This is a genomic window from Vicinamibacterales bacterium (genome assembly GCA_036012125.1).
GTDB lineage: Bacteria > Acidobacteriota > Vicinamibacteria > Vicinamibacterales > UBA823 > UBA11600.
Window position 1 is genome coordinate 1 of the sequence record DASCOS010000020.1, and the last position, 115,343, is coordinate 115,343.

The window sequence follows — 115,343 nt, forward strand, 5'->3', positions numbered from 1 at the left end:
ATTACGGATACGAGTATCCGGAAAGCTACCTCCGGACGTTTGGTGAGGATTACGTGCCGGAGCCTTACCTGCAGCGCACCTATCAGAAGGTAAGAAACCACAAGTGGTATGAGCATTCGCGGCTCGTAACCGTGAATGACCTCTACGCATTTGACCGCAGTAAGATCGTGTCGATCGAGCCGTTCATCGACATCATCGGACGCCACTTCAAGCAGCCGAAGGAAGGCTTGGGATGGGACGACTCGTCGTCATCCCACATGTGGCGGACGATCAACAATCCAGACCGTCGTCTGTAACACCTTGCTCCTCCAGTCGGCGCGTGCTTACAAAGGCACGCGCCGGTTTTTTGCGCGAAGACCTCCTCTCTCCCCTAATCTGACCACTTCCAAATCTGCTCCGCCTTGTGGAAACGGTCACGCTATAATGGCTCACCATCATGGGTTCCTAGTGACCGAAGTGCCAGCATCTCGAAGGCATTGAGGGAACCAACCCGGGAGGTCGAGCAATGAAGAAGGTGACGAAGGCAACGGCCAAGCACTCGGTGAATCGTCGCCGGTTTATCAAAGGCGCGGCGGCTGGCGCTGCCGGAGCAGCGATGCTCGTAGGCGACCAGGCGGTCACCGCACAAACTCAATCCGGCAACCCGGACCAATCAGCCAACATCCCTTCACCCGAAGACAGTGGAGCAAACGGGAACGAAGGTCTGGCGCGTAGCCCCAAAGTCGACAGTTTTATCGTTGAGAATCCAGGGTCTGACTACATGGTCGACGTCTTTCGAGCCCTTGACCTCGAATACTGCGCATCAAATTGCGGCTCGAGCTTTGACGGTTTGCAGGAGTCAATCATCAATCACGGTAACAATCAGATGCCGGAATTCTTGACCTGTCTTCACGAAGAGTCATCCGTCGCGATGGCACATGGCTATGCCAAGATCGCAGGAAAGCCAATGATGGCCCTATTCCACGGCACCGTGGGACTCCAGCATGCCACGATGGCAATTTATAACGCCTACGTTGACCGGGTGCCGGTCTATATGGCGGTCGGGCTTGACTACGACGGCCCAGTATCAGCACATAACGCCACTGACCTCGCCGCAATCGTCAGAAACTTTGTGAAATGGGACCATCAGCCCAATTCGTTAACGGACTTTGGCCGGTCTGCTATGCGAGCGTACACTTTGGCGACCACCCCGCCGATGGCACCGGTCCTTTTGGTTCTAGACGCTGCGCAACAAAAGGCTCCAGTCGAGATGGCACCTAGTATTCCCCGGTTGTCCCTACCCAAATTTCCGAGTGCTGACAGCAACTCAGTGAAAGAGATTGCCCGGTTATTGGTTGATGCGGACAATCCCCGCATCAACACCGGCCAAGCTGCGCGGACGCAAGAGGGAATCGATCTACTCGTTGAGCTGGCTGAACTTTTACAACTTCCCGTTAACGGCGTCAGCAATCGGCTGAACTTCCCTTCCCGTCATCCTCTCCAGGGCACGGGCACCGGAGTGCCTGACTTGATTTTGAATCTTGAGCCTGGTGCGAGAATTGGGGCCACACCAAGCACCCCTCGGTCAAGTAGGCCAAGTGCCGCGTCAACTGACAGTTCCGAACTCACCACTGTCACGATAAGTTCAGCGGAATTCCTCGTCACCAGTAATTTCAACGTGTTTGGTAACGGCGCAGGGAACGCGGACCTCCTCATTGCGGCTGATGCGCAGGCGACACTGCCAGCGTTAATCGAAGAGGTTCGGCGCCTGATCACCAGCGACCGGCAACGATTCTTCAGTGATCGTGGTAAGAAGATTGCTGACGTGCACGCACGGGCCAGGCGCCGGGAGATCTCGGAAGCTCGCTACGGATGGAACGCAGCGCCGGTTAGCTTGGCTCGCCTCGCAGCGGAATTGTGGCCGCTGATCAAAGACGACGACTGGTCGTTCGTTTCCCCACAGCTATTTCTCGGCAACTGGCCGAGTCGGCTCTGGGATATGAAAAAGTCCCATCACTTTATTGGAGCTCACGGTGCTGGAGGGATGGGCTACGGTGCACCCGCAGCGGTAGGCGCGGCACTCGCCAATCGGAAGCATGGACGACTCTCCATCAATATCCAGGGCGACGGCGACCTAAATTATGCACCGGGGGTCCTATGGACGGCAGCCCACCATCAGATACCGCTTTTGACCATTATGGCGAATAACCGTGCGTACCACGCGGAGGTGATGTTCCTCCAGAAACAGTGTGCGGCTCGTAACCGTGGCGTGGACCGAGCCCATATCGGCACAACTATTAGCGACCCCAATATCGACTACGCGCAAATGGCAAAAGCCTACGGAATCTACGGCGAGGGTCCCATAGAACATCCGAATGACCTTGCACCGGCCTTGCGCCGAGGGCTTGAACGAGTCAGGGCGGGTGAACCGGCGGTGATCGATGTACTGACACAGCCACGAGGATAAGGAGCGCGATATGAACCACATGCATCCATTTGTCCTCGCCTTGCTAACGGTAGCGGGACTGTTCGCAGGCATCCACGGTAGCACCCCGCAAAGTAGCAACGACCTCATCGGCAATGCTGATACCGGGAAGGTCCTATTCGAAGAGTACACCTGTGACGGCTGTCATGGCTCAACAGCAGAAAACGGCTTGGGCACCAGACTGAACCCCCCCAGAATGCGCCAGGCCCGTTTCATCCAGTACCTTCGTAATCCCACTAACCCTGAGCGAATGCCACCGTATCAGCAACCGGAGGTGTCGGATCAGAAGCTGGCTGATATTTATGCCTTCCTTCAATCGTTGCCATCGGCTTCCCCTCCGGTGGGAGACATTCCCGTGCTGCAGGCAATTCTCGAAGAGGTTCCTAAGTAGGCCCTGCTAAACATGCGCGGCAAGTTCAAACTTATCGAGGTCCGTGGCTGATGAAACTACGAAGGCAGGGTTGGAGTCGTCGTGATGTGCTTCAGTTGGCCCCCGCTACGCTTCTGGGTACTGCGCTCAACCAGGCTGCATGTACCGACAAAGATCAGGCGACGACGAACTCTGCTGAGAACCGCATCAATCGAGTCCGCCGTTTCACTGTAACCTCGAAACGCTGGAAGGTCGTCGGCAAGAACTCCCACCTTGATGTCCACGGAGACACGGCGACCGATGCCCTCTTGATCATTGACACGACGGGAGGCCAACAAGGATTCGGCTGGTCGAGGTCGAATGAAGGTGACGCCGCAGAACTTCTAGACAGGGATCCACTCGACTTCTTTCAACCGGGGCGCGGCATCGTAAGCCCTCTGGGACGGGGCGACGCGCCACTCTGGGACTTGACGGGAAAGATTCTCAACGAACCGGCGTGGCGTCTTCTGGGTGGCTACGGACCAGAATGGGTGCCCGTATATGACGGCAGCATCTACTTCTCTGACCTGCAGCCAGAATACGCGGACCGAGGAATTCCACGAATTTTGGAGGAAATCGACCACAGTCTCGAGCTTGGCCATCGGGCGTTCAAGATCAAGGTCGGGCGCGGATTCAAATGGATGGCGCCTGAACCCGGACTCGTCCGCGATATTGAGGTCGTCCGCGCTATTCGCGCGCACGTCGGTCCTGACGTGAAGCTCATGGTCGATTCGAACAACGGCTACGACCTGGCCACGACAAAGCGGTTCCTGAAAGAAGCAGACATCGAATTTTTCTTCGTCGAAGAAATGTTCCCCGAATCGGTCGAGGAAGATCTTGAACTGAAGGGGTGGATCCGTTCTCGGGACTGGAACACGTTAGTGGCTGACGGAGAATCCGCCAGTGAGCCAGAGCATTTCACGCCATATATCGATCGCGTCGCCTTCGACGTCCTGCAAGGCGACATGCGCCGCTTCGGCTTCACCGAACTACGAGACCTCGCGCGAACGGCAGCACCTTCGGGGATCGGATTGGCTCCACACAACTGGGGGTCATACCTCGGGCTCTACATGCAGCTGATACTCGGACGCGGCATTCCGAACTTCGTTATGGCCGAACAAGATCCCGCCCACACCGAGCTCTTCGATGCGTCCGACTTCGAACTTCGTGAGGGTCGAATGCGGGTGCCTGATACGCCTGGCTGCGGCCTCGCCCTGCGGACTGAGCGTTTGGCTGACGAAACCCTCGACTGGGAGCTCCACGTTTAAGGGCGAGTATCATCAGTGTGGAGATTCAAGTAATGACGAATGCGTTCTCGATGATCTGGCGTTGTGGTGTAGTCGCGATGGCTTCGGCACTGTGGGTAAGCGGTGCCTTGGCGACGGACGACCGGGCAATCCAATTTCCAGATGTACCCGGCTTCCGCACTGTGGCGGTAGACCTGCATACCCATTCTGTGTTCTCCGACGGCAGTGTGTGGCCGGATATTAGGGTCGACGAAGCTCGCCGAGACGGGCTTGACCTCATCGCGATTACCGAGCACCTAGAATACCAACCCCACGCAGTTGACATCCCACACCCCGATCGAAATCGGTCATTCGAACTAGCTACCGGGTATGTCGACCGGCAACAAATCGACCTGCTTGTTGTTAATGGGGCGGAAATCACCCGTGACATGCCACCAGGCCATGTCAATGCTGTGTTTCTAACTGACGCGAACCCCCTTCGAACGAACATGGTCATGGATGCTTTTCTAGCGGCCGACCGTCAAGAAGCATTTGTCTTTTGGAATCATCCCGCGTGGACAACTCAACGTCCCGATGGCGTCGCCCGGCTTACCGACATGCACAGGGAACTGATCCAGCGTCGCCTCCTCCACGGCATCGAAGTGGCTAACGCCGGTAACTACTCAGCAGAAGCACTGCAAATCGCCCTTGACCACAACCTCACAATCCTCGGGGTCTCTGACATTCACGGGCTCATTGACTGGGATTACGACATACATGACGGAGGACATCGCACGGTCACACTAGTCTTGGCCCGTGAGCGAACGGCTGAAGCTGTGCGGGAGGCACTCCTGGCACGCCGCACGATCGCGTGGTTCAACAATTTATTGATCGGACGAGAAGACACGTTGGTACCGTTGCTCGAAACCGCGGTCACGGTCTCTGATGCCGTGGTACGAAGCCAGAGTGAGGTGGTGGACGTGACGTTATCGAACAATTCCGACGCTGCAGTCGACCTTCGCAACACGAACGCCCACCGGTTCGCCGAACACTCGGCCGTGGTTCGCGTGCCGGCCCACGGTCAGGTCACGCTTGGCGTGACAGGCGAACCCCAATCTGTGTTCGACCTCGAATTTGAAGTACTAACGGCTCTGGTAGCACCCGAAACACATCCAACGCTCCGACTACGCGTCGAAGTCGAAGCTCGCTGACTTGACCCTGGACACCAACGAGAAGTAAACCACTTTGAGTGCTGATTACCCGGTCCGTAGCACCTCAGCGAAGACCCCGGACGCACGCCGCATTTCCCCCATCGTGCCGAGCGACACACGGCAGCGGTCGAGCATCGGCGGGAAATTCCGACCTACCTGAACTCGATGTTCGAGACACGCATCCCGAAAGTCCCCAACTGGACGGTCGAGACCAACGAACAGAAAGTTCGTGTTCGACAATGGGACACCTAGACCTAGACCCTTGAAGGTCGAGTGAACAAACTCTCGCACCCGCGCGTTCTCCTGCCGCTCACGCTCCATGTGCGACGGATCATTCAATGAGGCGATAGCCGCTGCCGCTGTTAGCACGTTCACGCTCCCCAAACCCCAAGCAGCCTCGATCTTTTGCATCGTCTCAGGCCGGCCGATGGCGTAGCCCAAACGCAACCCAGCCATCCCGTAGGCCTTAGAAAACGTGCGAGTGACAAAAACGTTGGGATCATCGAGGGCAAACGGAACAGCGGTGCCACCAATCGGGTCCTCGGAATAGTCAATATAAGCTTCATCGACCTGAATCATTGTCTCAGGCGATGAGCGGCGCACGTCATCAATAAACGCTGCAACCGACAGACCCGAATGGAACGTCGACGTGGGATTGTTCGGATTACACAAGAACACCAAGCCAGCACCTTTCGCCGCCTCAGCCATTCCGTTCAGATCAATGGATAAATCAGCCATGACCGGCACTTCCCGAATAGGAGTGCCGATGCGCCGCGCCGTAGCCACCGGTGCACCATAGGATGGAGAGGCGTTCACTAGGGGGCGTTCTGGCGAGGTAAACGCTCGGACAGCACCAGCCAACAGACCCGCCGAGCCCGTACTCAAAAGAACGTTGTCGGCCTTGGCGCGGTAGAGTCCAGCGATAGTCTCTGCTAGACCGGGAGGATTGTCCGGATATCGGCCCACCTTAAAGGACACGCGCCCATCAAGTGCTCGCAAGGCGGCATCGCCTGGTCCACGTGGATTCTCATTACCACTAATGCGAATGAACCCCGGCTCGATTAATGGCGGAGTCTGGCCTTCGATACCACGCGCCGATAGCTCCTCGCGCCCGCGGGAGATGATAAAGGGCAGCGAAAGCATCCCTGTCCCACCACATCCGACCGACCGAACGAACTCACGTCGAGACCATCTCATGCTTCCTCCTTGGACCAAACGGTTCAAACAAGTCGTGTCTTACCTATACACTACTCAGACGGGCTCACCGGCTTAACCGTGTCACGCTAAACATGTTTTACAAGGTAAAGAACCGTCAGCTATAGCCCCCTCACGGTTCTCCCACTCCACAAGGTCATGTCGCGAAATACTCTGCCCCCAATCGCACGTTTCCCGGTGAAAGGTCCTTCGACCCGCACTTGCGATAACCTTCGTTTGACCTTCGGGACTCCCGAGACACCGCAACACTTCTCGATAAAATTCTGGATGCGACTGCCAGGTCTGGGCGGTAACGAACATGCCATCTTGCACGGCCTGGTCGGTACAGTAAACACCCCCAGCAAGTTCCACCTCATTCCGTACATGCTCGTAGCACGTGACACGCCGTCCCTTGACGAGGCCAGCAGCAATCAGGACTTGGATTCCATGACAGATCGCAAACACCCAACGATTGAGGTTCGAAAACTGCTGGACCAGTGTAATGAGTCCGGCGTCGTGCCTGAGGTATTCCGGCGCTCGCCCACCGAGCACCAGCACAGCTGTGTAATCTTCAGCTACCGCAGCGCCGAACGCCACATCCGCTTCAACGCCGTAGCCCTGTCGCTCAATATAGGTATCCCAGCCAGGCTCAAAGTCATGGGCCACAAGGTGCAGTCGACGCTTACTCGGCGCCCCCACGGCAACCTCATAACCAGCCTCCCGTAGCCGGTGAATCGCGTAAAGCGCCTCGTAGCTCTCCCCAGCGTCACCCGTAACAATTAAGATTTTTCCGCGCATCGAATACTCCGTGCGACTTACCGCAGCAGATGGCGAAGCGTATCATGTTCGCTCATTATCCAATCTGGGCCACTTCTTCTATCTATACACGGCCCAATCCCTCAAATTGCCTAGACGAGACTATAATGCCGGGCCATGTCCATACCGTCGATCCGCACGGAGGTAGTCGGTTCCTACCCAACCCCCGCTTGGCTATCCGCTATGCCGTCCCGGCCGACACTGCGCGACGCACTCCTGGTTGTATTGAAAACGCAGGAAGTCGCCGGCTTGGACGTGTTGAGCGACGGAGAGCTCGCTCGCTTCGACGTGAATCACCCAGATACAAACGGTATGATCGAGTTCTTCATCCGCCCCCTTTCAGGCATTGCCACGGAGTTCACACCAGAGGAGCGGGCTGCTTTTTGTGCACAACCTGGCATGCAGTTCCGTAATCGGCCGGCCGGAGTCGTCCGCACTCAACTCGGAACCGGCACACTGGATTTACCATCGCACTGGAGCCTGCTGCCATCGCTCACTAAACAGCCGATTAAGTTCACAGTAACCTCACCCTATATGCTCGCGAAGACCCTCCTGGACAGCCATTATGGTGACCTTCGCGCACTGTGCATGGACTTAGCGAAAATCTTGGCAACCCAAGTTGCAGAAATCAATGCACCCGTCCTTCAGGTGGACGAGGCTAATCTCACGGGCCATCCCGAAGACCGTGACTGGGCGCACGAGCCGATCAACACGGTTCTTGACGCCGCACCACACGAAACGGCGGTCCACTTATGTTTTGGAAATTATGGCGGCTCAACGATTCAGCAGGGCTCGTGGAAGGATTTGTTACCTTTCCTAAACGCTCTGCACGCTGATCACCTTCTACTCGAATTCGCTCGGCGCGGTTACGAAGAACTCGAGGTGCTTCGCGATCTTAGACCCGAAATCGCTCTCGGCGTCGGGGTGATTGACATCAAAGATAATGAGGTAGAGACCCCGAGAACTGTAGCAGGGCGAATCGAGCAAGCGTCCAAGATACTCGGTCCCGAACGGATTCAATGGGTGCATCCAGATTGCGGGTTCTGGATGTTGCCGCGAAGCGTTGCTGACAGAAAGATGGCGAACCTAGTCAAAGGCCGTGACCTCTTCCTCGGTCAGTAACACTCGGGCGTGTGCCCTCCTGATAAATCGTTAATCTACCGCCTGCGCGGCCTTCCGCTGCATGTAACTCGAATCAATAAAGGGCTGGTCGTCTAGGTGGGCTTGCATCAAAGTAAGCCGCCTATTTAGCAGCACGTCCAGATTGCGACCGTGGATTAGTGGAGTTTCCTGCTGGTCGGTCGTCGCCATGAACTCAACGCCTGAGGCCAAGAGCTCGAGCAGGTCTTTGGAGTTGGCGATCTCTTGAAGCATCATGTCCCTTAACAACACCCGGTATTCGCTCATAGCGCCATGGTCGCGTGCCTCATCGGCCTCGAGAAATCCGTGAACACCGACCACCCACGCTATAACACTACGCTGCGTCCGGAACCAGCACTTCAACGCCCTTAAGCGAATCCACTGGTCATACATGACGTTTCCAGCTGAGGGCTTGTCCATCCCTCGACACTCGCGCCCCAGTAGCTCGATCGCACGGTCAATTGGAGTCCAGACGTTGGCATCGAAGTGTGCGAGGTTCTTTCGGCACAACTCAAGAGTCGTCAGTTGAAAAAGTACATCGCGACTGAGGTCCACATTGTTTGGATTGTGTGGAGTCGTGCACATGAACTTCTGGTAGTAAGCTCGCTCGGATTCTGGAATGGCCTCAATGTTAGGCACAAAGGGCCGAGCCCACAGGCGATACCAGACGAAGCCATACATCGAATACAACGGGACGGCGTTCGGGTAGGCCAGAATCGCTTCTTCAGCGGCAGACCAGGCGCTCAACAACGTTGGGCTCAGTTCCGAACCAACCTCACGCTCAGCCATGCGTTCAGTTTCACGATCGATATCTAACTCGGGATTAAATTGAAACGCGCCAACCATCTCATGGTTTGGATCAAACGGCACGATCCCTGGCAGCGGCGTCCCACCTAGGTGAGCGACGTTTCGTACACCGTTCGCGTGGAGCATCTGAAGTCTGTGCCCCGTCAAACGGGGATATGGCACACCGAGCAAGGGGGCAAACATTGCATGCGGTCCAGCTGCGAAATAAAGGTCCGCGCGCGCACCGCGTGCCTCAAGGTCAGCCATCAATTCTCGCTCACGTGGGTCGAACCGATCCTGATGAACCGTTCCAGCGTTTACCCCAGACGACTCGGGATACCGAGGGTGTTTATAAGGCATCTCCCACCCCCGCCCGAGCAATGTTGCACTTTCAACCCCGACACCGTCCCCTAGACCCGCCCAGACCGTGTCATGCTCGCCGTAAAAAGATTCCATCCTCGTCAATACTCGAAAGGCGGCGTTTCGCAACCTGCCGGCGTCCCGGAGTCCACGTAAAAACTGCACGACATTCCCGCCGGCAACCCGAGCGATGTCAGCATCATCATTCCATTCTCGAATCAGGTAGGGACCGCCGTTTCGCCCAACATAAAGCGACTTGGTGTATTCAAAACCCGCCCCGCTGTCATTCGTCCACACCGACAGAAAACCTAACTCTGGGACCTCAATAAGTAACTGCTCCACCATTTCTGCATAATGCGCCTGCACCATGGGGTGCGTAATCGTCATGTTGTAGCGTGGCTGAAAACTGCGGAAGGGATGGTCGACACGTGCACCGCGTAACATCGGATACTGCTCAAAGAACTTCTCTGGCACCGAGCGTGGCTCGAAGCAGAATAGTCCTGGCACGAGGCCGAACTTCACGACCAAGGCGGCATTTGCTTTCAGATTCGCCAAGTTTGCTGCGAGCCACTCTTTTGGGTAGAGTCCAGCGTTCAGCTTACTGCTCACGAATTGATCCAGCGCCGGACCATAGGTATAGAACATCGGGTAGGCCTCACCTGGAGGACCTGCTTCCAACCCATGGGACTCCGCCAGACCGTTCACCTCTACGTGGGTAAAGCCTCGGGCTGCTAACTGCTCAACGTAGGCGGCCGGGTCACGTCCGTAGTGGAACCGACCTTCCTGCGTTAAAACAAAATCGAAAAGACTACGTTGCCAATCGAACGCAACATCCATGCGACGCCCGTCCCGATACTTGTTCACAGCTTCGTCACCAAGCCGTTTCAAGAGGTTTACAACACCACCATACAAAAGTGAGGATGAAGTGGCCGTGAGAAAACCAGCCCCATCCTCGCTAAGACGGAGGAACACAGCCGGCGTACTCCCGGCGACTCCATTACGCTCAGGAAATGAGATCTGAAAAACGCCCGCAGTCCTCACCTCAACATCGGTAGAGGTGCGCACAATGTCAGCACCGAACGCCGCGGCTATTCTTTCAGCAGCGGCAGTCACCACCGCTGCCGCGCCAGGGTTAATCTGTATTGCTTGTACTCGAGCCAGTGCGTCGGCGACCGTCATGACACTTCAGGTCCAACGCTCAGTTCAATGGTCAGGCTCGCACGACTATCTATGTCGAGGTCGATGTCTACGTAGCCGCTAGATCGTACTTGGGTGTTGCGATAGGGCACGTGACTGTGATCGACGGTCACCCCGACTGCAACCCGACCCACTGGAAGCAGGATATGTAGATGGACACTGGATGATGGCGCTGACAGTTCAAGGTGCAGTCTCTCCTCCTCAGCGCGATACACATATCCAACCGTAGCCCCGGACGCCGCGTAGCCGAGCTGAACCTCGACGGTCCGGACTCCGGTCACCGCCCATCGAGGAGCCAACAAAAGCTTATCGAAGCCCTTCCCTTCATCGACAAGCCCGATGAGTCCCTCCACAAGCGCGTACAGCATTGCCGACGAACCCCAACCATCCGTCGGCTGAGCCTCCGGACTTGTACTAGCCTCAACACTGGCCGGCGTACCATCAGGGAAGTACCACAAATAGGTCGCTTGGCGTTCACCGATTAGAGCCCAATACCGCTTCAGAATATCGACACCATACGACTCAAAGCCGGTTTCGAACGCCGCACGTGCTAATTCCCCACCGACCAACGGCATGATGCCACCGTTGACATAGGCGCCAGCCACGAGTTTCTCGTCTCCGAAGACTCCATCGGGAAACGGAGGGTCGATCGAAAACCACTCCGCAAAAGCTGGCGACGTCTTACGCCGGCGCTGATACTCCTCAATGATCGACACCGCCTGAGCCTGCTCCGTAAGCCCTCGATTGATATCCATCGGATTACTCAGGCTCAGTTGCGCCGCTTCGTCTACACCGGCGATCCCGACTGGCGTGCGCTTAACGAAATGGGTATAAAACTTTCCGTTCCAGCAGATTTCATTCGTCCGCGCCTTCAACCCATGCGCGTGCTCGGTCCAGTATGCCGCACGCTCTGGGTCACCGAAGTGAGTGTATAACCCCGCCAAAATGCGAAAGGCCTCGTAGTAACCACTGTTGTCGCCGTGCATAATGCCCCAGAAAGTGTGCTCATCGATCTGAAACTGAAGCCATTCATGACGTCCAGCCGTATAGGCGAAATCCCACGTGTCTATTGTGTATGCGCGTTTTACCAGATTGAGCTGCTCATCCCAGTACCACGGATGGCTCATGATGTAGCGAAGAGCTCTCTCCATCACTGGCAGATGCCTACAGATCCAATCGTCGTCACCGCACGCCTGCCACGCCAGCCAGGCCGCCTTGACGAACCGGTATTCGACGTCCGCCTCTACCGGTACCCGAACGTACTTCGTCCAGTTTTCGCGCTCACACGGCAGTTTTTCAGGATAAGTGGTGACGTAATCGAAGATCCGACCACTCGTTGACTGCGTGTCGGCAAAATGCTCAACGATACTCGTCGCGTCCGCGTGAAAATACCGCCCCATCCGCAACATGTCGCAATGGTCTCGAATCCAAATCGAGCTTGCATCCGGTGTGCGGAATCCACTTACTCGTCGTCCATCGACGACGAGTTCCATAACATCCTGCTCGAGAAATGAACGGACCGTATCGAAGAGTTCGTCGAATGCCGGCTCGCCCGTACGAAGGAAACTCGACGGCATGCTAGGGCTCAAGACTCACCTGTCCCCGCCAATATCGCATCTTGCCAATTCCACTAGCATCCCGACTGCCGTCGAAGGCCAAATAGAAATACGATGGGCGCCCTTCGTAGAGCACCTGCTCTCCGTACGTGGCTTTAGTCAGATTGGTAATCGTGTAATTCAGCTCTCCGTCTACGAGCGACGCAAACACAAAATCACCGTTGGTTTCGACCTGGTCGAATTGGATCCGACCAGCTTCATAGGTGTAACGTGGACGCCGCCAGTCTCGGGCGATGTCCATTCGAAGATCTTGCTTAACACCAACCGTGATCGTTTTCTCGCCATCCTCAATGACTACCCCCAACCCAGTCCTAGCTGGAACTGGCTCTATCAACCTGATCCGATCCACCCATGACTCAGGCGACTCACCCGCTTCGTGGGGCACCAACACCGTCACGAAACCCTCGGTCTCACCAAGCTCAAAATGATGCGCTGTGGTCTGATGTATCAGGGTCTCAGTCTGATAATGACGCGTTTCTGTTTCGGTGCCCTCAAGTCGGAAGTGCGTGTCTGGAAAATAGATTAATAGATGTCGATTCTCTGGAAGTTCATCAGAACCGATTTGATCGTAGACCGTGTCATACCAGTGGTCACCCTGCTCAACAATACGCCGAGTGTGCCACAGGTTCGCCATCGTGAAGTATTCCTCAACGCGTGCTTTTACGATGTCGAAGACAACAAAGATTTCGGGATCCTTGATGTAAGCGATTACCCGGTCCCACTCGAAACCCCAACCATCGTCGATCATGCGACTTCGACTGTAGTCGACGTCAGACAAACTTAAGAAATCAACTTTTTGCGTTCGAACCCGGCGATAGGAACCCGCGTTGTGCAGAAAATCCAAAATGGACTGTCCGGGCACTGCATCGGGTGTATCGAGTCGCGCCTCCCCTGCTTCCTGTCCCATCCAAATCTTCTCCGGACGGATTGCCAGACGATTGTGGAAATAGTCCTGTCGATAGGCACCGAATGGCCCGCTCGGCATGTAATCCCTATAACCACCATCGTGGAGAAGGACCGACCCCCCAGACATGAGCAGGGTGATACTGTTCTCATCAGCATGCCCATGAGTCATTTTCTCTTCCTCAACGGGGATCGTGTCACGAAGGTAATCACGAAAATTAAGTCCTCCGTCTCCCTCGTCGCGGTAATTGAGAAGCAGATAGGTCGAATCTGCGTCCCATCCATTTCTAAACACAATCTTTTTCCCTTGAACGTCCTCCATCACTTCAGCCGATAACCCCTCGGGCATCTCTGCACCGATGCTATCGCTACCCCAGCGATAACAATCCAACAGAAAGTATCCGAGCCCGACATCAACAGGGTCGTTAAAGTCAACAAATCGGTTGGCGATAACATTAGCCGCCCACTTAAGCTGGGAATCCTCATAAGCTGCGGCTGTGGCTTCAAAGAAAACCAGGTAGTGCTGCCAATTGCGCAACCAGTTGGCATCACCGAAATCCGGGACCATGCCAATCGGTGCCATTAAATTCAGGAAGTATTGGGCGTAGTAGTACATCTCGGGGGTACGGAACAGCGCATTTAGTCGACCCGACACATCAGCATGACCCATCAAGGCGTACAGCCAGATGCCGTGATAGATGGTCGCATCCTCAATTTCCCAGTTGCCCCAGTTGTCATCAGCCAACGCCCGATCTTGCATTCGCCAGACTTCAGCGCGAGGATGATCTGGCAAAGCTCGGACCGCCCAGGCTAGGGATTCAGCTCGGAGCATGGTTCGATTCATGGTTCCCCACTCGACCGTCCGTAACAGATATTCCATGCTGTCTTCGATCACCTCCCGGGCGGCACGGGCCTCTTCCAAGGAAAACTGATTAAGGCGGTCGAGAGTTTCGAACGCTCTGATGTAGCGCATTACCCGAAAAAAATCTGGTAACGCTGGTACGCCATCAGCATAGTCAGGGCGACGGTCAATCGCAGATTGTGGATACTGACTGCGATAATCGCCAAACTGGAGTATGACCCGCTTGGCACGTTCAGCGTAGAGTGGCTCCCTCTCAGTTTCGAATAGGTATGAATAGATCACGGCCATCTCAAGTAGACGGCCTGGCGGCCGATAGCCAAAAATACTCTCCGAATCAAATTGCTCGCGCCAACGCGTGATCAGGTCGTCGTAGTTCTCCCAAGTCCAATCTGCTGAACCCCTCGCGTACTCTAAATACGCTGACCGTTCCATCGGCGCCTGGGCAATAGCCGGCGACGCCACCCCAATCAGTGCCACTATTAGCGCACCCACTACGATTCGCCTTCTCACACGCATCCTAGTTACTCCCTTTTAGAACTCCGCACTAAACCATTCATCAAATATTCACCATCAGCCAAAGTAACATCAAAATCAATCCAACCAAGACCCAACTGCCACCAAAGCCGAGATAGTCAATCATCGTTGGCTTCATCACTTCCCAGCGCGACCCCGGAAATATCTTGTCACCGTCGAACTGTCGGGGCGTCGCATAGGCAGCTTCAAGCGCAACTGTGTCAAGTTCAGCTGTAGCTTGCACGGGCGTATGCATCTTGGCAAAAAAGCGATCAAGAGCCACCGTTCCGACTGGTGCTGTCACAGCGCTAAACAAGAACAGTAGTATGAATGGGAAAATCGCATCAAAAAAGAAGCGGAACGCGATCAGCCATGAACGCGGTGTGTCACTAAAATCTACCCCAGACCAACTCAGCACCCAGATCTCTGCGTTGAAGCGACCGAGGCCAACCAGACGAGATGTCGGATCAGCGGGGTTTTCTCTCGCAACCTCATCGAAAAATACAGCGGCAGGAGCCACCTCCCGAACTCTCGTAAGAGTTTCCCCAACGCGTGATGCACGACCAGCCTCAACGTCACCTAGCAGCGCCGGTTCTTCCACCTGGACGACGCGCGCACGCGTCGTCTGCAGAAAACGAACATCGTGCCGTGACCAATCCATCGTGCTGAACAAATTCGGGATAATCGCATAGATCATCACGCAGGTTGCTACCTGAAGAATGACAGCTGGTCGCGTTAGGCCACGCCAAACGAAACCAAGCCAAATCGAGGCGCCGAAGATTGCCGGAATAGAAATGAAGTATCGGAACAACTCGAGAAGGTCGTCGACGAGAACGGCAACCATGACCCCACCTATGAGAGTAAGAGGAATGACTAACCGTCCAACCAATAAATAGTGGCTCTCTGACCGACCCGGCCGAAGCGGCTCGTAAAGGTTGCGAATGAAAAGCGCTGAGTAGGACACTGACGTAGCGTCGAGGGTGGACATGTTCGCAGCCAGAATCCCGACCATCATCAAGCCGAGGGCACCTGGCATGAGAAGGTCTCGGGACATATAACCCCAAATTAAATCAGGGTCGTGCAACTCACCGGCATAGAGACCAATTGCAAGCAAACCGGCCAAGGCCCAGAACAGCATGATAAAACGTTTAAAGAACATGCCACCGAGCATCCCGAGGCGTGCGGTCATCTCGTCCCGCGCCGAACCAGCCGTCTGCATACCTGTAGTCACCGCGATAATCGAAACCAAGTTCGCCAAAATCATTGCAAGAATCGTGTACCAGCCGTAGTCGCTCAGTGCCGCTGAACCGAACAGGGCAAACATAAAATCCGGCACCGTCGCGTGCAACCCGTCAAACCCTCCGACCTTGGCTAAGCCAACCGGGATCAGAATTAGTGAAAATAGAACAATGAGTACGCCCTGAATGGCATCGGTAATAGCGGCCGCCCGAAATCCGCCAAGCATCGTGTACAGCCCCACGACCACGGCAAATACCACATAAAATACGAGTGGCTTAGTATGTGAGACGATCGAACTCAGCTGGCCCAATTTGTTCCGCTCGTTCAACTCCTCCCATCTGGCGCGATCGGCCGCAGGAAGTCCAGCATCGAGCCGCACGGTGAGTTCCCGGAACTCTCGGAAAGCCAGGACACTCTCCCGTTCGTCGACCGTCCACTCCACCTCGGCTTTCGGCGTGACCGCCATGAAGGTCTTCCCCGCCACCATAAACCCAGCTCCGCCTCCAATAATGGACACGAGCAAAATAAAAATAGCGAAGGCTCCACCAAGAAACGGACTTTGAAATCGCTCAGTAAAGAAGTCACCGATTGTCGTCAACCGTACCCGGCGGAAAAGCAGTGTTTGAAACCAATAAAACGGGGTGATGAACAAAACAAGATACTGGATCCACATGCCGCCAATCCCTTGGCGGTAGATTTCTCGTGAAACCGCAACAGCCTGGTCCGCGTTAGTCGATGTACCAAAATTGAGGAAAAACTGATAAAACCCCCCGAGGCGCCGACCAGCTAGATAGAATTCGCCTCGATCACGAGTTCGTGCACCAACCCGATAGCCAATCCAGAGAATCACCCCCACATACCCAAGCAGCACCGCTGCATCGATCGGGTGAAGACCAAAAATGCTCACGCGTGGTTCTCCGACGCAGGAAAGTGATCGTAATTGACTAGATCAATTGTTCGCCCCTTGATGACCCAAGACACTCCGGCTTCACTCGGTAGAACACCACGCTCGTAACACCGCCTCAGGTCACCATCAAGCCCGTCAATCCAGTAGCGGTCAGGTTGAACCGACCGTCGCCTGAGGGTAGAGGATACCGATGGAATCTCGCCTATCGACTCGTGTACGCCGTTCATGCACAGCGTCTGGGCTGCCGCTGCTTCAGGACCGCATTCAACCGGCTCGTTTCCTGTCACTGCACGGACCGCCTCTGTTAACTTAGCGAAATGGTCACCCACGTTCGGTGACGGGTAACTCCCAACACGCCGACCCTCCACCTCAACGCTAATCTCGTCCTTCACATCCCCTACCGACGATCTATAGGCAACACTCGCCTCTTCAAACTCCAATTCAAATCTCGGCCCATAACTATCTTGCGTAGCGTGGGAACCATAGAACAGCACCTCAACACCCCCGTCCACTCGGGCACGACAAGCAACGGTATCGAAACTTTCGATGCTATTCACCCGACATACTTCTGCGGTTACTTCGATCGGACGCGCGCTCAGACCCACATCCGGTCCGAGTAAAAAGAATAAATTGTGCAAGAAGTGAGCCAGAGCATTGTTTAGCGGGCTATCCAATATCCAACGCCCTGTCGTCACATCACGGAGCCTCCCAGCCCAGTCGTTACGTCGGTAGTAGGCGAGAGTCCTCGGCCAGAGACACACAGACTTCATCCGGATGGGCCCTCCAAACCTTCCTGCTTGAATGTCGCGCTTGAGGGACCTGATTCCATCGGAATAAGACCACTGATAGCCAATTCGCACAGAATGCCCAGAGGCATCTCTTGCACGGATCAGCGCGGAGACCTCCTGGATCGCCGCACCAAGCGGTTTGTCACACAAGACATCGCAGCCATGGTTCAACGCAAGCATGCTTTGCGATATGTGATAGTGAATTGGAGAAGCGATCACGACCAAATCCGCTTCGCACCCAGCTTGAAATAATGCCTCCAATGACGGAAATACTGGTATCTTGCGCTCTGACAGCCCAGGTTCAGCACATGAGCGAGTGGGAAAAGGATCTACCGCACCGGTTAAACGAATCCTTTCCGGAGGTAAACGATCCAATGCAGCAACATACTCAGCACCATAACCTCCGATGCCGACCATGACGACACTGATTGGGGCCATTACGCTACTTCCAGTTCGGCGACCAGAGCCTTCAGTTTTGTGAGGTTGCGACCCATCCGCTCTTCGCAAATCTCTGGCCAGAGGGCTCGATCGGTCGGGACACACTTTGCAGATCGTGTAGCACGCAGAGCAAGAGCTTCCAGATCGGCCATCTCATCATCCGTGACATCGGGAAATTTCGCCAAAAACTCCGGGGCTTTCGTCTGTAGGTGAAACGTCCCCCCGTGGTCTTCAACTGATAGGTGAACTTGACGACCACTAGAAGCCAAACGCCCGATCACACTCACCAGGGCGATGACACCGTCACCCACTGCCGTCGGAAACGTCTCGAGGCCATCGGGCGCCGCTCTGATACCCCCATCTTTGAGGTGCGTTGCTACCACCCACGGCAAAATGCGGTCAGTGGCCCGCACCGGGTCCTCTAGCATGGTCAGCACATTCATCGTGTCGAAGACGACACCCAACCAATCACCGGGAACCGCCTCGCACATCTCGAACAATCGAAGCAGTTCGTGCGTCGTAAATTCAAAGTGTAATTCGATCGCCAGAATGACCCCGTGATCACGCAGCATGTCACGTTGTGCCATCAGCGAAGATGCCGTATCCCGAAGTAGCGTCTCAGTCGATGGCGCAGCATCATCCCACCGCATCAGCCCACCAGAGCAAGACCGGACCACTCTCGAGCCCAACTGTTCTGCCTGCGCCGCTACGAATTGATTCGAAGCAAATAGATCACGATGGGCCCAAGTCGTCATGTCGCGCGGAATATGTTCGGCACCGCCCCACTCGAGATACAGCCTTTCCGACTCAGCAAACGCTCGGAGATCCTTGAGGTAAGGAACTTCCATGCGGCGTTGCCAGTCAGAGTCGAACCCGGAGAAATGCACGCCCTCAGCCCCGTGGTCAACGGCCCATTGCAAAAGTGCCATCGGAGTAAGCTGCAACGGGTCTAGACCATACTGGTCAATACCAACCCTAATCCTCCGGCGGCTACCGCCCTCCGAAGACTTGGAGCGGCTAGACAACAGTTTGATGCCTCTCAATACAGGTCTGTAAGACCTCGTCGGGGTTACGTTGCCACCAATTCTTCGATGAAAAGATTTCGATTTCGTAGCATCCATCGTAGCCGGCCGCCTCGACCATGCTCCGTATTCGACGTAGATCAATAATGCCGTCACCTGGCATACCACGATCTGTGAGCAGGTCCTGGGTTGGAACGAGCCAATCGCACACGTGGCAAGCAAGAATTCTGTTAGATTGACCAGCCCGCTTAATTTGCCGTTCGAGATCAGCATCCCACCACACATGGTAGGTGTCGATCGCGACACCAATGCCGTCACCTAAGTCATCACACACATCCAGTGCTTCCCTAAGGGTGTTGATGCAGCCGCGGTCAGCCGCATACATCGGATGGAGAGGCTCAATAGCGAGTCGCATCCCTTGAATACGAGCATGCTCAAGCAGTTTCGCAATCCCGTCACCAACAATCCGACGTGCCTCTGGTAAATTACGAGAACCAGCCAGTAGCCCACCGACTACAAGCACAAGACACTCTGCCCCAAGGACTGTTGCTTCGTCCACGGCCCGCCGATTGTCATCAAGATTCAGTTGGTTATCAGCTGTAAAAAATCCACCCCGACAAAGTGACGACACCCGAAGACCATGGTCGTTGATCATTTTTTCCGCTTCCGCGACACCCAGCGCCTGCAATTGGTCGCGCCAAGGGGCAATCGCGCCTATACCATGCCGAGCACAGCCAGAAATCGCTTCCCCGAGGTCCCATTGTTTCTGGACCGTCGCGGTGTTCAGCGACAGGAGTGTCGTGTCACGAGAAAGATCACGCATCATCAATCCATATTGTGCGTCTGGCAGAACGACCGCATCCGGTCCACAGCTAAATCCGGATCACGCAGTAGCCCCCCAGCCGCAGAGAAACGGAATACGTCAGCCAAGTGCAGGAGAGACCGTTTACCTTCGTGACCGGCAAGCATTGAAAAATGGTCCTGGTGTCCGTTCAGCCAGGCCAAAAACACCAGACCTGTCTTATAAAAACAGGTTGGTGTGCTGAAGATGTGACGACTGAGCGGTATGCAGGGCGCGAGGATAGCGTCGAATCGGGAACGACGACCGGAAGCTAACTCATGAAGCGCAGCTCCAGCCGCAGGCGCAATCGCATCAAATATTCCCAAGAGAGCGTCAGAATGCCCAGTCTCGTCACCACCAATTAGCTCTGCGAAATCGAAATCGTCGCCCGTGTACATCCGCACTCCCGGTGGCAGCCGTCGCCGCATCGCGATTTCCTTCGACTTGTCTAGTACAGAAATCTTAATCCCGTCAACACGAACCGCATGTGTGCTAAGTAGCGACAGAACCACCTCCATGGCTTGGTCAATATTGTCGTGGCCCCAATACCCTGCCAAGTCGGGATCGAACATCTGACCCAGCCAATGGATAATCACAGGCTGCCGGGCCTGCGTCAGTAAGCGGTCATAAACAGCTACGTAATCCTCAGCCGAGCGGGCTGCCGTACAGAGGGCGCGACTTGCCATCAGAATAATCCGACCGTCGTGGACCTCAACCCAAGCCATCTGCTCTTCATAGGCTCGGAGTACCTGCTCAAGCGTCACGGTGGGCGCCGGCTCGAGTTGGTCTGTACCACACCCGCAAGCGATAAGCGCATCGGACCGTGTCTGAGCCGCGGCAAGAGTTCGTTGAATCAGTTCCCGCGCTTGCATCCACGACAGCCCTGCACCTCGCTGCGCCGTATCCATCGCTTCGGCGACGCCAAGATTGCAACCCCACAAATACTCTCGGAACTGGAGTGTTGCCTCCCAATCAATCGCATTCCGTTGGCCGGGTTCACTAACAACGTGTGCGGCGGCATAGGCGATTCGGTTTCGTGCGTTACCCGCAGGCTCGACCGGCGCAATCGCAGGAAGATCAAACGGTTCGCTCGATCCGTTGGCGACTGGTAACGTAATCACGGACATGTCACGACCCGACGTCCTCAATATTTACCCACGCCCGACGGCGCCAACTCTCAAGCGCTACCTCAGCTAGCTGAACCCCCTTCAGCCCCTCTCTCAGCGTATAGGGCCACGGCGCATCATCGTACAAATGCCGGATGAACTGTTCCCACTGAGCCCGAAACCCGTTCGGGTATGTTCGATCGGCCTGATACGGGGTCCACTGGTCACGAAACTGTAATCGTTGCGGCTCATCCGGATTCCAGACTGGACGAGGCGTATTGTTCAGAGATTGGGTTCGGCACCAGCTAAGCCCAGCCACTGCAGAACCCTCAGTCCCATCAATTTGGAAGATTGCAAGGTCATCCCTGTTCACACGCGTGCACCAACTGCTGTTCACCTGGGCGACCACCCCACCCTCTAATTGCATCACCACGTATGCCGCGTCCTCAGCATCAGCGGTGTAGACATCACCCCGCTCATCCCACCGCTGATCAACATGTGTGGCACCTAAGCACACAACCGAGTGCACCGGTGCCACGATGCGATCCAGTACATACCGCCAGTGCGCCATCATGTCGAGAATGATGCCACCCCCGGATGACTTCCGATAATTCCAGCTCGGCCGGTTGCTCGGTGACTCCTCACCAGTAAAGACCCAATACCCAAAATCGATCCGCACGGACAGAATGCGTCCAAAGAACCCCTGGGTTTTCAGTTGCCCAAGCTTGATTAGGCCAGGCAAAAACAACTTATCCATTACGACCCCAGCCTTCACATCAGCTGCGTCGGCGCGTGCGCACAGTTTTCGGGCGCTGGCAAGCGAACAGGCAACCGGTTTTTCACAGTAAAGATGTTTTCCCTTTGAGAGCGCCTGGTCGAGCAATTCTGGTCGCATCACCGTCGTGCCGGCATCAAAGAACAGGGCGTGCTCAGACGACCCAATCGCCGAGTCATAATCGGTCGTGTATGCGTCGATGCCGAGGTCCTCGGCAATTGACATCAGCTTCGCATCGTTCCGGCCGAGCAATAACGGTTCGGGCACCACTCGGTCCCCATTATTTAGCACCACCCCTCCGGATTCACGTATGGGCATCACCGAGCGCTTTAAGTGCTGATTTAAGCCCATTCGCCCTGTGACCCCGTGCATAACAATGCCCAATCTATGCGTCGCCATCCACACAACTATAACAAGGGGGTGCCACTAAGGCCGATCGCGCTATAATTCGGGGCTTACTAGCAGCGGAGATGACATGGCAGACTACACCTACGAAGACTTAAAAGCTAAGACAGTGGCGGAAATGCGTGATCTCGCGAAGGAGTTGGATCACGAGGCAGTCAAGGGTTACACACAGCTAAACAAAGAGCATTTGCTTCCAGCCCTCTGCCAAGCTCTGGGTATCGAGGCACACGAGCAGCATCAAGTTCAGGACGGTTTTGACAAAACTGCCATCAAAGCGAAGATGCGTGAACTCAAGGCGGAACGAGCAGCAGCACTTGAGGCACACGACTCGACGAAACTAAAGGCCATTCGACGCCATCTGCACTCGTTGAACCATCAGATTCGTTCACATGCCAGCTAAGGGCCAAAGGAGGGCCAGCCTCCAAAACACATCCGGACCGACAAGCTCGCCCCTCGGGACGGCATCGATAATAGCGGCGTCTCGGGAGACTCGACCCGCGCCTCAGCAGAGTACGGCCGCAAAGGAATCGCCTTAAAGGTTGAGGCTGCTGTCAAGCAGATCAACCTACTGATTGATGCCCGTTAATTGTTGATTACTATTCTGGTCCGCTCAGGCCAGCATTGGGAGGCTCGTATGCCGACAACAACATGCCGCCTTATCGCAAACTTTTCACTATTCGGAGTTTTTGTTTTCGGGCTAGCCACCGGCGTTGAAGCGCAAAAACCGATTATTGTTCAGACGAACGCAGCCGGTGACAACGTGCACCTCATTGACCCGGACTCCAACACCATCGTAGGTGAGATTTCTGGCATCGAGGTAAATCATGGTGCGGCAGCAGCCCCGGACGGAAGCCGCTTCTACATCACCAACGAAGTCGACCACACCCTTGATGTAGTTGACGCTCGAACACTGAGAGTTACCCACAAGGTGCCACTCAGTGGCCGTCCGAATAACGTTGCTATTCGTAACAATGGCCAACGAGTCTACGTTGCGATTGTTTCATCGCCTGGTGCCGTCGATGTGGTCGATACGAATTCGATGGAGCTAGTGAAAAGCATTCTCACAGCAGGCGGGGTGCACAACACGTTCATAAGTCCTGACAGTAAACATGTTATCGCTGGCTCAATCTCTGGACGCAACCTCACTGTGATCGATGCCGAGAGTGAAGTCGCGCTCTGGACCTTGTTTTTTGACGCCGGCGTCCGGCCGATGTCATTCGAAACACACCCGGACGGTTCTACTCGCCGCATCTTTGTGCAACTGTCCAACTTTCATGGCTTTGCAGTAGTCAATTTCGATGAACGCCGCGAAGAGCAGGCGCGGGTCGAACTCCCTACGATTCCCGAGGAGGAACGCCATACCGAGTTTCTACAAGGCTCCCCTTCACACGGCCAAGGCGTGGCTCCTGACGGTAGAACTTTATGGCTGTGCAGTAAGGTGAACAGCTATGTCTACGCCTACTCGCTACCCGATTTAGAGTATCTCGGTGGCGTCCACGTCGGCAGTCATCCGGACTGGCTCACATTTTCACCTGACAGTAAATATGTCTACGTCGCCAACGCCGGATCGAACTCCACGTCCGTCGTCAGCGTGGAGACACTTGAGGAGGTGACGCAAATTCCTGTGGGACAGGTGCCAAAAAGAGTGATTACGGCGGTGATTCCTGCGACGACTGTCACCGCTTGGAGCACCGCCGACACTGGATCAAGTGCATCAGTTGACCGTGAAGCCCTTGACTATGAATTTTATAGAGATCAGGTAGAGCCAATCTTCATTAACAAACGCGGAGGTCTGGCCCGTTGTGTGGTCTGCCATGCGACTAGAACCCGCTTTAGGCTTCAGGCGCCGCCACCGGAAGGTGCCACCTGGAATGCTGAGCAGTCCCGTCAAAATTTTGAAACTTCACGACGGATGGTCGTGCCCGGCGACCCACTGGGCAGCCGGCTCTTGCAACTACCACTCGCGGAAGAGGCTGGCGGCAACCCGTTCCACCCGGGTGGCAAGCACTGGACCTCACAGACCGACCCCGAATGGCAGACGATCGCTAGCTGGATCCGCGGGAGCCGCAACTAGGCAGCACCTCGCACTCGGTCGAGCTACTGCTTGTTATACGAGAGGCCTGCTTCCTGGGCCTTCTCGATCGCAATAACCATCGCTGGCACGACGGTCACTCCCGGCAGCAGATTCGCTCGGAGTACCGCATCGATATCAGCCGCTGCTCCTTTGCCCCTCGCCTCGAGTTCGAACCCCCATGAGTTAAGAGCGTTGTTGCACATAATAAACTTTGTACCCATCTCCTGAAGTCTTTCAATCCCAACTAGGGGCATAGCAACCCTAAGCGCATCGAAGTTAGGAGACTGCAACCCCTTTGCGAGAAGAATCGAATCGTCCGAGGTCGGGCGATTGAACACGTTCCTCGTGTATGGCCTGCCATCCGAGTCGTCCAAGCCGGCGTACTCACCCACACTGTACCTAGACCAAATCTCGTCGTTAAACCCCATGAAAATACTCGACGCTGGACCGCCGCCGTAAAAGGTCCCCACTGTGCCCACCCTCTCATTGCCGACCCCGTAGGCCGAGGCATAGGTGTTGATGTAGTTAAAGATGTGCACCAGTGGAAAGCCCTGCTTGTAGTTCGGAAAGTCAAAAAAGCATTTGCGATCACCCGTTACGTCCCCGAGCCAATCGTCCGGAGCCGACTGGCTGGACGCCTCGATAACACGCCTATCCCATGGCAAACTGACCGCCATAGTCATTCCCATCAGGCGACCCAAAAAACTACGGCGTGGAGTGGACTCAAAAGACATCGGCAAAACCCTCCAATAAATACAGATACCAAGCAACTGTCAGCGTCTTGGCTTCCCGGAACGCTCACCAAGGGCGGAACACCATCGGCGCACCAATTATTCCATAACACCCACCACTTCCGCCCAGCTTATGAGAGAATTTTGCACTGGCTATTGAAGCAGGTCCGCGATGTTACAAAGGAGTATACCCATGCGATTGGCTGTTACTGCCCTTCTGTTCAGTCTTCTTGGCACGATGGCTGAAGCACACGTTACAGTCGTGCCACACGAATCGACCCTTGGTCGAAGTCAAGTGTACACAGTGCGAGTACCAGCCGAGGGCGGAGTGACCACGAGCCAGACGGTCCTACACATTCCGGAAGGCGTGACAGTCTCCAGAGTGAGAACCCAACCCGGCATGCAGGTCGACGTCAGGCGTGAGAATGACAGAATCGTTCAGATTACCTGGACCCTAGACGTTCATCCAGGTTCTTACGCCGAATTTCAATTTATCGCCAGAAATCCAGAAGAGGGTTCCGAAATTGTCTGGAAGGCACAGCAAGTCCATCCCGATGGCACTAGCACCGACTGGGTCAATCCCCCTGAGAACCAGAGACCAGCGTCAGTCACCAAACTTGTGGCCCCTGAGGATGCCTACAGTTACTTTATTCGCACATATCCGCTTGTCGATGACCCACTGATAGGCGACATCCGTCGAATCTTCGCCGAAACCCACGACGGTAATCCGGCCGGTGATGCAGACGTCCGGCACATACTCTGGCGATTACTTTTCGAACGAGACCTCTACCCGACCCTCGACGAGGCCACGGCTGACTGGTATGGTGCGGGATGATAGCCAGTTGCAATCGCAAGGTTGAGGCTTGACACGGTGGCCATAAGCAACCAGAGTTTGATCTTGGATAGCCGGTCGATGATGGCCAAGTTGAATACCTGAAGGAGAGACCTATGTCACTGTCACGTCGCGCATTCGTTCAGTCTCTTGGCATTGGTAGCGCGGGCGCGCTGTCTACCGCCTGGATCATAGGTGGAGGCCGTGAAGCCCTGACCTGGACCCCGGACCCATTTGAGGCAGTTCTCCAAGCCTCCACCCAGCAAGGTGTTATCAGGATTAGCTCCAACGAAAACGCCCGTGGCCCAGGAAAGGCCGCGCTTGATGCAATGCGCAAGGTGATCACTGATAAGGTCGGACGCTACGGTCGTGAAGTGGCGAACACAGAACTGCCAGCAGCAATTGCTAACCGCGTAGGCCGCGGACTCACATCGGAAAACATTCTCACCTCAACTGGCTCAGCTGGAATCCTTGAAGCTGGGGTGCGAGCCTACGTCTCAGAGAGTAAACCACTCGTAAACGCTGCCCCATCTTACGAAAACCCGACGGAGATCGCCGGCCTACTCGGCGCAGAGGTTCGCAGGGTGCCGGTAGATGCTAACCTAAAGCTCGACCTCGACGGAATGGCCGAGGCCGCTAAGGGCGCCGGACTTGTCTTCCTCTGCAATCCAAATAACCCAACCGCAACTGCGCATTCACAGTCTGCTGTGTCAGCCTTTATCCAGCGAGTTAAGTCCGACTCGCCTGACACAGCGATTCTCGTGGACGAAGCCTACATAGACTACGCAACCGACACGACCGTCGGGACTGCGGCGGCTGAAACCTTAAGATATGACGATGTCTTCGTCGCGAGAACATTTTCAAAAGCTTACGGAATGGCTGGGCTCCGAATGGGCTATGCAACGGGTCGACCAACCACTCTTGCCAAGCTCGCCGCTGCTTGGGGCTTGGGCGACCTGAACATCCTAACGGCGACTGGCGCGATTGCGTCGTTGAATGAACCTGACCATATGGTGGCTGAGCGCAAAGAGAATCGTCGGGTCCGGGATTTCACAATCAATGCGTTCAAAGAAATGGGTTACGAGGCATCAGACTCGCAAACAAATTTCCTGTTCGTCAATGTGCGCCGACCAGCAGCCGAGTTTCGAGATGCGGCCCGCGACCAAGGGGTTCTGGTCGGACGAGACTTTCCACCACTTGAACAGACTCATGCGCGTATCTCACTTGGCACAATGGAAGAGATGCAGCAGGCGGTGGAAGTGTTTAAGAAAATCCTCGAAACCTAGGGTTTTCAACCGCTGTTTGGGGTATCCCAGGAGTGCGCTGGTTCGACCAGCGCACTCCTTCCTTTAGCCATTAACCGAAATCTGTGAATATCCACACTGCGCCGATGCACTCGCGCTCGCCGTGCCTACGTTTAGTCGGTCTCCGCCAACACTGCTAACAGGCGAACCTGCCTCGGAGACTTACGCTTGACACAGGGACGACCAGCACCCAAACTTTGGGCGTCAAGTAGCCGGTCGATGATGGCCGAGTTGGATTATTGAGGGAGAAACCTATGTCACTGTCACGTCGCGCATTCGTTCGGACCCTTGGCGTTGGTAGCGCGGGTGCGCTGTCTACGCCCTGGATTCTCGGTCGAAGTGGTGAAGCCTTGAATTGGACACCGGATCCATTCGAAGCAGTCCTGCAAGCCTCCACTCAGCAGGAGGTGATCAAAATTAGCGGTAACGAAAACGCTCGCGGTCCGGGCGAGGCGGCCGTCGACGCAATGGTGAAGCTGATTAGAGACAACGTCGGGCGTTACCACTTTAATCTGGCACGTGAAGAACTCCCGGAAGCCATCGCTAGAAATCTTGGCTACGGACTCACGGCGGAGAATGTTCTGATCTCAACCGGTTCGGGCGCGATTCTGACTGCAGGGGTGCGCGCCTACGTTTCGGAGAGTAGGCCCCTCGTTAACGGTGCCCCCTCATTCGGAAGTCCAAACCGGACCGCGAGTCAGATCGGCGCGAGCATTCGTGAGGTTCCGGTCGATGCCAATCTAAGACTCGACCTTGACGGGATGGCCGAGGCCGCTATCGGTGCTGGACTCGTCTTTCTGTGCAATCCCAACAACCCGACGGCAACTGCGCATTCGCTAGCTGACGTAACAGCCTTCATCGAACGGGTCAAGGCGAGTTCACCTGACACAGCGATCCTCGTCGACGAGGCCTACATCGAATACGCGACCGACGCAAACGTTGAGACAGCTACCACCCAAGCCTTGGAACACGACAATGTCTTCGTCGCGAGAACATTCTCGAAGGGTTACGGTATGGCCGGCTTACGCCTCGGCTATGCGGCCGCGCGACCGGCGACCCTCGCGAAGCTCAACGCGGCCTGGGGTTTAGGAAGCGTGAATATCTTGACTGCCTCAGCCGCGATCGCGTCGCTGAATGACCCTGATCGCATGCTCAACGAACGCGAAGAAAACCGTCGCGTGCGGAATTTCACCAGAAGAGCGTTTGAGGAGATGGGCTACGAGACCACTGACTCGCAAACCAATTTCCTGTTCGTGAATGTGCGCCAACCGGCTGCCGAGTTTCGCGATGCGGCCCTCGACCAAGGCGTCCAGGTGGGACGAGATTTCCCCCCGATGGAACAGACACATGCGCGGATCTCGCTTGGCACCATGGAAGAAATGGAGCGGGCCGTCGAGGTATTCAGAAGGATCCTCGAAACTTAGGGATGTCAATCGGCAGCTGGAGTGTTCCAGGAGTGCGCTGGTTCAGCCAGCGCACTCTTTCATCGATGTAAAGACCGCGCTGACGCCATGGACATTTCTCGACGGAAGTTTCTCAGGGTCTCGGCGGCCGGTAGTTTTGCTCTGAGTACCCTAGGATTTGACCTACGTCCCGCCTACGCGGCTGTTCGTCAACTCAAGATCAGAAACGCCAGAGAATATCGTACGGTCTGCCCTTACTGCGCGGTTGGCTGTGGAACCATCGCCTACGTGCACGGTAGTGGTGGCCTCAACACAACGCCAACCGTCATCCACGTAGAGGGAGACCCCGATAACCCGATCAACGGTGGCACGCTGTGCCCCAAGGGCGCCTCGCAAATGCAGCTCGCAATCAGTCCTCGGTTGCGGAAATCACCAATGTTTCGTGACGCACGCTCCTCAGAATGGCGCGAGATTTCGTGGGACGAAGCAATGAGCTGGTTTGCGAGAAAATTCAAGGAAACCCGAGACGCTAGTTTCGTTGAGCGTGATGAACTTGGCCGGACCGTCAACCGATGTGAAGGACTAGCTTGGGTTGGTAGTGCAACCGTAGCCAATGAGGATGCCTACCTCATTACGAAAACGATGCGTGCAATGGGCCTTGTTTATATCGACCATCAGGCCCGCATATGACATAGCCCCACGGTGGCCAGTCTGGCCGCCACGTTTGGTCGAGGTGCGATGACCAATCACTGGAAGGACATCAAGAACGCTGATGTTGTTCTAGTGATGGGAGCCAATCCTGCCGAAAATCATCCTTGCGGATTCAAATGGGCCCTCGAAGCTCGAAATACTCGAGGCGCCAAGTTAGTAACCGTTGATCCGCGTTTCACCCGAACCTCAGCCGTAGCGGACGACCATCTACAAATTCGGCCCGGGTCTGACATTGCGCTGTTGGGCGGTCTCCTCAGACATATCCTGACACACGACCTACATCATGCTGATTATGTGCGCGAGCATACCAATGCCTCCTTTATCGTCAGCGAACGCTTTTCATTCGAAGATGGACTGTTCTCGGGATTCGATGAGGCAACCAAGGAATATGACGCTACCGCGTGGGAGTACGACCGAGACCCTGATGGCTACGCTCGTCGCGATACGACCCTAGAACACCCGCGCTGTGTCTTTCAACTTCTCAAACGTCATTACGACCGATACACGCCAGAGCTTGTTGCCCAAATCACTGGCTGCTCTGAAAAAGACTTCCTGCGAATCGCCGATGTTATTTGTTCGACCGGTAGAGCTGACCGAGTTGGAACGATTATGTATGCAGTGGGCTGGACGATGCACACGGTAGGAAGTCAAATCATTCGGACGGCAGCGATTGTCCAGCTCCTTCTTGGCAACATAGGCCGACCGGGCGGCGGGATCAACGCACTGCGCGGTCATGCCAACGTGCAAGGAGCAACTGACCACGCAATCGTCGCCGGCATTCTACCTGGCTATTTGAAGGTTCCTCAGCCGGCACAGGTATCGCTGGCGGACCACCTAAGGGATTCAACGCCTCGACCTTTGGTTCGTAACACAGCAAATTACTGGGGCAACTATCCTAAATTCCTTGTATCCCAACTCAAGGCTTGGTTTGGTGACCGTGCGCAAGCCGACAACGAGTTCGGCTACCACTATCTCGGCAAAACCGACAAGGACGCCAGCTGGTTGTCAATCTGGGATCAGGCGCACCAGGGTAAGCTCGAAGGCTTCGTTGCATTGGGATTCAATCCGCTCCTAGCCGGCCCAGACGTTTCGCGATTACTCGAGTCGATGACAAAACTGAAATGGAAAGTCGTCATTGACCCGTTTATGCTCGATAGTGCGGAGTTCTGGAAAGCGCCCGGGATGGAGCCGTCAGAGATCGACACCGAGGTGCTGTATCTACCAACTACACATTGGATTGAACGGGACGGTTCGTTCACAAACAGTGGACGCTGGGCGCAATGGAAAGAAAAGGCCATCGACCCGCCAATTGGCGTCCGCTCAGACACCTGGATCCTCTCGGAACTCTTCTGGCGGGTAAAAGAACTCTACACAACAGAGGGTGGAGCCTTCGACGAACCTATTCAGGCGCTAACGTGGAACTACCTGAACCCACGCGAGCCGACACTGACCGAGCTGGCTCAGGAAATCAACGGTTCGGACCTTCCTAGCGGACGGCGCCTCTCGTCCTTCGGGGAACTGAAGGACGACGGATCGACCGCCTCAGGTAACTGGCTCTACTCTGGCAGCTACCCTGAAGAAGGCAACCAGATGGACCGCCGGGTGAACGATGACCCTACTGGTCTGGGCATGCACCATGGCTGGGCGTGGAGTTGGCCACTCAATCGTCGCGTACTTTACAACCGCGCTTCGGCCGACCGAGAAGGGGTCCCTTGGGACCGTGGGCGCTCGGGTATCGCTTGGACTGGCCGCGAGTGGATCGGCGATGTGCCAGACTACGGACCTACCACCCGGCCTGATGCGATGGGGGCGTTCATCATGACTGAAGAAGGCGTGGCCCGTCTGTTCAGTCCCCTGCTGAAAGATGGTCCGATTCCGGAACACTACGAACCGGTTGAAAGTCCAACGGTCAACATTCTCCACGAGAACGTACCAATTAATCCGGTATTACGCTGGTACAACGGGGTCCAGGAAACCTTGGCACAAGAAAGCGAACGTAAAAGCTATCCTTATCCGTGCACCATCTATCGCGTTGTCGAGCGTGAGCACTTTGTCACCAGCAACGTGCCGTACCTGGTCGAGGCGATGCCAGATTTCTTCGTAGAAGTGCCGGAGGGGTTAGCGACCGAAAAGGGAATTGAGAATGGCGGACAAGTAAGAGTCTGGTCGAAGCGTGGCGAAGTTCAGGGCACCGCTATCGTGACGAAGCGAATCCAGCCACTAACGGTAAACGGTCAGACGGTCTGGACGATCGGAGTGCCGGTACATTGGGGTTTCGTTGGGATTACCCAAGGATCCATGGCTAATGAATTGACTCCGTTTATTGGTGATGCCAATACGAGTTGTCCAGAATTCAAAGCGTTTCTGGTGAACGTTGAAGCAGTATAAGAACCTGGTGACTGTCAATGGCAGATCTAAGCTGGGCACAATGCTTCCCACAATCACGTCGAACACTTCTTGAGGTTAGGAAGTTAATAGGGCTATGAGTACGTTATCGCTCAAACGTGTGTCAGCCAGTTCTTCGCCAGCACCAGGAATTCGTTCTACGCCGGAGTACGCAAAACTCGTTGACATTGGAAGCTGTATCGGCTGCAAAGGGTGTGAGGTTGCATGTAAGGAGTGGAACGATTTAAAGGTTGAACCAACTGCCAACTTCGGAAGTTACCAGAGCCATAAAGACCTTTCTGCACACACCTGGCTATTAATGCGTTTCGATGAAGTCGAGATGAGTGGACGGTTACAGTGGCTCATTAAGAAGGACGCGTGTCTCCACTGCGAAGAGCCAGGCTGCCTTTACGCCTGTCCTGCCCCAGGAGCGATCGTCCAGTATGAGAACGGCATCGTCGACATCAATCAAGACCAATGCATCGGCTGCCAGTTCTGTGTTACCGGCTGTCCCTTCGATATCCCTCGGTTCGACAAGGAAACAAAGAAGGTCTACAAATGCAACATGTGTGTTGACCGTGTAGAAGCCGGTCTCGAGCCAGCGTGCGTGAAGACCTGCCCTACCCACGCCATCTCATGGGGCAGCAAGGAGGACATGCTCTCACTCGCCGAGCACAAAGTTGAACTGCTGAAGGAGCGTGGATTCGATAACCCAGTGACCTACAATCCCGCCGGTGTTGGCGGGACCCACATGATGTATGTAGTGCCCCACGGGGATCATTTGGCAGACTACCGGCTTCCATCAGACCCGACAGCCAGCCCACTGGCTCTCACCGGGTTGGGGATTCTGAAGCGAATTGGTTCCTACCTACTGGGATTTGGAGTTCTGTCGACGCTTGTGCACTATCTGACAATCGGTCCGCAGGACGCCGAGGACACCACTACGCATGCCAACACCTGAGCTCGGGGGGTTAATTCATCGCTTCAGCGCCATCCAACGCCTTATTCACTGGGCTGTGGGAATAAGTTTCACACTCCTCTTGCTCACCGGCCTTGCGTTTTCATATCCGTCCCTTTTCTGGCTCACAAATCTGTTGGGCGGTGGACCCATGGCTAGGGTGGCGCACCCTTGGGTAGGCCTTATCTTCAGCGTTTCGATGGCCGCAACTTTCCTGATGTGGGTGCGTGATATGACCCTTGCTGCAATCGACTGGCGTTGGCTGAGAGCAATTCACTCCTACGCCCGACATCAGACAGCGGATATACCCCCAGCGGGTAAATACAATGGTGGGCAGAAGCTATTTTTCTGGGCACAGACCGTGCTCGGCGTAATATTTCTGATCAGTGGACTCGCATTATGGTTCCCGGAGACTGTCGCTACAGTGGTTCCAAATGCATCGCTCCTACTTGCTTCGATGCGTCTCGTGCATTACGCCGCCACGCTTGCCGGGGGGCTCCTGCTTACACTGCACGTCTACCTGGGAATATTTGCATTTCCCGGCACGGCGCAAGGAATGATCGACGGAAAGGTTACCAGCGCCTGGGCAAACCTGCATCACCCGGCGTGGCAACCCAACAAACACCCGACGCACACGCCAGAAAATGCCGACTAGCGTTGAATGGGGTGGCCCGTTGTGGCAAGCCCGCCGCAATCGTGCGGTAACTCTTCAAACCGCACGCCCCCACGCTGCAGACTTACTTGACAGCTATCTCGGAGTGCTCGACTGCCAGGAACCAGTGTATAAGACCTCAAGGGACGCCCGTTGGCCCGATCTGTATAACTCCGAAAGCAACACACCGCCGAGACTGAGCTTGGAGCGACTCCCCTATGAATCACTCGCGCAACCTTTTAGTGAATTCGTTCACGAGGTCAAGAAAATCATGCCGGAAGCGTTAACCCAAGCCGCCAGGGCACTCGACACAGGCAACCTTACCGTGAACGCTGAAGTCTTGCAGAAGACCGCCCTGCAGCAACCTTTCAGCGCTAGTATTCAAAGTCTCCAGCTCGATGTGACGGCGCTGCAATTCTTTGGCCGTGCATTTCTCGAGCCGATCGTTGAATCCATGGCCCACCACCAGGATAGGCCTCTACACCAAGCAGCTGCGACTGTCTGCCCCCTGTGCAACTGGCCGCCACAGTTTGCTACCCTTCAAGACGAAACGGAAATCCAGGGACGTCGCTCACTGGTTTGCGCCCTGTGCTCAGTCGCGTGGTCATTCCCACGAACGGTCTGTATCAAATGCGGAGAGGCTAACGCAGAGAATCTCCATTATCACGTAGCCGATAGCCTGCCCTACATGCGGGTCGAGGCCTGCAACTCATGTTATACCTACATCAAAGTCGCCGACCTACGCACAGAGGGCCTTCTGGCCCCTGTCGTCGATGAGCTCGCATCAGTTGAACTCGATCTCTGGTGCAAGGAGCAAGGACTCACCAAGTTCCAACCCAATCTCCTTGGAATGTAGCTCGGTCGCCCACCACCTCCGACCTAGATGGGTGAAACGGCATGGATTGTCTTGAGCACATCAAGGTAAGCGTGTCTGACGCGTACGATTTGGAAGCCAGCGCGCACCACGTTCCCCACAGTATCTCGGCTAATTTCTGGACCGATGAGCCGGGCGACCGGATTCATGAGGTGCAGTAAGCAGTTAAACGGAAAATAGCCACTGCCCGTGTGTTCGAACATCCTCAGCTCGCCACCCGGCTTGAGCACTCCCCGTAGCACCTCAAGGCCTCTCACAGGATTCGGCACGGAGCAGAAAGTACAGGAGGTGAAAACCTGATCGAAGGTGCCGGGTGCAAAGTCTATGTCGTGCACATCAAGCTGTCTCAACTCTAATCGACCGCGATACATACTAGCTTTCGACGTAGCTCTGGCTAGCATCCGATCGCTGATGTCAATGCCAATGATGTCTCTATTCGGGGGAAAACTAGGAATATCAAGACCAGTGCCGACACCGACAAACAATACCTTTCCTTGCATTGCACGAAAGAATTCCTGCTTCACAGGCGCCCAGCGCCGTTCAGCCCCATAAGATTGAAAAAGGTTTAAAGAAGACGAAGCGCGATCCCATTTCTTCTTCGTACGTAAATCCATCACGATCGCTCACGCTGTAGGAGCGCATCGGCCATCCAAGTAAGCGTGTAAATCACTAATCCGACCAGCGCGCCAAGGAAACCGGCCGTTACCTCTGCAAGAGGCTCCTGGGACCCAAGCATCACGATTCCCATGCCTGTAAGCATCCCAGTGATCATGGCCGGCATATGCAACTCCATCATCCCGAAACATAATCCAAAAGCGATGATGCCGATAGCCGCGACGGTCATCCCAAGCAGCATCCCGGCAACCATCGAGACAAGCATCGACCATTCCATGCTAACCAAGGCCGTCACTGCAGTGCCAGAGGCAATGCCCACCGTGACGCTACAGCTAACATCCCCAAGAATAAAATACGGTCGAGTTTCCATGATTTAGAGACCAAGAAGCTGCGAGCTAGCGACATCGCCTACCTCATGTTACAGTGACCGCCGGCTTGCTGCCACGAAGAACGGTGTCACTCGCTGAAGCAGGATTCCGAGTAACCACAATGAATCCGAGGAGGTCGTGATGGTCCGCTTTCAGATCGCTGGTGTCGGTCGCCTAGTCCTTCCGTTTGCATTAACCCTAGTGCTGCCTTTCACTTCTAATGCTCAGCGCAATGGCCAGCCGGCAACTGACCAACTTGGCCAAGAGGATATCTGGGGTAATCCGACGTTCGTTGGCGGTGTGACCAACGGAGGTGCAGCCGGCCACAGCATTTGGTGACCGCCCCAAGGGGCGCTGGAGCGCGTCCATGGTCGGTTGTTTGTTGCAGGTAACGGTAATGGCCGAGTCGAAGTCTTTGACCTAAATAATGACGGTACACTCGCTCAACCAACCGCAACCTATATCCTCGGCAAACCGAGTGAACACGCCCGCCGAACCCACTCCGATGCATGGAGCGAGAGTCAAACCGAATTTCCCGGCGCACTCGCTGTCGAACATACCAACCAACGCCTCTTTCTTGTGGACAATACCACCGGGCAAAGTCTGCCTGGCAGAGGCAGCCAAATCATGGTCTTTGACATTCATCCAGACCGGATTGAAACGGGTGCAGATGTCCTGTTTATCCTTGGCCAACCCGATGCCAATACAAAGACATCAGGATTAGCCGCTAACCACGTTGGTAGACGGCTCGGCGTGGCAGTGGATGAAGCTAATCAGCGCTTGTTCGTAAGCGACGGATCGAATAATCGGGTCCTCGTGTTCAACATCGCACCAGGTCGAATTGCCACCGGCATGGCAGCCTCATTCGTCATGGGCCAAGAGGATTTCACATCGCGGGAACCTGGCTTGAGCAGACGCCGCATGAGTCGACCCGGTTCACTGGCCTTCTCTCCGAAGGACGAACGTCTGTTTGTCTCGGACAACGGAAATAGTCGGGTCCTAGTATTCGACGTTGCTCCTGATCGCCTTAGGACGTTCTCAGCAGCCACAGACGTGATGGGCCAGCCGGATTTCGAGACAGCCTCCCCACGAACTGATATGCGCGGATTCGCGACTGGTGGGCTGGCATACGACGATAAAACCTCACGCCTCTTTATCGCTGAGCAAGTCTCTCGAATCGAGCACATGCGCATTACCGTTTATGACGTAAGCCCTGGGGCTCCCCTACGCGAGGCCACCCCGTTGGCGGTCCTCGGTAAACCGGGTTTCGGTGCCTACGATCCCGTTGTTTCGAGAGCGCAGTCCGTCTGGCCCAGACTCGGCTCCGCATCAATCGATTCTGAACGGCAACTCCTCGTCGCGACCGAAGGCTATCCCGGCGGAAACCGTGCCATCATTTGGGACATCTCGCCTGACCAACTGCGCACCGGCATGCCTGCCGTGGAGGTTGTGGGCCATCTGGACGACGAGGGCCACACGGACTTTGAACGGCGCTCAGCAAACGACCGTGCCACTCCAAAAAACATCTACCCGAGGGATGTCGCATTGGACCCGGTGGATCACCGCTTGTTCGCAATTGACCAGTACAACAATCGTGTTGTGGTCTGGCAGCTCGATCGCCAGAATCGCGTAAAGGACCGCGACGCGCGTTGGGTCCTCGGTCAACCTGACCTCTACTCCGGAGAGCTCTATCCAATTGGACCTACGACGATCAAGATTCCTCTCGCTGTCACCTACGATACGCATCATAAGCGGGTTTTTGTGAGTGACGGCTGGGGCAACCGAATCCTTGTTTTTGATGCTGACCCCGCAAGATTACGAAGTGGCGCCGAAGCGATTGCGGTCCTGGGACAGCCAGACTTCACTAGCATCATCCCAGCAACCACGCAGGCCGGGATCAACCTCGACACCCGCGTAGGCACCGGCATCACACCGACACGTCCTCGTGGTACAGGCTTAACCTACGACCCTGTTCACGACCGACTGTTCGTCTCTGACGGTGGAAACCATCGGGTGCTAGGCTTCGACGTGGCTCCCAACCTACTGCGAAATGGCATGGCGGCCTCTGTTGTGCTCGGACAGCCGGACTTCACAACACGTGGCTCGAACTCAACGTTAACGGGGCTGTATCAACCGGCTGCCCTGCTCTATGAATCAAAACAACAGCGACTATTTGTTGCCGACGGCAACAATAACCGGGTTCTCGTGTTTGACGCACAGCCAGACATGCTCGTGAATGGCGCTGAGCCAACGGTGGTCATCGGTCAGCCGGACTTCAATACGTTCGAGGCTGGCCGTTCCCAAAGTCTCATTGATGGCCCGGACGGACTGGCCTATGACTACGTTAACGACAGACTCTTTCTGTCAGACCACGGCAGTGATCGGATCCTACTCTTCGATGCCCATCCTTCACGTCTCGACAATGGTCCGGAGGCTCAGCACGTCATCGGTCAACCCGATTTCGATACACGGCAACTCGGACCCGTACGGGCTAATGAACTTTGGGACCCACGCGGTCTTACGTTCGACAGTGAGCATCAACGGCTCTATATCTCACAAGGTTTTGCGTCAAATATCATGATCCATGATTTAGCTCGTTCGACCTACGAGAGCCTCCTTCCAGAATCGGGCATCCAAAACTATCAGTCTGGCAGTGCTGATACTGAACTGGTAACGCAACGCGGTTCGGCCGTAGCAACGGGCCCGTCAAACCTAGGTGGTGGAGTCCTGATGTTGACTCAGATGGAAACGTTATTCGATGAACTCTCACAGCGAGAAAGTCGCATACTGATCAGTGAAACTGGTCTGAGTGCACCACCACTCACGGACCGAGCCACGGCGTTTGCCGACGGGCGACAGGGGCGGTCCACCATCCTGAACCTGTCAAATCCCAGCAATGAGCCAGTAACCGTATCGCTTGTGTTTCGTGACTCTAGCGGATTGCCAGTGAAGGACCAGGTCGAACGCCAGCTCGCTGCCGGCGGTAGTGCTGTCTGGGCACTCGACGGACTCGGCGCATCTGGACCCGGCACGGTGGAATTAAACGCGAGCGCGCCGATAGCGATGGTCGCAACGCGTATTACTTTAAACGACCGGAATGAAAAGATCGTTACTACCGCACCTGTCGCCTACGGCCAGAGCTCGTATGGAGGCGGAACCATAACTCTTCCGCGCTATGAATTTGATGGCGACGTCACAACAGAGATCGTCATCGTAAACCCGAGTGATGATTCGTTGAGGGGTCGGCTGACCTTCTTCGCCTTCAGTGGTGAACCGGTCACCATCGGTGGAACAAGTGAAGTGCCACTGAACATTCCTGGTCACGGCACTTTTGTGTGGAATTTTGACGGCTCTAGCGATGTTAACGAAAAGGGCTTCGCAATGGTTGAAGCGCTTTCAGGACATCCATTGGCTAGTGCCATCTTGCACATATTCAAAGGGGAGACCGTGATTTCTGAGCGGACCATGGTCGGAAACAGTACTCAGCAGGCCTGGTTTCCGATTGACACGTATCCAAGCGTTGCGCGTCACGGTAAAACAAGCTTTCGGCTCACACTGACTAACGGCACCGAAGGCACTGCCGATGTGCGGCTGCTTGTGTATGACGAGGATGGCACTCTACTGGACCGCTCTTATCAAATTCTACCTGCGGGTCGACAGGTAGAGTTCTCGCACGTGGACCTCGCCGACCGAGGCCTGTTCAGGGGCAGCATCCGCGTCGCAAGTGATATTCCAATTGCAGTCAGCGCGGATCAGCAAACCGTCAACGTGCGGAATGAGACGATTGTGGCTACGGTGCCATCCATGACACGCGCCTTTAGTGGGCAAGGCCTCGGCGCCGTGGTTTTCCCAGTCTACACGGACGGTCCTAATCAAGGCACGCAGCTCTTTCTCCTGAATCGCGGCGATTCAGAGCGCACGACATTCCGCTTTCACGGGCCCAGTGGAGAAGACTTGAGCGTTCTTCTTCGCTGACACTACCGAGGCACGATGCCTCTAGTGCCCTAACCCAAGCCGGACAATGATGCCGAAAGTCAGAGTCGTTTCACTGTTGTTGCTTTCCATATCTTTGGTCGCAAGCTGTGCCACGTCCCCGTCAACCGTAGAACTGGCTATGACTGTGGAGCGTGACGGCGGACGAGTTCATATTGATGGAAACACGGATTTACCCGATGATGCGATACTGGCGTTCGAAGCGCGTCATGAAGATTACGAAATCGATCCGGAAACGCCAATCGATATGCTTCTTGCTGAAGGCCTGACGACGGTATCCAATGGTGAGTTTCAGGTTGAGGTTAATATATCGTCCTTCGAACCTGGCGAGATTAAAATCTGGGTTGCTTTCCAAATGAGGTTCATTAACAGTAATCGGAAACAGCCGCGTCCGGTGATTCGTCAGTTTGGCGACCGCGGAGAATTACTCCAAGGTGACAATGTGACCGACCACGGCGAGGGCGGCAAGCGCGTGGAACTCAGCCAAACCATCCATTGGTAACCAAACCAACACATTACCTTCAAGGAGAACACAATCATGGCCGCCACGGAATGGGCCTGGCGCGTCTTGTCGGCAGGGATCCTGTTTTGCACCACAGCGTGTCAACCGATGGCTGATGTTCCATTAAGCCAAAACGAGCTCACTAGTAGCACTGAAGACGCGAAGTCCTTCCAAGACGACGTTGAGTTCTTAGAGCGTCATATGGAACTCGTAATTCTGCGTCGAGCTGACAGTCGTGCGCAGGTAGTAGTAGCGCCCCACTGGCAGGGCCGTGTCATGACTAGCACCGCTAACAGTGACAACGGCATCGGTTACGGTTGGATTAACGAAGCGCTCATTGCATCTGGTGAATTGCAGCCCCACATAAATGCCGTCGGTGGCGAAGACCGATTCTGGCTCGGCCCTGAGGGCGGACAGTTTTCAATCTTTTTTAAGAACGGTGATCCATTCGACCTCGAGCACTGGCAGGCACCGCCAGCTCTCGACACTACCCCATACGAAGTCACGACACGCGATGACTCGCAAGTAGCATTCACTCATCACGTAACGCTGACAAACTATTCCGACAGCAGGTTTGACGTTCGCATCGACCGAGCCGTCCGTTTGGTGGAGCCGAGCGGTCTGGGCGTGGCAATACCACCGTCAGTCCAAAGTGTCGCCTACGAGTCAGAAAATACGATTACTAATGTTGGTCCCGATACCTGGGCACCTGACACAGGTCTGCTCTCTATCTGGATCCTTGGGATGTTCAAACACTCACCGAAGACCGTCGTCATCATACCGTTCAGGGCTGGCGCCGAGGACGATTTGGGACCGATAGTTAATGACGCCTATTTCGGCAAAGTGCCCGATGACCGGTTAACGATTAGAGATACCGTCCTGTTCTTTCGTGCCGATGGCGCCTATCGAAGTAAGATCGGACTGAGTCCGCAGCGGTCCACACCGGTACTCGGAAGCTACGACGCCACTAGACAGTTACTTACGGTTGTCCGATATGACTTACCCGAAGGCGCAACAGATTACGTCAACTCAATGTGGGAATTCCAGGATGAACCATATGCCGGTGACGCCGTTAACAGCTACAATGACGGACCGCCTTCACCAGGCGCGGCTGCGCTTGGGCCGTTCTACGAACTTGAAACCTCGTCACCCGCAGCGGCTCTCACGCCAGACCAATCACTTACTCACAAACATCAAACCTACCACTTTGAGGGCGCTGAGGCCTCACTCGAGCCGATTGTTCAAGAAGCGTTTGGAGTCAGCCTCAACACGATCGTGACTGCACTTCCGCAGTAACTTGTATTGTCAGACTCCCGTTATGAGAGCGGTATCGACACGTGGGCTTGACCCGTTCCGGCTTCCCTCAGCCATGGGTGCTGTGCACTCGGTTGCCCAGGCAAGCCAGTGGCTTCTGCAGTAGCATTTGGCAAGAAGATTAACATCGCCGAGTCATTAATGTCGGCATCGAAACCTGATCGTTGGTAGATGACACCTCGATCAGGAAGCAAGAGTTGACCCGAATCAATCTCTGCTTGTAACGTCTCCAGCCGCTCCGGGGTATCCGCGCCATCCTTGGTCAGTTGCAGGCTACGCGTAACGTAGGCTTCCATCTCTCGGTAATAACAAGTAACCGTAAAAGCGCGCACCGATGGATCGTCAGCAAGACAGGTGATGAGACCACCCCCCTCCTGGAGCGTCACGAGTTCGCCAGATTCTCCGAACCCCACCACTGCCACACCCTCACGCAGAGTTTCTGGAAGCGAACTGAGTGCTTCCTCGATTTGCTGCTCGGACGAAGGCGCACTTCGTTGCTCCCCAGCGATCACCGGCACCGTTGCGCCGAACAGCACGATCACAATCCCCCTCGTCATCAGATTACACATATTCCACTCCTAAAAAAATGACACTCATAGAGAGTCCGTAAGTGTTTATCCATGAAACAACCACACATCCTGATGCTCCTCGGCCGCCCCCTCCGGTGGTGCGGTCACAAGGCTCACACCAATTGTGACGCCAAAGCCGGTCAGAAAGCCGGGCCACATCTCATACAGTTCATAGAAGCTAGATTTAAACACAAGCACCCAGATGACAGCCGCAAGAAACCCAGAAATCATTCCAGTAATTGCGCCCGCGCGTGTGGTGCCACTCCAAAACAGCGAGCATACCACGACTGGCGTAAACGCCGACGCAAGCCCGGACCAAGCAAACAGTACGAACCAAAAAATAAGTCGGGTCTCCGTTAGGGCAAAGCCGAGCCCGACCAATCCGATGACTACCGTTGTGAGTTTGCCGTACAAGGCCAGTCGCCTTTGGTCAAGGTCGGGTCGAAACACTGGTTGCACTACATCACGCACCACAGCTGAAGACGCCAGAAGAAGGACTGAGTCCGCCGTCGACATGATGGCTGCCAGCACCACCACCAAGAATAAACCGGTGAAAAGCGCTGGAAACAGATCCGCGCTGAGTATCGGGAGCACCATTTCGGGATCCGAAAGGCCCGGCACCAAGACCCGGCCAGCCATTCCAGTCAGTACTGCTCCAAGGTCGAATACGATAATGCACACAACTGCGATCAAGCTTCCCGAGACAATCTCATTTTCCGATCGAGCAGCCATAAAGCGGGTTAATAGCTGCGGTGCACCCAAGAAAGCCATGCCGATCCCTGCGAAACTAACAGCACTGGCAACCCCACCAATGGATAGTCCGAGCGTGCCCATGGGCTCAAGAAGGACCGGGTCCGCGGCGCGTAGTGCCGTGACCATTGCTGACCAACCACCCGCCGCAGCAACACCGATAACCGGCAGAACAATTAGACCACCCAACATCAAAAGCCCTTGCAGTCCATCACTGTAAGCGACAGCCTTGAATCCACCGACCGTCGTGTAATAGAAGATGACCGCTGCACCAAGCAGCACGCCGCCGGTATAACCCGTGCCCAAAAACGCGTCAAACGCTTTCCCAGACGCCGTTAATTGAGCAGCCATATAAGTGGTGACCATGCTCACGATAATCACGACACCGATCAGTCGAAAGGTATGGCCCGAATCGCGAAAGCGGGATGTCAGATAATCCGTAACCGTGATCGAACCGTACCGGTCCGTATAACGCTTAAACGGCAGCGCGACGAAGCTCCAGGCAAGCGCAACTCCAAGCACCTCCCCTAGGACTACCCATAGGGCGTGGACACCGACTACATATCCCATACCCGTGAGTCCCAGCAGTAGCCAAGCACTCTCTCCTGTAGAGTTGGCGCTGAACGCGATAATCCAAGCCGGCAACCGTTTACCCGCTAGGTAGTAACCGGTGAGGCTCTTGGAATCCTTTGCTCCCCACGCCCCAATGGCAAGTAAAACGGCCAGATACAGGACCAACACTGAAATGATGGTGGTGGACGCCATAACTTAAGCGAGAAACGATGGTCTGGAAGTCTTACCGCGACGCTCTGAAAGACATCGATGACGGAGATAAAAGCGGAGTTCAATCAGCAGTCCGAGCCCTATAGCCGCGCTCAGTAACCCCCACGTAGTTAACGAAAGACCAGCGAACATAATCGGTCGCGCATCGTACCACATCCTGGATAGCAGTCATGGGCCTCCAGACCTGAACACTAATCAACTATTGAAGACACCCGGACTATGGCAAGGACGGTGGAAATTGACCATCATCGGCAGGTCGGGTAGCTGCCTGGCGCATTCGCTGATCGACGACAACTCTAAAACTTCCGCCTTGAACGGCTGCTTCCATACGCCTAATGATTGTGGCTTTAATCGCCCGTCGCGTGGCAGGAATAAGACAAAGGAAACCGGCGATGTCCGTAAGGATTCCAGGTGTCATCAATACGATGCCCGCTATGAGAATCAGCAGCCCATCAAAGATCGCACCACCCGGCAAGTGACCTGAGGCCATCTCTGTCTGAATCTGCCGAACCACCCCTACACCTTGTCGGCCAGCAAGCGAGGCACCCAGCACCCCGGTCGCAACGATGAGCAGTAAAGTGTTTATTGTGCCGATCTGCCGTCCGACTTCAATTAATAGCGCTAGCTCGGTCGCGGGCACCACTATGAACAACATCAACAACTTGACCATTGGCTCCATCCTCGCACATTCTTAGGTAGTTATGCGAATCATGCCGTCCAGATCAGTAAACCAGATAAGTCCGGCACAAAGATTAACGCCGATCAATATCCTTTCCAAACAGCACCTGCATAGACTCCTGAGTGGTGCAGTCGCAGTCCTCGGATTACTTTCTCTGGCGACCGCCCAGTCGGACACCAAGATATTAATCGCCCACCGTGGTGCCTCTGCATACGCGCCGGAACATACCTTGGCAGCCTATCGACTCGCAATTGAGCAGGGTGCTGACTATGTTGAACAGGACCTGGGTGTCACGCGTGATGGCGTACTAGTCTGCCTCCATGACGACAGCCTTGAACGCACGACCAATGTCCGAGAAATCTTTCCTGGGCGATTCGTTGAGGAGCAGGTCAATGGGCGAACCCGCCAGCGATGGCGTGTTCGTGACCTAACATTGTCGGAAATAAAACAACTTGATGCCGGTAGTTGGTTCGGTGCGGAGTTTGCAGGCTCTCAAGTGCCGACATGGCAGGAAGCGATCGACCTCATCCGCGGTTCCGCCGGACTGTTTCCAGAGTTAAAGTCGCCGGATAATTACAGGTCACTTGGCATTGACATGCCTAGTCTGGTTATCGACCTTCTCCGGCGGAATGGACTCGACACTGCGGGCGCAGACGATGACACCCCCGTTATTTTACAATCGTTCGACGACGCCAGCCTGCGCCGTCTTGCCGACGCATTACCAACGTTGCCTCGAGTGTTTCTGATCGGCACCTCCGACCGACCCACCCTGATAACGGACACCCGCTTGCGTGAAATTGCAACATTCGCGACCGGCATCGGGCCAGCCAAGGAACTTCTCCTAGCACAACCCGACCTCGTCAGGCGCGCTCACGCCCTTGGACTGACCGTAACGCCCTATACGTTTCGCTCCTCCACCAGCAACAGCTTCGAGAGTCTCGAGACGGAAATGCGACACTTCCTGTTTACACTCGGCGTTGATGCATTGTTCACGGATAATCCAGACCGATTCCCACGTCAGCCCTAGATGAAGTTACCCCTCGCCTTCCCTGCTCATCTGTAAGGAGTAAGCAACGACACCCACACACGCTGCGACACCGGTCAGCGATTATAATGCAGCAACACGACATTTTCACTGGGCATTGATGACAGTGCGCCGGGCTCCCTTTTACTGCTACCGGAGGTGCTTCATGTTTAGACTTACATTCCTCATTCTGGTCATCACCCTTGCCCTAGGCAAGCCTGCAACAAGCCAAACGACTGCCGCTGAAGACGCACAGGCGGTTATAGACGCTGTTCAAATCCAACTGCAATGGCTTGGCAACCGCAATGTGGATGCTCTCGCCACGACCTTCACAGACCACGCGGTTATCGTCGTGAGCCGCCAGCTCGACGATGGAGCCACCAATTCTGTTACCCCGGTCGCCGAATGGCTGGACCGCACTCGTGCCAATCAGGACGCTGCCCCGTTTGAAGAACGGATATCGAACATCCAAGTAACTATAGACAGCGGTCAACTGGCTCACCTACGTGCTGATTTCGCCATTATCGTTGACGGTGTTACCAGGTCATCCGGAAAAGATCATTTCATCTTGATTAAGGAGCCCGATGGCTGGAAGGTCGCTCTTCTTGGGTACACAAACATTTCATCATCTCAATAGACGTCCGGCTCAACCTTAATCGCCAATCAGGAAACAGGCACACCCAAAATCGGTAAAACAATGAACTGAACCAGCACCGTTAGAATGCAAATACCTACAAGGTTCAACCAAAGACCAGCTCGACGCATAGCCGTAACCGATACATGCCCAGAGCCAAACACGATTGCATTCGGCGGCGTAGCCACTGGTAGCATGAACGCCCAAGATGCGGCGAATGCAGCCGGAACGATAAGCAGATAGGGGTGCACCCCAAGGCCAGGGGCGACACCTCCGATAATCGGAATAAACGTCGCTGCCGTCGCTGTATTACTTGTCAGTTCAGTTAGAAAGATTATCAGAGTGGTAACAAGAATGATCAGCACCCAACTGGGTAATCCTTGCCACGTTGCCGCCTGATGACCAAGAAATTCCCCAACACCATTTCTTTGGATCGCCACGGCGAGACTCATTCCACCACCAAAGAGCAATAAGATACCCCAGGGTAGTGCTTTCATATCACGCCACTGCATCAACGCTCTGCCAGTATGTGATCGCGCTGGAATCAAGAAAAGACTCAACGCGGCAGTCAGCGAAATCCCCGCGTCCGTTAAACCTGCCAACAGTCGTACACCGCCAACCTCGACACCGGTCAGCCAAGAACGTCCCATCCAAGCAATCGCAGCAAGTCCAAATACAACCAATGTTGCCCGCTCAGCCCAACTCAGCTCTGGTAGCGCTGCATACGCTTCCCTGATGACATCCGTTCCTCCTACTGAAGGGGCTGAAATCGGAAACAAGTGTCGAGTAAGAAGCCACCAGGTGATTGGCAAAAACACGATTACCAGAGGCAGCCCCATCGCCATCCATTGTAAGAAAGTAATGTCGTGGTTGAGGGTGTCACGTATGTAGGACACCAGAAAAAGATTCGGCGGAGAGCCTATGATCGTACCCACGCCGCCTATGGATGCAGCATAAGCGATTCCCAGCATTAGACACACCGCCAGATGATCGGGCTTATCAGCCTGGCCAGAATCAGAATGATCAGAAATCATACCGATCACGCTGATCGCAATCGGTAACATCATGATTGCTGTCGCAGTATTCGAGAGCCACAGACTCAGACCAGCCGTGGCGATCATAAAACCTGCAACAATCCGTGGTGGGTCCGTGCCCACAATAGATAGAGTCACCAGTGCAATCCGCCGATGCAGCCGCCATCGTTGCATGGCTATTGACAAAATGAATCCACCCATGAAGAGAAAGATAAGATCGTGAGCGTACGGTGCCGCAACGTCTCGTATGGAGCCAGCACCAAAGAGCGGAAGAACAACGAGCGGCAGGAGGGCCGTCGCTGGAATATCGATCGCCTCAGTGAGCCACCAGAGGGCCATCCAAGTCGCAAGCGCCGCAGTAACCCGGCCTGCATGGGTAAATACGACGATTCCACCGTCCGAAACATAGGTATTTGGAAGAGCGAGGTATACAGCTAGCGCAACGATCGGGCCGCTGATCCGAGCAATACGTTGTAACGGTATGTGAGCGGTTACCTGCAAAGTAACCTCATTGCTCACTGGGTCGCCAGAACCGAAGGTGCTTACTCAAGAGGATGCCTCTTCGCACTATAGCACCGCCACTTTCACACGTCTGATAAGCGTGATATCGTGGAGGCCTGTCAGAAAGAAAGGTAAAGCATGCCCTTTGGTATAGGCCTCATGGAGCTCGTGGTCATCTTCTTCATCTTGCTCCTGATCTTCGGCGCGAAGCGCCTGTCTGGGATCGGACGCGGGATGGGGCAGGCCATTCGTGGCTTTAAGAGTGAGGTCAAGGACCCCGACACGCCAAAAGAAGAAGCTTAGACGCTAGACGGCACACTCAAGCACTTGTTACCAATTGCTTAGGTCGTCCTGTTGGCTGTGTCCACAAGACAAGCAGGTCACCTCCGCGACGGCTCAGCCGAGCCACATTCGGAGGTTCCCCCGGCTTGCCTAAGTTCTCCTCCCAACAACAGGCACGATTCAGCACCTCAGCCTCTATCGCTTGGGAACGTCTAGGGCAGCAAGGCGCTCAACGACCTGTGCACCGGCAGTCGGGGCATTCACTTCCTTATCGACGTAAAGGATGCGACCGTCACCACCGATGTAAAAGGTCCACCGTTGAGGGAGTTGACGCTCCGGCGACACCACACCGTAAGTACGTGCCACATCTCCATCAGGATTGCTTAACAGTGGAAAATCAGCTTCCAAGGATTCAGCGAATTTTCGATTTGTCTCAGCATCATCGACGCTGACCATGAAATAGTTCGCGTCGTACTCCCGAATAGCATCACCGTTCTCACGGAACGATTTGCACTCGGCCGTTCAACCGCCAGTGAAGGCCTTTGGAAACCAGGCTAACACGACAGTCCGACCTGTAAGATCACTAAGCGAATGCATTGCGCCATCTGATCCGATTAATGAAAATGGCGGCGCGGCATCGCCAGGACCTAACTCTTGAGCACTCGCGATAGTCACGGTGGCAAACATTCCAACCAGGACACACACGATGAGAAGGACTTTCATAACGTCAATACCCCCTAGCTCAACTTTGCCGATAACAAGCAAACCCATAAATCCCTATTTCCCACTTCCCCTAAACTCTTTCTTTATAATAACCCGCGACGGCTAATATTCTTGAACCTGTCAATGGTCAACCCGAAATAACCGCCTGGCACACCCTCTACATTAGGTCAGTCAGCGACAGGGACCGTGAACAGTACCAGGGCGAGAATAGCCAACACCATGCTTAGTTTTTCTCGATTTAGTAGAAAGCCTCGGATCACCGCGATTGGCTGTATTGCTTTCGGGCAGTTGGCCATTTTCTCTATCCTAATTTGGCTCCTTGGCGTCGAATCGAAGTCTCCGCCCCGACCTAGTCACTTAGACCGCACCGTACTGTCTCAGGACGACGGGCAAACCGGTGGTCCAATTGTATCGATCGCTGGTGACGGCTGGCGGTTGGTCGAACAGTTCTCCGCTCATCACGCACTGATTCTCAAAGTTGAAACCGAGAGGGTGTGGGCTACTAAGTCAATTACACAAGAGCTCATTGAGCCAGTCATCAGTTCTTATAACGAAGTACTTGTGTATTTCTATTTGACAACCGAAAAGAACAGCCTCCCCGTCCGTCGTGTTCAGTGGACCAAAGACAGCGGTTACATCGAAATGGACCTTCGGGAATAGCTAATGTCCGCATACAATGTCACCGTGTAATTGTTCTGATTCCTCATTGCCGCCACGTAGCATCACTATCGAGTGAGTTGTTCACATGAATCGATCTGAAATCATCGCCAAGCACCAACAGTTCCTCTTTCCGTCGGTTGCCACCTTCTATGCCGAACCGCTGCCGCTCACTCGTGGTGAGGGTAATTTTGTTTGGGATGTCGATGGAAAATGCTACCTCGATTTCTTTGGCGGCATCGTTACCGTCGGCATTGGTCACTGCCATCCCAAAGTGACAGCCAAAATCGCTCAGCAGGTTCGAACACTCCAACACACATCAACATTTTTTCCACATGAAGCAACTGTTCGACTAGCGGAGAAAATGGCTGAGATCGCGCCTGGAACACTGTCCAAGACCTATTTTACGAATAGTGGCACCGAAGCAGACGAAACCGCCGTACTGCTAGCCAGACTCCACACTGGCCGTACGGAAATCATCGCCCTTCGCCATGGCTATAGCGGTCGGTCGCAAACTGCAATGTCCCTAACAGCCCATGCAAACTGGCGACTAAGTCCGGTAACCGATTCAGGCGTGGTGCATGCCCACAACGCCTACTGCTATCGCTGTGCATTCGAAAAGACGTATCCCGAATGTAATCTGCTCTGTGCTCGCGACGTCGAAGAACTCATTAAAACTGCAACGTCGGGAAAAATCGCTGCCTTCATTGCAGAGCCGATCCAAGGGGTTGGCGGTTTCGTGACACCTCCTAAGGAATATTTTCTCGAGATTAGCTCGATCATTAGGGCGAACGGTGGATTGATCATCAGCGATGAAGTGCAGACTGGCTTTGGACGGACAGGTGACCATTGGTTCGGTATTGAACATTGGGGAATTGAACCAGACATCATCACCTGCGCTAAAGCCATGGCCAACGGTACACCAGTGGGGGCTACGGTTACTACGCCGGAAATCGCAGCTTCCATCAAAGGACCGCAGATCTCTACCTTTGGCGGCAACCCGGTTACAGCAGTCGCCGCTCTTGCAACGATTGAGGTTATCGAGGAAGAGGGTCTACTCGCCAACGCTTCCGCCATGGGTAGCGAGCTGGCCAAAGGCCTTAATCAACTCAAGACGACCCATGCGATCGTCGGCGACGTTCGCGGGAAAGGTCTAATGCAGGCAATCGAACTGATAAACGATGCTGAATCGAACGAACCGTCTCCGCTCGCTATGAATGCCCTGCTTGAGGCAACTCGGGAGCACGGCCTTCTCATTGGCAAAGGCGGCCTATTTGGTAATACGGTGCGACTTTCTCCACCACTGAACATCAACAAAGCCGACGTCGATGACGCCATCGATATACTCGACCGCTCACTGAGTGCCGTAGGCAAGACCATTGGAGCCAACGCTTAGAAGCCCCAGCCATCGCGACCCATTCGACTCACTCAATCTTCACCACTGAATCGACGGAGAAGTTCCTTAAGATCAACAGCCCTCTCACAATCAACTAAAGGCCAATCATTGTAAGGGTCCAGCAGTAACGCGTGAATGCCCGCAGCTCGGGCACCAACAACATCCGCCTCGTATAGATCTCCCACGTGAAGCGTGGTTTCGGCGCCGGCCCCGACGACTTCCAACGCATGCAAAAAAATCTTTGGATCCGGCTTTTCGTAGCCAACAACATGGGAATCGATCACTGCATCAAAAAACTCGCGTAGTCCTACGTCCCTCAAAAGTTCATTAACCGTGCCATCGGAATTGCTCACAACAACCAGTTGTAGGCCACGAGCGCGAAAGGCACTTAGGGCCTCAAGCGTACCAGGAATGATTGAACTCCAGAACTTAACCCGCCCAATTCGATCGAGCAAAGGCACCATATTATGTGCCAACGTAACTACTCCTTCCTCACCAACTGCCGGCGTCATCGGAGTTCGTAAGAGCATTTCCCGAATATAAAATTCAAAGGAGTCAATCGACTCAGTGGACCGAAGTCGAGGCAATGCCGCTGATACAACTGGCCGAGCGGCTGCTTCCGCTCGTCGTAAGTCGGAGAGATTACACGTAACTCCCTCGGTCTTAAGTGCAGAAGCAATGTAGTCGAGTTCCATCGCTACGATGGTATTCCCCGCATCAAGAAAGAGAGTCTTCAGCTGAGAATAAGGAAGAGGCGGCTCTAGCACAGCACTACCTTTGATCGGACCAGGCCCATCACACCAGCCCGCTAAAAGAACGACCACGATACATTGTGGCCCCTCGTATCAAAACGACTGGTATAATTTTAGCGTTACCAGGTCTTGTATCATACGACCCTAGGCGAGCTAAGACGACATGCGTACTCTTAACAACTTCATCGATGGACAGTGGCGCGAGCCTTCTGGCGCGACCTATTTACCCGACATTAATCCAGCTGACACTAAGGAAGTCGTCGCCGAATCACCCAGTTCTACAGCAGCCGAGGCCACAATGGCAGTGGAGGCCGCTGAACGAGCCTACCCAGACTGGCGCGCCACGCCAGCACCGCAGCGGGGCCAGCTTCTTTACCGTGTCCAACGCCGAATGGAGGTCCGTCGTCACGAACTTGCCGAAGTGCTGACACGCGAGGAGGGAAAAACTCTAACTGAGTCGAACGGAGAAATCCAGCGAGCTATCAACGTCGTAGAATTCTACGCTGGCGAAGGGCGCCGCCTACTCGGCGAGACTATCCCCTCTGAGCTGCCGAATAATTTTTGTTATACGGTCAGAGAACCGATTGGCCCTCTCGCTTTAATTACTCCTTGGAATTTTCCGGTGGCCATTCCGATCTGGAAGTTGGCACCCGCTATCGGCTGCGGGAATACGGTGGTCTTGAAGCCGGCCTCACTCACTCCGCTATCGGCTGGACTTATTGCAGATATTTTTTCTGAGTGCGACGCGCCTCCCGGCCTGATAAACGTGATTTACGGAAGAGGCCGAGAGGTAGGCGAGGCCCTACTCAACCATCCTGCGATCAAGGGAGTGTCCTTTACCGGTTCTAATGAGATCGGAACCAAGCTCTATAGCACAAGCGCTGTGAACGGAATTAAATGCCAGTGCGAAATGGGTGGTAAGAATCCGATCGTCATTCTTGATGATGCTGATCTCGAGTTGGCAACCAGCAGTGCTGTCCAGGGCGCCTACGGTTCAACTGGACAGCGCTGCACAGCGACCAGTCGCGCAATCGTGGTTGACTCAGTCGCTGACCATTTCATTGAGCAGCTTGAAGCTCGTGTTAATGCGCTCGTCGTTGGAAACGGACTCGACCCAGTGACCGATGTCGGTCCCTCGGTCGACCAGACCCAGCTAGACACAGTGCTTAACTACATTGGCATTGGACAGGATGAAGGTGCGAAACTTATTACAGGTGGCTTACGGCTTGCCGATGACGCTCACGATTGTGGTTATTTTGTTCAGCCCACGATTTTCGATCGAGTCACGTCCAATATGCGAATCGCCCAAGAAGAGATTTTCGGCCCAGTACTTTCCGTTTTACGCGTGCCTGACGCTGCATCCGCCCTAGTAGCGGCTAACGCCGTTCGGTATGGCCTCGCCGCCGCGATTTACACACAAGACGTCTCAAGAGCCTTCAAACTTGTCGACCAACTTGAAGCAGGCATCATTCATGTAAACTCCCCCACAGTCGGAGGGGAAGCACACATCCCATTTGGCGGCATGAAAGACACTGGCGTGGGCCTCAGAGAAATGGGCCGCGAGGCAATCAACTTCTTCACTGAGCTCAAGGTTGTCTACCTTGATTACACAGGTTCCGCTAGGAAAAGCAACCTCTACTAAAAGGCCAAGGTCTTTGGTCTCGGGAAAACAGTCTTCAACCTGCTTACCCACCGAGCGCTTCCATCACGATTTTTACGCCAGCACTCGCACCGATTCGAGTAGCACCCGCACGAGTCAGCGCTTTAAACGTCTCGAAGTCTCTTACCCCGCCTGCAGCCTTGACCCCAAGTGCATCACCAACGATAGCTCGCATGAGCGACACGTCGGCGATCGTTGCTCCGCCAGGCCCAAACCCAGTCGAGGTCTTCACAAAATCGGCTTTGGCCGCTTTGGCCAACTCACATGCAAGACGCTTCTCATTATCTGTCAACAACGCTGTTTCAATAATCACCTTACTTTGCGCATCACTATGGCGACAAAGCTCAACGACAGCCTCGATGTCGCGCTGGACTAATATACGATCTCCACTCTTCAGAGCACCCACATTGATCACCATGTCGATTTCTGAAGCTCCGTCGCCCAACGCGCGCTGAGCCTCATAACCCTTAACCTCAGGCGGGGTGGCGCCAAAAGGAAATCCCACGACGGAACACACGTTGATCGGTGTATCACCTAAGCGCCGGTGAGCGCGGACCACCCATGTTGGGTTCAGACATACAGCAGCAAAGCCATATTGCGCGGCTTCGTCGCACAAGGCGTCGATGTCGTGGTCCGTGGCGTCTGGCTTCAGCAGGGTATGATCGATTAGGCTCGCAACTTCCATTGGCACTCCCCCAGTCGCATGTAACCCAACTCGTGATGCTCCAGCCTCGATCACGCCACGTAGCCGTTCCGGACAACACTCTAGTGGCACATCGTGACAGTCGCAGCGCCTTACGGTAACCCCTTGCTTGGAGTATTTCATCGTTTCCTAACCGGAAAATTGTGATTACACTTTTATCTCTAAACGAAACAATCTCACCCTGAATATGGTAATCTTCGGCTTCGCTGGCTGATGCTATGAGTTCGCCACTCTCCAACAAACCCCTGTTTACCGCAGACCAGATCCATAAACGCGTTTGCGAACTCGCGCGCGATATTGACGCGGATCACAGGTATGACGAACCCTTGCACGTCGTCGTTACAATGAAAGGCAGCTTTATCTTCGCCGCCGACCTTATCAGAGCGATGCGTACACCAGTAACACTCGACTTCATTACTGTCCGGTCATACGCTGGTGGCGTAACTTCTGGCGAAATACAACTATTAAAAGACCTCGACTCTTCCATCGAGGGACGGCACGTTTTGATCGTCGAGGACATCGTTGACACGGGACGTACGCTGGACTATCTACAACACTTACTCCGAGCGAGAGCACCGAAAAGCCTCCGCACGGTATGCTTAACAAGGAAGCCGTCAAGGCGAGCGGTCAACTTGGCCGTCGAGTACGTCGGGTTCGAAATTGGCAATCACTTCGTCGTCGGCTACGGACTTGATCACAGCGAACAGCATAGACACTTAGACCACATCACCACCCTTGAAGAACCTAGTGCACCGCGTCGCTGACCTTCATCGCTAGCTGCCGAGCCTCTTCCAGAATCATTGTTTCGTCCAACGAATATACATGGCCGTCGCGCATCAGGATACGACCATGGACGATTGTCATCCTCACATCGTCGCCCCGAGTTGTGTAGACCAGATGTGACACTGGGTCGTAGAGTGGCGTTTGGCGGGGGGCTGCCATTGAGACAACCACAAGATCGGCGCGCTTACCTGGTTCAAGAGAGCCTACCTCATCACCCAGACCAATCCCGCGAGCACCGCCAATTGTCGCCATCGCCAGGGAGGCCTTAGCGCTAACCGCCCGGGAATCGCGCTCGTGCAGCTTATGCAGGAGGGACGCAAACCGCATCGATTCGAACATATCGAGATCGTTATTACTAGCTGCACCGTCCGTACCTAATCCAAGATCAACACCAGCCGCGAGATACCTGCTGACCGGTGCGACTCCACTGGCGAGCTTCATGTTACTTTCCGGATTGTGAGAGACCCCTACCCCATGACGCTTTAAGATCTCGATGTCTGCTTCCGACACCCACACACCGTGGGCAGCGACCACTGTTGGGCCCAAGAAGCCAATGGATTCCAGATACCCAGTTGGTGTTTGGCCATACTGCTCCCGGGCAATATTGAGCTCATTCTCAGTCTCGGCAAGATGAATTAGGATCGGCACTTCGTAGCGTAGCGCCAGATTCCGCGCAGCCATTAAGGCACTCTCATCAAGGGTGTACATGGCGTGTGGGGCAACAGCTGGATTGATAAGCTCATGCCCTCTCCACGCCTGGATGAATGCCTCGGCTCGGGTCAGCGCCTCATCCGGAGCAGCCGCATCTGGAGAAGGAAACCCTATGACCGCCTGTCCCAAGACCGCTCGTAGGCCAGACTCCGCCACTACTTCGGCAATCACCTCCTCAAAGTAGTAACTATCGACGAAGGTTGTCGTACCCGACCGAATCATCTCGAGGGCAGCCAGTGCCGTTCCCACCCGTACAAACTCTGGTGTTACGGTTTTCGCCTCAGCCGGAAAGATATACTGCTCGAGCCACTCCATCAGGGCTAAGTCATCAGCAAGCCCCCTGAACATCACCATCGGTGCGTGAGTATGCGTGTTAACTAGGCCTGGCATGACGATTTGACCAGACGTATCTACAATCTCGATGGCGTTAACTGCTGATGCCACCTCCGCCGAAGAACCCACTGACACTATGACAGAACCGTCAATGGCCACAGCGCCATCGGAAATTACACGGCCTAGGGAATCCACAGTAACAACCGTGCCACCAGTGAGAAGCAAGTCGACCTCGCGTGGGAGGCCGCTCGATTGAACTAACACCGTCGTACTAAACAGAAGCCACCAGGTTGTGACACAGCAAATCCAACTTCGTTTTACCATCATATTTCCCGCATCTTACTCGAAATAACAGTCCCCTCGGTAAGTACGACATTGCGTTATAGTGACCTTATGCCAGCACACATCGTGGTTCACCCCGTCGTACAGGACGCCCTAACCGTGCTTCGCCTTAACACAACCAACGCCGCTGAATTTAGAAGAAACGCAGCCCGCCTCACCATGGCGTTAGCTGTCGAAGCAACGAAGGCACTGCCACTGCAGAACACCACGGTCGAGACAGGGCTCGGAAAAGCATCGGCACAGCGGATCGACGACGAGATCGTGGTCGTGCCAGTCTTACGGGCAGGACTCAGCATGCTAGAACCCATCCTCACGCTACTTCCGACTGCCCGCGTTGGTTACATCGGACTGGAGCGAGATGAACAAACAGCGATTGCTTCAAGCTACTATTCCAAATTACCCGATCAAATTGCCTCCGCCCACATTCTACTCGTCGATCCAATGTTGGCCACTGGAGGTAGTGCAGTTGCAGCGCTCGATCTTCTTAGCGACTTGGGCGGGTCACATGCAGTTTTGCTCTCCATTGTGGCAACTGATCAGGGTATCCGTGCTGTTGAAAACCACCATTCCCAAACCACTATTTACACGGCAGCTGTTGACCCAACACTAAACGAACAGAAGTTTATTGTGCCAGGACTCGGCGATTTCGGTGATCGACTATACGGAACAGACTGATTACCAATAAAACAAACAAGTGGTGGGCGCTAGTGGATTCGAACCACTGACCCCCGCCGTGTGAAGGCGATGCTCTACCACTGAGCCAAGCGCCCACTCGCCCGATCAGTCTACCGAATTTACACCACTTCAGCTAGCAACGATGCTTGTGGACAAACACATCGTCGCCATTAGGACTCTGTCACTTGATCGATCAGGATAGAAAGCATCTCAGCAAAATCACTGTCGGCGGTTGAGTAGGCCTCGTTGTACGAAGTCTCTGACAGTTGCTGTCCGGCCCAATCACTATTAAACAACAACACTTGATTCGCACGGGTAAAGCGATCAGCAATCCCATCGACAGGCACTCTTGCTAACCCATTAGCGCCGTAGTCATCAACAAATAATCGCGTCTCTGGCGGAGACGAACTGTTTAGGTCTACATAAACATCACGGTAATTTCCTGCAACGATCTTGACATCAAGCAATTGCGGCGCCGAATAGTCTCCTGCAATGACCAACAATTGCCTTCCAGAAAAATAAAGTGCAGCTACGTAACGATTCTCGACGTCAGAGTATCCAGCTGCAACAGCTGTGAGCTCAGCGTCGTCCATCAGTTTTCCCAACTCCTCCGCAAGCGCCGAGGATGTAGACGTTGACTGTGCGCTTGTTATTACCGAAAGCAAAGCAATCATCGCAATCACGAATACCCCGTTCAAATGCCGAAGCCAACCAGTTCTCATAGATTGCACTCCCATTATCAGTTTCACCTAAGGCCAATCACAATCCAAGCCCATGCGTACGCAGCTTCTTGAGTGAGTCCCGTAGCTGAGCTGCAAACTCAAACTCAAGATTGGCCGCAGCATGCCGCATCTGATCTTGCAGTTCCTTAATGCGTGCATCCAATTCTGCCTGAGTCCGAAACGACTCCTGCTCTTCACCCTGATCCGTCACAGTTAAATAATCTCGTTCATAAACGCTTGATAGCACTTCATCAATGGCCTTCACGATCGATGTTGGCGTGATGTCGTGAGCTTCATTATACGCCTGCTGGATCGTGCGACGGCGTTCAGTTTCATTAATAGCTGTCCGCATCGAGTCAGTTACGGTATCTGCATACATGATGACCCGCCCATGCACATTTCGTGCAGCACGCCCAGAGGTTTGAATTAGTGAACCCGCGGATCTCAAGAATCCTTCTTTGTCCGCGTCGAGGATGGCCACCAGCGATACCTCGGGCAAGTCGAGACCCTCTCGCAGAAGATTGATACCAACTAGAACATCGAACTCTCCCCGTCGCAAATTTCGTAAGATTTCAACGCGTTCCAGTGTGTCAATATCCGAATGTAAATACCGAACGCGAACACCAAGCTCCTGATAGTACTGTGCTAAGTCCTCAGCCATCCGCTTCGTTAAGGTTGTAACCAGTGTACGCTCCTTACGCTCAGCTCCCAAGCGCACCTCATGAAGCAAATCGTCTACCTGACCACTAACTGGACGAAGTTCAACCACAGGATCCAGAAGACCGGTTGGTCGAATGATTTGTTCAACAATCGCGCCGCCCGTAGCCTGCAACTCATACTTTCCTGGCGTTGCAGAAACAAAGACGGCTTGATCAACTCGACCCTCCCACTCATCAAAATTAAGGGGACGATTGTCGAGGGCTGATGGCAACCTAAATCCATACTCTACGAGAACCTCTTTACGTGAGCGATCTCCCTGATACATGCCACGGATCTGGGGTACCGTTTGGTGACTTTCATCCACAATTATCAACGCATCGTTGGGAAGATAGTCAAGCAAGGTCGGCGGTGGCTCGCCAGCCGCTCGCCCAGAAAGGTGTCGTGAGTAATTTTCGATGCCGTGACAGTAACCGATCTCCCGCATCATCTCGAGATCGAACAACGTGCGCTGACGCAGACGGTCAGCTTCAGCAAGTTTGTTCTTTGCCCTCAGCTTCGGTTCCCACTCGTCTAGCTCATTTCTAATCGTCTCAATCGCCTCCCGTGTTCGCTCTTTTGGAAGAACAAAATGAGACCTTGGGTAGATCGTCATCTTGTCGTGCGTCCGCTTCGATTTACCATTTACAGGGTCAAAGCTTGCCAGCTCGTCAACTTCGTCACCAAATAAACTGATCCGCACCGCTTCATCGTCGTATGATGGAAACACTTCAACTATGTCTCCCCGAACACGAAATGTGCCCCTCTGAAACTCTGTGTCGTTTCGTTCATACTGAATTTCTACCAGCTTCCGAAGTATCCAGTCACGTTCGATGCACTGGCCCCGTTGAAGACTTAGCAACATGTCGTAGTAAGCCTCGGGCGAACCCAAACCATAGATGCACGACACGCTTGCGACAATAATCACGTCTCGGCGCTCAAACAGTGACCTTGTAGCCGATAGCCGCATGCGATCAATCTCATCATTAATCGTGGCTTCTTTTTCGATGTATGAATCGGTGGCCGGGAGGTAGGCCTCTGGCTGGTAATAGTCGTAGTAACTCACAAAGTATTCGACCGCATTTTCGGGAAAGAATCGTCTAAACTCTTGATAGAGTTGCCACGCCAAAGTCTTGTTATGTGCCATAACAAGCGTCGGACGATTGATTTGCGCAATGCAGTGCGCCATCGTAAAGGTCTTTCCTGACCCTGTCACACCAAGAAGAACTTGCCTGCGATCTCCTCGGTTAAGCCCAGTAGTCAATTCATCAATCGCACGTGACTGATCGCCACGGACCTCAAACTCTGAAACAAGGCGAAAAGTATTACTCACAATAGTCTCTAGACCTGGTCTCTGCTTGCCAACTAGTCTGTAAGCAATTGGCAAGCGAAGTTAACCGTTCATCGTACCACAAGCCAAGAGCGAAAGATTGATGAACTGAGAATAGAAGTAGTCGCTGACCTGAAGAGGGTTAGGATTCTGGAGGTCTGTAGGGGCCAAAGTAACCACGGCGGGTGCGCACAGTGGCGCCATCAAGTTCAGACCGCGTACTTGATAGCTTGACTCTGACCTCGCGCCAAGCGCCGTCCGTTCGCGTATCCGTGGATGCGTAACCGAAAGAATACCGCGCAGCAATTTCCTCAGCGATCTGTGCGTAGATCTCGTCCAACGGATCGGCGGTCAAAGGCAAGAACACATCTCCGCCCGTCGTTTCCGCCAATGTTCGAACCCGCCTCATGAGCCGCGCATTACCAGGGTCGTTCTTTAAGAAACCGATGGCATACACCGTTACGTCAGAGGCCTTAACTAGATCAAGCGCTTCGCCATAGGACACTTCACTCCGCGTGTCACTTCCGTCGGTATAGAGCACGAGAATTTTTTGTCCATCTTGGGCAGCCGCTCCGTCGAGATAGACACCCAAGGCATCGTATAACGCCGTCCAGCCATCTGGCTTTTGGCCCCGAATACGCTCAATCAGCCGTGGGAAATCCGACTGCCGATAACGCCCAACCCTCACCTCGGTATCAAAATCCACAAGGGTAATGTCCTCAGCCTGACGGACAGTGTTGAGAAATTTGATGGCCGCCGTTCTGGCAAGGCGTAGGTCCGTCTCCATACTCGCACTAGTATCGAACAAAAGCCCCAGGTGCAACGGTGGACTCGTTGCTTCAGGCGTGTTCGGACCTACAAAATAGCTTATTGACTGTTCAACGCCCTCTTCCTGGATTTCAAAATCACCTTCGACTAGATCCGTAACGAAATTCCCCTCACGATCGATTACGGTAACTCCGAATCGAACAAGATCGATACCAGTCGTAAACGTGGGCTGCGCCCGAGCAACGCTACACGGTGAAATAACCAGCGCAGCAGCAAGAAGAATAAATCGCGTCATTGATTGAGTTCGTCCGCGTGTTGACACGAGCTTCTGCTCAATCATACTGGAACTCTACTCGAAGGCAACGTCTCAGTTTGATCCGCCGATGTAATACCCTCTTCGCCTCACTAGTCCACGCGAATCATCTAGGATTTCGTATAATGGCCGATGAAACTGCATACGGAATCACAAATTTAGATTTACACGATAACGATGAAGTGTCTCGCCGTTTGCCAGGACGAGGCTGTCGCCAAAACGCTGCATCACGCCCTGGTACCAACATTCGAATTCACGTGCTTAGTGGAGAGGCAGCCTCTCGCAAGGCGACTCCAGGACTCTGGCCTACCCTGCCTGGCAGGCGATCCCCGTCGTGCTGATAGTTACGTAAAGGCCGACGTAACCTCTCAGACGTGCGTAATCATAGAAGATCCAGGGAAGCGCGGGTTGAGGCGGGTTCTAATGGCGGTGCAAGATGCTGGTGCGGCACTCCTCTATGTGCTCAAAACGCCAAATCTTCTACAGCGAAGCTGGAACGACGAATTACGTCTAGAATTTCCCGAGGTTACAGAATTAGACCTCGCTGAACTTCTCTCCGGTCCACTCCTGACCCAGCTTAGCCGGTCGACGACAAGGGCGAAGGTGCAGCAATATCAGCGTTACTTTGCCGATGCCGACTGTGTTCTGATCCTCTTACACAACAATCCGGACCCAGACGCTATGGCGAGCGGACTTGCGCTCCGGACAGTACTTCGACGAACGAAAACCACAGCAATTATCGGCGCCCTTGAGGATGTCACACGACCCGAGAACCTCCGGATGGAAAAGCTACTTGACATCCACGTCGAACGAATCACGCCTGATGCATTCAATGACTTCGACCGTATCGCTACTGTCGACGTACAGCCTCACTACTTCGGCAACGCACTACCCAAAGTCGATCTCGTGATAGACCATCACCCCGAGCAACCAGGATACACCGCTATCTACAAGGACATCCGAGCCGATTTCGGTTCAACATCAACAATATTGACTGAACACCTACGCGCGGTCGACCTCTCCATTTCTGAACGCACGGCCACAGCGATGCTCTACGCTATCAAATCGGACACCCTTTTCTTTGCACGCCACACCAATCGTTCAGATTTGGACGCCTTTACCTACCTGTATCCGCTAGCCGATGCCGCCATGATCCGGAAGATGGAAGGTGCGAAGATTACTCTTGAACGAATGGAATATGTTCATCGAGCAATGAAACATGGCGCCTTACATAACCAAGTGTTTACTGCGTTTCTCGGAAGCTCATCGCGTGAAGATTTCATCCCATATTTGGCGGACTTCTTTCTCCAACTCGAGGACGTGAAGTGGACTGTCGTCGCCGGCGTGGTCGACGACACGCTTATCGTCTCAGTGCGTAATCTTGGCTACACACGAAACGCTGGGGAGTTTGTGCGCCAATGCTTTGCCGATATCGGTAGCGCAGGCGGGCACCGCTCAATGGCCAAGGCATTGGTGCCACTTGAGAGTTTTCGAGAAAAGTTTGGTAATCTCGACGATGCCCAAGTTCCCCAAGCGCTACACCAATTAATTAATGCTTTTCTGAAAGATTAACCAGGCACCGGTCGCCGTAGGAACGATTGAAGACCTTGCCTGCTACTGACCTCTCAACCCAGTGCTTGATCGAGATCGGCAATTAGATCCTCTGAGTCTTCTAAGCCCACAGACAATCTCACCATGCCACCTGATATGCCGGCAGCCCGTAATTCATCTTCTGATAAGCCATAATGCGAAGTGAGCACCGGTAGACTACACAGACTCTCCACCCCACCAAGACTCACAGCCCTAGCAAACACCTTTAGTCGATCAAAGAATGCAGACGCCCTTTGCAAACCGCCATTAAGGTCGAGGCACACAATACCTCCGAAACCATGCATCTGCCGGGAAGCAATCTTGTGGTCGGGATGCGACGTGAGTCCAGGATAATACACCCGAGCCACCCGACGATCCGATTCCAGAAAGTTTGCAACCTTAAGAGCATTGGCGTTATGACGTTCAATTCTCACTGGCAGCGTTTTCAATCCTCGCCCCAGCGCATAAGCCGCCTGCGGAGCAAGTACGGTGCCAACCAGACGTCTCGCTAAACCAATAGGAGTTATGAGGTCATCCCGGCCGGCAATCGCGCCGGCAATCAGATCACTATGTCCGTTCAGATACTTCGTCGCGCTATGCATACAAATGTCTACACCCATCTCTAGCGGTGATTGGTTCAAAGGACTTGCAAATGTATTGTCGATTATTGATACGACACCTCTCTCCCGGCAGGCTGAACTGATCGCCGCAATATCCAAACATCGAAGCGTGGGGTTAATCGGCGACTCAAACCATAGGACTCTTGTCACTTCACTAAGCACATCAGCTGGTGCCTTTAACTCATCAAGGCCGACAAACCGCGTTCTCACTCCAAAGTCGGACAGAACGTCACGGAGCAGACGATGGGTACCACCATAGATCGCTGAACAGCAAACAATCTCATCATCAGACTTGAGTAAGCTCACGAGCGTCGTTAAAGTCGCTGCCATTCCTGAAGAGAAAATCAACCCAGCCTCAGCACCTTCAAGCTCGGCTACGCTTTTCTCAACCGCTTCTACAGTGGGATTCTCATATCGCGAATAAAAATAGTCGTCCGATCGACCTTCGACATAAGCCTCGACGGCAGCGGCAGACTCGAACCTAAATGCTGTCGTCTCGTGAATCGGTGTCGTCAGAGGCGCTACCTTTGAAGAGTTCAATCGATTGACATTAATGCTCTGCATTTCAAATTTCACACTCTCACTCCTGTTACGTCTGGACCTTTGGCCGTCAATCTCGGTGCGCCAATCGCAATCACTCGCCTGAGGTTGCAATAACTGGATTAATGAACTGGCGATATGTGTCCTGGTATCCCTGGTCGACGAGTTCAACCACTGATTGCCGTCGATCCGACCGGTCATCGTATGCCCCAGAGAAATCGAGTGGACCAATCGGATTATGCGCAGGACGAATTAGGAACAGCCGCTGAAAGTGACCAACGCGGGCTGCAACAGCATCGCGGACAGAAGCACCTTCTATGGCCCCAAGATACTCCCCTACTCTTCCGCGTGCGTCACGCCTTCCCGCACTGAGCGTGTGGGGCCCTGAGAGTTCGGCTGTCGGGGAGACAACGATCACCTGCTCAACCCCAGCGTTCAGGACCTCTTCAAGAATCCGCGTAATGGCATCCGCGCGATCGGCAGCACGATGGACCTCGCCTCTCCATTGGCTGTCCGGCGCAAATGCGATCAGGTGAGGCTCTGTAACAACCGGTAAACTGACCGACGCCGCCAAAGCGTCGAGTGCATGCCCGCGTGCCGTACCGGCAAGGTCCCAAGTTTCAGAGGCCCGTCGTCCGCGTTCATCAGTTGAATTAAAGAACCCCTCACGGTAAGGCTCGGCCAGTAGTGCAAATACTAGATCCCGCCGAATATCAACATCATGTACCGTCACAATCAGTTCGCGGAAACCAGGTTGGCCAAGATTGTCAGACAGTAACTCCGTATAATCGTTACTGATCTCACGACCAACTGGCCTTTCCGTCACCGATACGCCGCGGATGAGCTCCCATAGCGCCTTCGTAAAGCGGTCGAGCACGCCGGTCGGTGTTAGAGGAACCACAAGTATTTGCCACCATGCTGCTCCACGGGCCCGACGTCGTGATCGCAGGGAGCGGAGCACCGTGACGGCAAAAAGTGCCAATAACAACAGTAGTAGGAAGACAACCAACCATGGAAAAATAATAGGTAGCGACATCGAATTGACCATCGCCAATAGTTGTTCGCTATACCCATCCAACAACGCAACGCCAGCACCGCCCTTGATCATTTGAAGCGACAAGACAATCGGATAGACCAATGCTGCACCCACCAGTATTACTAGCGGTAGAAGAACAGTGGCTAGGGCCGTACCGAACAAATACCCTGCTACGCGCAGAATGGGTCGCCAGCGATAAAACTGACGAGTTAGACCACCGCGCCAGATTCCCTTTTCCTCCCAGAGCTTTACTCCGCCATCGACTGCTGCAAACATCGCACTTACGGCGCCCATACCTCGCCCAGCAACCAGATCGACCCTAACACCAGCTTCGTTCAGTGCTTGTAAAACGCCGGCATGATAGGCACCAGCCGTGCCAGTGCCGTTGAGGACGAGGGCCGTCCGGAGGCTCGGTGAGTACGTCGGCTTACGACCGTTTATGGTGGCGTCTGTCATTCAACCGTCGTGTACAGTTGTTAGCTTAATGAGCTCGAATTTCCGAGTACCAGTTGGCGTGGGCACTTCTAACTCATCACCTTCCTCCTTGCCCACAACTGCACGACCAATCGGTGAGGCAGTCGAAATCCATCCCTTGTCAGGCTCAGCATCCTCAGGCATAACGAGATGATAGGTCACCGACCCTCCACCCAACTCTCGTAGTTCAACCGTGGAACCGAATCCAGCCCGATCTCTCGGCAGTTTCTCAAAATTCATTAAGGAGACCTGGGATGCGCGCGCCTGGAGCATTGAAACCCTCGCCTGAACCAATCGTTGACGCTCCTTCGCAGCCTGATATTCAGCATTTTCGCGGAGGTCCCCAAGTTCACGAGCCCGCTGAATCTCCTTAGGGAGCTCGTGTTTGAGCTCTCGTTCGAGCTTCTGAATTTCATCATCGAAACGTTTAAGTAACGGCCCTTTAACCATTGGATTACGACATCCACCAGACACAAAAATCGTCCACAGTCTCGCCTCCCAAGACTAGCACAGTCTGTTATTCTGCTCTGGTAGCGCCGCGCCCTACTACAACAGGCCGTGGTTATCACCGTATCGGGTGCTCCGACGTGGACCGAATCTCTAGTCGAAGAAACGACATCGTCACCGCATTTCGTACCGCCGCCGCTGGGCAGCAGGAACGGCTACTACTCGATGGCAAGCATCTCGTTGAAGAGGCGCTACGGGCCGACCTTTCCATCAAAACCCTAGCAATGACGGCTTCGCGCCTAGCTGATAACCCTTTACTCGCAGAGTCATTGGTCGAAGTAGGCACTAAGGTGATTAGCGTTACCGAAAGTGTGATGGACGTAATTAGTCCGGTCGTTACTCCATCAGGAATTGTCGCTCTTGCTGAACGGCCACTCGTAACCGTTGACGATGTCCTGCGTAGAACTCCCCAGTTCGTCATTGGACTAGTCGACGTCCAAAATCCTGGAAATCTTGGCGCGGTCATACGCACTGCGGAAGCCGGTGGGGCTACCGGAATTGCAGCAACCGGGAAAAGCGCAGACCCCTACGGCTGGAAAGCCCTACGAGGAGCGATGGGTGGAACGTTTCATATTCCAGTCACGTGGCCTACTGCCTCGTTGTCGTTCATTGCCGATGCCCGGGCGTCTGGACTCAAAGTTGTGGCTGCAACTCCGGGTAGCGGTAGGTCGCTGTACGAGATCGATTTAACGGTGCCAACCCTCGTCATGGTCGGCGGTGAAGGCTCTGGCCTTTCGCAGGAGATCGTTTCCGCAACTGACCAAGCTCTCTTCATTCCAATGCCAGGCTCTGCCGACTCACTCAATGCTGCAACTGCCGCTGCCCTGATTATTTACGAAGCGTTTAGGCAGCGTTACCTCGCCGGTGCTTCCTCATTGGAAGGTAACTGATGATGGAGTCGAACAATCTTTTCTCTGATCCCAATCAAGACGCATCTCAGGGTGTAGCTTCGCCGCTCGCTGAACGAATGAGACCGCGTTCATTGGCTGAATTCGTCGGTCAACACGATTTGCTTGCACCAGGCCGCCCACTCCGAAAAGCGATTGAACTCGATACACTTCAATCAATTATTTTATGGGGTCCGCCAGGCACTGGAAAAACTACCGTCGCCAGACTGATCGCTGTCGATACACGCGCACACTTTATAGCCTTCAGCGCCGTGCTCTCAGGAATTCGAGAAATCAAGACTGTTATGGCTGAGGCTCAAGATGCACGAAAGCGATTGGGCAAAAGCACAATTATTTTCATCGACGAAATTCATCGATTTAATAAAGCTCAACAGGATGCATTCCTGCCCCGAGTCGAAGCTGGTGACATCACGCTCGTCGGAGCCACGACGGAGAACCCGTCATTTGAAGTGAACGCGGCGCTCCTCTCACGATCTCGAGTTTTTGTCCTAAAGCCATTAGAAGTAACTGACCTCATAACTATCCTCACACGCTCTCTCGGCGATCGAGAACGTGGACTTGGTGGCTGTGGTCTGACTGCAACGTCGGAGGCCCTAGAAGCAATTGCTCGCCATGCAAACGGCGATGCCAGAGTAGCACTTAACCTGCTCGAACTCGCAGCAACGTTGGCCCAGAAAGAGGACCCGGAAAGTGAATTACAGCAAGATGGCTTACCGATAACCATTGATACATCTTTACTTGCCGATTTACTCCAACGACGAGCTCTCCTCTACGACAAAACCGGCGAAGAGCATTTCAATCTCATCTCAGCTCTCCATAAGTCGATGCGCAATAGCGACCCTGATGCGTCGGTCTACTGGCTTTCCAGAATGCTCGAAGCAGGTGAAGACCCACTCTACATTGCACGCCGCTTGGTTAGGTTTGCCTCTGAGGATATCGGTAACGCCGATCCACGTGCCTTGATGCTCGCGGTGGCAGCGAGGGAAGCCGTGCACTTTATCGGGATGCCCGAAGGCAATACCGCCCTCGCACAGGCTGTGCTCTACCTAGCAATGGCGCCAAAGAGCAACGCCGTCTTCACCGCCTATACACGCGCCGCTGCAGATGCACACGACCGCGCCGCGGAACCGGTCCCCCTCCATCTCCGTAACGCACCGACAAAACTTATGCGGTCTTTCAATTATGGAAAACACTACCGTTACGCACACGATGAGCCAGGTGCCGTCACCGAGATGGACTGCTTACCCCCTGAACTGCAGAAGCGCCAATACTACAGGCCGACCGACCGTGGTTACGAGCGAACTATCTCCGAACGTCTACTTGAATTGAAGAGGTCGAAAGCCAAGAAGAATTGGAAGACGTGAGAACGAGCCTTATGAATTTCCTAAAACACTGACTGAATCACGAGACGTCGACCAAGCCTAATTAGGAGATCGAAATAGAAACCCTCACTTGTGCATCGCCGGCCTTAACAATAGCCAGCCGACAATAAACAGAGCTACGCCACTAGCGAAAGTACGAGGACTCGGGCCGAGTGGTCCGGCATTGACAATTGCAAACAGCAAAATCGACATTCCTAAGAGTTGCAGAAATCGGCCTGTGTAGTAGAAAGCCCAATGCATTACGACCGCTCAAAGCCACGCTCGATCTCACGACGCCCAAGGCGGAGTAAAACAGGACGCCCGTGAGGGCATACGGTTGAGTATGAGGTGCGACCGAGTTCATCAAGAATGTATCGCATCTTTTCTGAGGTCAACGGGTCATTCGCCTTTACGGCTGCGTGACAAGCAGTGGTCGCCGCAATCCGACGTAGCGCCTCATCAACACCATGGCTAGCATCAAGCTCATCCAGATCGTTAGCAAGAATTCGAATTGCGTTTTCACAATCACCAAGTGTCAATAGCGCTGGCACAGCCCGGACCCGTACATCTTCCCTACCAAACGGTTCAATATCGAAGCCTATCTGAGTCAGCGCCTCGACATGTGTTGCGAGTCCCTGACATTGACCAACGGATAACTTCAGCAAAATGGGCTGAAGTAATCGTTGACTCTCTAAACGACCCGAGGATAAACGAGTCATTACACGTTCGAATAACACACGCTCATGGGCTACGTGTTGATCAACTACAACGATGCCTTCCTCATCCACGGCAACTATGAAGGTGTCGCGAAATTGTCCCAGAGCTATCATCGGCTTGATGCCACCGCCGGGCTGTGACACAGAAGTGACCACCTCGTTCTCAGGCACATTTCCAGGTATCAGAGTCGCTGGTGATTCCCGCACGAAAGCAGCTGCCACTGGCGTCCACCGGCTCGGAATTGATGCCCCAACCATGACTTCAGGAATCTGGCTTACCTTAGGTTCGTTGAGTTCTGTCGGCATTAACTTGGAGTGCAGTTGAGAGGGACCACTTTCACCAAGGGCCTCGGTTAGCGTACGCCGCAAAACCTCGTGGACGAATGATTGATCCAAGAATCGCACCTCGGCCTTCATCGGATGTACGTTGACATCGACCCGATCAGCGGGCACCTCGATGAATAGATGCACTTCTGGTCGACGCTCCTTGATCGTCGCTCGACTGTAGGAGTCAATGATCGCATGTGCAACTGTTCGGTCCTTCACGATTCTCCGGTTCACAAAAATATTCTGTGGACCACGTGACGGTCGTTGATTGACGAGAGCTGCGACATAGCCACTAATCGCTATTTCCCCAGCCTTCTTATGGACCTCGAGGAGATCTGGCCTGTCACCATAAAGCTGATAAAAGCGTTCCATAACCGTTTCGGTCGGGCCGCATTGCACCACTTGCCGCCCAGAACTCTTCAAACTGAATCCGACCTCCGGATAACCTAACGCTAATTGCGTTACCAGTTTTGACACTCTGGCTGATTCCGCCCTGTCTGATTTGAGGAATTTCCGACGCGCCGGCATGTTAAAGAAAAGGTCACGGATTTCGACCAGCGTGCCTACTGGCGCCCCCACCTCGCGAACCGAGGTGGTCACGCCACCACTCACTTCGATCAGCGTCCCGACAACTTGACCACGACCGCAAGTTCTAAGTTTTAGACGGCACACTGATGCCACACTTGGCAACGCTTCACCGCGAAACCCCAACGTATGGATAGCAGCAAGGTCACTTGATTTCGCCAGCTTACTGGTCGCATGTCGCTCAAGCGCTAGAATCGCCTCGTCTGGCGACATTCCTTCACCGTCATCCTCAACTGAAATAAACCTCTTCCCCCCTAGTTCAATCGTTACGCTGATCCGTCGTGCTCCAGCATCCAGAGCATTCTCGATAAGCTCCTTAACAGCAGACGCGGGCCGCTCAACCACCTCACCCGCAGCGATCTGGTTAGCCAGCTCAGCGGAAAGACGAATGATCTTAGCCATGACGTTCGGAGACGTCGAGACTCAAGCTGAATCGCGTAGCGCGGCCTGGGCTGCGGCCAAGCGAGCGACCGGTATACGAAACGGTGAAGCACTAACATAATCGAGTCCTACTTGATGAAAAAAGTGCACCGACGCAGCATCACCGCCGTGCTCACCGCAGATCCCAAGCTTCAGGTTCGGTCGGGTTTGCCGCCCCCGTTCTACCCCAATCCGCACGAGTTCGCCAATACCCACAGTATCGATTGACTGGAAAGGATCCCGCTCAATCAACTTAAGGTCCTGATAAATTCTGAGAAATCGTCCAGCGTCATCGCGTGAAAAGCCGTAGCCCATCTGTGTAAGATCATTCGTACCAAACGAAAAAAAGTCTGCCTCTAATGCAATTTCATTGGCGGTGACCGAACTACGTGGCACCTCAATCATGGTTCCCACGAGGTATCGCACTTTCACTCCTTGAGCGTCCATGACTTCAACCGCCACCCGATCGACGATTGCTCTCTGTGCTCGGAGTTCACGCACGTCGCCAACTAAGGGAATCATTATTTCGGGAATTACCTTGACACCTTCCTTCGCGAGACGGCAAGCAGCTTCAATGATGGCGTGAGACTGCATCTCAGTGATCTCAGGATAAGTGATGCCGAGCCTAACGCCACGATGGCCAAGCATGGGATTAAACTCGTGGAGTTGCTCCACTCGTCGTAACACTTGTCGCTTGGACTCGACAGCCTCATCCACTTCCCCCCGTGCCTCGGCGATAGCTATGTCAACCATCAACTCTTCACGTTTTGGTAGAAATTCGTGAAGAGGAGGGTCGATCAGACGAATGGTCACCGGCTGCCCTTCCATAACCTTAAATAGGCCATAGAAGTCGTCCCGTTGTAGAGGAAGCAAGTTGTCAAGCGCCGCACGACGGTCAGTTTCATTGTCCGCCATGATCATTTGCTGGACAATCGGAATGCGTTCTTCGCCGAAAAACATGTGTTCCGTCCGACAGAGTCCGATTCCTTCAGCTCCAAATGAGCGAGCAATCGTTGCCTGATCGGCTAAGTCCGCGTTTGCCCTGATTCCGAGGCGACGATGTGTATCAGCCCACTGAAGCAACCGTTCAAATCGTTGATAAATCTCGGAATGTTTGCCATCGAGATCGCCCCCAAGCACTTGGAGAATCTCACTTGGCTTTGTAGCCACCTGGCCACACTTCACCTCGCCTGTCAGTCCATCGAAGGATAAGTATTCGTTTTTGAGTATCTCTACACCGCCAACTCGCACACGCCCTCGCCCCTCATCAATCTCGAGCTCCCCAGCCCCGACGACCGACGGTTTACCCATCTGTCGGCCAACCACCGCTGCGTGAGATGTCATGCCGCCTGTCGCCGTCAATACACCTTGAGCAGCATACATACCGTGAATGTCATCTGGCGCGGTCTCCTTCCGAACGAGCAATGCAGGTTCACCCTTTGATTCACATAAAACGGCATCATCAGCAGTAAATACAACATGACCAGACGCTGCTCCAGGTGAAGCAGGCAGCCCTTCGGTCACCGTTGGTAAGGCGCGCCAAGCCTTTGGATCAAAAATAGGCACGAGCAACTGCGTCAGCGACTCGGGATCGACTAGCGAGAGCGCTTCCCTAGAAGACAACCGCTTCTCCGCAACAAGGTCGGTGGCAATAACGACCGCGGCGTATCCCGTTCGTTTGCCGCTGCGGGTTTGCAACATATACAGCTCTTCGTCCTGAATTGTGAACTCAAAATCCTGCACATCACGATAGTGTCGTTCCAACCGAGAAGTAATTTTTCTGAGCTGGCGGTAGGCGCTCGGCATCAGCTTTTCCAACTCGGCGATCGGCTTTGGAGTTCGAATGCCAGCCACGACATCCTCACCCTGAGCGTTAACAAGAAACTCGCCGTAGAACTCCTTCTGACCTGTAGCTGGATTTCGTGTGAATCCTACGCCGGTGGCCGACCGATTGCCGGTATTCCCAAACACCATTAACTGGACATTCACAGCCGTTCCAATGTCGCTCGGAATACCGTAAATTCTTCGGTACTCGATCGCACGCGGATTCTGCCATGATTGAAATACAGCATCACGGGCCATCTGAAGTTGTTGATATGGATCTTGGGGGAACAATTTTCCTGTCTTCCGTTTGACAAGTCGCTTGTAACGATCAATGACGATCCTTAGCGCTTTTTCACTAAGCCCCGTATCCTTCCGCGTGCGTTGGTCGCGCTTGACTCGTTCAAACACACCATCAAACGCTTCCTTCGGAATTTCTAACACCACATTGCCAAACATCTGTATAAAACGGCGGTAGCTGTCCGCTGCAAAGCGACCATTCCGCGTCTTACGCTTTAGACCTTCAACCGTTTTGTCATTCAGGCCAAGATTCAGAATTGTGTCCATCATGCCGGGCATTGAGAATCTCGAACCAGACCTGACTGACACAAAAAGAGGGTTCTCTGTTGAGCCGAACTTAGCATCAGTGACTCGCTCGAGACGCATAAGATGCTTAAGGATTTCTTTGTCTAACGATCTTGGTAACTTTCCTTCCCGCGCGTAGTAGAGCCCACAGACTTCTGCCGATATCGTAAACCCTGGTGGCACGGGGAGACCTGCGTTAGTCATTTCTGCCAGTCCCGCGCCCTTGCCACCCAGCGAGTTCCGCATATCCCGGTTCCCCTCGGCCTTACCTTCGCCGAAGAAATAGACGTTTTTCGCTGTTCGGGCCTTTCTTGTCACCCGCCCACGACCGTTTTTCCTGGCCGTTTTCCGCTGTGCAGCACGAGGTCCTCGGACAACCTTTTTCGTTGCTTGTTTCTCAGTTCTCTTTGTCATTCCCTTTGCTCACTACTAGTCATCTTTCAACATCACCGGTCAGATTACTAGCTCTGGTCTCACCAGCCTCGACCACGATTTCTGAAATATCCGCCAACTGAAGAATCAGACGCTCCAATCTCTTCATCAGCCTTAGCCGAGCAACCCGAACAACTGGATCGTCAGCCATGACAAACACCTCCGAAAAGAATCTATTAACAGCAGGACCGAATTTCGCCGCCTCGGTAAAGCCACGACGAAAATCCTCGCCGGCATCGATGAGGTCTTCAATGACCGGTTGGCGAGCTTCGAGCTCGGCCAATAAATGGCGCTCAGCGTTTTCCGTGAGAAGGCTTCCTAGATCGGAACTGGACTGCTCAGCCTTTTCATAGTCGGCATCGGATAAATCGCGCGCGATGTTCCGAACCCGCTTAAACGCCATGGCGAGCTGCTTGAACTCTGACGATTCAGTAAATTCAGGAAGCACCTCGAGTTTCCCGCGAGCGTCCAAGGGCCTAACCTCTGAACCAGTTGCCCTGATTACCGCTCTGACGTTACGAATATCATGCCCCCTCTGATCCAGAACGTAATGCAGTCGCTCCAGCATGAATGTCGAAACAGCTTCTTTAACATTAGCATCGGCCTTCCATGACTCGAAGGGTAAGGCTGCGGCGGAAAGTAGGTCGTCGCACGATGGCCGTACAGTCATCCCGGTCAGTTCCGGTAAATCTAAGAGAATTTTAAAAATGCCATGCGCCTGTCGCCGAAGACCGAACGGGTCACGAGAGCCAGTTGGACGCTCGCCGACGCTGAATAATCCCACGATTGTATCGAGTTTGTCGGCAAGCGCTACGGCTGCCCAGGTAACAGCACCCGTCCCGAGATCAACTGCAGTGGGACGTGCCTCGGGCTCCGGACTAACGGGCAAATAGTGATAATAAATGGCCTTCCAAACAGGTTCGGAAAGCTGCTGCTCCAAAGCGTAAATGCCTCCCATGATGCCCTGCAGTTCTCCAAACTCTCCCACCATCTCGGTCACTAAATCGGCCTTCGCCAGCCGAGCCGCCTTACAGGTATCAGGACGCACATCGTTGCGATTGAAAATCTTGTCTACAATCCAGCCTGCCAGCTTCTCGATCCTTTCCGATTTCTCTCGATAGCTTCCTAAGCGTTTATGAAAGAGCAGTGTGTCTAATCGGGTAAGCCTTGACTCGAGCAGAATTTCACGATCAGCCTCCCAGAAGAATCTTGCATCTCGCAAGCGAGCCGCTATTACCCGCTCGGCGTTTCGCGAGACGCGTTCACTGTTTTTTCCGGCTGTGTTCGTCACAGCCAGAAAGACCGGTAAAAGGCTCTGGTCAGAACCTGCTAATGGGAAAAAGTGTTGGTGATGCATCAGCGTCGTTGTGAGCACTTCACGGGGTAATTCGAGAAAGGTTTCATCGAACCTACCTTCCACAACCTGTGGCCACTCAACAAGGTCTGATACTTCTTCAAGCAGCGCCGACACTGAAGGAGATGCAAGATCTACTGAGCCACTATGCTCCTCAGCTTTAGCGAGCAGGGCCTTCTGAACCTTCTGCTGGCGTTCAGTGTGATCGAGGACAACAAACCTCTCAGCGACCTTTGCTCGATAGTCTGCTATTGACTTCACCTTAATAGGCTCACTTGCCCTCTTACCAAGAAAACGATGGCCATAGGTAAAATTGGATGACTGGAGCGCCTCCACATCAGTGTACTCTGCCAAGGTGGTTCGACCAATCTCAAACGGAACCACTTGCCCACCAAACAGAAACAAAATCCATCGAATCGGGCGTCCAAACATCAGTTCGCCATGACCATCGTCGAGCGCAGCGTCCCACTGCATCTGTTTTGGAAAATTTAGGTCACGGAGTGTGGCAGCAAGAACTGCCGGCAACACCGCAGTTGACGCCGCGCCCGTCTGATGACGCGAGTAAGCAAGATACCGTCCTTTCGGGGTATCAACCTCAATAAGCTTAGAGAGTTCCGAGGCGTACTTACGAGCAAAGCCTGTCGCCGCCTTAGTTGGCGCGCCATCAGAAGTGTAGGCCGCTGCCACTGCTGGTCCGGTAATCAGTTCCTCCACATCACTCTGGTGATCGGGAAGTTTGGCAACTGTCACAACGAGCCTTCTCGGTGTACTGAAAGCCTCCAGTGGACTGCCGGCCGGAATCCTCGCCTCGCTCAAACGAACTTCCAGTTGGCGGGCAAATTCAAGTGTCACCTTTGGCAACCAAGCTGCTGGTAACTCTTCGCAGCCGATCTCGATTAAAAGCTCTCGTTCCATCCGGTCTTAACCTGCATTTAGAACTTGAGTACGCAAGTGTTAGTCACCTGCTTCATTGACCTCTCCGACCTCTCCATTGTCGATGTATGCTTGCGCGATCGCAACGGCGAGTTTCCTCACTCGAAGAATATAGGCCGTGCGCTCGGCTACCCCTATCCCGCTACTTGCGTCAAGAATATTAAAAATGTGGGAACACTTAAGACAGTAGTCCAGTGCAGGAATTACGAGACGCGTCTTAAGCAACGTCTGCGCAAAAGCCTCATACTGCTCAAATAACCCTCGATGGAACGAAGCAAAGTCTTCGGGTGGCTGGTCGACCTTTCCAAACACATATTTTGATTGTTCGACCTCTTCTTGTAATCGAACCGCACCATACTTGACCCCCGGCGACCACTCAATATCAAAAACATTGTCCACCTTTTGCAACAACATGGCGATACGCTCTAGGCCATAAGTGATTTCCGTGGAAACTGGAGACAACACCTGGCCACCTGCCTGCTGAAAATAGGTGAACTGCGTAATTTCTTGACCATCGAGCATTACTTGCCAGCCAATCCCCCACGCACCCAAGGTTGGGGACTCCCAATTATCCTCCTCAAATCGAACATCGTGGGCCGCGCAGTTGATGCCACACGCCTCGAGACTCTCCAAGAAGAGTTGTTGAGATCGGTCTGGGGATGGCTTCAAAAGCACTTGAAACTGATGATGCTTAAATAATCGGTTCGGGTTCTCACCAAAACGACCATCGGCCGGACGCCGCGAGGGCTGAACGTAAGCAACCCGCCATGGGGACGAACCTAGCACCCGTAAGAACGTTTCCGGGTGCATTGTCCCCGCTCCAATTTCTAAATCGAGCGGCTGGTGGATCAAGCACCCTTTCGAAGCCCAATAGTTGGATAGGGCAGAAATGAGATCTTGAAAAGTCACGATTCGTCTTATGGAATCTTAGCGAGCGATGACACCGCAATCAATTCTGCAATGCCCGCATCACTCGCATCGATCTCAACTCCTTATCCAAATGTGTAGCTATTAACGAGCTGTGAGCCGCCTCCAGTTCACGGCTAATCTGAATTGACCACGATATCGTCTCCAAGTCGGCTGGTCGAATTCGTGATGCATCATGAAGAAACCTGATCGACAACGCCGACAATCGCAAACCCTCTCTCGGCTCTCCACAGCTAGGACAGAGAAACATCCCTTCTCTAGCTGAAATCCACCCACCGCCGTCTTCAAGTGCGGCCGCACACTCGTGACATACAATCGCCGGCGGGTAAACCCCCTGTAACCGAAGCAACCAATACTCGAAATATCGTGCCAGCCGCTCGACCGACACGCCTGAAACCATCGCCTCAACTATCGATACTCCGAGACGGTATAAGCGCTCATTTGGATCGGCCTCCTGAGCACATTCGTCGACCAACTCGGCAAAGTATCCAATGTAGTTCAACGATCCCGAGTCTCGTATTGTTAAAGGGGACCGGACCGTCTCCACTTCACTGACACGCACCAGGTCTCGATATTCCCGTTCGTAGTAAGACACACGCACGCACGTAAACGGTTCCAAGGCTCCAAGGAATCTTGACTTAGTACGCCTGGCACCCTTAGCCACGCCACGTTTCTTACCTCGGTCGCTGGTCAGAAAGACTACGATCCGGTCAGCTTCTCCCAATCGGTAGGTGCGAAGTACAAGAGCCTCCGAACTAAACAGCGGCATAGTCAGCAACGGCAGCGCCCCTCAAGGTGACTTAGTCCTCCGGACACCCCGACGCGCAGTATTCTAATGTACTCGCAGCCTGTTTTAGGTGATGAGTTAGATGAGGTAGCGCAGAAACAACGTACCCAGCCCCAGAAACGATAAGAAGCCGAAAACATCAGTCAGGGTCGTAATAAAGACCGAAGATGCCAGCGCTGGATCAACATTTAACGCCCTCAGCACAATTGGGATTAGGGTCCCAGCAGTCGCTGCAACCAGCATATTCAAGATCATCGCTAAGCCCAGTATTAGCCCGAGGACGGGATTCCCCTGCATGGCCCAAGACACACCCGCAGCAACAAAGCCCAAGACAAGACCGTTCCCAAGGCCAATCAGGACTTCCTTTACCAATGCTTTCCGGGAGTTTCCCCACGTTAATTCACCCAGCGCGATGCCTCGGACCGTGACCGTGAGTGTCTGGGTCGCTGCGTTACCACCCATACCAGCTACGACTGGCATGAAGACAGCAAGTGCCACCACCTGACTGATCGTTTCCTGAAAAAGCGCTACGACCGCGGCGGCCATGATGGCCGTTACCAAATTGACACCAAGCCACGGTAGACGCTTACGTAAGGCCTCGGCCGGCGGCGTAGAAATGTGTTCATCACCCGCCATTCCAGCTAAACGATAAATGTCCTCAGTCGCCTCATCCTTAATGACATCAATCACATCGTCCACCGTAATGATGCCCACCAATTTGTGTTCCTCATCAACAACGGGAATGGCCAGTAAGTTATATGACGCGACCATCCGTGCCACCTCTTCCTGGTCTGTGTCGACGCGTGAGCTCATTATGTCGGTCGTCATGATCCGCTTAAGTGGCGTTTCGGTCGCAACCAACAAGAGCCTCCGCAAAGACACAACGCCAACTAAATGCCGACGCACGTCTACGACGTAAAGGTAGAAAACCATCTCTACATCTCGTGACGTCTGAAGCGCCGCGATGGCCTCACCTGCGGTCAGATCTTCGGACAACGCAAAGACATTAGGATTCATGATGCGGCCAGCCGTCTGCTCGGCGTATTCGAGCAGATTCTGTACATCGCCCGCTTCACGTCGCTCCAGTAAATCGAGAACTGCGATTGATAACGTCTCTGGAAGATGTTCGATTAGCGCTGCGGCATCATCACTCGGCAGCTCTTGAAGCAGCTCAGCCAGGTCTTCAGCTGACCGATCGGCTAGCATTGCAGCACCGGCTTCTGGTCCCAGCTCACTAATCGCCTCCATCGCGAGCCTGCTGTAACGTTCCACTAGCAACGCGAAACTGTCGCGCCGATCGCGTTCGGTCAGCTCACCAAATACCTGGGCGAGGTCTGCTGGATGCTGCTTCTGGAGGAGATTGAGAAGGTTAGCGTTCGCACCGATCCGCTGCAGTCGCTTGACTGACTCGAGCACCAGGTCGATTCGGCGCTGGGCAGGCATGGTTCATTCTCACAGCAGCGGGTTTCCGGTCCGATGGGCAACTGTCGTCGTTCATAGGGCGATCAGTAACCCCTCACGATACCACAGAACTCTCTAAGTGTGACATCCTCTATGTCCATCAAAGCACGAGAATAGACTAAGAACATCAAACTCTCTTTGTCTTATTACCATCCAACTTTTTCAGACAAACAGCGGCACCACCCCTTCGGGTGTGCTGCCCACCGTTTATTGTCTCGACCGGACTATTAGGAAATCTGAATCGTTACGGCATGCTCAGACCAACTCAGTCGCCTGAGCTCAGCATACCGAGGTCGTTGAGCAGGCGATCGCTTTCACGCCAGTCAGAACGCACCTTAACATGTAGAGCAAGATAGACCTTAGTGTCGAAAAAGCTTTCAAGCTCTTTCCTAGCTTCCATGCCAATCGTCTTCACCATCGACCCACCTCGACCGACCACGATCGGCTTCTGCGAGGCCTGCTCCACTATGATCGAGCAATGGAGACGGATTATGCCCCGTTCATCCACCTCTTGAAATTGGTCTACCACGACCGCACTCGAAAAGGGAATTTCTGCGTGCGTATGTTGCAATAACTTTTCCCGAACGGTCTCGGCTACAAAGAATTTCTCGGGTTGATTGGTCAAATAGTCTTCGGGATAAATCGGGTCACCATCCGGTAGATGCTTCAGAAGCAACGACTCCAATTCAGGCACTCCATCACCAACCAACGCCGATACCGGCACAATCTCTTCGAACTCATATCGCTGGCGATACCAATCAATCATCGGCAGTAATTTCGGTTTCGCTATTAGATCGATCTTATTAAGCACTAAAAACACTGGACTCTTAACGCGCCTCAACTGCTGCAATATAAATCGATCACCACCACCAATCATCTCAGCAGCATCCACTATTACCCCAAGCACATCGACACGACGAATCGAGTCAAGGGCCATTTCTACCATCCGAACATTCATACGGTGCAAGGGCCGATGAATTCCAGGCGTATCCATAAAGACCGCCTGACCAGATGGATAACTTTTGACTCCGATGATCCGGTTTCGTGTCGTTTGTGGCTTATCCGAAACAATTGCAAGCTTCGCCCCAATAATCTTGTTGAGGAGGCTAGACTTCCCGGCATTGGGTCGCCCGACTAAAGATATGAAACCAGCCTTCATAAGCGCTTAACTACACTGGGAGCACTAGTGATCAGAAGTATCACTATCGGACCGGGCAAGCAGTCCCATGTTCACACCACCACGGCGAAGGCATTCCCGTTCAACTCGAGCCATGCGCCCGTTGTCACTAGTGTGATCGTAGCCAAGTAAGTGCAGTAACCCGTGAAGTGCGAGGATCTTCAACTCGGCTATCCTAGAATGACCCGCTCTTCTGGCTTGACGACTGGCTCTTCCCAGGCCAATAACAATATCCCCAAGATATCGTTTCGCTCTGCGTTCTTTAAGGTGAGTTTCCTGTTCTTCCATTGGAAACGACAATACGTCAGTCGCCCGATCAATTCCACGAAACTGTCTGTTCAACGCGCGGATCTTCGGGTCCGATACCAACGCAATCGTAAGCACCCCGTTCGCCGAGGCTGGTGCAGCCATGAGAAGCCACTTTCTCAGATTGTTCTGCCTAATGCCTCGTCCCAATCCGTCGGTCACAGTGACAACTAGTCGCCCTCGGGAACCCCGACCGCGGCCAATAGACATATCAGCGTTTAAATGACTAGTCGTCTCTGTCGGAAACAACTGAAGGCCAAGGCCTTTCGACTGCACGCACCGGTCGCTTCACACCCTCACCTCTCACTGAACCTGGCGAGAATACATCGTAGGCCTTAACGATTTGCTGCACAAGACCGTGGCGCACAACGTCGCGGTCATCGAATTTGATAAACGCGATCCCATTGATCTGACGAACGATGTCCATCGCCTCAATTAAGCCTGATACGCGGTCTGACGGAAGATCGATTTGGGTAATATCACCCGTAATTACAGCTTTTGATCCAAAGCCGAGGCGCGTAAGAAACATCTTCATCTGCTCAGACGTTGTGTTTTGCGCCTCGTCAAGAATGACGAAGGCGTCGTTCAGGGTTCGACCACGCATGAACGCAATTGGTGCAATCTCGATCACGCCACGGCCAAGGAGATGCTCGACCTTTTTAGCGTCGAGCATGTCGTAAAGTGCATCATAAAGAGGACGCAGGTAGGGATTCACTTTCTCCTGAAGATCGCCAGGTAGAAAACCCAACCTTTCACCAGCTTCAACAGCTGGCCTAGCTAAAATAATCCGGCTGACCTTCTTGTCGACCAGAAAGGACACCGCCTCGGCCATCGCAAGATAGGTCTTTCCTGTTCCTGCTGGACCAATTCCAAAGACGATATCGAATTTCTCAATGGCATCAAGGTATTTACGCTGATTAATACTCTTGGGCCTCACATGTCGTTTGCCCAAGGGAACCACCGTGCCGCGAAGAAAAAAATCATGGAGATCGATAGCCGGATCCTGGGCTACTAACTGGGCGGCCCGTTTTACGTCGCCTTTAGCGAAGTCGTGACCGTTTCGCAATAACGCGCCCAACTGCTCAACCAGACCCGCAAGCTTATCAATGTCAGTCGCGCGTCCTTCGACCAGTAGCTCGTTCCCATTTGTACGGATTGTAACGTTGAAGAGAAGTTGGAAGTTCTTGAGATTCTCGTCGAACGATCCGAATAATGTTTCGATCCCCTCAACTGGAATCGGTATCTTTCGAATGGGGGATGAAGAGGTCGGAGCCATGCTCGTGTCAACCGTTTGAACGCAGTTTTAGTTCCCTGAGTTGTTTCGGGTCTACATCAGCTGGTGCACCAGCCATCAAATCCACGGCCGTTGCAGTCTTTGGAAAAGCAATCACATCCCGGATAGAAGTCTCACCTGCGAGTAAAGCGATAATTCGGTCGAGGCCAAGCGCAATACCTCCGTGCGGGGGAGTACCGTGTTCAAGAGCATCGAGAAAAAAGCCAAACCTCGACTTAGCCTCCTCAGGCCCGATGTTCAGTAACTCAAACATCCGTCGCTGTGTCGCCTGGTCGTGAATTCTGATACTACCTCCACCGATCTCACTTCCATTCAGCACAAGATCATAGGCCTTCGCCCGTACAGCCCCCGGCTCACTTGAGAGCCGTTCTAGGTCAGCATCAACTGGGGAAGTAAAGGGATGATGCATTGCGGTGTACCGGCGACCGGCTTCGTCCCATTCAAGCAGCGGAAAGTCCACCACCCAAGTAAAAACAAACCGGGTCGGGTCGAGCCATCCGCGCTTTTGAGCGATCTCCAGCCGTAACTGCCCTAGTAATTTCGATGCGACCACACCATCGCCCGCAGCAATCAGAATGAGGTCCTCTTTCCCGGCTCCCGCTAACTCGAGCGCCGAACGCACGGCCGCTTCACCAGCCACCTTGAGCACCGAACTCTGCACCTTTCCGTCAGGACCGTAACGGGCCCAAACAAGTCCAGCCGCGCCCAACTCACCGGCGCGGGCCACCAAGTCATCCAACTCACGCCGGGACGCAGTTCCACCACCAGAAATCGGCAGGGCTCGAATTGCCCCCCCTGTCTCCACCACCTGCCTAAACACCTTGAAGTTCGAGTCAACAAAAGCCTTGGAAATATCTTCCACAGCTAGGTCACAGCGAAGGTCAGGTTTGTCACTACCATAACGAGCTAGGGCCTCCGAATAGGCCAGTCGCCGAAACGGTATTTCAATGCTCCCGAGTCCAACAGCCTCAAACAACTCCTGCATCAATCGCTCAATGAGTTCAAAGATTTGATCTTGACTGGCAAACGAGACCTCAACATCGACCTGCGTAAATTCTGGTTGCCGGTCGGCTCTGAGATCTTCGTCACGAAAACATCGCACAATTTGGAAGTAACGATCCATGCCGGCAATCATCAGCAGTTGCTTAAAGATCTGCGGCGACTGGGGTAAGGCGAAAAACTGTCCAGCGTGAACTCGACTCGGCACTAAGTAGTCTCTTGCGCCCTCCGGTGTCGATTTAGTCAAAACCGGTGTTTCAATTTCCAAGAAATCATGGGTATCAAAAAACCGCCTGATCACATTGGTCGCCCTGTGGCGGAGCTGAATGTTTTGCTGCATTCGCGGCCTACGCAGATCGAGATAACGGTACCGCAGGCGAAGATCTTCAGATACAGAAGTCTCTTCAGCAATTTGAAATGGCGGTCTTACGGCTTCATTGAGCACTCGAATGTCACCGGCAGCAATCTCAACTGTTCCCGTGGCTAACTTAGGATTCACAGTTTCCTCCGACCGCATCTCCACTGGGCCGATAACCGCCACCACGAACTCTGGACGCAGCCGCTTGGCAGTCGCTAGCAAATCACTGTCATCCCGAGCAACCACTTGTGTTACACCGTAACGGTCACGCACATCGAAGAAGATGAGTGCACCGAGGTCACGGACGCGATGTACCCAGCCGAGCAAGACCACCGGCTTACCAACATCGGCCTCCCTTATCGCCCCACAGGTATGGGTCCTGACGAGATCCTTTAGTTGTTCACTCACTAGAGCTGTTATTCCTCAATCATGATGCTGATAACAATACGTCTACAATCTTGTCGCGCGCCACCTTGCACTGCTCTCCTGTGGCCATCGTCTTGACCGTCACCTCTCCGGTGGCTAATTCATCATCGCCAAGAATCACCACATGGCTTACTCCAGCACGATTGGCGCGTTTCATTTGCGCCTTGGCGCTTCGAGCCTCATAGTCCACCAGCGTTCTGAGCCCGCCCGCCCGTAACGCTCGGGCGAGCACAAAAACAGCATCCTGTGCTAACGAACCGATCGCAGCCACAAACACATCAGGCGCCATCTGATCATTCACATCCGGCAGCGCCAGCACCAATCGCTCAAGGCCTGCTGCAAAACCGATGCCTGGTCGGTCTGGTCCACCTAGGCGCTTGACAAGACCATCGTAGCGTCCGCCACCTAACAATGCGTTCTGCGCGCCCAGCTTCGATGAGAGAAGCTCAAAAGTCGTTCGGGTGTAGTAATCGAGACCCCGAACCAGACGATGAGACAATCGGAACGGTTGGTCGTATAGCCGTAGGTGCTGTTGCACGGCCTCAAAGTGCCCACGACACGCATCGCACAGATAATCCGTCGAGTGTGGCAGTCGGTTAATAGTCGACTGGTCAGCTTCTACCTTACAATCGAAAATCCGTAGTGGGTTGGTCTTGGCTCGCCGCTGACAATCTCCGCACAGCTTCGACAGGTCTCCTCCCAATGCATTTAGCAGAGCCTCGCTAAACATCGGCCGACAGTCAGGGCACCCCACCGAATTAATCACCAACTCGGATTCGTCGATCCCCAGTTCACCAACGAATGTGCAGGCCATCTCCATGACTTCCGCATCAAGCGACGCTTCGGCAACACCGAAGACCTCGACGTTTAGCTGATGAAACTGTCGATACCTTCCCTTTTGCGGCCGTTCGTACCGAAACATTGGACCTAGCGTAAAGAGCTTCGCCACAGATAGTGACTGTTCGAGAGAGTGCTCGACAAACGCCCGGACAATACTAGGCGTCGCCTCAGGACGCAGTGTTACCCGCTGACCACCCTTGTCGTCGAATGCATACATTTCCTTCTGAACAATGTCAGTCGATTCACCCGTCCCTTTCGAGAACAGTTCCTCCCGTTCAATAATGGGAGTACGTAACTCGTAATATCCGTAACGGCTGCAAACCCGCCGCGCGACTTCCTCCACCCGCTGCCAGCGTTCCACCTGGTCCGGTAGGATGTCCCGCGTTCCTCTAACGGCTGAAATCATCTATGTCGTGTGCTCACGAGCTATTCAGCGACCGGCGACAAGGCGAGGGTCGCAGTAAATGATCGTGGCAATCCCAATGGAAGGATAATCATTAACTGCCGTCAATCATGGCATAATTGTAGATCCCATGCGAGTCAGCGACGCGCTCAACCGTCCGTTGTCCAGCCTACGGTTATCGGTCACCGACCGATGTAATCTCCGATGCCAGTACTGCATGCCAGAGGCCGATTATGTCTGGCTTCCACGCGAGAGTATCCTCACATTCGAGGAAACAACCAGCCTTGTCGGTGCATTTACGGCCCTGGGCGTAAATAAAGTCCGTTTAACCGGTGGTGAGCCATTGCTTCGCCAGGATCTTCACACTCTCATCAGATCACTAGCGTCGAAACTTGAATTACGTGATCTCGCACTTACGACGAATGGTGTCTTCCTTTCCAGCCAAGCCCAAGCACTGCGCTCCGCTGGACTAAGCCGTATCACGGTGAGTATGGATACCCTTAGGCCCGAGCGCTTTGTCAAACTGACACGGTTGGATTCACATCGAGCCGTACTTGCCGGTATCGACGCGGCCATCGAAGCTGGATTCGACAACATCAAACTCGACACTGTGGTCATTAGGGGCGTCAATGATGACGAATTATCAGACTTAATTGACTACGGCCGTGAACACCATTTGGAAGTCCGCTTCATCGAATACATGGATGTCGGAGGAGCTACGCAATGGTCAAATGAAGCGGTTGTATCAAGGCGCGAGATGCTCAGCACTCTCTCCGAGAAGTATGGCCCTATCACGCCGGTTAAAAAGCTCAACTCCGCACCCGCAGATCGGTTCACCTTCCCGGACGGCACAATTTTTGGCATCATCTCTTCGACAACCCAACCGTTCTGCCGAAGCTGCGATCGCAGTCGATTGACTGCAGATGGTATTTGGTATCTCTGCTTATATGCTCATTCTGGGACTGACCTTCGAAAGTCGCTTCGTGAAGGTGCTTCAATCGGTGACCTCCAAGATCAGATCACTTCCGTATGGAAGGAGCGAGTCGACCGCGGAGCTGAAATGCGCCTTGCAGAGGTCCAACGTGAACCGCTGATCCCCGTTCGGCGGCTTCGAGAAGAACCCCACCTAGAAATGCACACCCGCGGCGGATAGTTATTGAGGGCCATTTCCTGACGCTCCTGTGGCCAATATAGATGACGAAAGGCTCGACTTCGGCCGACGTAGCTATCATTGGCGCTGGAGTCTTTGGAGCCTAGATCGCTTATTATCTGCGCCAATCAGGCCGATCGGTCATTCTGCTTGACACCTTATGGTGCAGGACACACGCGTGCCAGTTCTGGAGGTGAATCGCGCCGATACCCTCAGGACTCAGCTTGCTGATTCAACCCGAAAAACCCTCGCAAAAACTAATTGGCTGCGGCTTGATGGCAACACCCTGTATCTAACAGCTATTCTTGACTGGTTCGGCGATGACTTTGTTTCGCACTTTGGACATACCGTCAGCGCTGGTCGCGCTGAACGTGACAGAGTCTTCCTTGGACTGGTCGCAACCTACGGACCCAGCAAAATCGCTTCACTAGCGCATACCGGAACGCCAATAATCAGATTCTTAAAGTACGACTGGACCTTGAATGACATCAGTGAACGATAAATCCTTCGGGTCGCTATCTCGTCACTCTCTTCAACGATCTCGAATCAAAACGTCCCAATAGCCGGATCCCGAATAGCAACGCCAGACAACCTACATATATTCCTGGACGCCTCAAGTCAATCTTGGTCTGCCAAAGAAAGTGCGCAGCGCCAGCGCCAGCACTAAAGTAGACCAACCGGTGTAGCTGCTGCCATCGCCGACCACCAAGTCGGCGGACCATGGCGTGTGTCGATGTGACAGCCAATGGAATCAACAGGACGAATCCGGTGAATCCAGCCGTTATATATGGCCGATTGATGACATCATCAAGAATCGCGTCCAGATCGAAAAACCAGTAGTCGACACCATAGGTCACGAAATGCAGACATGCGTAAAAGAATGTGAACAGGCCGACCATACGCCGAAGTGGCACAAGCCGGCTCCAAGCCGTCAAGTAGCGGAGCGGAGTGATCGCTAAGGTGCCTAGGAGGAAACGAAATGTCCAAATACCTGTTTGATGGGTGACCTCTTCGATCGGATTGGCACCGAGATCATCTGTGAATGCCCTACCGACCAACCAAAGGGCAGGCAGAACACAAGCCACAAATACCGCTCGCTTGAGAGAGCCGAGACCCACAACGAAACCTCACTATTTCGAACCGAACAGCCTCAGAAGAACCGGCGCAGGTCCATACCGTTATAAAGGGACGCTACTTGATCGTCGTACCCGTTGAACATCAAAGTAGGCTGCCGGAAGAAACGATCGATGCGCCGTTCCGAACGCTGACTCCATCGCGGATGGTTAACAGCGGGGTTCACATTGGCGAAAAACCCGTACTCGTTTGGAGTGGCCTTGTTCCACGCAGTTCTTGGCTGGTCAGCTGTAAATCGCATTCGAACGATTGACTTAATACTCTTGAAACCGTATTTCCACGGCACTATTAGTCGAATTGGAGCACCGTTTTGATTGAGGAGCGTCTTACCATACAGCCCAACAGCGAGAATTGTAAGTGGGTGCATCGCTTCATCCATACGAAGGCCCTCAACATACGGCCAGTCGAGCACCGGCCGACGCGCACCTGGCATTTCCGACAAGCGGAGAACTGTAGTGAACTCTACGTACTTCGCTTTGGATGTTGGCTGAAAACGGTTAATGAGTGTGGAAAGGGGAAAGCCAACCCAAGGTATGATCATCGACCATGCTTCAACACAGCGAAGGCGATATACACGCTCTTCTAGAGGGATTCCTTTAAGGAGGTCCTCAATGTGATAATCCGCAGGTTTTGCCACATGACCATCGACCCTGATTGTCCATGGTGACGTAGTTAATGTATGTGCATTGCGTGATGGATCACGTTTATCGAGACCGAACTCGTAGTAGTTGTTGTAACTCGTAATGTCTTCAAATGAATTCTTGGGCTCATCGGTTCCAAAAGGGCCGGGTTGAACATTTGAAATCTCCTCCTGACCCAGCGACGTCGCCTCAGCATCCTTTCCCAGGGCAAGACCGCCCGTCGTGACACCAAGTGTGACACCGGCCGCAGTATGGATAAACTCCCGCCGATTTAGAAAGATGCGCTCCTCGGTAATCTCAGAGGAGGCGATGTCCGGCGGAGGCTGTATCAGCATAAATGCTCTCCATATCGTCGTTGGCCGGGGCAACGCTTGTAATCACTACGGGCTACCGTGCCCCCTCATCGTATCAAAGACCAATATTTCTTAGCGGTAATCGAGGCTTACCCTGATCGGCACCAAGCGAAGTAACGTTTAAGCCAAGTACGTAAGCGCGGTGTTAATAACTTCAGCCGATAAATGTCACCAATCTTCTTAAGCGCTTCCCCTTGGGTCGGATAAGGATGAATCGTCGCAGATAGGTCGGCAAGACTGCCACCATGAGTAATGACGCACGCTGCCTCACCTATCATTTCACCAGCATGCCTTGCCACAATAGTACATCCAAGTAACTTGCCTCGGTCGTGATGGACACGCACAAATCCGTTAGCTTCTTCATCAATTACCGCACGGTCAACGTCAGAAAGCGGGACCGTCAACGTGGAGACCTGTCGTCCCTGTTCTCGAGCCTCCTGCTCATACAAACCCACATGGGCTATCTCGGGATCAGTATAGGTGCACCAAGGAATCACCAATGCACTAGCGCTCTTCCGACCAAAAAATAGAGCATTCTGAATGACGATACGGGCCATCGCCTCGGCTGCGTGAGTAAACCTAAATGAAGAACAGACGTCTCCGGCGGCGAAAATACGCGCCGCTGATGTTCGCAGCCGGTCATCGACAACCACACCCTGCTGACTGTAAGCAACGCCGGCGGCCTCAAGATTAAGATTTTCCACGTTCGGCGTGCGACCAGTCGCCACAAGCAGTTGATCGCCGATAACCTCACTTTGCACGCCATCCCGCTCAAACTGCACTTGGAAACCATCATTACTCGGCTTCACCAGCTGAAGCCGTAGCCCTAGTTCCGTTCGCACCCCATCACGACGAAGCTGACCTGCCACCACCTCAGCAGCATCGCGGTCTTCCCGGGGTAGGAACTGAGTCGACAAGTCAAGTAATGTCACTTCACTACCAAACCGCGCAAAAGCCTGAGCCATCTCACAGCCAACAGGCCCTCCACCAATGATCGCAAGTCGACTCGGTCGTTCAGTCAACCAATAAAAGGTCTCATTCGTTAAGTAGGGAATGTCAGCGAGACCAGGAATCGATGGTACGGCTGGCCGCGTACCCGTTGCAATAACCGCGCGCTTGAACCGTAACCCCTGCCCGTTCACTGCAATCTCGGCCGGTCCGGTGAATTGGGCGTCACCAAAAAAAACGTCTACACCAAGACTCGCAAAACGTTGGGCTGAATCGTGCGTGCTGATATCTGCTCTGCGGCGGCGCATCCGCCGCATAACCTCCTTAAAATCAACTTCTACTGCACCAACACTGATACCTAGCACCTCACCCTTACGTATTTCACCTACTATTCGAGCTGCCCTCAATAAACTCTTAGATGGCACACACCCCACGTTTAAACAATCACCACCCAGAAGTGCCCGCTCAACAAGCGCCACTTTCGCCCCTAATCTTGCCGCACCAGAAGCGGTCACAAGACCGGCTGTGCCAGCACCAATAACGAGTAAATCGTAGACTTCGTCACCGGTAGGATTCCTCCAGTTCTTAGGACGTACATGTGATAGCAACTTGAGGTTCGCCTCGTCGAGTGGGTGGATAAGCGAATTAGCGTCCATATCAAATGGTTCCTGGGGAATACGAACTATTTGCCTAAAACCTCTCGACACTAAGCCCGAATGTTGCGACGGTAGTAAATCCTTGCCAGTCGTTCTGGCGACATGCCGGCCATATACAACATTAGCAGGCAGAGATTTCCCGCGCTTCGAAGGAACCAGCCGTCGCGACGCCAACGTCGCGGCGATACTCGGATGGGTAGAGCTGAATGCCAGAGCCGCCCTCGCTGTCGAAGCCGGCGCACGATATCAACGTCCTCCATCAATGGCCATGACTTATAACCACCCATCGCCTCAAAGACATCGCGCCTGACAAACAGTCCTTGGTCACCGAAGGGCAAGTCCAGCCACCGGACTCTCCACCCCACACCACGTTCGAGCAGACGCGCTTGCCAATTTTCAGCATCGAGTACGAATCGGAAACTCCCACCAACGACGTCCGACATTCCGTCAATGCGAGCGATCTCATGGTCCCACCCAACGGGTAAACCGGTGTCAGCGTGGATAAAGCACAGCCACTGGCCATTCGAAACCGCAGCTCCATGATTCATCTGTGGCCCACGTCCAATCCTTGACTGCATCCAGCGGATGTTCGGAAACCTGACGCGCAACTCTTCGAGGGCCGGATCGGAGCCGCCGTCGACAACGATGATTTCACTTGAGCGTTCTACGCTCACTACTGGTAACGTATTAATCAAACGTGCCAATTGCTCCGCATCACGTAGCACAGGAATAATGATCGAAATAAACGGTTCGCTCGTATGTGTCATATCCCCTGAACTACAACACAGGACACCGCTGGACTACTTTCCTAGAGCAATTGCACGCGATTCAGAAGTTTTACCCGCTGCCCTTTAGACCAAGAAAAGTGGTAATGCGATCCCAGATAGTGTCTAGGCTATCGTGAAGCTGATGGCCATCATCAAGTAGGCAGCACTCTACGTAGGAACGTGACCGGGCAAAGCGCTCTACCATGACTGGATCAACAGCGTCGTCCAAACGCCCTTGGAAGATGATCGTCGATGGTCCGTCTTGAATCGAGAATGAGTCGTATTGCGCCGCGTCGGCGTAAAGCTCATAACCCACCTGACGGCGCTCACCAAAAGCGTGATGAACGATATCGAGATGCCCATCGTCTCGCCACTGCTCAACCCCAACCGTACCCATACGGCGATTGGTGCCAAAGTCTAAGGCCGGGGCTAGGAGAATTAGCTGTGTAATTGGTGAACGAGCTACTGCCTCGAAAGATTGGCGCGCGGCAGTATGCCACGCCACAAACCCCCCAAGACTGGACCCTATCAAGACGACCGGCCCCTCAGACAGTCGCGCAATGGCGTTGTCGACCTGCCCAATCATGCGAGATGTTGTAATAGTTTTAAATTCGGGTTCATTAAAGTCTGGACAGTGCAACGGTAAACCAAGGGACCGTAAGCGTTCCGCAAGCCACATCGCCTTTGTGGACTTAGCTGACGATGCAAAACCATGCAGATAAAATAGATGCATTCGGGCAGACACAGCTCATCAGGATACTTGCCGGCTTCTGTGTAGCTCAGAGCTTACGCTTACAACCAGGCCGACATCGACACTGAATGGTCTTATCCCCATCGGTCTCATAGTCATAACCCAACTCCTCGCCCTTTCGAATATTTTTAGCCGCTCGGATCCATATAACGTCGCCTTCAATATCAACCCAGCAATTAGGTTTACACTTGTGATTGATGAAGCGCGCGATATTCCCGCCCACGCCTGCATCCCTCACCCATCTGCTATTCAATTCAAAACACCAGATGTGCCCTTTCTCCAGGTACTTGTCCTGACGCGGGAGACTCTTCTTTTGGGTAATCTTCTCACCCGCGTAGTTGATGATCTTCGTGCTTCGCTTGATCTGAGTCTTTGCAAATACACCCCAACCGTGAATCTTTGAGCGCCTTCGTTCGATCAACGTCTTCGCCCGCTCCTGGTAATCCTCCAATGTTCGTCGACGACTCACTTACACCTCCGTGGATTTAACTCGTTAAACTGACTCGGCACATTACTATCGTCATTGTATCGTGGCGCATTAGATTCGATTTTAATCTCTCAAGGAATGCATACGGTATTTTCAGTAGAAATCGTGTGAGTTGACCGCTGGATACTGGCCACTGAGTCCGCTCAACCTCTCTGCCTTAACCGATGTCACTCCCTTCTGAATCTGCAGTGTACCCTCAGCCATCAGAAATGACTCATCCACGATGTCTAGACACTGCTTGGCAAATAGAGAGGGACTCACGATAACACTCGCCGTACCAGTCTCGTCCTCAAGTGTTAGAAAGACGAAACCTTTAGCTGTGCCGGGACGCTGACGGGTAATAACCATACCCGCGATGCGAACGTACCGACCGTTTCGCGTACGTGGCAAATCAATAGCCCGTAACACACCGCGCATCGCCAGTTCCCCACGTTGTAAAGCCATCGGATGCGGTCCAAGCGTTAATCCTGTTCTAGCGTAATCGGCAATTACGCGTTCGGTCAGCGTCATCGGTTCCAAAGGAGATCTCCCTACTCCTGATTTCAGCTTACTGTCACCTCTCCCCTTGAAGAGGTCTCCTTCCGGCCTAACCGCCTGCTCAATCTGCCACAACGCACTGCGTCGATCGTGTCCGAATGCGTTCAGCGCACCAATCTCCGCGAGCGCTGCTAGTTCGTCCTTCCGAATACTGGTCCGTGCAATCAAATCTTCGATTGACGCAAAGCGTGCTAGCTCCTCGCTCTCATTTGCCTCCACTTCCAATCGATTAGAAGTTTCAATGGCTTGCCCAACATCTTTTCGTACACCGGACACGTAACAAATCCCTAGTCGTATCGCACCGTTTACCTCAACCGCACACTTCCAGTCAGATCGCTGCACATCGATCGCTTCGAACCGCACACCGTGACGCTGTGCATCTTTGACTAATGTTGCAGGGTGATAAAACCCCATAGGCTGGTTATTCAAGAGAGCGGTATAAAAGGCAGCTGGAAAATGTACCTTAAGATATGCGCTCGCATAGGCAATTAACGCAAAGCTCGCCGCATGTGATTCGGGGAACCCATACAGTGCGAACGACGTGATCGACTGCACGATTTCGTCGGCTGCAGAACCAAAAATCCTCTGCCGAACCATCCCCTCGCGTAAGCGCGTCTCAATCTTCTCCATGCGCTGCTCTGATCGTTTAAAACCGAAAGCTCGCCGTAACTCCTCAGCCTCACCACCAGAGAATCCAGCCGCCACCATCGCCATCCGCAGGAGTTGTTCCTGAAAGAGCGGCACTCCCAATGTGCGACGCAAAATTGGTTCGAGTGACAGGTGCGGATACGTCACTGGTTCGCGCCCATCTCGTCGCTTTAAGTAGGGATGTACCATCTGACCAACGATCGGGCCAGGACGGATGAGCGCAACCTCTACCACTAGGTCATAGAAGCACTTGGGACGGAGCCTGGGCAAAGTCGCCATCTGGGCTCTCGACTCGACCTGGAACACGCCGATAGTGTCAGCTTCACAGAGCATCCGGTAGACATCGGGGTCATCCGGCGGTACATGCGCTAGGTCCAGACGCACGGCGTCAGACCTACCGTCCGCGTCATTTCCTCCTTGGCAATTGATGAGAGTAATCGCATCCTGCAAGACAGCCATCATGCCAAGCCCGAGTAAATCGACCTTGATAATTCCCATGGCAACACAGTCGTCTTTGTCCCACTGGATAACAGTACGTTCGGACATGCTGGCATTTTCGAGGGGAACAACTTCATCGAGCCGACCGCGGCATATCACCATACCGCCGGAGTGCTGTCCCAAATGGCGCGGCAAATCACGCATCCGAGGCCAGAGCGCGGTAAAAGCCCGCACACGAGGGTCCTCAGTGTCGCATGCTGCATCATGAAGACGATGCTTAGGAATTTCCTCAGAGTCAGTCAACTCGAAGTGGCTCCGTTTAGCCAGACGGTCGACCTCATTGGAGTCTAGCCCTAGCGCCTTGCCCAACTCACGTGTCACGCTACGGTCGCGATAGGTAATAACATTCGCTGTCATGGCAGCACCCAACTGCCCGTAACGCTCATAGACGTACTGGATGACACGCTCGCGCCGCTCGCCGCTCGGTAAGTCGAGATCAATGTCAGGCCACTCTCCACGTTCCTCCGAAAGAAACCGTTCAAACAGCAGATCCATGCCTACAGGATCTACCGCCGTAATACCCAAGCTGTAACAGACAGCACTGTTAGCCGCCGAACCACGACCCTGCGCAAGAATTCCTTGCTGGCGACAGAAATTGACGATGTCCCAGACAATAAGAAAATAACCCGCTAGCTTGAGTTTCTCGATGAGGTCTAATTCTCGTGCAATCTGCCGTCGAGCGCGCTCGTTGTACGGCCGGTAGCGTTCGTGCGCACCGACCAACGTAATCTTTCTCAGAAATGATGCCATCGTTTCACCCAGCGGTACTGGATACTCCGGAAAACGGTAGTCGAGATCAGCCAGCGTGTACTGCAGTCGATCGGCGAGTACTTCGGATGCGCGAACCGCCTCAGGAAAGTCGTGGAACAGACGAACCATGTCGCTGGACGGTTTCAGATAACGCTCGGCATTACGTGCTAAACGTCGACCAGCCTGGTCGACCGTTGTCCTATGGCGAATGCATGTCAGGATGTCGTGGAGCGGACGATCGGCTGACGCGGCAAATCGCACGCCATTAGTCGCCAAGAGCGGCACATGATACGCCGATGCAAGAGCCACCAGAGCCTGCGTATCGGCCTCTTCGTCCCGGAGTAGATGCCGTTGCACTTCAACATAGACGTTTCCAGAACCGAATAGCCCAATGAGTCGATCAAGCATCCCGCCGACGCCATATTGTTGACTGTCTAGTAACGGCCGACCGGCCAGCGCAACAAGACCACGCGTTGCGCCATCAAATTCCTCAAGTGTGAGTGCTCCTCGACCTTTTGGCGCCCGTAATTTCATCCGGGTCACGAGTCGGCAGAGGTTACAATAGCCTTCCTTCGACTCGACGAACACCGGTAGCCGCCAAGGGCATACGTCACCAAATCCGTCAACATCCTCTCGCACCGTCGTAATCGTTAGTTCACTTCCGATAATCGGTCTAATTCCGGCAGCTGTTGCCGCCTGATGGAACCTCGGTGCGCCGTAAACTCCGTCACGATCGAGTAACGCAAGCGCTGGGTAGTTAAGTGCGGCCGCGCGATCAACAAGTGCCTCTGGCGTCGACGCACCATCGAGAAAGGAGAAAGCTGAAGCAGTATGAAGCTCGATATACATCAGTCGAGGAATCCAGCAACAAACCATTCACCGTGTGTACGGTCGCGATAAATGCAATAGACACTCCCGTCATCAAGCTCAACGTCCCATTCGTCGCGGCTCCAGTAGCCAGTTGAGAGCTCCTGGTCGACCGACTGCGTTTGCTCCCACCAATGTCCAGATGATCGCCATGGACCGGCGCATCGCTCAACCGAACGACGACCGATACCACCACTTGCCGACACTAGAACTGGGCATCCACAATCGACCGTCACTTGTGCAACTAATGGAAGGTGAAATCGACGTGAGATCGCAATAGGACCGGTTTGCTCTGCCGCTTCGAGATGTATTGCCGATGACATCGTCGGGGCGAAAGGTCCGACGTCGAACGCGTTGGGATGGTGCGTCTCGGATAACACGGGAGCACCGCACCGTTCTGAACCCATCAATATCTTCAGACGTGCTAACAAAGTTGATAACTGCTCAATCGAAGGAACGGCTTTCTCAAACAGTGAGAATTGCGTAATACGCGTAGGTGCGGGAATCGCAGTGACCACCACGAGGTCGATACCTGCTGGTGGCGGATGCGATTTAAGATTAAGAACTAGAAGCGTGCAGAGCATCCGTGAATCGCAAATCGGTGCTGGTAGTTGCAGCGTTCGTGTATACCAAACCCGTGTGACGAGCCAGAGACGAACAATTAAAACAGCCGCCGCAACACCCGCCTGGCTGAGTTGTAACACCAGCGACTCAAGCATCGGGCGGAGTCCTGAGGCGAGCGTCTCGAACCCTTCAACCGGCCATTCAAGGTCAAGCGCCACTTCGAATAGCCGATTTTCAGGTGTAGGAACCAACGGCTGTGATTCCTCGCCGCAAGCGCATTTCTGCCACATAACACCTTCTGTGCCAAATCTCGAAAAAAGTGCATCGCGCGGTAGTGCCGCCACATCACCAAGCGTTGCGAGCCCCCAGCGTTTAAAAATGTTGATCATCCGACTTACGTTTCGATTACGTACTTCGAGGGGTATTGCAGCATTCCTCTGCAAACAAAAATTTGCGACCCTTGTAAGAATGTCCAAAGGCAACGTGGCAATAGTTGTAGCTTCTCTACCGGGCTTAATCACCGTAAGTGCATCAGTACGGCCGTAGACCGATAGAACTGCGGCAATCCGTGTCGCCGCTAGCGCCACACGGCAGTGGATCCCCTGTTCGATGGCCTTCCGTTGCACGGCAGCTCCAAACGCTCTAGGACTACCCCACATTCCACGCAGTCCAGTCACATCTAAAACAACCGTCCGCGCATCGACCATTTCCAGACGAGGAGAAAAGTAACGGGCCAGAGAGAGGAGATCTTTAGAGAATTGATCGCTGGATAATGAACGGCCTCGACGAGATCCCACAACATGCACACTAGCGAACATAGCTAGAGTCTTACGAGCCGGAAAGCGACGAGGAATGCATCGCTTCAGCTGAAATGAACAATTTGAAAGCACGGCCGTCGTCCGGACGCCGTGCTCCAGTCACACGGACGGTGACTTCAAGACCTCTCAGTAGGCTACCGTGGCCAATGTTGCCAGACCATCTGACAGCGTCTTCGGCCTTTTGCAGGTTTAATGTCACCCCTCCTGCACTTCGAGCAACCGACCGGTTACCCATCAGAACGCAAACTGTTGGCTGTCCCTTGATAGCACGCGGTAACCGCATCCATGTGGTGAACGGAATCCGACTGAGTGTGCTTTCTGACAGATCGGTTAGGTCTAGTGCGATTATTCCGAAACCACCTGCATTGAGCAGCAATCCAAGCGCCTTGAGCGCCCGGCCTAGAGAGCGCGCCTCGTCTTCGCCGTGGGTATCCGGATGCCCACGGATCCATAAGAGATGCGATAGTTTAATTCCGGATGTCACTGCCGAGCCTGGGGCGAACGTATCAAGCGTGTCAATAAGACCTACCAGCTCGCCACGGCTGGTCGCCGCTGCCATTGCCGCACATAGCACACTCATCCGGCCGGATGAACGTAACCCGACGATCTCCGAAAGCTCGCCTTTAGGTAGCCCACCGTCAAGTGCCTCATCAAGTGCATCAATACCTGTTGACGCTAACTGAACTTTCTCCAGGTAATCTATGTAACTATTTGATAATAAAGTGTTTCCTAAATTCTTACTCCTGAGAAGTCTTTCTAAGTCTACTTTTTTCAACACAACTTTCGTATTTTATTCGCCATTAAAGAAAAATTGCAAGAAGCCAACCTACACTGACCTCACTCCGGTAAATCGCTACACGGTTTCCTGCTCGGTGCGTGAAGCGGCCCACGCTGGACCAGAGGGCCACAGCCCAGAAGACCCAGTGATAGGGTAGTGACCTGTGTCCATCCGCCAAACTCGCCGTTCGTAATCAACCAACCATCTGCAAAGAATCCTCACCACGCGGCCAAACCATTGAGAGATGACCCGGAGAACTCAAACGTCACTTCTAGATCCATGCTAGCGTCGCCGGGCTCGCGTGCCTTACGCCGCCTCGGCGCTGCACTTGCCTATCGTAACTTTCGTATCCTCTGGTGCGGCTCCTTCGTATCCACGGTCGGCATGTGGGTACAAAGGGTCGCGCAAAATTGGCTCATTCTTACACTCACTGGCTCAGCGTTCTATCTCGGCCTAGCTTCGTTCATGAGCGACCTACCGGTTCTACTTTTTACACTCATCGGAGGTGTCATTGCTGATCGTCACGATCGTCGTTATCTACTGATCGGTTCGCAATGCATTCAGATGGTCCCGGCTTTCGTCTTGGCCGCACTTGTCTACTTCAACGTCGTTCAGATCTGGCAGATTCTGCTCCTTGCGTTCATAACCGGGTGCGGCCAGGCATTCGGCGGTCCCGCGCACCAATCCCTCATACCAGCACTCGTTCCCAAAGAAAATCTACCCAACGCGATTGCACTAAATTCGATTCAATTCAATCTCGGTCGATTCATCGGACCACTCATCGCTGGAGTGACAATGACAGCGTTAGGCACAGCTGCCTGCTTCGGCTTTAATGGGCTCTCCTTTTTCGTGGTGATCGTCGCACTGATGTCGCTGCGCGTGAAGCATTTGCCGCCGTCAACCCGACAGCGCATGCTTGATGAATTACGAGGTGGACTGTTCTACGTCCGTCACCAAGGTTCACTGACCTCATTGACTAGCCTAGCTTTCATAACAACGCTTCTCGGCTTCCCGTTACTGACCCTACTACCCGTCATCGCTCAGGATGTCTTCGCGCAGGGAGTCGAACAGTACAGCCGGATGATGGCATTCGTAGGCGCCGGAGCAGTCGTGGGTGCGCTGACTGTCGCTTGGTTGGGTAAGTTCCGTCACATGGGCGTGACATTATTGTTTGTGCAGCTTGCCTTCGGCGGACTTGTCGTCGCTTTCTCATTTTCACGTGTAATGCTGCTAAGCGAGGTCCTGCTCTTCTTCGCTGGCACAATGCTCATCATGGTGTTCTCGCTGACCACTTCTCTCGTGCAACTCGTCGCTCCAAATGAACTCCGTGGCCGCGTCATGAGTATTTTCATGGTTGCGTTCCGTGGCGGAATCCCTCTGGGCAACCTGATCGCTGGCTCCGTGGCAGACCGAATATCTGCACCATTCGTATTAGGAATAAATGGCATGGTTCTCACCGTGATCGCCTGTTATTTTCTGACTCGAAGTCACGGGGTCAGGACTTTGTAAGCAAAGTCTCAAAGATGAGAACTACCTCCATCTCAGGCGTGACGTAAAGTTCGGTCTAGCACAGCGGCACCTAAAGAATCTTGCACCTCAAGAGACGGCAAGCCAGTAAATACCGAGAAGAATCGAAGCCGCGGCCGTTACCCCTGCAGCAATACGGCTCACGCCGAGCAGGATACGACTGGACATCAGTTGTGCCAGCAACATTCCGAACGAGCACATCGCCAGTACAATTCCCATGGTAAAGATCGTGACGAACCCAAGTAGGGCTAGGAATGACCCCTTCTCCGCCTCAGCAGCAGAGAACGACGTTAAGAGTGTCAGGGCCCGCAGACCACTAACTGCAAAGATCGCGCCTAGTGCCGTTGGAATATAGGAATGCAAAGCGTGGGTCGAACGTTGATTCTGACTGCCAAAACTCAGATGCCTAGCAAGATTCGATGAGTGAACATGAGCGGGTGTGTAGACTTCACGATTTATCAACACCCAAAACCCCATCCCACCCAACACCACGAGTAGCCAACCGCTGACCAACTCCCCTCCTCGCTCTAGCACAACGGGTACCTGCCAACCAAACAGTAAGACGGCTGCAGCACTGGCACCCAGAACTACCGCGTGACCGCACGCGAACCTTAGGGCCACCCTGAAGGCTTTCCCCCTTACTTGATCATCACGGCCATGGGCTGAAAGAGCGGCAATGGCCATTAGGTGGTCAGCGCCGAGGCCATGCACAAATCCAAGCAGGAAAGCAGATGACGCTAAGAGCACACAGGACGCCTTCTCCGAGTTCCTCGGTGCTCCATCAATCTATTATCGAGCGAAGGGCAAGCGTCCAACTAACAGGTAAGACCACAGGGTTGTAGCAGATTACGTCGTCACACGCCTGGTACTCAAACACGCCATCGATGATCAGCGACCCACCATCCACCGCACGCTGTCGAATCTCTGGCACGGTCGGAATTGTGATGTCCTGTGCGATCCGAAACGGCTGCTGATAGACCTCTACCCGCTCGTCGAGCGGCTCAAAGTGATAAATCTCCGACTCGGGATAAATGATGGGGTGGGTAACTAGCCCTTCCTTAGGATTTATTCGAAGAGTAATCACCTGATACGAATGACTACCTGGCGCGTAGACGTGAATGCCAAATTTCGGTGTCACGTCGAGGACAACCGAGAACCTGTTGCCGGGCGCAACGATGCGATCGGTCGGATAGGCCACAGCCTCAAGATGGTCGGTCGTCAGCCTTATCCCGTCGACCCCAGTGCCTCTGAGCGGATTGCCGAGTTTAACGGCGATACTCGACACGGTATTTCGCGGTTGATACCCTTGCTCGAAAAACCGCCCAAGAACCCGACCGTTGGAATCAAGAATGAACGTGCCCGGGTGTGGAATACCGTAAACACGACTTGCCGCCTCGACTGACTCGTTAAGAAGACCGTAGCGTTTAATGACTGCCGAACCAACGTCCGATAGCATCGAAAATTCCAGTCCTTGGCGATCGACGTAGGCTTGTTGTATCTCAACAGGGTCGTAAGTGATCACGGCCAACTCCAGTCCGGCCGCTCGCAAGTCCTGATACCGACTTTGCAGCTCAACGAGCTGCGTCTTGCACCACGGTCACCAATCCGCCGAACGACTGAAGACTAGCATCAACCCTCGTGGCCCGTAGAGTGACTCAAGGGTGCGCGTTTCACCCCGATGGTCCAGTAGCGTAAAATCCGGTACGGCTTCACCGACCTGCGGACCCAGTTCGCTTGGATTAAAGGTGTTAGGCTGAGCCCATACCATTTTCGATAGACCTAGGCACCCGGTAAGAACCAGCGTTATCACCAACGTCTGATTCACGATCCTAGCGCTCTGAAGCCTATCCATTGCTAGCTCAGTTATGTGAAAACACCTTTGACCAGAACAGTTTGATCACATCAAACAAGCCATAAGCCCGTTAAGAAACGACGGCAGATTATAACGCAGGAGTTTTCCCACCCAGGTGGAACAAGTGTTCAATCTTCGTCGCCAAGGTATCAAGTTCGTGAGGACTGGCTACCGCCGCAACATACCGGTCTGGGCGGACGAGCAGCACTTCACCGGTATGCTGCCGGACAACCTCGCGAAACCGGTCATCGATGAGCCTCAGCCACGCACCACCCAATGGTCGTTGAACGGTCGAAAATAGATGGATTACATTTACGCCTAACACTTGCCAATAGGCGTGGCGGAGCGTACTGGCTAGATCTAGGCCAGGGCAATCCACCGCAATGAGTGCAAATCCGTACCCAAGATGGCAATCCAGGAGAGCCGTCGCTCCAGTCGAGTCCTGCACCTGAGGCTGCGGAATCATCCTACCCACCCAAGTGGGCGTCGAACGGGACGCATCGTGCACGACTAGTCCTGCCCCAATCCTTGCGCGTGGAATGTACTTCATCTCGGTGATATATCCACGGGTGGGCGGAACTCGCGAAAGAACCCAAAACAGCAGGTCCCGAAAAAATGCTAATACGGCAGATCGTGTGTTAACGATTCGACCAAGTAGCACTGAAATGTTGATCGTCGCTTGGGCGTGAGCTAGACGTTCGGTCTCGTAGGTATCAAGTGTCGCCATCGACGTGACACCCTGAAAAACGGCAACCAGCTTCCAGCAAAGATTTGATGCATCGCGGTGCCCAGAGTTCATCCCTGACGCACCGAAGGGCGGCATCAAATGGGCGGCGTCACCTAGTAGAAATACGCGCCCCTTCCGCATCGTTCGAACACACAGTGCATGAAAGGTATATACCGCTCGCCGACAGATCTCTAGATTGTCAAAGTTCCGGAATGGAGCGAACAGTCGGCGGAGTGAGCGATCCTCGAGCATCGTCTCCGGGTCTTCACCCGGCAGCAGCATAAACTCAAATCGCCGACCGTGGAATGGCGCTGGAATACTGTCCGTTGGACGCTTGGGATTTGCGAAGTATTTCGAAAATGGACTCGCATCACTGTCATTGAGTACATCAACCACCACCCATGGCTGCTTGTATGAGCGACCCTCCATCTGAATTCCTAATAGCTTTCGAACCAAACTCTTCCCACCATCACACCCGAGGACATAGTCAGCGTGGATTTCTTGTCGCACTCCGTTGTCATTCAGAATCCCGGCGACCACCACTTCCCCTCGATCAACCAAGTCAAGCAAGGGCTCCCCAAACTGAACCGTTACCGCCGCGAACCGCCTAGCGCCCCGAACCAGTATCCGTTCCAGTTCTGGTTGCCAAATGGCCGACCGGTTTCCATAGCCGTTTTTGGTGATAAAACCCCTGACTCGCGTGATGCAAAATCCAAAGCGAGAGAAGTAAGTGACGCCAGCCGCCGACACACAGTGCTCTGCGATTTCACCGGCGAGCCCAACCGTATCGAGTGTGCGAAAGAACTCGTCATCGATGTAGATCCCTTTCGGAATATCTGAAGTGGAACTATTTCGCTCAACAACGATCGTGCGAATTCCCGCTAGCCCAAGGATGTTGGCCGCGATGAGGCCGGTGGGCCCTGCACCGACGATGAGTACTTGAGTTACTTTTGAGGGCACGCTGTAATGACTAGCCATTAGGGCGTTCAACGGTTGAGGTTGTTCTTACCCACGCCATTCGGCGCGACACTATGGACGAACGCTGAGAATCCATCGATGAGCTTCTCGTTCTCTCTGTCTAGACCGACAGTAATCCGCAAATAATTATCGAGGCCGTAGGCATCCAGCGGTCTGACAAGTATGTTGCGGCTAGTCAGAAACTCCATGGCTGAGCGAGCCAGACCGCTGCCTGGCTCGCTCACTCGGCATGTGTTGAAATTTGTTGCGCTTGGCAGTGGCGGCATGCCTAAATCGCGCATTTGTTCAGCCACCCAGTCACGGGCCTTCGTGTTGTGCCCGATGACGGCCCGAAGGTGTGCCTCGTCCTGTAGAGCCGCCACACCCGCCGCCTGAGCTGCCCCACTCACCGGAAACGGTAGCCGCGCACGGTTGAAGGTCTCAGTAACACGCTCAGGACCATAGGCCCAGCCCACTCGGACTCCGGCTAGCCCATAGGCCTTGGAGAAGGTTCGCGTCATGACAACATTCTCGGCTCGTCCAACGAGGGTTTCTCCGGAAGAATAGTCTGCGCTCTCAACGAACTCTGCGTAGGCTGAGTCAATGACAAGTAATACTGTACCTGGCAACCCGTCCCATAACCGTTCCAACTCGCCAGTGGATATGTAAGTACCAGTTGGATTGTTCGGGTTGGCCAACAGCACCACTTTTGTTCGGTCGGTAACCGACGCAAGAAGCGCGTCCACAGAGGTAGTGTGCTTATTTTCCCTAGCCGACACTGGCGTGGCGCCACACGAAATCGCACTCAACTTGAATCGGAGAAATCCATTTTCGCTAAAAACAACCTCGTCACCAGGTCCAGCGTATAGAAGTGTTAACGCGTGCACGACTTGGTCGGAGCCATTGCCGCAAACGATCTGCGTTACCTCAAGCCCGTGCCGCTCGGCCAGTGCGTGCCTGAGGTCGAGACAGCCAGTATCAGGATAGAGACGTAAAGTCTCGGCGTACTCACGATACGTGCGTAATGCCTCTGGGCTCGGCCCGAGTGCGGATTCGTTCGATGACAGTTTAATTACCGGCTCTTTACCCGTACCCTGAGTAGCGCCAGGCACATAAAGAGGCAACGCCGCAATCTCAGGCCTAGGCTCCGGTCCTCTCATAGACCTCTCCCCTTAAACTTGCTATCGTTCTTGCGTAATTCGATCAAACACCTATTCCTTAGCTTGATGCTTCAGAGCACCGTACGCCGCACTATGAAAAGGCACGTCTATCCCAAGCAGGTGTCCAAGCCGCACAACCGTACCGCTGAGATGCTCAATCTCCAGTCGCCGACCAGCGCGTAAATCAAGCAACGTCGACGGCACTGACTCAGCAGCCATCTCATCCACAATTGACAAGGAGCGGTCAACGATATCTGGCTCAAGCTTTACTCCGTGTGCGCGTGCGACTGCAGCTGTTTCCCGCATGCCACGTTTGAGCATCGCCCGGTAATCCGGATCGACACGGAGTGGGCCTGTCGCTAAATCGGCAAGACAGGAGGCCGCACTCATCACTGAAAATAAAACAAACTTACTCCACAGTGCAGCATCAATATCATCGGCGACCTGTGCATCCACTCCGCTGGACCGAAATACACCAGAGATTTCGGCGGACAGTTCCTGTCCTAAATCGTCCCGACCGCCTATACGTAAACGTGCGAGAGTACCCACATGCATCACTTTGCCAGGCTCAGTGAGCATCGTATTGCCATAAACCACCGCGCCAAGCAGATGACCTCGGGTTAATAACGGCGTCAAGCGATCGACCGCATCCACGCCGTTCTGAGTACATAACACAGCAGTGTCATCATGCAGGAGTGGCGTGAGAGAGGTAGCAACGGCCTCTAAATCGTAGGCCTTGACGCACAACAAAACAACATCTACAGGACCAATAGCCTCGGGGAGGTCTGTTGTTTTGAGGTCGTGGAGGGAAACGTCGCCCAGTGCACTCTCGATCGAGAGTCCGTGTGCAAGTAGCGCCTGAAGACTCGTCCCGCGCGCGAGGAACGATACATCACAATTATCAGCGGCTAAGCGACCACCGTAGTAGCCTCCGACACCCCCGACGCCCACGACAGCGAACTTCATGGTGCTAAAGCTAGGCTTCCGATGCCAATTTGCGCTTCAGCTCCGCTTCAAACTCTTCACGCGGCATGAAGCCAGGATCATCCTTGATCGCTTCTAGCGTGGTCTTCAAAATGTCTTCGTCAGGCATTTCAAGGTTTAGTTCATCGCCATGCGGCTGCGGGACATGCCAAGGTGAGTCGAGATATACCTCAATACGGTTGCCTTCTGGATCACGAAAATAGATTGACCATGCGTTTCCATGACTAATCCCGATGAAATCGCTGACGCCTTCCGCTTGGACACGGCGATTCATCTCACGCAATTCCTCAAGCGATGCCACCTCGAAGGACATCTGGTTAATGACGCTGTAATCAGCGTCCTCCGGGCGTCCAGTCGCCAACACAAATTGATGGTGAGCATCTGGACGGCTACTCAGAAATACGAGGTCGATGGGAAATCTGAACGCTTTACCACGGTCTGTAACAACCAGTCCCATAACGCGCGTGTAGAAATCTTCCATACGAGACAAATCTTGGACGTGGATCCCGATATGACTCAAGATCGGCCGCACCGGTGGTTTCAAGGAAGTCATTTATGGTGCTCGCGCGATGTCGTGCACAAGTGTCCCAACCTTCTCAATCACAATTTCAACAACATCACCAACCTTCATGAAGACGGGTGGATTCCGCTTAAATCCAACACCGCCAGGCGTTCCAGTGACAATCACGTCACCCGGTTCAAGCGTGGTCCATGTCGAACAGTACTCAATCAACTCAGCAACCGAGAACACCATGTCTCTCGTATTACCCTGCTGCATCACATTACCATTCAGTCGAGTTGATAAATCCAAGACCTGTGGGTCTGGAATCTCATCAGCAGTCACCAACCACGGCCCGAATCCCCCAGTGAAGTTAAAGTTTTTTCCTGCGGTAATCTGTCGGGTATGACGCTGCCAGTCTCGCACACTACCATCGAGGTAACACGAATAGCCAGCAACGTGCTGCAAGGCTGAAGCTGCCGAAATCGCGTGGCCGCCTTTACCGATGATCGCAGCGAGCTCGCACTCGAAATCGAGATTGTCAGACACCTTCGGCATGATCACAGGCTGCCGATGACCAACCTGAGATGCTGCTACTCGGATAAACCATGCGGGATTCGCAGTCTTATCTCGACCAGTTTCAGCAATGTGATCGTCGTAGTTCAGCGCAACAGCCAAGATTTTGTCTGGATTAGGAATAACTGGAAGAAATGAAATATCCGAAAGCGAGTAATCCCCGGCCTGCCCTTCTATCGCAAGCCGAACCTCGTCAAGCGCATTCAACCTCAATACCTCTCTTATCGTTCGATGCGTCTTCGGTAGACGTGTTTGCAGATCAACCACTGAGTCGCCAACCACGGCGCCATAACTCTCTCGACCATCCTTACGATACGAAACCAACTTCATCCTGAAATTCTCCTAACTCGAACCAACACCATCTTGACCACCGCATCTGAGGCAGCCCACACCCACTCCATTGTATACGCTGTGTTACCGTGTTCGCCTTGGCAGTGACCGTTCGGAGGTCTACCCTAGCGAAGACCGTCTTCGCCGATAACTTCAGACGAAGCGAGGCCGCCGATCCGAGCATGGATTCTAGGACCCGTTGACATCGCAAGAGCGTAGAGAATTTCGTCAGCGCGAGGGCCGTCGTGAACACCGACTTCAATAGAACTCATATGACTCCGAACGTAGGCCGCTTGCACATGGCCAAGCGGAATCATCAACCGGGCACCGATCGAACCAAGTGCTTTAGAGGAGGGCACTACGGCCTTCGTCCCCCCCAACACTTCACGCATGCCCCAGCCACCGGGCTCATGCCAAAGCGCCCCGTGCTCAAGCTCGCCATTGGCGCCGACAATGGCACCTTTACCATAGGCCTCAACGGCTGATGCCTCAATCGCCAGCGCGGCGACAAGGTCCGTTGCTAACTGTTTGCCGAGTGGCTTCAATTCGGCCATTATCGGTAGGAGATTTGGCTCAAAATGTCCGGCAAAGGGATTCTTTATTATCGCGGCGACCGTGCCCACTCGAAGCGGCGGTGTCACTACCGGTCCACCCTCATGTTGAATTGTCTCCACCGTCACAAGCGTTTTCCGAATGTTAATCATGGCTATTTCATCTCCTCGAACCCAGCCGATGCATCAGCATCTGGTAACACATCTTTAAGTTACAACATCAACTTCTCAGAAAGGACCGTTTAATGAATAACGGAACTCCTCGCATGGGCACCTTGGCGGTCTGGGCAGGGGAAGATAACCCGACCTCTGGCGCAGGCACCCAGGTGCCAATTGTCCGAAGCGTCGCGTTCGGGTATCACGATGTCACCGAATGGGAAGCAGTTGGTCGCGGTCAGACGACAGGCGACATCTATAGCCGAAACACGAATCCGACTGTGCGCGCCTTCGAACAAAAGATTCAATCTCTGGAAAACGCCGAGGCCGCGACCAGCTTTGCCAGTGGTATGGCGGCAATTAGTAACACACTCTCCACGTTCCTAACCCCAGGCGATCGCATCGTATCGACCCGCGACACCTACGGCGGCACAAATAAGCTCTTCCTTGAATTTCTTCCGCGTCAAGGAGTCGAGGTGGAGCTCTGCCCCACCGAGGACACCGCTGTGGAGACTGCCCTCACTAAAGGGTGCCAAGTCCTGTATTTGGAAACTCCAACTAATCCAACGCTTAAGGTGCTGGATTTAGCGCGTCTCCTCAAGGCGGGCCAGAAAGCTGGTGCTCTGACCATCGTGGATAACACCTTTGCCACGCCGATTAACCAACAACCACTCGAGCTAGGCGCTGACCTTGTCGTCCACAGCGCTACCAAGTACCTCGGTGGGCACGCTGACGCACTTGGAGGAGCCGTGTGCGGGGCGAAAGATTTAGTTTCACGCATCTACCACTATCGTGAAATTACTGGTGCTGCCCTCGACCCTACCGCCGCTTATCTGTTGCTTCGGGGAATAAAGACGTTGCACCTCCGTATCGAGCGGCAGACTGAATCGGCAATGGTGATTGCGCGGCATCTCTCATCCAACCCGGCGATTGCAATAGTCCACTACCCAGGACTTGAAGAAGACCCCGGACACCTAGTAGCAAAACGCCAAATGCGAGGATTCGGCGGCATTGTGAGCTTTGAGTTGGTCGGGGGCACTAACGCAATGCGCCAATTCCTACCCCGTCTTCGATATGCTCATCGGGCCGCTAACCTCGGATCAGTCGAGACCGTTGCCGGTCCTCCATCTGCAACTAGCCATGTGGAATTGACGCCGGAAGAACGATTGGCTGCAGGTATTCCGGAGGGGTTGGTTCGTTATTCAGTTGGCATCGAAGACCCGACGGACCTCATGGCAGATCTTGACCAAGCGCTCGCACCGTAAGGTCCTGCGTACCTAACTGAAAACGAAAGACTGCCACTGAAACCGCCATTTCAAACTCATCCACAAAATGCATGAAGATCGGGATCACCAATCCATTGAGCGCATCAATCCCAGTGTAATCGCCAAAAAACACCGTAGGATTAGAGGTGAATGGAGCGAGATCAATCGGGTAGTTGACGAACGTCCGTCCCCCATCTACGCTGCGAGCAAGAGTCAATTGAGTCAGTGTTCCGTCTAGGGTCCGTCGATCGTAAAACACAACATTCACCGAACCATCAAATGAATCGACGGCCATCCAAGTAAACATCTGTGCTGCGCCGTTCCCCATTGTGTCGTCATTCACACGCACCGGATTCGTCCACGACACGCCACCATCGGACGACGAAATCAGGAACACGTCAGGGTCACCATGTCGTTCATCGATCCAATTGACATACAGGGTGCCTCGGGACGGGCCCTCACTGTGATCCACGCCGGTCACTGGCATCCCGTTGTGCCGGGCCAAACCTTCCACCTCAATATCCCACCCACCCGGTGTCTCTTGAATGATCAGGTCATCACCCCAAGTCCAGCCGCCGTCGTCAGACCGATCAAAGAAAAGATGGGCGGCCCCACCCCACACTAGAAAGACCTCACCATTAATTCCAACAGCGGGCACAGCCCCTTCAAGAGTGTCATCACTATCGAGGGCATCACCGCCGATATCCGAAACTCTTACGGGAGCTGTGAACGAACGGCCTCGATCGAGAGAATGGCTAACAAAGATGTGTGAGCGGTCACCTGGATCGCGGCTGCCGTAAACGTCGAAACGGGTCCAAGCAAGGTAAACAGTGTCACGGTGTCTGGATTCTCGACCGCGATCGACGATCAGGTATGGCTTGTCCTCAAACGGCGTGATCGAATTTCTGTGCTCAAGAACCGGCACTGGATCGGACCAGGACACTCCACTATCGCTGGAAGTCGTCACAAAAATACCGTTGGTCGGCGTTTCAGGGCGTTTCTCGCGGAGCCCACTGAACGAAATGTAAGAATGATGCGCCGTGCCGTCAGCGGCTATCACAATCGCATCGTCCCCCTGCGTGCGCGCCTCATGATTACGGACAGGATGCGTTCGCCAAGTTACACCACCATTATTGCTTACATATTCGAAATTCGTTGAGCGCCCAGTCTCAGGGTCAGCTGCTCTGGAGACGGCAATAATCGTGTCGGGATCAAGCGGATTGATAGCTATGGATACCTCATTAGGGTTTCGGGCATTGAGTTCGGATACCCGTATTACCTGATGGGTCTGGGCTATCACCTCGGCCCCGCACAGTAGAAGTCCAATTCCGCAGCTAACGCCAATTTGGCCCATCCTGCCCCCAATTCGCGAACTAATTGATCTTATGCGTTTCCTACTGATCGAACCAGCCGAACAACGAACAACCAGTTACGCTATAATCCAACTCCTTTCTGCCCTGTTTGGTGGCCGTGCTGGCCGCTATTGGAGGTCCTGATGGTTCGTCGAACCGCAAGTCAATTGTTCGCCGCTATCGTCCTGCTCGTCCTGCCATTTACGGTCGTCGAGACCCTGGCCGACACAGCGAGGCTTGAAGTGCCTACCTACGCACTCGTTAACGCCCGCATCGTGCCGGTAAGTGCGCGACCGATCCAATCTGGGACGCTTTTACTTCGTGATGGCAAGATCGCTGCGATTGGGCAAAGTGTGGACCCTCCGCCCGATGCCATTGTAATAGACGCCAGCGGTTGGACCCTCTACCCGGGCTTTATCGACGCTCACTCAGCACTCGGGATGCCAGTTCCACCAGTCCTACCGCAGAACAACGCTGAGCGCGCAAGAATCATCCAGGCTCGTCGGCGCGCCGGTGGGGTGACACCGGGCCTAACGCCGCAACTAACCGCGCTCTCGGTCTACGAGCCTGATCAAGTCGCCCTGCACGAAGCGAGAAACACAGGTATCACGACTGCTGCCATCGCCCCGCCCTTCGGGGTCTTTAAGGGACAAAGCGCCATCATCACGTTGCGCGAAGGTCCATTAACCGATCAGGTCGTTCGTGGCAATTGGGCTCAGCACTTGGGATTCCAACGTCTGCGGGGGGAATATCCGGGCACTCTCATGGGAGTTATGGCGTCGGTTCGGCAACACTATCTTGACGCAGACTGGTATGGTAATGCCTGGAATCGTTACCGTAGTCAACCGATAACGACCGACCGCCCAAGCTATAACGACACCCTTCAATCGCTGCAATCTTCGGTCGCCAGCGCACAGCCAGTTGTCTTCACCGCCTGGACCGAAAATGAAATTTTACGTGCGCTGAGGCTAGCTGACGAACTCAGCCTCAACGTAATCATCAGTGGCGCAGTCGAAGGCTGGCGTGTCACCGACGCACTGAAGGCAGCCGACCGGCCAGTCTTAGTATCGCTTGACCTCAGACCCCGCCAAGGTCCGGTTGGATTTGGTGGTGGCACGGGGACTGACCCGATCGAAAATCCAACTTCTGAGGACCTCGATGACGCCAAGGCAAACGCAGGCCGGCTCTACTCCGCTGGAGTAACGGTGGCCTTCACAGCCGCTGGATTGGATCACTCGGCAAATTATCTCGAGAACTTCCGCACCGCTGTCGATGCTGGGATGTCTCAAGATGGAGCGCTCCGGGCACTGACAATTACACCCGCCGAAATCCTAGGCGTAGACGGGACATTGGGTTCTCTTGACGTTGGCAAAGCTGCTAACGTTGTCGCCATCGAAGGCGACCTCTTCGACGAACACGCTCGTGTCGCAGCAGTCTGGGTCGATGGCACACGGTACGACGGTGACCTGGAGATGGAGACTCATCAAAACTCCGACTCCAATGACGACGAAACTGGGAATGCTGTAGAAGACATAAGGAGCCGTGCCGAAATTGAGCGACGTGCCCCAATCGGACCACTCGGAGGTGAAGTCCCAGTGACAGCGGTGCGCCACGGAACAATCCTAACCGCTGTGAACGACACCATCTCCCGCGGCACGGTCCTGATTGAAGACGGCAAGATAACCGCTGTCGGTCCCGATGCCCAGGTCTCAGTACCTGATGGAGCCAGAGAGATTGATGCAACCGGCATGTGGGTCACTCCAGGTCTTCTTGATGCGCATTCGCACATGTCGATCGAGGGGGGCGGCAACGAAGGAGCGGACTCCGTCACCCCTGAAGTTCGCATCATCGACGTAATCAATCATCGAGACGAGTCGATCTTTCGGGCGCTGGCAGGTGGCGTCACTACAATCAACGTCCTGCATGGCTCGGCAAATGTTGTTGGCGGTCAGAACGCCATTCTGAAGTTGCGGTGGGGTAAATCAGCTGATGAACTGCTGTTTGACAACGTGACCAGAGGCGTAAAATTCGCTCTTGGCGAGAACCCGAAGCGATCACGGACATCCACTCCCGGCGTCGATCGAAGATACCCTGGCACTAGGATGGGCGTGGAGTTCATGCTTCGGAGAAGCTTTGCGGATGCACGCGAATATCAGGCCGAATGGGATGAGTATGAGGCAGCCCGATCGCGCGGTACTGACGTCCTCGCCCCGCGGCGGGACCTCAGGCTCGAAGCGCTTTCGGACATTATGGCAGGGAAGATTCTCGTGCACGCACATTCCTATCGTGCTGATGAAATCTTGATGCTATTGCGAGTCGCGGAGGACTTCGGTTTTCAGATTGCCTCTCTCCAGCATGTGCTCGAAGGCTATAAAGTCGCCGATGAAATCGCGACTCATGGTGCCGGCGCCTCTACATTTACTGACTTCTGGGGCTACAAGATGGAGGCATGGGACGCCATTCCCTACAACATGTCCATCATGTATGAACGGGGTGTAACCGTGTCGGTTAACTCCGACTCCGACGAGCGTGTACGTCGGATGTATGTAGAGGCCGCGAAGGCCGTCAAATATGGTGGTGTTCCGGAGCAAGAAGCGCTCAAGATGATCACCCTTAACGCCGCTAACCACTTTGGGATCGACGACCGGGTCGGCTCAATCGAGGTTGGTAAAGATGGCGATCTTGCCATTTTTACGGCCCACCCGTTCTCAGGAAACACCCGCGTCCAGTACACGATCATCGATGGTCAGGTCTACTTCGACCGCGACCAAGTAGAAACTACTGAGGATGCGCTGGCGGAGTTAGGACTCGACACGGCCGAGATCGGCGGTGAGGGCGACATCCAACAGAATGTTGAGGACACGAATGATCGAATCGCTGAATGGACGCCGCCAACGCTTCCGCCAGCGGTACGTGCTGAACTGATGCCTGCCAGTTACGGAGACGTGGCCGAACCGATGCTGACAGCCGATACGATTCCGATCGCCATCGTCGGTGGACGGATCCTCACAATGACGGGTGCACCAATTGAGCGCGGGACCATCGTTGTCCAAGGTGGCCGGATTACGGCGGTAGGTGAGGAAGTGCGGGTCCCAGACAACGCGCAAGTCATCGACGCCACGGGCATGACGGTGACACCAGGCATGATTAACGCTGGCACTGTGATTGGGCTTTCCGAGATCGGCTCGATCGCGGCGACGAATGATACGTCGGAGATTGAGGAGATCAACAGTCATATCAAAGCCTCGGTGGCGATTCACCCTGATTCCGAGATGATTCCGATAGCCCGCGCCAACGGTGTGACAACGGCGATCGCAGCCCCACAGGGTGGCCTCATCCAAGGTCAGAGCGCGCTCATCGACATGGCTGGCTGGACATCGCCTGAGGTCGTTGCCCGTAGCCCACTCGCCATGCACATCGATTTCCCCGAGCGAGAAGGGGGCGGTGGCGGACCTGGTGGTGGCGGACCCAGCGGTGGAGAACAGAACCAAGAACGGGTCGACGCACAACTGAAGACGCTCGCTGACTGGATGCACCGAGCCCGTGCTCATGCCACCGCACTCGCGGCCGGAACAGTCAAGCCAACTGAGCAGACCTACACGCTTGACGCACTCGTCCCGGTCGTTTTGGCTGAGCTCCCCGTTGTCCTTGATGTGTCGAGCAAGGAAGGAATACTAGGAGCGCTCGCCTTCGCAGAGAGTTTCCAACTCAAAGCAATTATCGCTAGCACCAGAGATGTGTGGAAGGTGATAGACGAAATTGCCGAAGCAGGCGTTTCGGTAATTCTTGGGCCGATTCAGGCACAACCAGCCGATGGCGACCCCTATGATGCGGTCTTTGTTGCAGCGAAGCTCCTGCACGAGTCCGGCGTGTCGTTCGCATTTCGGACTGGCGGTGCTAGCGCAGCTCGGAATCTCCCCGACCATGCCGCGCTCAGCGTCGCCTTTGGCCTACCGAGGGACGTCGCTTGGCACGCACTAACCCGGGGTGCTGCAGACCTTCTTGGCGTAGGAGACCTGTATGGGTCAGTTGAGGAAGGCATGATTGCGAATCTCGTGGTGTCCGAAGGTGACCTGCTCGATATACCGGCGCAGGTGAAGCATGTCCTGATTCGTGGACAAGAGGTCAGTTTAGGCACGCACCATACGCGCCTGTGGGAACAGTACAGTGCAAGACCGCGGCCGAGATAGCGGCGTGTCTTTGAACCGTCAAACGCTACCTATCACCAGACTTCTCTTGGGATCCCCTGGGGCGCTCTGCGACCACGGTAAGGGCGAGCAAGTAAGGACAGGTGTGCCATGCAACTATTCCGAATTGTAACTATCTGCCTACTCGTCCTTTTGGGACTCCCAAAGGCCCCAGCCGAAGCGCAGGAGGCACGTCGACGGTGGGAACGAATGAATCAGATTCGGACGGAGAAGTTCGACCAAATACTGCCCGAGGCCATGCGTGAAAATGGTATCGACATGTGGATCACCATGATCCGCGAGGCAAACTACGGCACACTCTACCTTGACTTCGGACAAGGATACACGGGCAATACCGGTTATTACATCTTTACCGATCGAGGTGGTGACCGTATCGAGCGTGCCGCACTTGGTATTAATGGCTACCGCATCCGCGAGTCTGGCGCGTACGACCTGTTTCAACCAGCCGAAGACCTAGCAGACTTTGTTCGAGAACGTGACCCTCGGCGTATTGGCATCAACACTTCGCGGACAATCGGTCCAGTCGATAACCTAACCTATACCGGCCATCAGCAACTTGTTGAAACACTTGGAGAACCCTACGCGTCACGATTGGTCTCAGGCGAAAAGCTCGTCTCGGATTTCCGATCGCGCCGAACGACGACCGAAATCGCGGCGTTCGCAGAAGCTGGTGAGATTTCCCGTGAAATTGCCGAACGAGCCTTCTCAAATGAAGTGATTACACCCGACGTTACTATGTTGGAGGACGTCGCCTGGTGGATGATGGACCAACTGCTCGCTCGTGGTCTCGACACCTCATTTGGCATGCCATCGGTGTACATCACCGGCCCAGACGGCATCGAGTCGACCTCAAATGATCGAATCATCCGCAGGGGTGACCTACTAATGATCGATTGGGGCATCGGCTTCCTGAACATGTATACCGACATGAAGCGGATCGCTTACGTGCTGAGACCGGGTGAAGCTGACGCACCTCCAAGCTTCCAGCGGGCATTCGACAAGGGACGTGAAGCCCGGACCATCATCACCAACACTATCCGTTCTGGCATTGCTGCCGCCCAAGCCGAGCAGGAGGTCTACGATGCGTTGACCAACGCTGGATTTGCCCGAATCGGTTTTAATGAACCAACCAGTAACCCAGAGGTCACCGATGTGGTTATCGGCTCTCACTCGGTCGGAAACTCGGGACACGGTATCGGCCCCTCCATCGCCTTCTTTAACCCTGTGCGAATTGAATACACCCTGCGACCAACTAATCTACTCTCGATTGAACTGTTCGCCTATACAGCCGTGCCAGAATGGAACAACAAGAAGGTCAGGATTCCACTCGAGGACGACGCTGTGCTCACAACCCGCGGTATCGAATGGCTGTATCCGGTGAACAATAGAATCTTATTGATTCGTTAGGCTCGGCTTAAACGGTCTGTGTAGGTATTCTTTAGTCTTCCGGTTAGCACCTTCCCTTCAGCCCAGTTCTTGGCTGAACCTGAACATTTCTCCAATTTGGCCAACTGGCTTGCTTCTTGAGTTCAGTTCCTTTACTATACCGTATAGTAAATTAATAGAAAGCTGTCCAGGAGACATGGGCCAATGATTCCATCTACAGAAACAGTGACTAGGACCAAGCCAGGACGGCCGGTCGATCCCAGCGTCAGAAATGCCATTCTAGATGCGGCGTTGCAACTATTAGCTGAAGAAGGCTATACGCGAATGTCGATGGATGCCGTTGCAAAAAAAGCGGGGGTCACGAAGCCAACAGTATATCGCCGGTGGAAAACCAAGGAGAAATTGGCAATGGCGGCAATTGAGCAGTTGCTCGGAGATGAGGCACCCCCCCGCCCCCATCCGGCACCCTCAGCTCTTCGATCAATCCTCGGCACTCTACAAAAAACACTCTTCAGGCCTGACGGAATGCCTATCATCGGTGCCGTCATGGTCGAACAGCGCCACACGCGAGACCTAATTAACCACTTCCGGGAGAGGGTAGTCCAACCACGCCGAATGATGCTGCAGGAGGTACTCAAACACGCCGAAAAACGTGGAGACCTCCGCCCCAAGGCAGACATCGATGCAGCCGTCAACATGCTCATCGGTTCGTTTTACGCCCATTATCTAACTGACGAAAAGATCCCAGCAACGTGGGCTCGTCGGATCGTCGATACCGTATGGAAGGGAATCGCAGCAACCGACGGGGAGCGTGAGATTCGCAAACACTGACATGGAGTCCCCAGGTCAAGCTATTAAAATACCGTGCGCCCCACATCGGTAACCGGTGTATTCTGTCCGCTCCTGTGGACCTCTGACAAAGGTTTCTATCGGTAGTCGTGCTCGGCATAACCACGCACACTTGAGGGGAAAGTTTCAGATGAATAAGTCTAAATCGACGTTGGGTCTGGCCATCATTGCTGTGATCTTCCTCATTCCGTCATCCACAGCAGCACAAGAACCTGTTTACTGGGACGTCGTCGATGACATTCGGTCCGAAGGGTTTGACAACTCTCACGTCATGGAGAGCGCGGGCTATCTGGCCGATGTCATTGGCCCACGTTTCACCGGTTCTCCAAACATGCGCCAAGCACAAGAATGGGCCTTGGCCCGCATGACCGAATTCGGTCTCTCCAGCGTCGAGAAAGAAGCTTGGGGTGAGGAGACCGTGGGTTGGGAGATTCAACGGGTGTCGGTGCACATGACCGCGCCCGATTACCAGATGGTGATCGCCTACCCGTTCGCCTTGACTCCCGGTACGAGTGGGCCCATCGTGACGAATGCCGTTATCGCAACCATCCGGACCTCTGAAGATTTTGACCGGTATCGGGGTCAGCTCGACGGAGCTGTCGTCCTATCCACACCACCGATGCCAATGGGTCCACGTTTCACACAAGACGCGTTCCGGCACGACGAGGAATCACTAGGCGTCTTTGAAACCGAGGGAATTGACCTCCTGATTCGCCGCCATGCGAGAGGCCAGCTCGAGCAATCGAACTTTCAGCGGGAGGAAATCTCTGCTGACGAAGTTGAAGACTTCTACAAGGCTGAAGGAGTGGCCGTGGTGCTCACGGCGAGCATCGGAAGTGACGGCACTGTGTATGCAACCGGACATCCGACGACACGGAACAGGCGAACCCGCGCAGGGATCCAGAGCGCGCTACCGACACTCGCCGTTGCGACGGAGCACTATAACCGTATCTACCGGATTCTCGAGCGTGGTATCCCGGTCACAATGGACGTCGACATTCGCATCGGTTTCGACGAATCGGATCCAACGGGCTACAACATCATTGGGGAAATTCCAGGAACTGACCTAGCCGATGAAGTCGTGATGATCGGTGCGCACATAGATTCCTGGCATACCGGCACCGGCGCTACTGACAACGCGAGCGGTGTGTCCGTTGTGCTCGAGGCAATGCGCATTCTCAAGGCTATCGGCGCTCAGCCACGGCGCACGATTCGCGTAGCGCTCTGGAGCCAGGAAGAGCTTGGCCACAGGGGTTCTCGGGGCTACATACGACACCACTTCGGAGAAGACGGTGTCTACACACCCGACTACGATAAGTTCTCGGTCTATTTCAACATGGACAACGGCACGGGCCAGTTCCGTGGCGTCCACACTCAGGGCAACGCCCAAGCGACACCGATCCTCCAAGCCTGGATGACCCCGTTTCATGACCTACAGGTGAAGACAATCTCTCTCTTCAGTAACACGGGAACCGATCATCTGTCCTATAACAGGGTGGGACTACCCGGATTCCAATTCATCCAAGACCGGATCGACTACCGAGCAAGAACCCACCACTTCAACATGGACGTCTACGATAGGCTCCTTCCACGCGACCTGATGATTAACTCGGTAGTCATGGCGAGCTTCGCGTATCACGCCGCGATGAGAGAGGGAACGTTCCCTCGGCCCCGTA

At 54.0% G+C, this 115,343-nt stretch carries 96 protein-coding genes, 1 tRNA gene and 2 pseudogenes (1 of these 99 running past the window's edge); 38 read left to right on the plus strand and 61 right to left on the minus strand.

The window, feature by feature from the left end:
- The 5 genes from QGH09_07060 to QGH09_07080 all read left to right on the plus strand — a co-directional run.
- Nucleotides 1-296 (plus strand): hypothetical protein (locus QGH09_07060; protein ID HJO17940.1); only part of this gene is annotated, 296 nt, incomplete at its 5' end.
- Between the two features lie 209 nt (nucleotides 297-505).
- On the plus strand, nucleotides 506-2,446 hold the full coding sequence (locus QGH09_07065; protein HJO17941.1) for a thiamine pyrophosphate-binding protein: 1,941 nt from the start codon (nucleotides 506-508) through the stop codon (nucleotides 2,444-2,446).
- 19 nt (nucleotides 2,447-2,465) lie between these two features.
- Nucleotides 2,466-2,855, plus strand: coding sequence for a c-type cytochrome (locus tag QGH09_07070; GenBank protein HJO17942.1), 390 nt, complete (start codon nucleotides 2,466-2,468; stop codon nucleotides 2,853-2,855).
- 50 nt (nucleotides 2,856-2,905) lie between these two features.
- On the plus strand, nucleotides 2,906-4,141 hold the full coding sequence (locus QGH09_07075) for an enolase C-terminal domain-like protein (GenBank protein ID HJO17943.1): 1,236 nt from the start codon (nucleotides 2,906-2,908) through the stop codon (nucleotides 4,139-4,141).
- 32 nt (nucleotides 4,142-4,173) lie between these two features.
- Nucleotides 4,174-5,310: an Sb-PDE family phosphodiesterase gene (locus tag QGH09_07080; protein ID HJO17944.1), complete on the plus strand. Its 1,137-nt coding sequence runs from the start codon at nucleotides 4,174-4,176 to the stop codon at nucleotides 5,308-5,310.
- Nucleotides 5,311-5,355: 45 nt separating this feature from the next.
- Here QGH09_07080 and QGH09_07085 read toward each other — a convergent pair whose 3' ends face one another.
- Both QGH09_07085 and QGH09_07090 read right to left on the minus strand, forming a co-directional pair.
- A complete protein-coding gene (locus tag QGH09_07085) occupies nucleotides 5,356-6,507 on the minus strand; it encodes an aminotransferase class I/II-fold pyridoxal phosphate-dependent enzyme (GenBank protein HJO17945.1) in 1,152 nt (383 codons plus the stop codon).
- Nucleotides 6,508-6,588: 81 nt separating this feature from the next.
- Nucleotides 6,589-7,302, minus strand: coding sequence for a DJ-1/PfpI family protein (locus QGH09_07090; protein ID HJO17946.1), 714 nt, complete (start codon nucleotides 7,300-7,302; stop codon nucleotides 6,589-6,591).
- A 135-nt stretch (nucleotides 7,303-7,437) separates the two neighbouring features.
- On the opposite strand from QGH09_07090, the gene QGH09_07095 reads away from it, so the two are divergent.
- Complete coding sequence (locus tag QGH09_07095) at nucleotides 7,438-8,442, plus strand: cobalamin-independent methionine synthase II family protein (GenBank protein ID HJO17947.1); 1,005 nt, start codon at nucleotides 7,438-7,440, stop codon at nucleotides 8,440-8,442.
- A gap of 30 nt (nucleotides 8,443-8,472) precedes the next feature.
- Here QGH09_07095 and QGH09_07100 read toward each other — a convergent pair whose 3' ends face one another.
- The 9 genes from QGH09_07100 to QGH09_07140 are packed head-to-tail and all read right to left on the minus strand — an operon-like array spanning nucleotide 8,473 to nucleotide 22,131.
- Nucleotides 8,473-10,785, minus strand: a complete 2,313-nt coding sequence (locus QGH09_07100; GenBank protein HJO17948.1) for a hypothetical protein — start codon at nucleotides 10,783-10,785, stop codon at nucleotides 8,473-8,475.
- The gene (locus QGH09_07105; protein ID HJO17949.1) at nucleotides 10,782-12,380 is read right to left on the minus strand and encodes a hypothetical protein; all 1,599 of its coding nucleotides are present in this window, start codon (nucleotides 12,378-12,380) and stop codon (nucleotides 10,782-10,784) included. Before QGH09_07105 ends, QGH09_07100 begins: the two co-directional genes overlap by 4 nt.
- Nucleotide 12,381: 1 nt before the next feature.
- The gene (locus QGH09_07110) at nucleotides 12,382-14,700 is read right to left on the minus strand and encodes a hypothetical protein (protein ID HJO17950.1); all 2,319 of its coding nucleotides are present in this window, start codon (nucleotides 14,698-14,700) and stop codon (nucleotides 12,382-12,384) included.
- A gap of 40 nt (nucleotides 14,701-14,740) precedes the next feature.
- Nucleotides 14,741-16,843 carry a hypothetical protein gene (locus tag QGH09_07115; protein HJO17951.1) on the minus strand — a complete coding sequence of 701 codons (2,103 nt, stop codon included), beginning with the start codon at nucleotides 16,841-16,843 and terminating at the stop codon, nucleotides 14,741-14,743.
- Nucleotides 16,840-18,069 carry a Gfo/Idh/MocA family oxidoreductase gene (locus QGH09_07120; protein HJO17952.1) on the minus strand — a complete coding sequence of 410 codons (1,230 nt, stop codon included), beginning with the start codon at nucleotides 18,067-18,069 and terminating at the stop codon, nucleotides 16,840-16,842. Before QGH09_07120 ends, QGH09_07115 begins: the two co-directional genes overlap by 4 nt.
- Nucleotides 18,069-19,094 carry a TIM barrel protein gene (locus tag QGH09_07125; protein ID HJO17953.1) on the minus strand — a complete coding sequence of 342 codons (1,026 nt, stop codon included), beginning with the start codon at nucleotides 19,092-19,094 and terminating at the stop codon, nucleotides 18,069-18,071. Before QGH09_07125 ends, QGH09_07120 begins: the two co-directional genes overlap by 1 nt.
- The gene (locus QGH09_07130) at nucleotides 19,087-19,917 is read right to left on the minus strand and encodes a sugar phosphate isomerase/epimerase family protein (protein HJO17954.1); all 831 of its coding nucleotides are present in this window, start codon (nucleotides 19,915-19,917) and stop codon (nucleotides 19,087-19,089) included. The genes QGH09_07125 and QGH09_07130 overlap by 8 nt, the downstream gene beginning before the upstream one ends.
- The gene (locus QGH09_07135; protein HJO17955.1) at nucleotides 19,917-21,059 is read right to left on the minus strand and encodes a dihydrodipicolinate synthase family protein; all 1,143 of its coding nucleotides are present in this window, start codon (nucleotides 21,057-21,059) and stop codon (nucleotides 19,917-19,919) included. The genes QGH09_07130 and QGH09_07135 overlap by 1 nt, the downstream gene beginning before the upstream one ends.
- 1 nt (nucleotide 21,060) lies before the next feature.
- Nucleotides 21,061-22,131: a Gfo/Idh/MocA family oxidoreductase gene (locus tag QGH09_07140; protein HJO17956.1), complete on the minus strand. Its 1,071-nt coding sequence runs from the start codon at nucleotides 22,129-22,131 to the stop codon at nucleotides 21,061-21,063.
- A 157-nt stretch (nucleotides 22,132-22,288) separates the two neighbouring features.
- Here QGH09_07140 and QGH09_07145 point away from each other — a divergent pair, with 157 nt between their 5' ends.
- Together QGH09_07145 and QGH09_07150 are read left to right on the plus strand one after the other, a co-directional pair.
- Complete coding sequence (locus QGH09_07145) at nucleotides 22,289-22,618, plus strand: hypothetical protein (protein HJO17957.1); 330 nt, start codon at nucleotides 22,289-22,291, stop codon at nucleotides 22,616-22,618.
- Nucleotides 22,619-22,852: 234 nt separating this feature from the next.
- The gene (locus tag QGH09_07150) at nucleotides 22,853-24,292 is read left to right on the plus strand and encodes a cytochrome D1 domain-containing protein (protein ID HJO17958.1); all 1,440 of its coding nucleotides are present in this window, start codon (nucleotides 22,853-22,855) and stop codon (nucleotides 24,290-24,292) included.
- Between the two features lie 23 nt (nucleotides 24,293-24,315).
- On the opposite strand, the gene QGH09_07155 is transcribed toward QGH09_07150, so the two are convergent.
- Nucleotides 24,316-25,026 carry a hypothetical protein gene (locus tag QGH09_07155; GenBank protein ID HJO17959.1) on the minus strand — a complete coding sequence of 237 codons (711 nt, stop codon included), beginning with the start codon at nucleotides 25,024-25,026 and terminating at the stop codon, nucleotides 24,316-24,318.
- Nucleotides 25,027-25,216: 190 nt separating this feature from the next.
- On the opposite strand from QGH09_07155, the gene QGH09_07160 reads away from it, so the two are divergent.
- The 7 genes from QGH09_07160 (at nucleotide 25,217) to fdhE (ending at nucleotide 34,124) form a co-directional block, all read left to right on the plus strand.
- On the plus strand, nucleotides 25,217-25,858 hold the full coding sequence (locus tag QGH09_07160; protein HJO17960.1) for a DUF1775 domain-containing protein: 642 nt from the start codon (nucleotides 25,217-25,219) through the stop codon (nucleotides 25,856-25,858).
- Between the two features lie 113 nt (nucleotides 25,859-25,971).
- On the plus strand, nucleotides 25,972-27,141 hold the full coding sequence (locus QGH09_07165; protein HJO17961.1) for an aminotransferase class I/II-fold pyridoxal phosphate-dependent enzyme: 1,170 nt from the start codon (nucleotides 25,972-25,974) through the stop codon (nucleotides 27,139-27,141).
- Nucleotides 27,142-27,413: 272 nt separating this feature from the next.
- A complete protein-coding gene (locus tag QGH09_07170) occupies nucleotides 27,414-28,583 on the plus strand; it encodes an aminotransferase class I/II-fold pyridoxal phosphate-dependent enzyme (GenBank protein HJO17962.1) in 1,170 nt (389 codons plus the stop codon).
- Between the two features lie 87 nt (nucleotides 28,584-28,670).
- Complete coding sequence (gene fdnG, locus QGH09_07175; protein ID HJO17963.1) at nucleotides 28,671-31,661, plus strand: formate dehydrogenase-N subunit alpha; 2,991 nt, start codon at nucleotides 28,671-28,673, stop codon at nucleotides 31,659-31,661.
- Nucleotides 31,662-31,755: 94 nt separating this feature from the next.
- Nucleotides 31,756-32,619 carry a formate dehydrogenase subunit beta gene (fdxH, locus tag QGH09_07180; GenBank protein ID HJO17964.1) on the plus strand — a complete coding sequence of 288 codons (864 nt, stop codon included), beginning with the start codon at nucleotides 31,756-31,758 and terminating at the stop codon, nucleotides 32,617-32,619.
- Complete coding sequence (locus QGH09_07185; protein ID HJO17965.1) at nucleotides 32,606-33,271, plus strand: formate dehydrogenase subunit gamma; 666 nt, start codon at nucleotides 32,606-32,608, stop codon at nucleotides 33,269-33,271. Before fdxH ends, QGH09_07185 begins: the two co-directional genes overlap by 14 nt.
- Entirely contained in the window at nucleotides 33,261-34,124 is an 864-nt protein-coding gene (gene fdhE / locus QGH09_07190) for a formate dehydrogenase accessory protein FdhE (GenBank protein HJO17966.1), read from the plus strand. Before QGH09_07185 ends, fdhE begins: the two co-directional genes overlap by 11 nt.
- Before the next feature lie 23 nt (nucleotides 34,125-34,147).
- On the opposite strand, the gene QGH09_07195 is transcribed toward fdhE, so the two are convergent.
- Both QGH09_07195 and QGH09_07200 read right to left on the minus strand, forming a co-directional pair.
- A complete protein-coding gene (locus QGH09_07195; GenBank protein HJO17967.1) occupies nucleotides 34,148-34,756 on the minus strand; it encodes a class I SAM-dependent methyltransferase in 609 nt (202 codons plus the stop codon).
- Nucleotides 34,756-35,127 (minus strand): hypothetical protein, encoded by a 372-nt coding sequence (locus tag QGH09_07200; protein ID HJO17968.1) that lies wholly within the window; start codon nucleotides 35,125-35,127, stop codon nucleotides 34,756-34,758. Before QGH09_07200 ends, QGH09_07195 begins: the two co-directional genes overlap by 1 nt.
- Before the next feature lie 139 nt (nucleotides 35,128-35,266).
- Here QGH09_07200 and QGH09_07205 point away from each other — a divergent pair, with 139 nt between their 5' ends.
- The 4 genes from QGH09_07205 (at nucleotide 35,267) to QGH09_07220 (ending at nucleotide 40,916) form a co-directional block, all read left to right on the plus strand.
- Nucleotides 35,267-35,464 carry a hypothetical protein gene (locus tag QGH09_07205; GenBank protein ID HJO17969.1) on the plus strand — a complete coding sequence of 66 codons (198 nt, stop codon included), beginning with the start codon at nucleotides 35,267-35,269 and terminating at the stop codon, nucleotides 35,462-35,464.
- 36 nt (nucleotides 35,465-35,500) lie between these two features.
- Complete coding sequence (locus tag QGH09_07210; GenBank protein ID HJO17970.1) at nucleotides 35,501-39,100, plus strand: hypothetical protein; 3,600 nt, start codon at nucleotides 35,501-35,503, stop codon at nucleotides 39,098-39,100.
- 139 nt (nucleotides 39,101-39,239) lie between these two features.
- Nucleotides 39,240-39,620, plus strand: a complete 381-nt coding sequence (locus QGH09_07215) for a hypothetical protein (protein HJO17971.1) — start codon at nucleotides 39,240-39,242, stop codon at nucleotides 39,618-39,620.
- A 36-nt stretch (nucleotides 39,621-39,656) separates the two neighbouring features.
- Nucleotides 39,657-40,916 (plus strand): DUF6786 family protein, encoded by a 1,260-nt coding sequence (locus QGH09_07220; protein ID HJO17972.1) that lies wholly within the window; start codon nucleotides 39,657-39,659, stop codon nucleotides 40,914-40,916.
- A 20-nt stretch (nucleotides 40,917-40,936) separates the two neighbouring features.
- Here QGH09_07220 and QGH09_07225 read toward each other — a convergent pair whose 3' ends face one another.
- The 3 genes from QGH09_07225 to QGH09_07235 form a co-directional block, all read right to left on the minus strand.
- A complete protein-coding gene (locus tag QGH09_07225) occupies nucleotides 40,937-41,503 on the minus strand; it encodes a hypothetical protein (protein ID HJO17973.1) in 567 nt (188 codons plus the stop codon).
- Nucleotides 41,504-41,548: 45 nt separating this feature from the next.
- Complete coding sequence (locus QGH09_07230; GenBank protein ID HJO17974.1) at nucleotides 41,549-43,018, minus strand: sodium/proline symporter; 1,470 nt, start codon at nucleotides 43,016-43,018, stop codon at nucleotides 41,549-41,551.
- A 235-nt stretch (nucleotides 43,019-43,253) separates the two neighbouring features.
- The gene (locus QGH09_07235; GenBank protein ID HJO17975.1) at nucleotides 43,254-43,706 is read right to left on the minus strand and encodes an FxsA family protein; all 453 of its coding nucleotides are present in this window, start codon (nucleotides 43,704-43,706) and stop codon (nucleotides 43,254-43,256) included.
- A gap of 40 nt (nucleotides 43,707-43,746) precedes the next feature.
- Here QGH09_07235 and QGH09_07240 point away from each other — a divergent pair, with 40 nt between their 5' ends.
- Both QGH09_07240 and QGH09_07245 read left to right on the plus strand, forming a co-directional pair.
- A complete protein-coding gene (locus tag QGH09_07240) occupies nucleotides 43,747-44,742 on the plus strand; it encodes a glycerophosphodiester phosphodiesterase family protein (GenBank protein HJO17976.1) in 996 nt (331 codons plus the stop codon).
- Between the two features lie 163 nt (nucleotides 44,743-44,905).
- Entirely contained in the window at nucleotides 44,906-45,376 is a 471-nt protein-coding gene (locus tag QGH09_07245) for a nuclear transport factor 2 family protein (protein HJO17977.1), read from the plus strand.
- 26 nt (nucleotides 45,377-45,402) lie between these two features.
- Here QGH09_07245 and QGH09_07250 read toward each other — a convergent pair whose 3' ends face one another.
- Nucleotides 45,403-46,926 carry an SLC13 family permease gene (locus QGH09_07250; protein ID HJO17978.1) on the minus strand — a complete coding sequence of 508 codons (1,524 nt, stop codon included), beginning with the start codon at nucleotides 46,924-46,926 and terminating at the stop codon, nucleotides 45,403-45,405.
- Nucleotides 46,927-47,046: 120 nt separating this feature from the next.
- Between QGH09_07250 and tatA the strand changes: the two genes are divergently transcribed.
- Nucleotides 47,047-47,211 (plus strand): twin-arginine translocase TatA/TatE family subunit, encoded by a 165-nt coding sequence (gene tatA, locus QGH09_07255; protein ID HJO17979.1) that lies wholly within the window; start codon nucleotides 47,047-47,049, stop codon nucleotides 47,209-47,211.
- A gap of 174 nt (nucleotides 47,212-47,385) precedes the next feature.
- On the opposite strand, the pseudogene QGH09_07260 reads toward tatA, so the two are convergent.
- A pseudogene (locus QGH09_07260) lies at nucleotides 47,386-47,700 on the minus strand (redoxin domain-containing protein).
- 12 nt (nucleotides 47,701-47,712) lie between these two features.
- Nucleotides 47,713-47,961 carry a hypothetical protein gene (locus QGH09_07265; protein HJO17980.1) on the minus strand — a complete coding sequence of 83 codons (249 nt, stop codon included), beginning with the start codon at nucleotides 47,959-47,961 and terminating at the stop codon, nucleotides 47,713-47,715.
- Between the two features lie 171 nt (nucleotides 47,962-48,132).
- On the opposite strand from QGH09_07265, the gene QGH09_07270 reads away from it, so the two are divergent.
- Entirely contained in the window at nucleotides 48,133-48,573 is a 441-nt protein-coding gene (locus tag QGH09_07270) for a hypothetical protein (GenBank protein HJO17981.1), read from the plus strand.
- Between the two features lie 85 nt (nucleotides 48,574-48,658).
- On the plus strand, nucleotides 48,659-49,966 hold the full coding sequence (locus QGH09_07275; protein ID HJO17982.1) for an aspartate aminotransferase family protein: 1,308 nt from the start codon (nucleotides 48,659-48,661) through the stop codon (nucleotides 49,964-49,966).
- 32 nt (nucleotides 49,967-49,998) lie between these two features.
- Here the strand turns inward: QGH09_07275 and QGH09_07280 are convergent, their stop codons facing one another.
- On the minus strand, nucleotides 49,999-50,790 hold the full coding sequence (locus QGH09_07280; GenBank protein HJO17983.1) for an HAD-IA family hydrolase: 792 nt from the start codon (nucleotides 50,788-50,790) through the stop codon (nucleotides 49,999-50,001).
- Between the two features lie 91 nt (nucleotides 50,791-50,881).
- Between QGH09_07280 and QGH09_07285 the strand changes: the two genes are divergently transcribed.
- On the plus strand, nucleotides 50,882-52,360 hold the full coding sequence (locus tag QGH09_07285) for an aldehyde dehydrogenase family protein (GenBank protein HJO17984.1): 1,479 nt from the start codon (nucleotides 50,882-50,884) through the stop codon (nucleotides 52,358-52,360).
- A gap of 43 nt (nucleotides 52,361-52,403) precedes the next feature.
- Here the strand turns inward: QGH09_07285 and deoC are convergent, their stop codons facing one another.
- Nucleotides 52,404-53,204 carry a deoxyribose-phosphate aldolase gene (gene deoC / locus QGH09_07290; protein HJO17985.1) on the minus strand — a complete coding sequence of 267 codons (801 nt, stop codon included), beginning with the start codon at nucleotides 53,202-53,204 and terminating at the stop codon, nucleotides 52,404-52,406.
- 95 nt (nucleotides 53,205-53,299) lie between these two features.
- Between deoC and hpt the strand changes: the two genes are divergently transcribed.
- The gene (hpt, locus tag QGH09_07295) at nucleotides 53,300-53,845 is read left to right on the plus strand and encodes a hypoxanthine phosphoribosyltransferase (GenBank protein ID HJO17986.1); all 546 of its coding nucleotides are present in this window, start codon (nucleotides 53,300-53,302) and stop codon (nucleotides 53,843-53,845) included.
- Here hpt and QGH09_07300 read toward each other — a convergent pair.
- Nucleotides 53,826-55,235, minus strand: a complete 1,410-nt coding sequence (locus QGH09_07300; GenBank protein ID HJO17987.1) for an amidohydrolase — start codon at nucleotides 55,233-55,235, stop codon at nucleotides 53,826-53,828. The genes hpt and QGH09_07300 overlap by 20 nt on opposite strands.
- Before the next feature lie 66 nt (nucleotides 55,236-55,301).
- Here QGH09_07300 and upp point away from each other — a divergent pair, with 66 nt between their 5' ends.
- A complete protein-coding gene (gene upp, locus QGH09_07305) occupies nucleotides 55,302-55,925 on the plus strand; it encodes a uracil phosphoribosyltransferase (GenBank protein ID HJO17988.1) in 624 nt (207 codons plus the stop codon).
- A gap of 20 nt (nucleotides 55,926-55,945) precedes the next feature.
- Here the strand turns inward: upp and QGH09_07310 are convergent.
- The 4 genes from QGH09_07310 to QGH09_07325 form a co-directional block, all read right to left on the minus strand.
- Nucleotides 55,946-56,020, minus strand: a tRNA-Val gene (locus QGH09_07310).
- Between the two features lie 75 nt (nucleotides 56,021-56,095).
- Entirely contained in the window at nucleotides 56,096-56,647 is a 552-nt protein-coding gene (locus tag QGH09_07315) for a hypothetical protein (GenBank protein ID HJO17989.1), read from the minus strand.
- Nucleotides 56,648-56,684: 37 nt separating this feature from the next.
- Complete coding sequence (gene uvrB / locus QGH09_07320) at nucleotides 56,685-58,676, minus strand: excinuclease ABC subunit UvrB (protein HJO17990.1); 1,992 nt, start codon at nucleotides 58,674-58,676, stop codon at nucleotides 56,685-56,687.
- Nucleotides 58,677-58,815: 139 nt separating this feature from the next.
- Nucleotides 58,816-59,736: a VWA domain-containing protein gene (locus QGH09_07325; protein HJO17991.1), complete on the minus strand. Its 921-nt coding sequence runs from the start codon at nucleotides 59,734-59,736 to the stop codon at nucleotides 58,816-58,818.
- 195 nt (nucleotides 59,737-59,931) lie between these two features.
- Between QGH09_07325 and QGH09_07330 the strand changes: the two genes are divergently transcribed.
- A complete protein-coding gene (locus QGH09_07330; GenBank protein HJO17992.1) occupies nucleotides 59,932-61,326 on the plus strand; it encodes a DHH family phosphoesterase in 1,395 nt (464 codons plus the stop codon).
- Nucleotides 61,327-61,379: 53 nt separating this feature from the next.
- On the opposite strand, the gene QGH09_07335 is transcribed toward QGH09_07330, so the two are convergent.
- The 3 genes from QGH09_07335 to greA are packed head-to-tail and all read right to left on the minus strand — an operon-like array spanning nucleotide 61,380 to nucleotide 64,464.
- Nucleotides 61,380-62,540 (minus strand): aminotransferase class I/II-fold pyridoxal phosphate-dependent enzyme, encoded by a 1,161-nt coding sequence (locus QGH09_07335; protein ID HJO17993.1) that lies wholly within the window; start codon nucleotides 62,538-62,540, stop codon nucleotides 61,380-61,382.
- 58 nt (nucleotides 62,541-62,598) lie between these two features.
- A complete protein-coding gene (locus tag QGH09_07340; GenBank protein ID HJO17994.1) occupies nucleotides 62,599-63,996 on the minus strand; it encodes a hypothetical protein in 1,398 nt (465 codons plus the stop codon).
- Nucleotides 63,997-64,464: a transcription elongation factor GreA gene (gene greA, locus QGH09_07345; protein HJO17995.1), complete on the minus strand. Its 468-nt coding sequence runs from the start codon at nucleotides 64,462-64,464 to the stop codon at nucleotides 63,997-63,999.
- Between the two features lie 137 nt (nucleotides 64,465-64,601).
- On the opposite strand from greA, the gene QGH09_07350 reads away from it, so the two are divergent.
- Together QGH09_07350 and QGH09_07355 are read left to right on the plus strand one after the other, a co-directional pair.
- Nucleotides 64,602-65,411 carry an RNA methyltransferase gene (locus QGH09_07350; protein HJO17996.1) on the plus strand — a complete coding sequence of 270 codons (810 nt, stop codon included), beginning with the start codon at nucleotides 64,602-64,604 and terminating at the stop codon, nucleotides 65,409-65,411.
- The gene (locus QGH09_07355) at nucleotides 65,411-66,793 is read left to right on the plus strand and encodes a replication-associated recombination protein A (GenBank protein HJO17997.1); all 1,383 of its coding nucleotides are present in this window, start codon (nucleotides 65,411-65,413) and stop codon (nucleotides 66,791-66,793) included. The genes QGH09_07350 and QGH09_07355 overlap by 1 nt, the downstream gene beginning before the upstream one ends.
- Before the next feature lie 257 nt (nucleotides 66,794-67,050).
- On the opposite strand, the gene mutL is transcribed toward QGH09_07355, so the two are convergent.
- The 11 genes from mutL to hisS all read right to left on the minus strand — a co-directional run bounded on the left by mutL (nucleotide 67,051) and on the right by hisS (nucleotide 82,944).
- Complete coding sequence (gene mutL, locus QGH09_07360; GenBank protein HJO17998.1) at nucleotides 67,051-68,820, minus strand: DNA mismatch repair endonuclease MutL; 1,770 nt, start codon at nucleotides 68,818-68,820, stop codon at nucleotides 67,051-67,053.
- A 21-nt stretch (nucleotides 68,821-68,841) separates the two neighbouring features.
- The gene (gene ppdK / locus QGH09_07365; GenBank protein HJO17999.1) at nucleotides 68,842-71,658 is read right to left on the minus strand and encodes a pyruvate, phosphate dikinase; all 2,817 of its coding nucleotides are present in this window, start codon (nucleotides 71,656-71,658) and stop codon (nucleotides 68,842-68,844) included.
- A gap of 19 nt (nucleotides 71,659-71,677) precedes the next feature.
- Complete coding sequence (gene glyS, locus QGH09_07370; protein HJO18000.1) at nucleotides 71,678-73,945, minus strand: glycine--tRNA ligase subunit beta; 2,268 nt, start codon at nucleotides 73,943-73,945, stop codon at nucleotides 71,678-71,680.
- 39 nt (nucleotides 73,946-73,984) lie between these two features.
- Nucleotides 73,985-74,872 carry a glycine--tRNA ligase subunit alpha gene (locus tag QGH09_07375; GenBank protein HJO18001.1) on the minus strand — a complete coding sequence of 296 codons (888 nt, stop codon included), beginning with the start codon at nucleotides 74,870-74,872 and terminating at the stop codon, nucleotides 73,985-73,987.
- Between the two features lie 40 nt (nucleotides 74,873-74,912).
- A complete protein-coding gene (gene recO / locus QGH09_07380; protein HJO18002.1) occupies nucleotides 74,913-75,659 on the minus strand; it encodes a DNA repair protein RecO in 747 nt (248 codons plus the stop codon).
- Nucleotides 75,660-75,755: 96 nt separating this feature from the next.
- Nucleotides 75,756-77,120, minus strand: a complete 1,365-nt coding sequence (gene mgtE / locus QGH09_07385; GenBank protein ID HJO18003.1) for a magnesium transporter — start codon at nucleotides 77,118-77,120, stop codon at nucleotides 75,756-75,758.
- 283 nt (nucleotides 77,121-77,403) lie between these two features.
- Entirely contained in the window at nucleotides 77,404-78,297 is an 894-nt protein-coding gene (era, locus tag QGH09_07390; GenBank protein ID HJO18004.1) for a GTPase Era, read from the minus strand.
- Between the two features lie 24 nt (nucleotides 78,298-78,321).
- The gene (ybeY, locus tag QGH09_07395; protein ID HJO18005.1) at nucleotides 78,322-78,831 is read right to left on the minus strand and encodes an rRNA maturation RNase YbeY; all 510 of its coding nucleotides are present in this window, start codon (nucleotides 78,829-78,831) and stop codon (nucleotides 78,322-78,324) included.
- Between the two features lie 16 nt (nucleotides 78,832-78,847).
- Nucleotides 78,848-79,897, minus strand: a complete 1,050-nt coding sequence (locus tag QGH09_07400; GenBank protein HJO18006.1) for a PhoH family protein — start codon at nucleotides 79,895-79,897, stop codon at nucleotides 78,848-78,850.
- Nucleotides 79,898-79,904: 7 nt separating this feature from the next.
- Nucleotides 79,905-81,680, minus strand: coding sequence for an aspartate--tRNA ligase (gene aspS, locus QGH09_07405; protein HJO18007.1), 1,776 nt, complete (start codon nucleotides 81,678-81,680; stop codon nucleotides 79,905-79,907).
- A gap of 19 nt (nucleotides 81,681-81,699) precedes the next feature.
- Nucleotides 81,700-82,944, minus strand: a complete 1,245-nt coding sequence (hisS, locus tag QGH09_07410; protein ID HJO18008.1) for a histidine--tRNA ligase — start codon at nucleotides 82,942-82,944, stop codon at nucleotides 81,700-81,702.
- A gap of 127 nt (nucleotides 82,945-83,071) precedes the next feature.
- Between hisS and moaA the strand changes: the two genes are divergently transcribed.
- A complete protein-coding gene (moaA, locus tag QGH09_07415; GenBank protein ID HJO18009.1) occupies nucleotides 83,072-84,094 on the plus strand; it encodes a GTP 3',8-cyclase MoaA in 1,023 nt (340 codons plus the stop codon).
- A 157-nt stretch (nucleotides 84,095-84,251) separates the two neighbouring features.
- Nucleotides 84,252-84,593 (plus strand): hypothetical protein, encoded by a 342-nt coding sequence (locus QGH09_07420; protein ID HJO18010.1) that lies wholly within the window; start codon nucleotides 84,252-84,254, stop codon nucleotides 84,591-84,593.
- Between the two features lie 13 nt (nucleotides 84,594-84,606).
- Here the strand turns inward: QGH09_07420 and QGH09_07425 are convergent, their stop codons facing one another.
- The 9 genes from QGH09_07425 to QGH09_07465 all read right to left on the minus strand — a co-directional run bounded on the left by QGH09_07425 (nucleotide 84,607) and on the right by QGH09_07465 (nucleotide 95,288).
- A complete protein-coding gene (locus QGH09_07425) occupies nucleotides 84,607-85,209 on the minus strand; it encodes a protein-methionine-sulfoxide reductase heme-binding subunit MsrQ (GenBank protein HJO18011.1) in 603 nt (200 codons plus the stop codon).
- Between the two features lie 32 nt (nucleotides 85,210-85,241).
- Nucleotides 85,242-86,201: a protein-methionine-sulfoxide reductase catalytic subunit MsrP gene (msrP, locus tag QGH09_07430; protein HJO18012.1), complete on the minus strand. Its 960-nt coding sequence runs from the start codon at nucleotides 86,199-86,201 to the stop codon at nucleotides 85,242-85,244.
- 107 nt (nucleotides 86,202-86,308) lie between these two features.
- The gene (locus QGH09_07435; protein ID HJO18013.1) at nucleotides 86,309-87,823 is read right to left on the minus strand and encodes a mercuric reductase; all 1,515 of its coding nucleotides are present in this window, start codon (nucleotides 87,821-87,823) and stop codon (nucleotides 86,309-86,311) included.
- A gap of 50 nt (nucleotides 87,824-87,873) precedes the next feature.
- Nucleotides 87,874-88,590 carry a TIGR04283 family arsenosugar biosynthesis glycosyltransferase gene (locus QGH09_07440; protein HJO18014.1) on the minus strand — a complete coding sequence of 239 codons (717 nt, stop codon included), beginning with the start codon at nucleotides 88,588-88,590 and terminating at the stop codon, nucleotides 87,874-87,876.
- Nucleotides 88,591-88,660: 70 nt separating this feature from the next.
- Nucleotides 88,661-89,323 (minus strand): YqiA/YcfP family alpha/beta fold hydrolase, encoded by a 663-nt coding sequence (locus QGH09_07445; protein ID HJO18015.1) that lies wholly within the window; start codon nucleotides 89,321-89,323, stop codon nucleotides 88,661-88,663.
- Between the two features lie 46 nt (nucleotides 89,324-89,369).
- Nucleotides 89,370-89,810: an SET domain-containing protein-lysine N-methyltransferase gene (locus QGH09_07450; protein ID HJO18016.1), complete on the minus strand. Its 441-nt coding sequence runs from the start codon at nucleotides 89,808-89,810 to the stop codon at nucleotides 89,370-89,372.
- Nucleotides 89,811-89,921: 111 nt separating this feature from the next.
- A complete protein-coding gene (locus QGH09_07455; protein HJO18017.1) occupies nucleotides 89,922-93,110 on the minus strand; it encodes an error-prone DNA polymerase in 3,189 nt (1,062 codons plus the stop codon).
- The gene (locus tag QGH09_07460) at nucleotides 93,110-94,510 is read right to left on the minus strand and encodes a hypothetical protein (protein HJO18018.1); all 1,401 of its coding nucleotides are present in this window, start codon (nucleotides 94,508-94,510) and stop codon (nucleotides 93,110-93,112) included. The genes QGH09_07455 and QGH09_07460 overlap by 1 nt, the downstream gene beginning before the upstream one ends.
- A 10-nt stretch (nucleotides 94,511-94,520) precedes the next feature.
- Nucleotides 94,521-95,288, minus strand: a complete 768-nt coding sequence (locus tag QGH09_07465) for a hypothetical protein (GenBank protein HJO18019.1) — start codon at nucleotides 95,286-95,288, stop codon at nucleotides 94,521-94,523.
- 279 nt (nucleotides 95,289-95,567) lie between these two features.
- On the opposite strand from QGH09_07465, the gene QGH09_07470 reads away from it, so the two are divergent.
- Nucleotides 95,568-96,797 (plus strand): MFS transporter, encoded by a 1,230-nt coding sequence (locus QGH09_07470; GenBank protein ID HJO18020.1) that lies wholly within the window; start codon nucleotides 95,568-95,570, stop codon nucleotides 96,795-96,797.
- An 87-nt stretch (nucleotides 96,798-96,884) separates the two neighbouring features.
- Here QGH09_07470 and QGH09_07475 read toward each other — a convergent pair whose 3' ends face one another.
- The 10 genes and pseudogenes from QGH09_07475 to QGH09_07520 form a co-directional block, all read right to left on the minus strand.
- Nucleotides 96,885-97,562 carry a hypothetical protein gene (locus QGH09_07475; GenBank protein HJO18021.1) on the minus strand — a complete coding sequence of 226 codons (678 nt, stop codon included), beginning with the start codon at nucleotides 97,560-97,562 and terminating at the stop codon, nucleotides 96,885-96,887.
- 34 nt (nucleotides 97,563-97,596) lie between these two features.
- Nucleotides 97,597-98,100 carry a protein-disulfide reductase DsbD family protein gene (locus QGH09_07480; protein HJO18022.1) on the minus strand — a complete coding sequence of 168 codons (504 nt, stop codon included), beginning with the start codon at nucleotides 98,098-98,100 and terminating at the stop codon, nucleotides 97,597-97,599.
- 6 nt (nucleotides 98,101-98,106) lie between these two features.
- Nucleotides 98,107-98,400: pseudogene (locus QGH09_07485) on the minus strand (redoxin domain-containing protein).
- Nucleotides 98,401-98,412: 12 nt separating this feature from the next.
- The gene (locus QGH09_07490) at nucleotides 98,413-98,667 is read right to left on the minus strand and encodes a hypothetical protein (protein HJO18023.1); all 255 of its coding nucleotides are present in this window, start codon (nucleotides 98,665-98,667) and stop codon (nucleotides 98,413-98,415) included.
- 88 nt (nucleotides 98,668-98,755) lie between these two features.
- Nucleotides 98,756-100,372 (minus strand): FAD-dependent monooxygenase, encoded by a 1,617-nt coding sequence (locus QGH09_07495; protein ID HJO18024.1) that lies wholly within the window; start codon nucleotides 100,370-100,372, stop codon nucleotides 98,756-98,758.
- 8 nt (nucleotides 100,373-100,380) lie between these two features.
- Nucleotides 100,381-101,511, minus strand: coding sequence for a histidinol-phosphate transaminase (hisC, locus tag QGH09_07500; protein ID HJO18025.1), 1,131 nt, complete (start codon nucleotides 101,509-101,511; stop codon nucleotides 100,381-100,383).
- A 51-nt stretch (nucleotides 101,512-101,562) separates the two neighbouring features.
- A complete protein-coding gene (locus tag QGH09_07505) occupies nucleotides 101,563-102,477 on the minus strand; it encodes a 2-dehydropantoate 2-reductase (GenBank protein HJO18026.1) in 915 nt (304 codons plus the stop codon).
- Nucleotides 102,478-102,487: 10 nt separating this feature from the next.
- Nucleotides 102,488-103,048 carry a VOC family protein gene (locus QGH09_07510; GenBank protein HJO18027.1) on the minus strand — a complete coding sequence of 187 codons (561 nt, stop codon included), beginning with the start codon at nucleotides 103,046-103,048 and terminating at the stop codon, nucleotides 102,488-102,490.
- Entirely contained in the window at nucleotides 103,049-103,900 is an 852-nt protein-coding gene (locus QGH09_07515) for a fumarylacetoacetate hydrolase family protein (protein ID HJO18028.1), read from the minus strand. It abuts the gene before it with no gap.
- 125 nt (nucleotides 103,901-104,025) lie between these two features.
- A complete protein-coding gene (locus tag QGH09_07520) occupies nucleotides 104,026-104,604 on the minus strand; it encodes an amino acid synthesis family protein (protein HJO18029.1) in 579 nt (192 codons plus the stop codon).
- 92 nt (nucleotides 104,605-104,696) lie between these two features.
- Between QGH09_07520 and QGH09_07525 the strand changes: the two genes are divergently transcribed.
- The gene (locus QGH09_07525) at nucleotides 104,697-105,872 is read left to right on the plus strand and encodes a cystathionine gamma-synthase family protein (GenBank protein HJO18030.1); all 1,176 of its coding nucleotides are present in this window, start codon (nucleotides 104,697-104,699) and stop codon (nucleotides 105,870-105,872) included.
- Here QGH09_07525 and QGH09_07530 read toward each other — a convergent pair.
- On the minus strand, nucleotides 105,838-107,226 hold the full coding sequence (locus QGH09_07530) for a sialidase family protein (protein HJO18031.1): 1,389 nt from the start codon (nucleotides 107,224-107,226) through the stop codon (nucleotides 105,838-105,840). The two genes, QGH09_07525 and QGH09_07530, sit on opposite strands and share 35 nt — an antisense overlap.
- Before the next feature lie 141 nt (nucleotides 107,227-107,367).
- Between QGH09_07530 and QGH09_07535 the strand changes: the two genes are divergently transcribed.
- From QGH09_07535 to QGH09_07550, 4 genes are all read left to right on the plus strand, one after another.
- The gene (locus tag QGH09_07535; GenBank protein HJO18032.1) at nucleotides 107,368-111,414 is read left to right on the plus strand and encodes an amidohydrolase family protein; all 4,047 of its coding nucleotides are present in this window, start codon (nucleotides 107,368-107,370) and stop codon (nucleotides 111,412-111,414) included.
- A 108-nt stretch (nucleotides 111,415-111,522) separates the two neighbouring features.
- The gene (locus tag QGH09_07540; GenBank protein ID HJO18033.1) at nucleotides 111,523-112,839 is read left to right on the plus strand and encodes a M24 family metallopeptidase; all 1,317 of its coding nucleotides are present in this window, start codon (nucleotides 111,523-111,525) and stop codon (nucleotides 112,837-112,839) included.
- A 183-nt stretch (nucleotides 112,840-113,022) separates the two neighbouring features.
- On the plus strand, nucleotides 113,023-113,649 hold the full coding sequence (locus tag QGH09_07545) for a TetR/AcrR family transcriptional regulator (protein HJO18034.1): 627 nt from the start codon (nucleotides 113,023-113,025) through the stop codon (nucleotides 113,647-113,649).
- Nucleotides 113,650-113,797: 148 nt separating this feature from the next.
- A protein-coding gene (locus QGH09_07550; GenBank protein ID HJO18035.1) for a M20/M25/M40 family metallo-hydrolase crosses the window boundary here: on the plus strand, nucleotides 113,798-115,343 show its 5' portion. The gene runs 8 nt beyond the window's last position; the window shows 1,546 of its 1,554 coding nt (coding positions 1-1,546); its start codon is at nucleotides 113,798-113,800; its stop codon lies off the right edge, out of view.

Coding starts and splice junctions, on each gene's coding strand:
- QGH09_07065 (HJO17941.1), top strand. CDS start 506: ATGAAGAAGGTGACGAAGGCAACGGCCAAGCACTCGGTGAATCGTCGC.
- QGH09_07070 (HJO17942.1), top strand. CDS start 2,466: ATGCATCCATTTGTCCTCGCCTTGCTAACGGTAGCGGGACTGTTCGCA.
- QGH09_07075 (HJO17943.1), top strand. CDS start 2,906: ATGAAACTACGAAGGCAGGGTTGGAGTCGTCGTGATGTGCTTCAGTTG.
- QGH09_07080 (HJO17944.1), top strand. CDS start 4,174: ATGACGAATGCGTTCTCGATGATCTGGCGTTGTGGTGTAGTCGCGATG.
- QGH09_07085 (HJO17945.1), bottom strand. CDS start 6,507: ATGAGATGGTCTCGACGTGAGTTCGTTCGGTCGGTCGGATGTGGTGGG.
- QGH09_07090 (HJO17946.1), bottom strand. CDS start 7,302: ATGCGCGGAAAAATCTTAATTGTTACGGGTGACGCTGGGGAGAGCTAC.
- QGH09_07095 (HJO17947.1), top strand. CDS start 7,438: ATGTCCATACCGTCGATCCGCACGGAGGTAGTCGGTTCCTACCCAACC.
- QGH09_07100 (HJO17948.1), bottom strand. CDS start 10,785: ATGACGGTCGCCGACGCACTGGCTCGAGTACAAGCAATACAGATTAAC.
- QGH09_07105 (HJO17949.1), bottom strand. CDS start 12,380: ATGCCGTCGAGTTTCCTTCGTACGGGCGAGCCGGCATTCGACGAACTC.
- QGH09_07110 (HJO17950.1), bottom strand. CDS start 14,700: ATGCGTGTGAGAAGGCGAATCGTAGTGGGTGCGCTAATAGTGGCACTG.
- QGH09_07120 (HJO17952.1), bottom strand. CDS start 18,069: ATGGCCCCAATCAGTGTCGTCATGGTCGGCATCGGAGGTTATGGTGCT.
- QGH09_07130 (HJO17954.1), bottom strand. CDS start 19,917: ATGATGCGTGATCTTTCTCGTGACACGACACTCCTGTCGCTGAACACC.
- QGH09_07135 (HJO17955.1), bottom strand. CDS start 21,059: ATGTCCGTGATTACGTTACCAGTCGCCAACGGATCGAGCGAACCGTTT.
- QGH09_07140 (HJO17956.1), bottom strand. CDS start 22,131: ATGCCCATACGTGAATCCGGAGGGGTGGTGCTAAATAATGGGGACCGA.
- QGH09_07145 (HJO17957.1), top strand. CDS start 22,289: ATGGCAGACTACACCTACGAAGACTTAAAAGCTAAGACAGTGGCGGAA.
- QGH09_07150 (HJO17958.1), top strand. CDS start 22,853: ATGCCGACAACAACATGCCGCCTTATCGCAAACTTTTCACTATTCGGA.
- QGH09_07155 (HJO17959.1), bottom strand. CDS start 25,026: ATGTCTTTTGAGTCCACTCCACGCCGTAGTTTTTTGGGTCGCCTGATG.
- QGH09_07160 (HJO17960.1), top strand. CDS start 25,217: ATGCGATTGGCTGTTACTGCCCTTCTGTTCAGTCTTCTTGGCACGATG.
- QGH09_07165 (HJO17961.1), top strand. CDS start 25,972: ATGTCACTGTCACGTCGCGCATTCGTTCAGTCTCTTGGCATTGGTAGC.
- QGH09_07170 (HJO17962.1), top strand. CDS start 27,414: ATGTCACTGTCACGTCGCGCATTCGTTCGGACCCTTGGCGTTGGTAGC.
- fdxH (HJO17964.1), top strand. CDS start 31,756: ATGAGTACGTTATCGCTCAAACGTGTGTCAGCCAGTTCTTCGCCAGCA.
- QGH09_07185 (HJO17965.1), top strand. CDS start 32,606: ATGCCAACACCTGAGCTCGGGGGGTTAATTCATCGCTTCAGCGCCATC.
- fdhE (HJO17966.1), top strand. CDS start 33,261: ATGCCGACTAGCGTTGAATGGGGTGGCCCGTTGTGGCAAGCCCGCCGC.
- QGH09_07195 (HJO17967.1), bottom strand. CDS start 34,756: ATGGATTTACGTACGAAGAAGAAATGGGATCGCGCTTCGTCTTCTTTA.
- QGH09_07200 (HJO17968.1), bottom strand. CDS start 35,127: ATGGAAACTCGACCGTATTTTATTCTTGGGGATGTTAGCTGTAGCGTC.
- QGH09_07205 (HJO17969.1), top strand. CDS start 35,267: ATGGTCCGCTTTCAGATCGCTGGTGTCGGTCGCCTAGTCCTTCCGTTT.
- QGH09_07215 (HJO17971.1), top strand. CDS start 39,240: ATGACTGTGGAGCGTGACGGCGGACGAGTTCATATTGATGGAAACACG.
- QGH09_07220 (HJO17972.1), top strand. CDS start 39,657: ATGGCCGCCACGGAATGGGCCTGGCGCGTCTTGTCGGCAGGGATCCTG.
- QGH09_07225 (HJO17973.1), bottom strand. CDS start 41,503: ATGTGTAATCTGATGACGAGGGGGATTGTGATCGTGCTGTTCGGCGCA.
- QGH09_07230 (HJO17974.1), bottom strand. CDS start 43,018: ATGGCGTCCACCACCATCATTTCAGTGTTGGTCCTGTATCTGGCCGTT.
- QGH09_07235 (HJO17975.1), bottom strand. CDS start 43,706: ATGGTCAAGTTGTTGATGTTGTTCATAGTGGTGCCCGCGACCGAGCTA.
- QGH09_07240 (HJO17976.1), top strand. CDS start 43,747: ATGCCGTCCAGATCAGTAAACCAGATAAGTCCGGCACAAAGATTAACG.
- QGH09_07245 (HJO17977.1), top strand. CDS start 44,906: ATGTTTAGACTTACATTCCTCATTCTGGTCATCACCCTTGCCCTAGGC.
- tatA (HJO17979.1), top strand. CDS start 47,047: ATGCCCTTTGGTATAGGCCTCATGGAGCTCGTGGTCATCTTCTTCATC.
- QGH09_07265 (HJO17980.1), bottom strand. CDS start 47,961: ATGGGTTTGCTTGTTATCGGCAAAGTTGAGCTAGGGGGTATTGACGTT.
- QGH09_07270 (HJO17981.1), top strand. CDS start 48,133: ATGCTTAGTTTTTCTCGATTTAGTAGAAAGCCTCGGATCACCGCGATT.
- QGH09_07275 (HJO17982.1), top strand. CDS start 48,659: ATGAATCGATCTGAAATCATCGCCAAGCACCAACAGTTCCTCTTTCCG.
- QGH09_07285 (HJO17984.1), top strand. CDS start 50,882: ATGCGTACTCTTAACAACTTCATCGATGGACAGTGGCGCGAGCCTTCT.
- deoC (HJO17985.1), bottom strand. CDS start 53,204: ATGAAATACTCCAAGCAAGGGGTTACCGTAAGGCGCTGCGACTGTCAC.
- hpt (HJO17986.1), top strand. CDS start 53,300: ATGAGTTCGCCACTCTCCAACAAACCCCTGTTTACCGCAGACCAGATC.
- QGH09_07300 (HJO17987.1), bottom strand. CDS start 55,235: ATGATGGTAAAACGAAGTTGGATTTGCTGTGTCACAACCTGGTGGCTT.
- upp (HJO17988.1), top strand. CDS start 55,302: ATGCCAGCACACATCGTGGTTCACCCCGTCGTACAGGACGCCCTAACC.
- QGH09_07315 (HJO17989.1), bottom strand. CDS start 56,647: ATGAGAACTGGTTGGCTTCGGCATTTGAACGGGGTATTCGTGATTGCG.
- QGH09_07325 (HJO17991.1), bottom strand. CDS start 59,736: ATGACGCGATTTATTCTTCTTGCTGCTGCGCTGGTTATTTCACCGTGT.
- QGH09_07330 (HJO17992.1), top strand. CDS start 59,932: ATGAAGTGTCTCGCCGTTTGCCAGGACGAGGCTGTCGCCAAAACGCTG.
- QGH09_07340 (HJO17994.1), bottom strand. CDS start 63,996: ATGACAGACGCCACCATAAACGGTCGTAAGCCGACGTACTCACCGAGC.
- greA (HJO17995.1), bottom strand. CDS start 64,464: ATGGTTAAAGGGCCGTTACTTAAACGTTTCGATGATGAAATTCAGAAG.
- QGH09_07355 (HJO17997.1), top strand. CDS start 65,411: ATGATGGAGTCGAACAATCTTTTCTCTGATCCCAATCAAGACGCATCT.
- mutL (HJO17998.1), bottom strand. CDS start 68,820: ATGGCTAAGATCATTCGTCTTTCCGCTGAGCTGGCTAACCAGATCGCT.
- ppdK (HJO17999.1), bottom strand. CDS start 71,658: ATGACAAAGAGAACTGAGAAACAAGCAACGAAAAAGGTTGTCCGAGGA.
- glyS (HJO18000.1), bottom strand. CDS start 73,945: ATGGAACGAGAGCTTTTAATCGAGATCGGCTGCGAAGAGTTACCAGCA.
- recO (HJO18002.1), bottom strand. CDS start 75,659: ATGCCGCTGTTTAGTTCGGAGGCTCTTGTACTTCGCACCTACCGATTG.
- mgtE (HJO18003.1), bottom strand. CDS start 77,120: ATGCCTGCCCAGCGCCGAATCGACCTGGTGCTCGAGTCAGTCAAGCGA.
- era (HJO18004.1), bottom strand. CDS start 78,297: ATGAAGGCTGGTTTCATATCTTTAGTCGGGCGACCCAATGCCGGGAAG.
- ybeY (HJO18005.1), bottom strand. CDS start 78,831: ATGTCTATTGGCCGCGGTCGGGGTTCCCGAGGGCGACTAGTTGTCACT.
- QGH09_07400 (HJO18006.1), bottom strand. CDS start 79,897: ATGGCTCCGACCTCTTCATCCCCCATTCGAAAGATACCGATTCCAGTT.
- hisS (HJO18008.1), bottom strand. CDS start 82,944: ATGATTTCAGCCGTTAGAGGAACGCGGGACATCCTACCGGACCAGGTG.
- moaA (HJO18009.1), top strand. CDS start 83,072: ATGCGAGTCAGCGACGCGCTCAACCGTCCGTTGTCCAGCCTACGGTTA.
- QGH09_07420 (HJO18010.1), top strand. CDS start 84,252: ATGGTGCAGGACACACGCGTGCCAGTTCTGGAGGTGAATCGCGCCGAT.
- msrP (HJO18012.1), bottom strand. CDS start 86,201: ATGCTGATACAGCCTCCGCCGGACATCGCCTCCTCTGAGATTACCGAG.
- QGH09_07435 (HJO18013.1), bottom strand. CDS start 87,823: ATGGACGCTAATTCGCTTATCCACCCACTCGACGAGGCGAACCTCAAG.
- QGH09_07440 (HJO18014.1), bottom strand. CDS start 88,590: ATGACACATACGAGCGAACCGTTTATTTCGATCATTATTCCTGTGCTA.
- QGH09_07445 (HJO18015.1), bottom strand. CDS start 89,323: ATGCATCTATTTTATCTGCATGGTTTTGCATCGTCAGCTAAGTCCACA.
- QGH09_07455 (HJO18017.1), bottom strand. CDS start 93,110: ATGTATATCGAGCTTCATACTGCTTCAGCTTTCTCCTTTCTCGATGGT.
- QGH09_07460 (HJO18018.1), bottom strand. CDS start 94,510: ATGTTCGCTAGTGTGCATGTTGTGGGATCTCGTCGAGGCCGTTCATTA.
- QGH09_07470 (HJO18020.1), top strand. CDS start 95,568: ATGCTAGCGTCGCCGGGCTCGCGTGCCTTACGCCGCCTCGGCGCTGCA.
- QGH09_07490 (HJO18023.1), bottom strand. CDS start 98,667: ATGGATAGGCTTCAGAGCGCTAGGATCGTGAATCAGACGTTGGTGATA.
- QGH09_07495 (HJO18024.1), bottom strand. CDS start 100,372: ATGGCTAGTCATTACAGCGTGCCCTCAAAAGTAACTCAAGTACTCATC.
- hisC (HJO18025.1), bottom strand. CDS start 101,511: ATGAGAGGACCGGAGCCTAGGCCTGAGATTGCGGCGTTGCCTCTTTAT.
- QGH09_07505 (HJO18026.1), bottom strand. CDS start 102,477: ATGAAGTTCGCTGTCGTGGGCGTCGGGGGTGTCGGAGGCTACTACGGT.
- QGH09_07510 (HJO18027.1), bottom strand. CDS start 103,048: ATGACTTCCTTGAAACCACCGGTGCGGCCGATCTTGAGTCATATCGGG.
- QGH09_07515 (HJO18028.1), bottom strand. CDS start 103,900: ATGAAGTTGGTTTCGTATCGTAAGGATGGTCGAGAGAGTTATGGCGCC.
- QGH09_07520 (HJO18029.1), bottom strand. CDS start 104,604: ATGATTAACATTCGGAAAACGCTTGTGACGGTGGAGACAATTCAACAT.
- QGH09_07525 (HJO18030.1), top strand. CDS start 104,697: ATGAATAACGGAACTCCTCGCATGGGCACCTTGGCGGTCTGGGCAGGG.
- QGH09_07530 (HJO18031.1), bottom strand. CDS start 107,226: ATGGGCCAAATTGGCGTTAGCTGCGGAATTGGACTTCTACTGTGCGGG.
- QGH09_07535 (HJO18032.1), top strand. CDS start 107,368: ATGGTTCGTCGAACCGCAAGTCAATTGTTCGCCGCTATCGTCCTGCTC.
- QGH09_07540 (HJO18033.1), top strand. CDS start 111,523: ATGCAACTATTCCGAATTGTAACTATCTGCCTACTCGTCCTTTTGGGA.
- QGH09_07545 (HJO18034.1), top strand. CDS start 113,023: ATGATTCCATCTACAGAAACAGTGACTAGGACCAAGCCAGGACGGCCG.